The sequence below is a fragment of the Hyalangium gracile genome (assembly GCF_020103725.1).
GTDB lineage: Bacteria > Myxococcota > Myxococcia > Myxococcales > Myxococcaceae > Hyalangium > Hyalangium gracile.
On sequence record NZ_JAHXBG010000037.1, the window covers coordinates 1 to 107,885 of the forward strand.

The window sequence follows — 107,885 nt, forward strand, 5'->3', positions numbered from 1 at the left end:
TACCGGGCGGCCACGCACAACAAGGGCGTGATGAACGGCATCGACTCGGTGGCGATCGCCACGGGGCAGGACTGGCGTGCCATCGAGGCGGGAGCGCACGCCTTCGCGTGCCGCAAGGGCCGGTACCGGCCGCTATCCACCTGGAGCCTGGAGGAGGGGCACCTGGTGGGGCGCATCGAGCTGCCCATGGCGCTGGGCACGGTGGGCGGGCCCATCAAGGTGCACCCCGGCGTGCAGGTGGCGCTGAAGCTGATGCGGGTGAGCTCGGCGCGCGAGCTGTCGATGGTGATCGCCGCGGTGGGGCTGGCGCAGAACTTCGCGGCGCTGCGAGCGCTGGGCAGCGTGGGCATCCAGAAGGGCCACATGGCGCTGCACGCGCGGTGCGTGGCTGTGACGGCGGGGGCTCGGGGAGAGCTGGTGGAGCGCATCGCCAACGAGCTGGTGAAGGTGGGCCACGTGAAGGTGGAGAAGGCTCGAGAGATCATCGCCGCGCTGGCCGCGGAGGAGGGCGCACAGGCTCCGGCGGCGGCCAACCAGGCATAGCCGCAGGCCACTACACGGGCCTGAGACTGCCCCAGTTCAAGGTGCGCTCCCCTGCGCCCTCCGTGCCACAGGGTAGATGGCACGGAGGTTGAGCCTGTAGTGATAGACGGCGAGGTGATACTCGCCGGCAATCAGGATGAACGCATGGCCTGGGAGCTCAGGCTGGCTGTCGAGCCACGCTTCCGCATCCGTTTGAGAGCTGAAAGCAGCCACCGGAGCGGGAAGCCCCTCACGTGTCATGTCCTCGAGGTAGTGCTCGAGAGCGCCTGAATTGGGAAGGAGTTTGCGGACCCCCGTCTCGCGGACATAGATGACGCGGTGATACTCGTTGCCGACCAACACCTGAGCTCCCAAGGGGGGCCTGGGATGCGTCTTCAGCCATGCGTCCGCCTCATCCAATGTCTTGAAGGCGGCAATCACCAGGGGCGGTGCATTGGCATCGAGGCTCTTTCGATAGTCCTCGAAGTCATAGGACTGGCCGCTGGCGGCGATGAACCTGATCGCATCAATGGCGACCAGGAGCTTCTCCTTCTTCTCTGGAGAGACCTCGTCTTCCCGCAGCTGCCCGAGCAACCCCTCTACGTCGAGGCAGAGGTTCACGATGCTCATTGCGACACCACGATGGTGCAGGGGGGAAGAGCCACCCCGGATGAGGCCAGGATCACGGCTGGCGCAAGGACGACGAGCCCGGCTCCAGCCGAGACCACGACAAAAGCGACACCTGCGATGACGACTACACTGCCCACCAGCAGCGACTTGCGGTGACGCTTCAACCAATCCACCGCGGCGTCAATCGCCGTGAACTCTCGCGGTCGCAACTCTTGTAGCTCCAAACAGTCGAGATAGGGCTGCATGCAGCGACGGTTACAGTACTCTTCCTTTCCTCCCTTGCCGCGCCCGCCGGACGTCATATGGCCGAACCCTCGAGGAAGGGGACGGCTCATACACTCCCGCATGCACTCTCGGAGTTCCTCGTCGCAATCTCGCTGATGGCTCATGGCGAGCACGATGGTCCCCGTGGATGGCGACAAGCAGCCCATGGCTGGGGTGGCTTGCGAGAGTTCGACATCCTCAGCGCGCTGCCACGTGTGGTCCACACGGCCATCGGGCATCTCGCGGATGAGCAGCACGAAGCCAGAGAGCTCTGCGACGTCAGGAGGCGCGATGTAGCGCGTAGGGCTGCAGGAAGCGAGCAGGACGCCAAGCACCGAGGCGACGAGCCCCTCCGAGGACAGGTGAAGCCGCATGCTCGGCCTTCTACTACGAAACCTGCCCTGCGCTTGCCTGATGGGGAAGGGCGCGGAGCCGGCGTGCGGGCCTCTGTCTTCGTGCGCGCGGGCTCATGGAACCGGGCAGGCGCCCCTATCGCCCGTGCGGGCAGGGGGCGAGCCTTGAGCGCTTCAGCTCGCCGGGTCCACCGCACCCGGCGCGGGCGGCTCCAGCTCACGGGCGGCGCCGACCGAGCGCCACCACGGCTCCACGGTCTCCACGCGAGACGGCACCACCGGCGCTCCGAGCCTGGGCATCACCAGGGGCACCCGCTGCTCCCGTCCGAGCCGGAGGAGCACCTCGGCCGGCTCGTCCCACGCGTGGATGGCGAGGTTGAAGGTGCCCCAGTGCACTGGCAGGAGCGCCCCGCCGCCGAGCAACTCCAGCGCCTTGAGCGCGTTCTCCGGCCCCAGGTGGATGTCGCCCCACGCCGGGTGGTACGCGCCGACTTCCAGCATGACGAGATCGAAGGGCCCGAGCCTCTGACGGATGGCGGCGTACTCCGGCGTCAGGCCCGTGTCGCCGCTGAAGAAGACCTTGTGCCTCGGGGTCTCGATGACGAACGAGGACCAGAGCGTGCGGTTGCGATCTCCGAGTCCCCGGCCGGAGAAGTGCTGAGAGGGCGCGGCGGTGATGCGCAGCTCTCCGCGGGGGAGCATGGCGGACTCCCACCAGTCCAGCTCGGTGATGCGCTCGGCAGGCACGCCCCACGCCTCCAGGTGCGCGCCCACGCCGAGCGACGTGTAGAAGGGCACGCTCGTGCGCGCCAGCTGCAGGATGGTGGGGTGGTCGAGGTGATCGTAGTGGTCGTGCGAGACGATGACGGCGTCCAGCGGAGGCAGCTGCGCAATCGTCACCGGCACGGGATGGAACCGCTTGGGCCCCGCGAAGGCCCAGGGAGAGGCGCGCTCGCCCCACACGGGGTCCGTGAGCACGCGCAGCCCGTCTATCTCGAGCAGCACCGTGGAGTGGCCGAGCCACGTGGCGCGCAGCCCCGTGTCCAGCGGACGGGCCCACGTCTCCAGCGGGCTCTCATACGGCAGGGGGGCAGGGGGCGTCCGACGCTGACCGCCCAGGAAGAACTCGCTCATCGTCGAGAACGTGGTGCCGGGCTTGAAGCCGGGCGTCACCGTCGCGGTGTTGTGGAAGACGCCCTCCCGGAAAAGGGACGAGGCGCGCACGCGCTCGAGACGGAGGCCTTGAGCCTTTCCACCGAAGACGGAACCCTTGGGCATGCCGACCGGTTTAACGCCCCAAGGCCCCGCGCGCCACCAGGCCGTTTCCAGGCCGCTGAGATGGAGTCGGCACCTGGCGCGCTACGGGGCGGCGTGGCAGGCACGGAACCGAGCATCCAGAGTGAGAGGGCGGTGGGGCCACGGTATGCACTACACGGACTCTGGGACTGCCCCAGCCGTGAGGTGCTCTGCCTCCCGAAGAATCACCTCGCGCATGCTCGTCGGCGCACGCCCGAGCAACTTCTGCAGCGTCGGATCGACGGCCGTGAACTCGCCATTGCGGCTCGCGCGGTAGAGGCCGAGCGAGATGGCGATCCTGGGGGCGGGCATGCCGAGCGCAGTGAGCTTCGCGCGCAGCTCGTCCTCCGACACGGTGCTTCGGCGGATGGGCCGCCCGAGGAGGCTCGACGCGATGTCGCACAGCGCTCCGAAGTCGAGCGCCTGCGCGGCCGTGAGCGGCGGCGTCGGGCCGTCGAACTGACCCTCGTTCGCCAGAATCACCGCGGCTGCCTCCGCGAGGTCGGCGTGCGTGGTCCAGGAGACCTTTCCGTCCGGGGGCGCCTCGAAGACTCCCATCCGCAGGGCCTGTCCCAGCAGGAACATCGCACTGGCGGCGTAGAAGCCGTTGCGAAGCGCGGTCCACGCCAGACCGGACTCGCCCAGCATCTGCTCCGTCGCCGCATGGTCGAGCATCGGGGGAAACGCCGATGAACGGCTCGCGGCCATGTGGCTCGTGTAGACGATGCGGCGCGCTCCAGCAGCCCGAGCTGCGTCGATGGCGGCGCGATGCTGGGCCAGGGGATCGCCGCCAGTCGCAGCCGCATTCGACGAGACGATCAGGACCTGGGACGCGCCCTCGAAGGCATGCGCCAGACTCTTCGAATCCGTGAAGTCGCCTTGGCGCACTCGGACGCCGCGTGCCGCCAACTCCCGAGCCTTCTGCACGTCTCGGACACTGACGGCGACCCGGTCCACCGGGACGCGGGTGACGAGTTTCTCCACGATGAGACGGCCCAGCTGCCCTGTGGCTCCGGTCACGACGATCATTGAACGCCCTCCCGATAACGGTGGAAACGAAATTCTGTTACCACTGATAGCAGAAGGCCATTAACGCCGCTACCAATTCGCCGTTAGCGCCGATTCGGTGGTCGCGTGCTACCTTCGGCTCCATGGACGACCGCAAGAAGTCCGCCGCGGAAGACGCCGAGGGCCCGGATGTGCGCGCGCGCATCATCGCGGCCGCCGCGGAGCTCATCTCCGCCGGAGGGCCCGATGCCGCGACCACGCGGGCGGTGGCCGCCGCCGCCGGAGTGCAGGCGCCGACCATCTACCGGCTCTTCGGCGACAAGCGAGGCCTCCTCACGGCCGTCATCGAGCACGTGATGAAGAGCTACGTGTCGAAGAAGGCCGCGCGCAAGCCGCACCCCGATCCGCTTCAGGACTTGCGTGATGGCTGGGACACCCACGTCGCGTTCGGCCTGAGCCATCCAGGGCTGTTCGCGATCATGAGCAGCGAGCTGCATCCAGCCTCGCAGGCGCCTGCTGTCGGCGACGGGGAGGATGTTCTGCGGCGGCGCATCCGGAAGATTGCGCTCGCGGGCCGGCTGCGGGTCAGTGAAGAGCGGGCGCTCGGCCTCGTGAGGGCGATGGGCACCGGGGCGGTGCTCACGCTCCTACGCCAGCCCGAAGGGGAGCGCGACCTCGGACTCGCCGATGCCGCGCGCGAGGCGGTCATGGCGGCGATCACGAGCGAGGCGGCGACACCGGCGAACACGGATGTCCGCGCACTGGCTGCGGCGCTGCGTGCCTCCATGGACCGGATCAATGTCCTCACCCCAGGAGAGAGCATGCTGTTGAGCGAACTGCTCCAGCGCATCGCGGACGTCGAGTGAGCTCGCGCTAGCCCCGGGCTTGCGCCGCAGGGGGTAGAGCTGGAAGCACCTCACGTGACGCGGGAGCGCCTGGACCTCCCGTACCTGCCCGCAGCGAGTGAAGTTCACCCGCACGGGCGCGGACCCGTTACACGACGCGTAGTCCTTGCCCGGGAATGCGTAGTCCGGGCTTCGGTTTCGTGGAGTCCACCCGACGATAGGGGAGGTGAGTGCGCCGGCTCGCCTTTTCAGTGGTACGCCCCCAGATCTTCCCGGCATGCAGGCGCCGCCGGCCCTTCGCGGGAAGATTTTCAAAGCCCTTCGTTCCGCTCTCCGCAGGACCCAGCGTTCCACTCATCCCAGGAGAGCACACCGTGACCAGAAAATTCCTGTTGTTGGGCATTGCCGCACCGCTTTGCATGACAGCCGCCGTGGGCTGTGCGCCCGAACCCGGGCAGGAGGAGCGCCCGGGCCCGATGGAAACGGCCCGCCAGTCGCTGGTCCTGACGGGACAGAAGTTCGTGGTCAATTCCGTCATGAATGGCGACGATGAGCGCTGCCGCGTGCCTTCGAGCCTGCTGGGGGCGGGAAACTTCCAGGCCAACCAGCAGCTTCTGATCCGGCGTGGCACCACGCTGCGCGGACTCTGCACCGTCGATGTCGTCGCCAGTACCTCGGGAGACTTCGAGATGAGCTCGGCGGGGTTCTTGAACCGCGTCCGGATCTTCGGCGACCCGAGCCTCACCGCGACGGGCAGCACGGTCGAGGTGGCCAATGAGTATGCGGCCGGGACCGCCCCGGGTATCGCCGAGCCGGCGACCTCGCTCACGGATGCCAATACCAACTCGGCCGGGAAGGTGAAGGAATACACGGCCCGCGCCACGGGCGCACAGGTTGCCTACGCCGTCCCGCACCCTTTCGAGAAATACACCTTCGAGCAAGCCGAGCTCATTCACAACGCCGACCCGGTGCGCAACGCCATCTGGGCCCTGGGAATCGACAACAACGTCTCGGGAAGCCTCAGCCGGTATCACATCACCTCCGCGGAGATCAGCGCGGACAGCTTCCCGGGGCTCGGAAGCTTCGTCAGCAACAAGATCACCAACGCGGTGTCCTTCCACGGAGAGCTGAGCTGCACCACCAGCGAGGTCCGGGTCGGCGGGGCCATCGAGCCAGCCTTCCGTCAGGGCGTGGCGGAGATCATCCGCGAGGAGCTGAATGACCCCACCCTGCGGGTGCACTGGAAGTCGGGCATCTGCTTCGATGGCACCGCGCCTGCCAACTTCGTCAACGCCATGAGCATCGCCGGCCGCGGCTTGCAGCTCGAGCAGGACAGCACGCAGATTCTGGGCAACGCCACGCGTCGGGACCAGGTCGCCGCCGCCACGAAGTCCGTGTTCGACTGCCTGATCGACGGCGCGGACAACTCGCCCACGAGCACTCCGAGCACCCCCTGGTCCGTCAGCTCCGGCACGGCCAACTACGCCACCTCGGGAGTCTGCGAGCGGTACATCGCCGAGATTGAGGTTCCCAACGTGCCAGGGGGCCACACGCTCTCCGCGGGCGCCGCCACGTGTGTCGATGAACACACCGCGCACGTCGATTACTACCGCTGGACCGGGGTGGGGTACTGGGTGCGCATCGGCGGCGGCAACATCACCTACGTGGATGATGGCACCACCTGCAGCGCCCAGCTCTCGACGGAGACCGACTACACCTATCTCCAGCCGACGGGCGTGGGCAGTGGTTCGAGCGGAACCACCCGGCTGCGGGCCGTCGTCCGGGCCTCGGATGCGAGTGGCGCGGCCGTCCCCGCCTTCTTCTCGGTGCAATAGGAGCACTCCTTCCGATACTCCCGAGGAGCCCGGCAAGAAGCAGTGCGCTAGTCCACTTCGGCAGCGCCTTGGGGGAAACCAGAGCATTCCGAAAACGGCGTCTCCTCGGTTGCCACCTCGCTTATCCTCGTGAGACTCGCTGTTGTCCTCGAGGAGCTGCCGTGATCAAGCACATTGCCACCATCATCATCGTCGTCGCGTTCGGACTCGCAGCGCCTGCGCCTGCGACACCTGCGCCAGGCACCGGGAGCGCCCCGGCGCCCACGGCGCAGCTCACGGGCGCGTGGGGCTTCAGCACCGGCGGCGCGATGGGCCCTGGCCAGTTCGCGGCCTGGCTCAGCGACCGCCGCGAGTACACGTTCGACGGCAAGGGGAACTACACTTTCATGCGGCGCCACAACGTGGATCGCGACCCCGACACGTCGATCATCCGCGAGCGCGGCACGTACACGCTCGTTGGCGACGTGCTGACGCTGACACCGGCCAAGAGCGAGCGCGAGATCTGGAGCAAGGTGAAGACCGGCGCCACGGCTGGCGCGTACGACAAGCTCTTGCGCCGCGAGCAGGTCGCGCTCGAGAAGACCGAGTACCGCGTGTCATTCACGTTGTACCTCGACACGCAGGTCCAGAACCTGATGCTGACGCCGAGCGCGGCGACGCAGCGCGACGGCAACTTCAACGCGACGACGCAGTACCGGCTGTTCCGGCCCGACGGTAAGTACTACACGGCCATCCCGCCGCCCCCCTGAGCTGGCCGGCGAGTGTGGCCTGACTGCTCGTGGGGAGCCTCGAGAGCGCTCACCGGTGCCTTCCACTGGTGGGACATCGGTGCTTACGGTCACGTCGGTGCCGACCTCAACAAGCGCATCCAGACCGTGGGCCGGAGCTTCGGCTACACCGGCCCCATCGATGGTGTGCCCGGGCCGAATACCTACACGGCCGAGCACAAGATCTGCGGCTACGCGGTGAACCGCGCCTTCTAGCCCGACACCGACCCACGGCTCGCGCGTACTGTCTCAGGACGCGTCGTGCGCGTCCCGGGAGGAGAAGCCCCAGGTCGATGGCCCTCTCGCCCATGAGCCAGGTCGAAGCGCTCTCGATGGACCTCGTGGCGCGACGTCTGTCCAGCTGGCACCGTGTCGTCGTCGCATCGCCTCGCTCCGCCTGATGCTCACGCACCGCCTCGCTTCCGCATGGCCTTGAGCGCCATGCGGTCGACCAGGCCCGGGACGAGGAGCTTGAGGTACACGCCGATTCGGGCCTTGGCCGTCATCAGCACCTCGCGGTCACGCTGGTCGATGGCGCGGAGGATCCGCTCCGCGCAGGTGTGCGCGTCCATCGCGTCGCTGACCGAGTCCCTCGTGGCGCGCGGCTGGCCGTCGGAGCCCAGCGCCCGTACGCCGATGTCGGTGGAGACGTACCCCGGGGACACCACGAGCACGTCCACGCCCGTGTCCAGCAGCTCGACGCGCAGCGAGTCGAAGAAGCCCTGCAGGGCGTGCTTGCTCGCGACGTACCCGGTGCGCTCCGGCACCGCGAGCTTCCCCTGGACCGAGGAGATGGCCACCAGCAGTCCCTTGCGCGCCTTGATGTGGGGCAGGGCCGCGTGGGTGCAGTACACGGCACCCAGGTAGTTCACGCGCATGAGTCGGTCGAAGAGCGACACGTCGCGGATGTCCTCGAAGCGGCTGCGCATGGAGATGCCCGCGTTGTTCACGAGCATGTCGATGCCTCCGAAGGCTTCCACCGCGCGCTCGACCATGCGCCGGCATGCCTCGGGCTCGGCGACGTCCGTCGGCACGCCGAGCGCTCGCCCTCCCGCCTTCTCGCACCGCGCCGTCACCCGGGCCAGTGCCTCCTCGCTCCGCGCCGCCAGCACCAGGTTCGCTCCTCGCGCGGCGAGCGAGACGGCCAGCTCCTCGCCGATCCCGGAGGAGGCCCCCGTGATGATGACGGTCTTCCCTTGCATCGTGGACATGCGGCCCTTCTTGGCCGCGCGGCAACATCACCGTCAACCCCGGACTGCGCTCATGACGGCTCGGGGCTCAACACGTCGCTCCGCTTGGTCAACATGATGAAAGTGCCATGGGACAACCCGTCAGGAGACCTACCGCTAAGGAGGGCCCCTCTGGGCGCGTTCTCAGCCAACTGGTATGCCTGTCATACCAGTTCGGTTCATGGCTGCCGCCCGCGGGGCGGCCCGTTCAACCAGACCGGTAGGGGACGCCGAGGGTCGGCCACGTTTGAGTGGTGGTGACAAGGCCCTCCAGGAACTGCACCGCGTTGACGGTGTTGCCCCCCATGGCGGCAGCCACGACCTCGCCACGTTGCCCGGGGTGGTCTCGCGAATGGCGGAGGCGTTGAATCGCGAGCTTGCTCCCTGATGGCGGCGCCTCGAGGCCGTCCCCTGGGCGTGTCCGGGGACACGAGGCAAGCGCGGAAGGTCTCCTGGGCGGACATGGAGTCCCGGCGGGATGTCCGATGCTGTGCGATTAGATCGCTTCCTACCAGTCTACACCTGATGTGGCGCTAGGGTGCGGTGCGTCATGGCTCGCACTCGTTCCGTAGACCAGGCCCTCCGCCGCGACGTCCGCCTCCTGGGGCGGCTGCTCGGAGAGGTCATCATCGAGCAGGAAGGGCAGGCCCTCTTCGATCTGGAGGAGCAGGTCCGTCACCTCGCCATCCAGCGCCGCCGCGGCCCCAAGCCCGGGCGTCGCGCCGCGGCCGGTGAGCTCGCCGCGCTCCTCCAGAAGCTCCCGCTGGAGCAGGCCGAGCCGGTGCTCCGAGCCTTCTCCGTGTACTTCCAGCTCGTCAACCTCGCCGAGCAGCACCACCGCATCCGCCGCTTCCGCGAGCACGCCAGCGATCCCGAGGCCACGCCGCAGCGCGGCTCCCTGGAGGCCGCGTTCCAGACCCTCAAGGACGCCGGTGTCTCCAAGGAGCGGGTGCGCGAGGCCATCAGCGGGCTCAATGTCACCCTGACACTGACCGCGCACCCCACGCAGGCCGCGCGCCGCACGCTGCTCGAGAAGCTCTACCGCATCCAGCGGCTCCTGGAGGACCGGGACCGCTGCACGCTGACGCCTCAAGAGATCGCCGATGATCTCGAGACCATGCGCGAGGAGATCACCGCGCTCTGGCAGTCGGACGAGCTGCGGCGCATGCGCCCCACCGTGGGCGACGAGGTGAAGAACGTCCTCTGGTACGTGGAGGAGGTGCTCGCCGACCAGCTCGCCCGGCTGCCCGAGGTCATCTCCTGGGCCTTCGAGCGCGCCTATGGCGAGCCGCTGGGTCGTGTCCCCTCGCCGGTGCGGCTGCACTCGTGGGTGGGCGGGGACATGGACGGCAACCCGCTCGTGACGCCCGAGGTGCTCGCGGACACGCTGCGCGCCCACCGCGCCCGTGGCCTGCGCATGCTGCTGCACGACGTGGAGGTGCTGGGCGTCGCCCTGTCCCAGTCGGATCGGCACGCGCCCATGCCCAAGGAGCTGCGCGCCTCGCTCGAGGCGGATGAGGCCGAGCTCCCCGAGGTGGCGCAGCGGCAGGGGCCACGCACCGCCGGCGAGCCGTGGCGGCGCAAGCTGCGCTTCATGGAGACGCGCCTCCAGCTCGCGCTCCGGTATGTGGAAGGCGCTCGTGCCGGGCGCGCCGAGCCGATGTCTCCCGCGGCCTACCGGAGCCCCGCGGCCTTCCTGAAGGACTTGGAGCTCATCGAGCGCACGCTCCTCCAGGTGAAGGCGGAGCGCGCGGGCGTCAGGCAGGTGCGGCGGGTGCTGGAGCGCGTCAACGCCATGGGCTTCCACCTCGCCGAGCTGGAGTTCCGAGCCCCGGCCGAGGACGCGATCAGCGCGAGCGCCTCGCTGGATGGAGGCCCCGCTCCGACGGAGGGCGGCGCCCGGCTGCTCGCCGTGCTGGAGCGCGTGCGCGAGGCCCAGGCTGAGTCCGGTGAGGTGGCGTGCCGCACCTTCATCCTCTCCATGGCCAGCACCGCGGAGGACGTGCTGGCGGCGTTCCGGTGCGCCCGGCACGCGGGCCTCTGGGACATGGAGCGCGGCTGCGCCACGGTGGACATCGTCCCGCTGTTCGAGCAGCTCGGCGCGCTGGACGGCGGGCCCCAGGTCCTGCGGACCCTGTTCGCCGATCCCACCTACCGTCGTCACATCCAGGCGCGGGGCGTGCAGGAGGTGATGGTGGGCTACAGCGACTCGGGCAAGGAGGTGGGGCTCCTGGCGGCGGCCGCGGCGCTCCACCGGGCCCAGGTGGCGCTCACCCAGGTGGCGAAGGAGGAGGGGATTCCCCTGCGCCTCTTCCACGGTCGCGGCGAGTCGGTGGCGCGCGGCGGCGGTCCCGCCCAGCAGGCCATCCTCGCGCTGCCTCCCGGCAGCCTCGTCGGCGGGTACAAGGCGACGGAGCAGGGCGAGGCGCTGGACCACAAGTACGCGCGGCCCGAGCTGGCCCGCCGCACGCTGGAGCTGGTGCTGGGCGGCGTGCTGGTGCACGTGATGGACGCGCAGCCGCGGCCCTCCGCCGAGGATGAGACGGTCTTCCGAGAGACGTTCGACACGCTGGCCGAGACGGGGCGGCGCCAGTACCGCGCGCTCGTGTGGGAGGACTCCCGGTTCGTCGAGTTCTTCAATGCCTCCACGCCGCTGGAGGAGATCTCCGCGCTGCCCATCGGCTCGCGCCCCAGCAAGCGCAAGGCGGGAGGGCTCGAGTCCCTGCGCGCCATCCCCTGGGTGTTCGCGTGGACGCAGAACCGCGCCATCCTGCCGGGCTGGTATGGCGTGGGCTCGGCGCTGGAGGCCTTCGCGGCGAAGCCGGAGGGCCTGGCCCTGCTGAAGCGGATGTACCGCGAGTGGCCGTTCTTCCGCACCGTGCTCGACAACGTGACGATGGTGCTCGCCAAGAGCGACATCTCCATCGCCTCGCGCTACGCGAAGCTCGCGCCCGATGCCACGCGCCCGCTGTGGCGCATCATCCGGGCCGAGCACTCGCGCACCCGCCGCTGGGTGAAGCGCATCACCGGCGAGGCGCGGCTGCTGGATCACAACCCCCAGCTCCAGCGCTCCATCGCCCTGCGCAATCCCTACGTGGACCCCATGTCCTTCCTCCAGGTGGAGATGCTGCGGCGCAAGCGCGAGGGCCAGGAGGTGAGCCGGCCCTTGCTCCTCACGCTCAACGGCATCGCCGCCGGCCTGCGGAACACGGGCTGAGCCTCGGCTGGCGCTCCCACTCGCCCCGGCTTCTGACTAGAGCCCGCCCCGGGCTCGGAGCACGCGGACCACCTCTGCGGCCATGACGCTGTGGCCCTGGGCGCTCGGGTGGATGCCGTCCACCTCCAGCCCGTCGATGAAGAGGTGCACGCTCGAGGGCGAGCGCGTCACGGCCTCCAGATCGATGACCTCGGCCAGCGTCTGGCTCCGGATCCACGTGTTGAAGGCGACCCGGTCCCGCTTCACCTGGTCATAGGTGCCGTAGTTCGTCTTCTCCTTGGGCAGCAGCGTGCTCACCCACACCCGGCAGAAGGGCTTCAGCCGGGTGAGCAGCGTCGTCATCCGCGTCTGGAGATCCGCCACGCTCAGGGACGTCAGATCATTGGTGCCCAGCAGCACCAGGCAGTCCGTCGCGCCGGAGACCGCCAGCACCTCTCGGTCCAGGTTCTGCAGCGCGCCCCAGAAGCCCTGGCCGGACACGGCGGCGTTCACCACCGGCACCCGGAGCTGCTGCTCCACCAGCGAGGGCCAGGAGTTCCGCACGTCGTTGTACGTGTCGATGTAGCCCTCGGTGATGCTGTCGCCGATGGCCACGAAGGCGCGGCCGGCGGTGGCCTCGACGTCCACGGTGGCGATGCCGATGGCCTGCTGCGAGGCCTGCCCGCCCAGCGCGTCCACGCGCGTCGAGTACGCTCCGGAGCGCGAGAAGCTGCCGGGGAAGGCGTTGATGGCGCTCACTCCCAGCGCGCCGCTCACCTCGAACGAGATGGCCAGTTCCTCACGGAACCCCACCGGGAACACCACCGGATCCGACGTGACGAGCTTGCGCGAGCTCGCGGAGACCCCCTGCGAGCCATTGAAGGTGAGGGTGACGGGCGCCGAGGCCAGCGCCCCGTTGGCACCCGCGCGCGCCACGGTGGCCTTGTGCAGCGTCAGGCTCCCGTCTCCCGCGCTGAACGTCACGCGCAGCCGCTCGCCGGCCTTGCCCACCGGGACGCGCATGCGGAACGTCGTCAGGCTGCTCACGCTCTTGGACCAGCGCAGCGCCTGGTGGAAGGCGGGCTGGAACACGGGCGCCGGGGTCGGCGCCGGCGGCGGATTCCCGGGCTCCGTCACGGGCGGCGGCTCCACCGGGATGGGCTGCTGCGGATTGCCCTGGGGCGGGGGGGCCTCGGCGACCGGACCTTCCTCCGGCTCGGGAGTCGTGGGCGGGGTGGAGACCTCTCCGGTCTCCTCCGGCTCGGGGTTGGCAGGCACCTCGAGCGCTTCGGGGCCACAGGCCACAAGGAGGCTCCAGGTACACATGAGGACCCAGAGGCCCGGTCTGCTCCGCATCTCTTCTCTCCTTGGCAGGGGGAGGGTTGAACGACCCCGCATCAACCAGGCAGCGCTGTCTTCCATTTGACTGCCTGTCCCGGTGCCAGGCGCCCCTGGCCGTGGAGCGGGCAGGGAGGCAGGGGCCTCACCGGAGACGCCCTGGGGCGAGGGCCAGAACTCCCAGACAATCGAGAATCACCGGAGAGCGGGCGAGCCTTCGTGCTATGGGCCCCCTTGAACAGGGCCGGCGAGACAGCCGACACTTGCCCCACGGTTGGGCGTGGGGCAGGAGGCGGTGAGGGCACAATCGTCGGGTCGGCCGTTTGCTGCGTAGCGCTGCGCTTGGGAGTTCCGGTTCCGCATGAACAGTGATTCCGCGGATGTACCAGCCACGGGGCAGCCTGCTCCGGCGAACCGCCGAGGTGAGGAGAGGGTGCCTGCCCGTTTCGAGGTCCACTTCAACTACACGCAGGACGCCGCCAAGGCCCTGCGCGCCTACTCGCTGAACGTGTCCGCGGGCGGGCTCTGCCTGCGCACCCGGAAGTCCTATGACGTGGGCTCGCCGGTCCGCATGGACATGGTCATCGAGGGCGAGTCCTTCCAGCTCCAGGGCATCATCGCCTGGGTGCGCGACGAGGCCGAGGCCGTGGGCGTGCGCTTCACGGACATGAGCGAAGAGGACCGCGCCCGGCTCCAGCGCGTCATCGACAGCATCAAGCGCTAGCCGCGCGAGGAGGGCCGCTGCTCAGGGGCCCTCGTGGCGGAACACCATGCAGTCGGCGACGAAGCCGCACGCCTCGTAGAAGCGCACCATCTCCGGCCCCGCGTCCTTGCGAGTGGCCAGCTCCAGCCGCTTCACGCTCAGCACCCGGGAGCGCTCGATGGCGTGCAGCAGCAGCGCCCGGCCCACCCCGCGGCGCCTCCAGGCCTCCGTCACCACCAGCTCGTCCACCGTGGCGATGCGCCCACGCAGCCGCAGCTGGGGCCGGTGCGACAGGCTCAGCATGCCCACCGGCTTGTCCTGCGGATCGCACGCCACGAAGATCTCGATCTCCGGATGGCTGGTGACCCAGTGGACCGTCTGCGTGTCCGAGCCGTCCGGAAAGCCCAGCTCCTTGAGGAGCGCGGCGAGCGCCTCGGCATCCCCCCGGCGTGCGCGGCGGACGCGGAAGGGGGACGACGACGAGGTCGCGGGAGCAGGGGAGGGCGGCGGGCTCTTGGCGATGGGCGTTGGCACGTCGGTTGGGAGTCTAACGAAAGGGCCGCCGCTCCTCCAAACTGGAAGGCACGACGGCCCGGAGTCCTACACGTGCGCCCAGGTGCTCACGGCTCCTCGGAGGCCAGCTTCCGCAGGGCGTCGGTGATGTCGCCGAGCTGCGGCACGGAGGCCATCTCCAGGTTGTCCGACAGGCCGATGCCGGGCACGAACTTGCCGGCCAGCAGCCGAGGCGGCGCCAGCAGCTTGTAGAAGAGCTCCTCCACCGAGCGGCGCACCAGGTGCTCGCCGAAGTTCGTCACCTCGGTGTCCTCGTTGACGAAGAGCACGCGGCCCGTCTTCTCGATGGAGCCCTTCACCAGGTCCCAGTCATACGGCCAGAGCGTGCGCAGATCGATCACCTCCACGCTCACGCCCTGCTCGCGCAGGGTGTCCGCGGCCTTGGCGCACATGGGCAGGGTGCGGCCGTAGCTGACGGCCGTCACCTGCGTGCCCTCGCGCACCACCTTGCCCTTGCCGATGGGCACCGCGTACGGCTCCAGCGCCGGCCACTGCGGCTTCCACGCCGTGCGGTCTCCCAGCGGCGCGTCGATCATCTTCGACAGCTGGCGCTCGTCCTCGGGCTCGCCGGGGATGCGCTCCTCGCCCTTCACGCGCAAGAGCGCCTTGGGCTCCAGGAACATGACGGGGTTGAGCTCCTGGCAGGCGGAGATCATCAGCCCGTACGCATCCAGCGGGTTGGAGGGCATGACGATCTTCCAGCCCGGGATGTGCGTGGCCGTCGCGTCGAACGAGTGCGAGTGGTAGATGGACCCGCGGATGCCGCTGCCCACCGGCGTCTTCACCACCATGGGCAGGTTCCAGTCCCCGTTGCTGGACCAGTGCGTGTTGCCGGCGATCTTCAGCAGATCGATGGTGTTGAAGATGTAGTCGGCGAACTGGATCTCGGCCACCGGGCGCTGGCCCGCCATGGCCAGGCCGATGGCCGCGCCGATGATGCCGCGCTCGTCCAGCGGCGAGTTCCACGCGTTCTTCAGGCCCTGGGTGGCCGTGAAGACGCCGCCCAGCGGGGCGCCCACGTCCTCGCCGAAGATGTCCATCACGCCGAGGTTCTCCTCGGCGTAGTGCAGGGCCATGCGGACGGCCTGTGCCATGTTGGCCATGGTTATTTCTTCTCCGCGTAGATGTGGTTCCAGATCGTCTCGGGGGCCGGCTGCGGCTCGTCGCGCACCTGGCGGGCCGCCGCGGCCAGCTCCTCGGTGTAGCGGCCGCGCAGCTCGTCCATCTGCTGGCGCGTCAGCACGCCGTCCTTCTCCAGCTTCGCCTCGAACTCCTTGATGGGATCCACCTCGTTGGCCACGAAGTTGGCGCCGGACGCCGAGGAGTGGCCGTACAGGCGCGACACCAGCGCCTCCATCAGGAACGGCTTGCGCTCGGTGCGCACGTAGTCCATCGCCTCCTTCAGCTCGCGGTAGGACTCGATGGGATCGTTGCCGTTGATCGTCTTGCTGCGGATGTTGAAGGCGCGTCCCCGGTCGGAGATGCGCGTCTCGCCGTGCTGGCCGTCCGCGCTGGTGGAGATGCCCCACTTGTTGTTGGTGACGATGATGAGGATGGGCAGCGGGTTGGCGGGGCGGCTGCTCCACACCAGGCAGGTGGCGAAGTCGCCCTCGGCCGTGCCCGCGTCTCCGCCGGTGACGATGGTGATGCCGTCACCGCCGTGGCGCTTCTGCGCCATGGCCGTGCCCGGGGCGATGGAGTACTGCACCTCGATGGGCGAGGACACCGGGGCGATGTTCCACTCCCGCTTGGAGAAGTGGCCCGCGAAGTTGCGGCCGCCCGAGTACGGGTCGGTGGCCGTGTTCTTCATCTGCCGCAGCGCCCCGATGGGCTCCTCGCCCAGCGCCAGCATCGTGCCTGACTGCCGGTAGTGCGCGTGCAGGTAGTCGTAGTCCAGCCCCTGGCCCCTCTTCATCAGCAGGCCCAGCGGGACGTTGAACGCCTCCTCGCCGGGGCCGCCGATCCAGAAGTAGCCGTGGCCCTGCTTGTACATCTGGATGAGGCGCTCCTCGAGGGCGCGCGTCTTCACCATCAGGTCGTGGATCCGGACGAGCAGCTCGCGCTCGAGCGGAGCGGATGCTTCATCGCGGTTGATCAAACGAGGTCGTGACACGCGAGGCTTCCTGGAGAGTGGGGAGACGCCCCTATACCCCAACCGATCCCGGTGCACTCAAGGGTGCTTCGCGCGCGGATGTCCGCCAGTCTGGAAATGCACCGGGCGTGGCGCGGTGCGGCAATCAGCCGGGCTTCTCGGAGTCATGCGTCCCGCGTGCGGGCAGGGGCTGGGAGCGGGCGCGGCCCTGGCGCAGCTCGCGCGCACGCTCGGCGAGTGCGGGCTGATGCGAACTGTCGGCGCGTGTGGCGATCAGCGCGAGCGTCTCGTCCCCCAGGTGCGCCTGGGCGGCGGTGGCGAGCAGGCCGGTGATGTCCGCGTAGCGCCGGGCCTCCAGCAGCGCGGTGATGAGGGCGTGGCCCGCTGGCGCCGAGGGCGCCTGCTCGAAGGCGGCCCGCAGCGGGCGGATGGCCAGCTCCGGCAGGCCGTTGCCCAGGAGCAGCTCGCCCACGAACCGCGAGTCATGGGGCAGCTCGGGCAGGTCCTCCTCGCGGACGCTGGCGCGCCCGGACTCCGTGCGCCGCGCTGGCGGTGAGGCGGGGCGCTCAGGCGGTGGCTCGCGGGGCTTCGGGGGCGGCTCGAGTCGCTCGGCCCGCGGCCTGCCCGTGGGCCGGCGCAGCTCCGAGAGGAATCGCTCCACCCCCGGCGAGGCCTGCCCTGCCTCGTGGGCGGGCCGCAGGCGCTGCGAGGCGGCGCGGATCTTCTGGATGTACTTGCGCTCGATCCAGGCCCGCGCGAACCCGCTCACGTTCATCCCTCCGAGCACGAGCGCCAGCAGGCCCAGCCAGAGCTCCCTCCAGATGATGGCGAGCACCAGGCCACAGACGGCCGTCACCAGGGAGATGGCATAGATGAGCCACTCGTAGCGCGGCCCGCCCCGCTCACGGACGATGGCCGCCAGCACGTGGCCCCCATCCAGGGGGAGCAGGGGGAGCAGGTTGAACACCCCCCAGCCGAAGTTCGCCCAGAGCAGCGACCGCACCGCGGTGCGCACCAGCCCGCCTGCCTGCCCCACGGGCGTGAAGTGAGCGATCGCCAGCACGAGCCCTCCCAGCAGGAAGCCGGCGACGGGCCCCGCCAGGGAGATCCATAGGTCCTGGCGGTGGGTGAGGGGCCTGCCGCTCTCGCTCCGGGTGGTTCCCCCCAGCCCGTGCAGCGAGATGCTCGACGCGTGCCCGAAGTGGCGGAACGCCAGCGCGTGCCCCAGCTCGTGGATGAGCACGGAGATGAAGACGACACAGAACCACACGACCAGGCGGGCAGGGTTGTTCCACCCGGTCAATCCGGTCGCCAGAGCCGTCAGGAAGAAGAGGGGGTGGACCTGGACGGGAAACCCGGCCACCCGGAATCGCAGCGCCATGGCAGAGCAGGTATGTTCATCCTAATCGGGGCGGTGGTTGGCCGCAGGAGGGGGGGCCGGGGGCTCGCACTCCCATGGAAGTACGCTAAAGTCCCGCCGCTCCTCACGTCAGCCCGTGCCTGTCTGGCGCGGCCCGCAGCCCAGGTGTGCCCTTGTCCAAGCCGAACTCGCGCCTCAGCCCCGTGTCTGAAGACGCCTCGCAGACCGCGATCCCTCGTGGCCCGGAGGGGACCGGAGTCGGTCCTCGCCCCGTGGAGCCGACGGGGACCCATCACACCGTCCAGTTCACCAGCACCACGGTGGCCGCTCCCGTCGCTGGAGAGATGACGGGCACCATCGTCGCGCCGCTCGAGGCCGGCGAGCTGCCGGACGTGGCCTCCATTCGCGGCATGCGGCTGGACCAGCTGCTGCTGCTGACCACCGGCGCGCTGGTGATCGTCATCGTGAGCCTGCTGGCGGTGACGTCCTTCATCTCCACCACCTCCCAGTTCGAGGAGACCGCGGCCAGCTTCACCGAGCGGCTGCAGAACCAGGCCCGCGAGCTCGGTCAGACGGTGAGCCACACCCTGGCGCTCACCTCCGCCACCTCGCTGCGCGACAACAACTACGGGTTCCTCACCGAGGTGGCGCGCTCCATCATCGAGGACAACAAGAACATCCTGCGCGTGCAGATGTTCGACGCCGAGGGCCTGCTGGTGGCCGACTCGGACAAGGACGCGAAGCTGGGCACCGCCTCGGGCCGCAAGGCGGAGCGCGGCTGGGCCAGCGCCTCGTTCCAGGGCCAGCCCGTCTTCGAGTTCCACGAGCCGCTCGACTACGGCTCGCAGAGCGGCAAGGGGCTCATCGTCATCAGCTACTCGCTGGAGTCGCTGCAGAAGCAGCTCCACGAGCTGGAGGAGGCCCGGGACGAGACGCTGCGCAACACCACGCTGCGCACCGTGGGCCTGGGCGGTGGCTTCGTGCTGCTGGCCGCCGTGCTGGTGGCCTTCCAGAGCCGCCGCATCACCCGCCCGCTCGGCGTGCTCACCCGCAAGGTGATGCAGCTGGCCGCCGGAGATCTCAACGCGCGCAGCACCGGCCACGCCGCGGGCGCCGGGCGCGAGGTGCGCACCCTGGGCGTGGTGTTCAACCACATGGCCGAGCGCATCAAGGTCCTGCTCGAGGACGTGCGCGTCAAGGCGCAGCTGGAGCGGGAGATGTCCCTGGCGCGCACCGTCCAGGAGACGCTGTCTCCGGGCCGCGAGGCGCTCCAGGTGGGCCCGCTGCGCATCGCCGGCGTCGTCGTCACGGCGGACGCGTGCGGCGGTGACTGGTGGTTCCGCGCTCCGCTGGACGAGCAGCGCGTGGCCATCGGCATCGGCGACGTCACCGGCCACGGCCTGTCCACGGCGCTGGTGGCCACCAGCGCGACCAGCGGCTTCGCCTCGGCCATGACGATGCGCGAGCCGGATCAGCTCAACTCGCAGGTGCTCATCAGCGCGCTCAACATCACCCTGGCCCACCTGGGCCGCGGCGAGTACCAGATGTCCAGCGCGCTGGCGGTGATCGACACGCAGACGGGCTTCATCGACTACGCGGCCGGAGGCCACCCGGCGGCGGCCGTCTACAACCGGCTGTCCGGGCAGTTCGCCTCGCTGCCGGCGCGCGGCCCGCTGCTGGGCGCCTCGGTGACGTCGCAGTACTCCTCGCGCCAGGCGCAGCTGCGCCCGGGCGACATCGTCGTCTGGTACTCGGACGGTCTCACCGAGTCCCGCGACGCGGCCGGCAAGCTCTACGGCACCCAGCGCCTGAGCGCCGCGGTGCAGGCCAACTCCCAGCTCTCCGCCGAGGGCCTGCGCGACGCCATCCTGGCGGACGTGCGCTCCTTCAGCGCCGGCCAACCCCAGCGCGATGACATCACCGTCGTCGTCGCCGAGTTCAGTCCTGCCTCCTAGCCCCAGAACCCCATGAGTCGCCTCTCTCGAACCCCACCGGTGCGCCGCCTCGCCGCGGCGCTCGCCCTCGTTCACGTCCTCGCTGGCACGGCGGCCCTCGCGCAGTACCGGCCGCCGCCGCTCACCGAGTCCCAGCGCATGGTGCAGGAGGGCGATGCCGCCCAGGTCGCCGCCAGCGCCGCCGTCACCGCCGGCAACAAGAAGGAGGCCGAGGAGAAGTACCGCAAGGCGCTCGGCCTCTATGAGCAGGCGCTCGCCACGGACCCCAGCTCGGTGCCGGCCGCCGTGGGCCTGGGCACCGTGGGCAACGCCCTGCAGGCCTTCGCCCAGGTGGTGGACAAGCTGCAGCCGGTGATGACCGCCAACCCCACCGAGGTGGCGGTGGCCTATCCACTGGGCGTGGCCTACTTCAAGCTGCGCCGCTTCGTGGAGGCCGTGCCGCTGCTGGAGCAGGTGTCCACCGCGGACAAGATCGACTACCTCATCGTCAACTACTACCTGGGCACCTACTACCTCTATGAGCAGCGCGGAGACGTGGCCATCGCCAAGTTCCAGCGCTACCTGGCGCAGCGCCCGGAGAAGCTCGCGGGCAACGACTTCCAGATCCACGAGCTCATCGGCAAGGCCCACCTGATCCGTCGGGACGCGGCCTCCGCGCGCGCCTCGTTCCAGCGGGCGCAGTCGGGCCGGCCCGAGTCCGTCACCGTGCAGATGGGGATGGCGGCCGTGCTGGAGATGGAGGGCAAGGAGAAGGAGGCCCAGGCGCTGGTGCAGGGCCTGGTGGGCCGCTTCCCGCAGGCGGCCGAGCCGAAGGAGCGCCTGGGGCGCATGCTGCTCAAGGCCGGCGACGTGGCCGGCGCGGAGACGCAGGCCGTGGCCCTGGTGAAGCTGGGCGGCACGGTGAACGCGCTGCTGCTGCTGGGCGACGTGCGCCTGGCGCAGAAGAAGCCCGCGGAGGCGGAGGCCGAGTACCGCAAGGTGCTCCAGCAGGTGCCCAACCTGGTGCCGGCGCAGATCTCCGTGGGCAAGGCGCTCCAGGCCCAGGGCCGCAACGAGGAGGCCATCCGCTACCTCGAGTCCGCGGCGCAGGCCGGCGGCAACAACCTGGATCTGTGGGCCTCGCTCGGCTCGGTGAACCGCCGCGCCGGCCGCTTCCAGCGCGCGGTGGAGGTGCACCGGCGCGTGGTGGAGCTCGCCCCCCGGCTGGCCCTGGGCTACAACCTGCTGGGCGCGGACCACTTCGCCACCGGCCAGTGGGATCAGGCCGTCGAGGACTACACCAACGCCCTCTCCGTGGAGCCCGGCAACCCCACCGCCTCCAAGTGGCTGGCCCGCGCGCTGGCCCACCGCGCCCGCGGCCGCGCCGAGGGCAACCGGCTGGATGACGCCGTGAGAGACCTGCGCCGCGCGTACGATCTCGAGCGCAGCGCGGCCATGGCCCGCAGGCTCGGGGCGGCGCTGCTGGAGAAGCGCGACTTCGCCGGGGCGCGCGCCGTGCTGGAGCAGGGCGTGACGCTGCCGGGCGCCACCTGGCGCGAGCACTGGCTGCTCGGCTACGCCCGGCACGGGGCGGGGGATGCCCAGAAGTCGCTCGAGTCCTTCGAGCAGGCCGCGAAGCTGACGGAGGAGCCCGGCGAGCTGGCGGACGTGTCCGTGGGCGCGGCGCTCGCGCAGGTGGAGCTGGATCGCGTGGACGAGGCCGTGCAGCGGCTGTCCGAGCCCGGCCCCTCGAAGGTCGCGCGCGAGCTGGCCCAGGCCAACCTGCCGCTCATGCTCCTGCGCCGCTCGCTCTCCAGCCTGGAGAAGGGTGACGCCGCGGCCGCGCAGAAGGACGTGGAGCTGGCCGAGAAGTTCCCGCTCAACAAGCAGCCGGATCTGGCGAAGCTGGCCGCCTTCACCCGCGCGCTCGTCTTCGCCGAGGAGAAGCGCTTCGGCGACGCCAGCGCCGCCCTCAAGCGCAGCCTCACCCCGGCCCCGCGCTGGGCCAGCGCCAACACGCGCGCCCTCACCGAGGCCTACCTGTCCTACCGCAAGGAGCAGGTGCCCCAGGCGCGCAAGGTGCTCGCCGCCGCGGCGAAGAAGCCCTCGCCCTGGCAGGCCAGGTGGATCGCCTCCCTCACCCAGGCGCTCAACCGCCTCGAGGGTGAGCGCGCGTACGCCTCGGGCAACTTCAAGCTGGCGGAGAAGGCCTTCAAGGCGGTGCTCGCCTCCGAGCCGGACAACGCCGTGCTCCAGCACAACCTGGCCTGCGTGGAGTACCGCAAGGGCAAGGCCGCCGACGCCGTGGCCACCTGGCGCAGGCTGGAGAGCTCGGTGTCCACCGCCACGCTCAACCTGGGCATCGACGCCCAGGAGCGCCGCAACGACATCCCCGAGGCCGTGGAGTCCTACCGCCGCTACCTCTCCTCGAGCGGGGGCCCGCGCATGGCCACCGTGCGCGAGTGGGAGGACCGCCTGGTGTCCATCTACGGCATGAGCGGCGCCGCCGCCGACGCGAACCCCAACGAGGCCACCGCCTCGGAGACCACTCCATGAAGATCGCTCGCCTGACGTTGATCGGGCTCGCGCTGGTGTGTGCCTGGGCACCCGCCGCGTGGGCCGAGAAGAAGACCACCCTGGGCGTGTTCCTGCCCACCACCCTGGCGGACGGCCAGGAGCGCTTCAACTTCGCCGAGAAGCTCGCGGCCGAGGTGGGCACCGCGCTGGGCCAGTCCGTGGCGGCCAAGAGCTTCGGCCGCTACGAGGACTTCTCCAAGGCCATCTCCGACGGCACCCTGGACTTCGCGGTGGTGGACTCGTGGGCCGCCGTGCAGCTGGGCTCCAAGGCCGCCCCCGTGGCCTTCGCCGCGCTCTCTGGCGACACCTGGCAGCGCTGGGCCGTCATCTCCTACGGGAAGGGCTCCGTGAAGGACATGGCCGGCAAGCGCCTGGCCATCGCCAAGGGCTCGGGCTCCCTGGATCCGAAGTTCGTCTCCAACGTCGTCTTCGCGGGCGATCTGGATGCCCAGAAGCACTTCAAGATGGTGTCGGTGCCCAACGTGGAGTCCGCGCTGAAGATGCTGGAGGCCAAGAGCGCGGAGGTGGCGCTGGTGCCGCTGGCGCACGTCCCCAAGGACGCGCGCGTGCTCTACCGCAGCACGAAGGTGCCCGGCGCCATGCTCGTCGCCTTCCGGGGCGCCGATCAGCTGGAGGAGAGCCTGCCCAAGGTGGGCGCCGTGCCGCCCTTCAGCGCCTTCGTGAAGTCGCAGGGCCGGGACTTCGATGACTTCCGCAAGCTCGTCCAGCAGGGCCCGCCGCGCCGCCAGCCGGTGATCGTCGAGTCCTCGGTGCTGCGGGTGGACACGGACGCGCTGGTCAGCTCCGGAGAGCTCAACCCCGTGCTCCCCAACTTCGTCACCGCGATGGACCTCTCGGACGAGCAGCCGGACGACTGACGTCGGGCTGAGCACAGGGCCCGGGCTGGGGAAACCCCCCGGGGAGGGTAGAAAGGGCGGGCGCGCCTCCTCCACCTGTCAGGTGGGGGAGGGGTGGGGGTATGGGCAGGTAGGGGGGAGCCGGGGGGCGAAGCTGGGGCAGTCTCAGGCCACGGGGGCAGGTGCCGTGGCGCGGGTGGGACAAGCTGCTCCCGAGCGGGTCTGGTCCGCCACTTGGCTCACATCAATGCAGTAGGGTAACTTGAATCTGACAGTTCGAGCGCTGGAGCCCAACCCTTGGCAGGAGGGGGCCCTGCGCTCCTCCTGGTGGATCGGGGCTTCAAGAACCGTAAAAGGCTGCTCCTCTAGCGGATGTGAGAATGATGCACTCTTCTGTAACGAGTTGGCCGCGCCGTGTCGCGGCTTTGGTTCTCTCCGGGCACCGCGAGGCTCGCGCGTACCTGCGGATCTCCCTGGCCGTCTGTCTCGCCGTAGGTCTCGCCGCCGGCACGGCCGAGGCCCAGACCAAGCCGAAGTCGGTCAGCGCCGCTGATAAGTCCAAGGCCGCCAAGGCCAAGAAGCCGCCCAAGAAGGGCAAGGCGACGCCCTCCGCGACGACCTCCTCGCCCGCCCCCGCGCCCACTCCGGCTCCGGCCTCTTCCACCTCTCCCTCCATGCTGGAGGGGCTGAGCACGGATGATCCGACGGTGTCTCCGCCGGCGGAGGATCCCGCCTCCTCGAGCAGCAGCAGCAACTCGCTCGCCCTGCCGACGCCGCCTCCGCCCGAGCCGGCTCCGGCCCCGGCCCCCATCGCGGCCCCCGCGCCCGCTCCGGCCTCGTCGCCGAGCACGGCCACGGCGCCTTCCTCCGGCGGCCTGGGCGCGGACCCCGCGTCGAGCTCCAACGTCCCGCTGTCCTCTCCCTTCGCGGGCCCCGAGGGCTCGCGTCCGCTGCCTCCGCCCTCCAGCATGGCGGGTGTCGGCCTGGAGGATCCGCTCGCGGGTCAGAGCTCCATCGAGGAGGGCGTGAACAAGCTGCTGAGCGAGGCCGTGGTGACGACGGCCGGCAAGCGCCAGCAGCGCATCTCGGACGTGCCCCTGACGGTGGCGTGGATCCCCGCCGAGGAGCTGGAGGGCACCGGCGCCTTCACCCTCTGCGAGGCCATCCAGTACTTCCCCGGCCTGGAGTGCCGGCGCGGCGCCATGCGCAAGGTGGCGGTGAGCGCGCGCGGCCTGGGCTCCAACTACCTGTCCAACCGCCTGCTGCTGCTCAAGGACGGCCGCCCGCTGACGGACCCCTGGACGGGCCAGTTCTACGCGGATGAGACGACGCCGCTCATCAACCTGAAGCAGGTGGAAGTCATCCGCGGCCCGGGCTCCTCGCTGTACGGCTCCAACGCCTTCAGCGGCGTGATCAACCTCATCGAGCGCGACCCGAGCGACCTCATGAAGGAGGGCCGCGACGTGGGCGCCGACGCGCGCGTGCTGGCGGGCCAGGACAACACCTACCGCGTGCAGGCCACGGCGGCCGGCCGCGCCGGTCCGGTCGAGGCGCTGGCCAGCTACTACGGCTTCAGCTCGGACGGCCCGCAGCTCTTCAACAACGACCAGAAGGGCATCATCGACACCAACGAGGACTCGCTGGTCCACCAGGTCAGCGGCAAGGTGAAGGTGAAGGGCTTCGCGCTGAACGCGGACTACACCAGCGCCGACCTGGGCCGCCCGGGCGGTCAGCAGATCTCCACCGTGGGCAACTGCGGCCGCTGCCACTACACCGCGGACGACAACGAGCACGTGGAGAACCTCAACGCCTCGGCCCAGTTCGATCAGCAGGTGACCGACAACCTGCGCGTGTTCGGTCAGGGCTTCGCCTTCTTCAAGCGGCGCAACATCGACCTGAAGAACGAAGTCACGGGCGAGCTGCAGGCCACGCTGGGCAAGCGCCGCCGGTTCGGCGGTGAGGTGCGCGCGCTGCTCTCGCTGGACAAGCTCAACATCACCTTCGGCGGCGACGTGAAGGACGACCTGGTCAACAACCAGAACGTCCTGGCGGGGCTGTCCATGGACGACACCACGCAGACCATCCTCGGTGGCTTCGTGGACGCCGAGTACCGGCCGCTCACGCGCCTGGTGCTCAGCGCGGGCGTCCGCTACGACCGCTACCAGATCCCCCAGGAGGTGTGGGAGGTGGACTCGGACAAGGGGCAGGTGTCGCCGCGTGCCTCCATCGTGTTCCACGCGCTGGATGACCTGACGCTGCGCACCAACTACGGCCGCGCCTTCCGCGCGCCCACGCTGGCGGAGCTGGCCATCAACCAGCAGATGTACGCGGCCACGCTGCTGGGCGCCTCGGACCTGCGCGCCGAGACGCTGGACACCTACGAGGTGGCGGTGGACTACTGGCCCTTCGAGCGCCGGGTGCGCCTGACGGCCACCGGCTTCTACAACCGCGCTCACAACTTCATCAACCAGCAGCTCATGTTCGGCTCCACCTCGCAGTTCCGGAACATCGGCGATGCGCGCGTGGTGGGCGCGGAGCTCGAGGCCGCGGCGCAGATCCCCTCCGCCAACTCCTCGTTCGACGTGGCCTACCAGTACCTGGACGCGCAGTCGCTGCCGTACGGCGGCGGCAAGGGCTCGCAGCTGGACTACGCCCCGCACCACCGCGTGTACGCGCGCGCCCGCACCAACGTGGGCAAGGTGGGCTTCGCCGAGGTGTACGGCCTGTACGTGGGCTCGCGCTTCGATCCGGGCTACATCGTGGAGTCCACCGGCGAGGTGCAGCGCGTGAAGCTGCCGGGCTACGTCACCGCCAGCGCCCGCGTGGGCGTGAACGTGGTGGACGGCATGTCCGTGTCCCTGCTGGGCACCAACCTGTTCGACTCGAAGTACCAGGAGTCCCACGGCTTCCCGGCGCCTCCTCGGGGCGTCTACACGGAAGTCAAGCTGAACTACTGAGCCGCTGTGAGAACTGCCCCCCACGTGGAGACCCCTCGGGGTCTCCTGCTGATTGCGGATCCCTCGCTCGCGCCGACGGTGCTCGAGCAGGTGGCCCCCACGCTCGCCAAGGGTGGGGTCTCCCTGTTCTCGAGCCTGGAGGACACGGGCGCCTCCTCGCGCGCCGCCGTGCGCCGGCTGGTCCTCTTCGACGGCCGGCTCACCCCCGCGCACGCGGAGCTGCTCAACCGCGATCCGCCCGCCCTGCTGCTCGCCACGCGCGCGCCGGAGAGCGGCCCCACGGAGTGGGAGGCGCAGATCCTCGGCTCGGCCATCAACGGTGGCATCCTGACGCCCGCGGGGCTGTCCGTGGCGCGCCAGAGCATCCGGCGGCTGAAGGACGTGCAGCACGCCGCCGACGCCGCCTCCTTGATCGCTCAGGAGGCGGGGGGCTCCAAGACGGCCTCGCAGCTGGCCGCGGACGTGATGCACGAGCTGGCGGTCAACGCCTTGCTCGACGCTCCCGTGGACGCGCAGGGCCAGCCGAAGTATGCCCACCGTCGCACCGAGGTGCAGGAGGTGGACGCGGAGGATGCGTGCGAGCTGGGGCTCGCGGTGGATGGCGCGCGCATCTATCTGGAAGCGGTGGATCGGTTCGGCCGGTTGACGACGGGACCGTTCGTCAGGGCGCTGGAGTCCTATGGCGGTCGGATCCAGGTCAATTCCTCGGGCGGAGGCGCGGGGCTGGGGTTGAGGAGGATGATCGAGCACAGCGACCTGATCGCCGTGCGTGTGGTGAAGGGGCGTGAGTCGCGTGTGCTTTGCGCGGTGGATCTGGGGGATGCGCGCCGCCGCGCGGCGCTCCCCAAGTCGCTGCTCTTCTGTACGGAATGAGGGTAGGGCCGGTGGAGAACCAGGGTTCTAACGCAATCATCAGCCAGTCCCGCGTGGGCAACATCACCCACGTGCGCATCTCTGGCGTCATCGACGAGACGTTCCCGCTTACGTCCGCCTCCCCGGAGCTCACGGGGATCGTCATCGTCGATCTCGGCTGCGTCGACCGGATCAGCTCGTTCGGCGTGCGCAAGTGGATCGAGTTCGCGTCCAAGCTGCCTCAGGGCGCCATCAGCATGTACGTGGTCTACGCCCCGCCGGTGGTGGTGGACCAGCTCAACATGGTGGAGGGCTTCGCCGGCGTCACGCGCGTGCTCACGGTGCTGGCGCCGTACACCTGCAAGACGTGCAGCGAGGACCGGCTGCGCGCCGTCAACCTGATGGACGAGGCGCAGGTCATCTCCGAGAACCGCGCCCCCGAGCACAACTGCCCGGTCTGCTCCAACCCGCTGGAGTTCGCCGATCTGCCCGGCGAGTTCTTCGGCTACATGCGCCGGCAGAACCTGGGCACGGTGGATCCGGTGGTGATGCGCTACCTGCGCCTGGCCGTCGCCGCCGAGCCGCTGGACCTGCCCTCGCACCTGAAGGTGGTGCACGAGGACATCACCTACATCACCCTGGCCAGCGTCATCCGGGGCGATCTCAACGTGCGCCGGCTGGCCTCGGGCCTGGAGGGGCGCGTCGCGTTCGACTTCGCGCACGTGGCCAAGGTGGAGCTGGAGGGCGTGCTCAAGCTGGAGCAGGTGCTCGAGACGGCCGCCAAGGGCGCGCAGGTGGTGCTCTGCCGCGTGCCGCCGGCGGTGCTCTCGCCGCTGGCCAAGTCCGGCAAGCCGCTGCCGGCGAAGATCCACTCGCTGTGGCTGCCGTACGAGTGCCAGAACTGCGGCCAGCTCCACCACCAGCGCCAGTACGCCTCCGGCTTCCTCCAGATGCTGAAGCAGAACGAGGGGCAGGAGCGCCCCTGCGTCGTCTGCGGCGGCGCCTCGCGGCTGGCCTCCATCCCCAACCTGCCGCAGTTCCTCGGCCGCGTCCCGCTCACGGACAAGCCGCTGGAGGACATCGAGGCGCTGGAGGCCCGCTCGAGGACGCAGTTCCTCTTCGGCTCCGCCAACGCCGAGCCCCAGCCCAACGCGGGCAACACGGACATCAGCGGCTCGCACGGCGGCAGCAAGCTGCAGATCATCCGCCGGCTGGGCCAGGGCGGCATGGCCGAAGTCTTCCTCGCCAAGCAGGTGGGCGTGAAGGGCTTCGAGAAGTTCCTGGTGATGAAGAAGATTCTCCAGCAGTTCGCGGAGAATCCCGAGTTCGTGGACATGCTCTTCGCCGAGGCCCGGGCGAACGCGCGTCTCACGCACCCCAACGTCGTGCAGACCTTCGACGTGGGCGTCACCGAGGGCGTGGCGTACATCCTCATGGAGTACGTGCGCGGCCCGGACCTGAAGCGGCTCATGAACGAGCTGCGCCGCAAGGGCCTGGCGCTGCCCATGGAGCACGCGCTGCGCATCGTCGCGGAGACGGCCGCCGGCCTGCACTACGCCCACAGCTACGTGGATCCGGCCGGCAACGCGCACCCGGTGGTGCACCGCGACGTCAGCCCCCACAACATCCTCGTGTCGCTCGACGGCGCCATCAAGCTGAGCGACTTCGGCATCGCCAAGGTGCAGGGCGAGGATCACACCCAGGCCGGCGTGCTCAAGGGGAAGATCTCGTACATCTCCCCGGAGGCCGCCGCCGGCCGCCCGCTGGACGCGCGCAACGACGTGTTCGCCCTGGGCGTGGTGCTCTTCGAGCTGCTCACCGGCCAGCTGCCGTTCCGCCGCGATCACGACGCGGCCACGCTCAACGCCATCGTCCGTGAGCCGGCGCCCGTCCCCTCGCAGCTCAAGCCGAGCATCCCCCAGGACGTGTCGGACCTCATCCTCCGCGCCCTGGTGAAGGATCCGGCGCGGCGCACGCCCTCGGCGGCGGCGATGCGCGAGGAGATCGAGGCGGTGATGGCGCACCACCGGCTCAACTCCTCGCCGGCCGCGGTGGCCCAGTTCTTCAAGGACACGCTGGGCGACCGGCTGGTGGAGTACGCGCCCGCCGCGGCCTCCTCGCCGGGCTCCGGCTCGCACCCGCGCGTCAACCCCATCAGCGGGGAAGCCTCTCCGTCCGACACGCGCTCCTCGGCGCGGCTGGCGGGCTCGGCCACCAGCGCGGGCACCGGCTCGGGCTCACGCCCCAACCTGACGGGCTCCCGTCCAGGCACGGGCTCCGGGCCTCGTCCCAACCCGAACGCCACCCCCAGCCCCCGCACCGGGAGCGGCCCGCGTCCCATCCCCGCCTCGCAGCCGGCCCAGGCCGTCAGCGCCGAGGCCGCCAGCGCCGAGGCCGAGTCCGCCGAGCAGGCGAGGGTGAAGCAGGCCGCCGGACAGCAGGCCCGCCCCAGCCAGACGGGGCAGCGCCCCGCGCTCGGAAGCTCGGCCGGTGGGACGGCGCCGTCTCCCGCCTCGCGCTCCGGCATCCGCGCCATGCCCGCCGCGGGCGCGTCGCCCCAGGCCAGCGCGGCTCCGGCCGCCGTGGCGCAGGGGCCCACGACGGGGCAGCGGCCGTCGGTCGCGGCTCCAGCCGTTGCGGTGGCCACGGCCTCCGCTCCCCGCCCCAGCCAGCAGGTGGCCTCTCCGGCGCCGGTTCCGCGCAACTCCGCGCCCGTTCAGGCCCCCGCCGCGCAGTCCCGCGTCGCCATTCCGGCGGTCGCCCCGGCCCCTGTCCCCGTGGCTCCTGCGCCCGCGGTGACGCCTCCGCCGGAGCCCGAGCCCGCCCCGTCGCGCAACTGGCTCGTCATCGGCCTGGTGGCGCTGGTCGTCCTGGGCGGCGGTGGCTTCCTCGCCATGCGCATGCTGGGCGGCGGTGGCGGCATCGAGGTGGTCAACCTCGCCCCCGGTGAGAACCTCTACATCGGCGGGCTCCGGGTGGACGCCTCGCCGCGGATCGACAAGCCCGGCGCGCTGCTCGTCTCCACCGCCATGAAGGGCAGGCTGCACCGCTTCGGCAGGACGGAGCGTCGCGATCGCATCGACGCGCGGACCATCCCCGAGGCGGGCTCCCTGCAGGAGGGCAGCAAGGGCACGCTCAACGTCACGGGCGAGACCGAGGGCTGCAGCGTCCAGGTGGGCGGCCAGATGCTGCCGGGGAAGACGCCGCTCAAGGCGCCCATCGATGCCGGCAAGGAGCTGGACGTCGTCATCCTGTGTCCGGGCGGCGGCAGCAGCTCCGTGTCCGTGATGGCCGTGCCGGGCCAGGAAGTGGAGATCGCCCCCCGGACGGCGAAGTAGCTCCCGCGGGGGGGACGGTGGGGGCGCTCGGCCCCCGCGCTCCCCGCGCAGTCCGCCTCAGTCGTGCGAGCCGAGGTGCCGGTCGCCGTGGCTGGGGCAGCTCCAGTGGAACGCGCACGAGCACTGCACGGCCCTCGCCCGGGCACAGCAGCGCCCGCCAAAGTGCTCCGGGAGCGCGGGCCGGGGCTCGGCTGACACGGTGGCGCCGCCGAGCCACCGGGCCTGCCAGCTCAGGCGCCCCCGGCTCTGCTTGAAGGACACCTGGCCGGAGCGCGCCGGGATGCGCTCACAGCACCCCTCCAGCATGCAGCCGGGGCAGAGGGAGCGCTCGCAGTGCGCGCACCAGTCAAAGATTTCATAGGCCTTGCCACGTCGTTCACAGCCCGCGCACACATCGAACATCGCTGAGCCTCCCGGCTTCCTCGGCCACCGTAGGGGCCGGCTCCGACATGAAGGCGCGGCGCTACCTGGCGAGGGCGGAGGCCCGCGGCGCGGCCTCACGGCCCCACCCGCCGGGAACGTGTCGAATCCCCGGCCTGTTTTGGAGAGTAGGGGACGCGGAAGGTTCAGTGCCCGGCGGCCGAGGTTGCTCGCCTGCTCGCTGCCGTTGAGCCGACAAATGGGCTTTGCACCGAGATTGCATTGATTTGGTGGATTCCGAGGCTCCGCCTCCCTACATGGGAAGAGTCATGTTGCAGCGCAGAAAGGTCATCGGGGTGATGGGCTCCGGGCGGGACGAGTACCGCGAGTGGGTGATCCCCCTGGCGCGGTGGATCGCCGAGCACGGGTACGATCTGCTCACGGGCGCCGGAGAGGGGGTCATGCGCGTGGCGGCGGAGGCGTTCGTCGCCGTGCCTGGCCGGCGGGGCGTCTCCATCGGCATCGTCCCGGGCGAGCTGGTGGACGGGGTGTACAAGCCCCGTCCCGGCTACCCCAACCCGAGCGTGGAGCTGCCCGTCTTCACCCACCTGCCGCTGAGCGGAAACCAGGGCCAGGAAGTCATGAGCCGCAACCACCTCAACGTCCTGACGGCCCACGCCATCGTCGTCCTGCCGGGCGGCCCGGGCACTGCCTCCGAGGCCGCGCTGGCCGTGCGCTACCGCAAGCCGACCCTGCTCTTCGGGCCCGAGCGGGAATTCCGGCGTTTCCCGGAGCTGCTCGAGCGGACGGAGTCCCTGGAGCGAGTCTGCGACTGGCTGCTGGGTACGGTGCGGTAGCCTCGGGCGCGCAAACCTGGCAGGTCGGCCGGGTGGACGTTCTGGTATGCTGAGTGGCGAACACTCCGCCGCTGTGTGTCTCTAGTGACACGGCATACCCCGGGCGTCGTTCCAGTCATGATCAGTGCAGAGTACCCGCAGGCAAGTTGGTTCCTCGTGGTGTGCATCGGGGTGTTCCTGGTCGTCATCGCCCTGCCGCTGCTGTTGGTCCCGCTCACCTGGGCCCGGTGGTTCGGGTGGAAGCTGCCGGAGGGGAACAACGATCTGACGGTGTACTTCGGGCGGTGCCTGGGCGCGACGGCGCTCACCCTCATCTTCGCGGTGGCGCACGGCATCCCGGATCCCAAGAGCCACCACCTGCTCTTCGAGATCATCGCCATCGTCTCGGGGCTGATGATCCTCATCCACCTGTGGGGTGCCATCCGCAGGACACAGCCGCTCTCGGAGACGGTGGAGATCGCCGTCTGGGTGGTGGTGTTCGCCTTCTCGTCCTGGATTCGCTTCTCCGTGCTGCCCTGAGCCATGCTCCCGCACACCCATCAGCGCGACAGGGGGGGGAAGTGAACGAGCGGATGACGCTGGCCTCACTGGCGCCCTATGTCCCGGCGGCGATCGTCCGCCGGCTGGCGCAGCTGGGAGAGGCGCCCCTGCCGCCCGTGGAGCCCGCGCGTGGCGCCAGCCTGCTGCTCGACATCGCCGGCTTCACCCCCATCGTCGTCTCGCTGAGCGGCGCGGGCCCCCGGGGCATCGACGCGCTCCAGCGCCTGCTGTCCAGCTACTTCACGGAGATGATCGAGGGCATCCGGGACTACGGCGGGGACATCTACCAGTTCGCCGGGGACTCGGTGCTGGCCCTCTTCGAGTCGGAGCGCGGCGAGACCGACGCGGACGTGGTGCGGCGCGCGGCGGTCTGCGGCACCCACGTGCAGAAGAAGCTGGCGCGCTTCGGCAGCCTGGAGCTGCTGGGCCAGCGCTTCACCCTGTCCTCGCGCATCGGCGTGGGCTTCGGTGAGTGCCACCGCATCATCCTGGGCGAGCAGGAGCAGTGGCTGCAGTCGGGGCTCATCGGCCAGCCGCTGGAGCAGACGGTGGCGGCGGAGAAGAAGGCGGCCGGCGGCGAGGTGATCCTCAGCCGCGAGGCCCGCGCGCTGCTGGCGTCCGACGCGGAGGGCGAGGCGCGTGACGGCTTCCTGCGCTACCTGCCCCCGGTGCACCCCACGCCGCTGCCGCCCCGCCCGCTGCCGGTGGGCGGCGCCCGGGCGCTGGGGCAGTGCGCGCTGCTGCTGCACCCGGAGCTGTTGCGCAAGGTCATCACCACGCACCAGGGCTTCGCCGGAGACTTCCGCGACATCACCTGTGTCTTCGTGCGCGTGGGCACCCAGCACTCCCACGCCGACGCGGAGGCGTTCGTCCGGGAGATGAACGCCTTCTTCACCTTCGCCCAGAAGGAGAGCAGCGCGCACCGCGGCGTGCTGCTGATGCCGGACTTCACGGACAAGGGCAACGTCCTCTACTTCGTCTTCGGCGCGCCCACCGCGCAGCAGAACAAGGAGCTGCTGGCCTGCCACTTCGCCAAGAAGCTGCTGCACGGCCTGGCGATGTTCCCCTTCATCGAGGATCTGCGCATCGGCGTGGCCACGGGCCCGGCGTACTGGGGCGAGATGGGGGCGCCGTCGCGCAAGGGCTACTGGGCGCTGGGCGAGGTGGTGAACATCGCCGCCCGGCTGATGGCGCACGCGAAGGAGCCCGGCGTCCAGGTGGACGCGAACACCCAGCGGAAGGTCCACCACGAGTTCTCCACGCTGCACGTGGAGGACGCGAAGCTCAAGGGCGTCTCGCGCGTGGTGCCCGTCTACCGCGTGCAGACCGAGTCGCGGCAGGTGCGCAGCCTGCTCATCAAGGGGCAGGGGGAGATCGTCGGCCGCCGCAAGGAGCTGGACACGCTGCGGCAGGCGGTGGAGGAGTCCATCGCCGGGGCCGGGCGCGTGTGCGTCATCTCCGGCGAGGCGGGCATCGGCAAGTCGCGCCTGTCCAGCCGGCTGGTGGAGCTGGCCGAGGCGCACGGCGCCTTCACGCTGTACGGCATCTGCTACTCGTACGAGACGTTCACCCCGTACTTCCCCTGGAAGGAAGTGCTGGTGCAGCTCTTCCAGCTGCGCGAGGGGGACGGGCCGGAGGCGCGGCTGGAGCGCATCCGCCGCGTCTTCGAGGGGCTGGAAGGCGTGGGGCCGGAGTGGGTGCCGGTGCTGGCGGGCATCATGGGCCTGCCGGTGGTGGAGGACGAGCTCACCGCCTCGCTGGACGCGCGCCAGAAGAACCAGCAGGTGTTCCACATCATCCACCAGCTGCTGGTGCGGGTCTCCGAAGTCACCCCACTGCTGCTCTTCTTCGAGGATCTGCACTGGGCGGACCGCATCTCGCTGGATCTGATCGAGTACGTGGCCGCGCGCATCGCCCCGCTGCGCAAGACGCTGCTGGTGACGATGCGGCCAGGGGACGCGCTGCGCTCGCTGTACGATCTGGACACCTTCCGCCTGGTGGAGCTGTCCCAGCTCGACGAGGAGGACACGCGCGAGCTCTTGCGGCTGCACCTGAAGCTGTCTCCGCCGAACACGGCCCTGGAAGACATGCTGATGGCCAAGGTCCAGGGCAACCCCTTCTTCATCGAGTCGCTGGTGGAGGGGCTGGTGGAGGAGGGGCACCTGGAGGAGTCCACCGCGGGCGGGCGGGTGCTGCGGCGCAGCCTGCAGAGCATCCGGATTCCGGACTCCATCCAGGACGTGGTGCTCAACCGCATCGATCTGCTGCCGGAGCTGGAGAAGCTCATCGTCAAGGTGGCGTCCGTGGTGGGGCGCATCTTCTCGCTGGACGCCGTGCACGCGCTGCTGCCAGAGGGCATCGACCTGGACGAGGCGAAGCGGGCCATGGCGGCGCTCACCGGCCTGGGGATGATCCTCCTGGAGATGGAGGAGCCCTACACCTGCCTCTTCAAGCACATCGTCATCCGCGACGTGGCCTACAACACGCTGCTGGTGTCGGGGCGCGAGGATCTGCACCGGCGCCTGGCGCGCTTCCTGGAGGAGAAGGCCGCCGACACCGTCGTCAAGCCGGCGGGCATCCTCGCCTACCACTACCTGGCGGGGAACGACGAGGCGAAGGGGCTGGAGTACACGCTGATGGCCGCGCGGGCCGCCAAGCGGCAGTACGCCAACGAAGAAGCCATCCACCACTACAACAAGGCCCTGGAGGTGCTCTCCACCTCGGAGACGCTGGATCGGGCCGTGGTGCTCGAGGACACGCGCCAGGTGATGCTGGAGCTGGCGCAGACGCTGCTGCAGGACGGCAACTACGACGCCGCCATCCAGATGTTCGAGCAGCGCCTGTCGGAGGAGGACGCGGCGGACCTGCGCGCGGAGATCCACGTCGGCCTGGGCCGCGCCTTCCAGGAGAAGGGCGCCACCGGCCGCGCCATCCAGGAGCTGGAGAGCGCGCTGAAGCTCATGGGGCGCGCGCCGCCGCGGACCCAGGCGGGGCTGGTGCTGCGCACGGCGTTCAACATGGGCATCCACCTGCTGAGCCGGGCCTTCCCGTGGATCCTCCGGCCGGTGCCGGCCCACAAGCTGGCCCTCTTCATCAAGCAGCTCAACACGCTCATCTCGCTGATCAAGATCTACTACTTCGTGGATCTGTCCAAGCTCACCTGGGCCACCCTGGTGTCGCTCAACATGGCCGAGCGCTCCCGCACGGACTACGGGCTGAGCCAGGCCAGCGGCTACTACGCCACCATGCTCTTTGGCGCCGGGCTGCTGAAGCGCTCGCTGCGCTACCTGACGCGGGCGCTGGAGTTCGGCAAGCGCTCGCGCGACGTGGTGGCGGAGGGCATCGCGCTCAGCCGCCTGGGCATCAACGCCCTGTTCAACAACGATCCGGAGCGGGCCGCCAGGCTGGAGGAAGAGGCCATGGCCATGCTCCGCGCGGCGGGCGAGCGCTGGGAGGTGCAGACCGCGACCATGATCGTCGCCACCAGCCACTTCACCTCCGGGCGCTTCGAGATCGCCGAGAAGTACTACCGGGACATGGGGGCGCTGGGCGTGGAGCTCAACGCGCTGATGCACCAGGGCTGGTCCCACGCCTGGGTGCCCATGTGCCGCTACCTGCGAGGCGACGGCGACGTGGCCGAGCTGTGCGCGGAGGTGGAGAAGGGGCTGAACATCAGCATCCAGGTGGATGATCTGGCCAACCAGTGCGCGGCGCTCAACCACCTGGCCAACATCTCCGTGCGCGAGCACCGGGTGGAGGAGGCCGCGCAGGTGGCCGTGCGCGCCTTCAAGACGTTGTGGAAGTACCAGGTGCTCGTGCCGTTCCTGCAGATCGGCCTGGTGGACGCGGCGGAGGCCGCGCTCTTCGCGCTGGAGGAGGGCGCCACCTCGGTGCCGCGCGCGAAGCTCCTGCGCATCGTCCGGCTTGCCACCTTCAAGGCGCGGGCCCTGTCGCGCATCTACCCGTACCTGAAGGGGCCCTCGCTTCGGGTGACGGCGCGGGCCCTGAAGCTGCGCAAGGGCCTGGGCGCCGCCGAGCCCGTCTTCCTGGAGGCCATCTCCGTGCTGGAGAAGGGGCCCAACCGCTGGGAGCTGGGCGTGGCGTGCTTCGACGCGGCCGTCGCCCTGCCGCACCGCCGCTCGCAGCTGCTCGCGCGGGCCCGGGAGATCTTCACCGCCATCGGCGCCAAGGCCGAGCTGCGCCGCGTGCAGCGGATGATGCCGCTGCTCGCCTCCCCCATGGCGCTGGCTCCCTCCACCTCCGCCTCAACTGAGCCGCTGCGGCTCTAGCCCCAGCTTCGCCATCTGCTGGGCGTCCCAGTCCTCGAGGGCATCCAGGCCCGCGATGTAGCGGCGCGCCTTGTTGCGCAGCGGGTTGCGGATGCTGAGGATCTCCGGCCCGGAGAAGAGGATCGTCGTCTTGTAGCGCGGCATGGCGCTCATGGTGAGCTTGGACCAGTAGTGCCGGGCCACGTTGGGCAGGCTGCCCAGGGTGTTGCACAGCCGGGTGAAGTGCTCCACCACCTCCGAGGGGTGGAGGTTCTTCGGGCGGTGGCACAGGGTGTAGCCGTCATAGTCCCGGCTGATGGTGCCCGGCAGCAGGCGCCCCGCCGCGTGCAGCTCCCGGAAGAAGGGCGTCTCCGGGTACGGGCTGACGATGCCCAGGAACGTCACCGAGAAGTACTTCAGGTCGGCCAGGTACTCCGGCAGCTTGACCAGGTACTCGTTGGTGTCTCCGTCCGCGCCGACGATCAATCCGAACGAGAGCAGGATGCCGGCGGAGAAGACGCGCTGGATGACGGCGTCCACCTCGGACAGCTTGTTCTGGCCCTTGTTCATCGCCTTGATGGAGTCCGGGTTGAGCGACTCCAGGCCGGTATAGATGTAGCGGCAGCCGGAGCGCGCCATCAGCTTCACCAGCGCCTCGTCCTTGAGGACGTTGAAGGTGAGCGCGCAGCCCCACGTCATCTTCAGCGGCAGCAGCGCCTCGCACAGCTCCCGCAGGTACTTGGGCGAGCCGCCCAGGTTGTTGTCCAGGAAGATGAACGACTTGCTCATGAGCCCCATGAAGTTGGGGTTCCACACCATGCGCGTCTTGATCTCGTCGATGACCTGGGGAATGGGACGGTAGCGGTACTTCTCGTGCCCGGTGAGCACGCAGAAGTTGCACGTGAAGGGGCAGCCGCGCGACGCCTCGATGCCCGGCAGCCGCACCTTGTTGCTGCTGAAGTCGATGAGATCGTACCGGTACGGCTGGATGGAGGCCGCCCCGAGCGAGGGCAGGCTGTAGCGCTTCTGGAGCTGGCCCTTCTCGAAGTCCTGGATCAGCGCGGGCACGTTGGGCTCGGGCTCGCCGGTGATGATGGCGTCGAAGTACCGGGCGGCGTCGTCGGCGAAGTGGCCCGCGTGGCGCCCGCCGGCCACCGTCGTCATCCCCCGCTGGCGGAACAGCGTGGAGAGCACCTTGGTGTGCTCGTAGTACGAGTGCAGATAGGAGAAGAAGACCAGATCCCAGTGGCGATCCAGCGGGATGTCCGTCTCCTTCTCGTTGAAGATCTCGATCTCGGCGTGCGGAGGGCAGAGTCCGGCAATCAGCTCGGGCACCGCCGACTGCATGATGGAAGGCTCTTTGACGCGCTGACGCGTGGGGTGGGTGTACGTGGCGATGATGGCTATACGCATAGTGGGGTGATGCAGGGTCAGGCATCGGCCAGGGGCACCGGGCGGCCCCTGGCTCACGGCTCGCGCTCTCGCGCACCCGCTGCCGGGTGTCAGGTCGTGCCGCGGGCCTCGCCCTCGCGCCGGGTGGGCACGCGCACGTCCCAGGCCAGCCCGAGCAGCTCCAGCAGGCGGATGAAGAGCCAGCCTGGATCCCACTGCCACCACGTCCAGCCGTGACGCGCCGAGGCCGGGTAGGCATGGTGGTTGTTGTGCCAGCCCTCACCCAGGGCGAGCACGCTCACCCACCACACGTTGGTGCTCTGGTCTCGCGTCGCGTTGGGCCGTCCTCCCAGCCTCGGCAGGTGGCTGGCCGAGTTGACCAGGTAGGTGCTGTGCATCCAGCTCACCATGGGCAGGAAGAAGCAGGCGGGCAGCGCCTCCCAGCCCAGCACGAAGCCCAGCACCACCACCGTCACCACCTGGGGCACCAGCCGGTAGCGCAGCAGCCAGTGGTAGTAGCGGTGCTCGACGATGTCGCGGCACCACGTCTTCCAGTCCTCCGCGCCCGTGGAGTCGTCGTCGAGGATCCACCCCAGGTGGGCGTACCAGAAGCCGCGCTGGGGCGAGTGGATGTCCCCCGGGGCATCCGAGTGGGCGTGGTGGATGCGGTGGGTGGCCGCCCAGAGCAGGGGGCTGCCCTGGCCGGTGAGCATGGCCACGGTGACGAGCGCGTACTCCACCCAGCGCGGGCAGTCGAAGGCGTGGTGGCAGATGCGCCGGTGCAGGCCGACCGTGGTGCCCAGGCCGATGCTCACGTACACGCACAGTGCGATGGGCAGCGCATACGGTGGCACCGGGAGGAAGAACGCGGATGCCGCCAGGGCATGAACCACCACCAGATAGGCGACGACGAGCTTGTTGATGCGGGGACGCGGAGCAGAAGTGTCAGCCATGGCACACGGCGGGTAGGTGGGTGCCCTACCGAACTTAGCCCGATTTGCGTGCCGTTGTAAGGTTTCCGCCCCACGGGCCCTGGCAAAATGCGTGGGCGGCAGTGGCAACCTGCCACGCTGGCGCAGTCCGCGAGCGGAGGGCGCTCGGGCGTCCGTGTGGGTGCGCAAGTTGCTAGGAGGGGGAACGCGGCCCGCGAGCGGGGCGTTGAGCGGTCCAAGCCATGCGCCACACCCTCGTCCCCATCCTGCTGCTGTGCGTCGCGCTGGTCAGCGTGGGAGTGGGCGTGGTCGCCGTCATCCAGCGCAGCCGCGCGGAGCTGGTGCAGCAGTTCGCCCGGGATCGCCAGGCGCAGCTCGACGAGGCGACGCGGGGCGTCGTGGAGGCGCTGGAGGATGTGAGCGAGGACCTGCTCTTCGCCGGAGAGCTGCTCTCCCAGCCAGGCACCTCGGGGGAGCACCGGCGCGAGCTGCGGGCGCTGCTGGAGGTGATCGGCCAGTACAAGGTCATCGCCGCGTATGACGCGGCGGGCGTCGAGCAGCTGCGGCTGGTGGATCGCCGGGCCGACCCCGTGGTGGCGCAGGGGCGGTTCTTCCCGGAGCTGGGGGAGACGGCACGCCGGGCGCTCGAGCGTCCTCCGGGAAGCATCACCAGCTCGCCCCCGCTCGGTGGTGGGGAGGGCGGCTGGCTGCGCATCCTGGCCACCGCCATCCCGGCGGAGGAAGGGCGGGCCCGAGGCGCGGTGGCGGTCCTGGTGGACACGCAGTCCCTGTTTGCCCCGCTGCGCATCATCACCTCGGAGTCCGAGGCACGCCTGCTCCTCATCGGCGCGCACGGAAGGGCCAGCCCGGCGAGCGACGCGGGGCTGGTGAGCTGGTACCAGCGGCTGGAGGCGGAGCCAGGGCTCGTGCCCACGTATGCCTCGCTGGCGGAGAAGATGCGGGCCGGCGAGCGCGGCACGCTGTTGTTCCAGGAGCAGGAGGCGGAGCGACTGGGCATGGGGAGGGCGGAGGCGGTGGCCGTCTTCACCTCCATCCCGCTCAAGGGAGGCAGCCACTGGTCCGCCGCCACGCTGGTGTCCACGATCGCGCTGCGCTCCCACGAGCGGGGCCTCATCATGCGGCTGTCGCTGGCGGCCCTGCTGGTGACGGTGTTCCTCCTGGCCTTCGGGGTGTACGTCTTCCTGGCCCAGCGCCGGGCGGTGGCCCTGCGGGAGAGCCGCCGGCACGCGGATCGGCTCGCGCACCTGCACGACAAGACGCAGAAGATCCTCGACAACATCCCCACGGGGGTGCTGGCGCTCACGGAGCAGGGCCGCATCAGCGCGGTGAACCAGGTCCTGCGCTCGCGGATGCCGTCGAGTGTCGTCGGAGCCCCGCTCGCGGCGGCCTTCCCCCAGGCCTCCGAGCCGGTGATGACCCGCCTGAGGGAGCTGGTGGAGGCCGCCACCCGCGAGGCCCGGGTGCGCAGCCTGCTGGGCGAGCCGCTCGCGCTCTTCGGCGAGGAGGGGCAGTACAGCATCCACGCCGTGCCGCTGGAGGCGAGGGATCCGGAGGTGCGGGCGCTCCTCGTGGTCGAGGACCTCAGCAACATCCGCGCCCTGGAGACGCAGCTGCTGCGCGCCGAGAAGTTCGCGACCGTGGGCGTGCTCGCCGCGGGCATCGCGCACGAGATTGGAACGCCGCTGGGCGTGGTGCGGGGCCGGGCCGAGTACGTGCTCGGGAAGCTGGGGGCCGCCCACCCCCAGGCGGCCGGCGTCGGCGTCATCATCGAGCAGATCGATCGGGTGAGCCGGACCATCCGGCAGCTGCTCGACTTCTCGCGGCTCCAGCCGGCGGCGGTGAGCCCCGTGGCCATCGGGCCGATGATTCGAGACGTGAGCGAGCTGCTCCGCCTGGAGGCCGAGCGACGTCAGGTGCGCATCGAGTGGGAGCTGCCCGAGGGGCTGCCCGCGATCGCCGCCGATCCGGACCAGCTCCAGCAGGTGCTCGTCAACCTGACCCTCAACGCCTGTGATGCGTGCGGCGCGGGAGGCCGCGTCCGGCTGAGCGCGGCGGCGCCGGACGGCTCGTCCGCGGGGGCGTGGGGGTTCGTGACGCTCACCGTCGAGGATGACGGGTGTGGCATTCCCCCCGAGAGCCTCAACCAGGTGTTCGATCCCTTCTTCACGACGAAGAAGCGGGGGCAGGGGACGGGGCTGGGCCTGACGGTGGTGGCCCACGTGGTGCGCAACCACGGGGGCCGGGTGGAGCTGGAGAGCGAGCCCGGCCGAGGCACCCGCGTCACCGTGCTCTGGCCCGCGACAGGGCCCATGGCGACCGAGGAGCGACATGTCATCTAAGGGACGCATCCTGGTCGTCGACGACCACGTGGAGATGGGGCGGATGCTGCGGGACCCCCTCACCGACGAGGGCTACGAGGTGGAGCTCGCCACGGGAGGCGCGGAGGCCATCCGCCTGGTGCGCGCCCACCCGTTCGACGCCGTGCTGAGCGATCTGCGCATGGAGAAGGTGGACGGGTTCGACGTGCTGGCGGCGGTGCGCGCGGTGGATCCGGAGGTGCCCGTGCTGCTGATGACGGCGTTCGGGGGCATCGAGAGCGCGGTGGAGGCGATGCGGCGCGGAGCCTGGCACTACTTCACCAAGCCCTTCCGGCTGGAGGAGGTGCTCATCTACCTGCGGCGGGCGCTGGAGGAGCGGCGGCTGCGCGTGGAGAACCGGGTGCTGCGTCAGGCCGCGGGGCCGGGCGGGCTGGGGGCGCTGGTGGGCCGGAGCGCCGCCATGCGGGGGCTGTACGAGCTGATCGAGCCGGTGGCGCACTCGAGCGCGCCGGTGCTGCTGAGGGGCGAGAGCGGCAGCGGCAAGGAGCTGGTCGCGCGCGCGCTGCACTCGGAGGGGCCCAGGGCCGCCCAGCCCTTCGTGGCCGTCAACTGCACCGCGCTGCCCCACGCCCTGCTGGAGAGCGAGCTCTTCGGGCACGTGAAGGGGGCCTTCACCGGGGCGACGACGCCTCGGCGGGGGCTCTTCGTCGAGGCGGACCAGGGCACGCTCTTCCTGGACGAGATCGGCGACATGCCCTCCGAGCTCCAGGCGAAGCTGCTGCGGGTGCTGGAGGACGGAGAGGTGCGGGCGGTGGGCGCGGACGCCAGCCGGAAGGTGGACGTGCGCATCGTCGCGGCCACCCACCAGGATCTGGAGACGCGGGTGCGCGAGGGCCGCTTCCGGGCGGATCTCTTCTACCGTCTCAACGTCGTCACCCTGCGGATTCCGCCCCTGCGCGAGCGGCGCGAGGACATCCCGATGCTCGTCGAGCACTTCGTCTCGCGGGCGCGCGCGCGAAACCCCCGCTCGAAGGTGACGGCGCTGTCGCCCGAGGTGGTCTCCGCGCTGGGCACCATGCCCTGGCCGGGCAACGTGCGCGAGCTGGAGAACCTGGTCGAGCGGCTGGTGGTGCTCGTGCCTCGCGAGACGGTGGAGCTGGCGGACCTCAGGCTGCATGCACCCTCGGTGAACCCCGAGGCCCACCCGCTCACCCTGGCCCAGGAGGAGCTGTGGTCCCTGCGGCAGCTCGAGGGCGAGTACATCGCCTGGGTGGTGGCTCGCTGCGGAGGCAACAAGACGCGGGCCGCGGAGCTGCTCGGCATCGACGTCTCCACCATCCACCGCCGCGAGCGGGAGAAGGGCCCTGGCAATTCGCCACGGTAGGGTGGCGCGATACCAGGGTGGACGGCTCGGGCGCGGGCCTTCCCGAGGGAGGGCGAGGGCGGCATGTGCGTTGCTTGAGAGCAGGGCATGCGCACCTTCCTCCTTCCCCTGACGCTGCTCGCGATGGGCGCGAGCGCCTGTGCCACGAAGTCCGCGGCCACGGTCTCCTCTGACGACATGGCCTCGGCGAACACGCCGGCTCGCTCCGAGCCGGTCAAGCCGCCGCCGCCTGCTCCGAAGGAGGTGGCCGAGCTGCCCCGGCTGGACTTCGGACCCATCTACTACGAGCTCGACTCGGCGACCCTGCGGCCCGAGTCGCGAGCGCTGCTCGAGCGTGTCGCGGAGGCGCTGCGGCCGCGCTCCGAGGCACTGGTGGCGATCTCCGGACACACCTGCGAGCTGGGCACCACCGAGTACAACCTGGCGCTGGGCCAGCGCCGGGCCGCGGCGGCGAAGGACTACCTGGTGAAGCTCGGCGTGGAGCGGGATCGCATCTCGATCATGTCCTACGGCGAGGAGCGCCCGGCGGAGTCGGGCAGCGGCGAGAGCGTCTGGTCCCGGAACCGCCGCAGCGAGTTCTCGGTCTCCGTGGCCCACGCGCGGGCGACGGGCCACTGATCGTGGCGACGGGACAGGCTGGCCACGCGCTGCTGCTGGGCGCTGACGACTCGCTCGCCGAGCTCCTCTCCGACGTGCTCGCGGAGGTGGGGATCTCCCTGCACGTGGGGGAGGAGCGCTCCGCCCGCCCGGATCTCGTGCTCGTCCAGGTCGAGCGAGGCGAGGGCATCCTGAACGCGCTGCAGCTGGCTCGGGATGGCACCTACCCGGCGCCTGTCTTCATCCTGCTCCCGTTCGCCGATGACAGGCTCATGCAGCGCGCGCTGCGGCTGGGCGCTCGAGGGTGCTTCGCGCTGGGGCAGCCGCTCGAGGGGCTGAGGCAGATGCTGCTCGCGGCGCTCCCGGCTTCCGGCAGGGCCGCGACCCCTTCGGCCCCCCGACGCAGGACTCCGCCTCCCGGGAGGTACGATGAGTGACTTCGAGCGGGAGACCACGCTCTTCGAGGATCAGGGCGTGCTCGTCACGAGCGAGCGGGTAGTCGCCGAGGGGCGCACATGGCCGCTCCGAGAGGTGGAAGGTGTGGACTCCATCCGCCGCGGCCCACGCATGTTTCCGTGGCTGATGACCTTGATGGGAGGCCTGGTCGTGGGGCTGCCCATGCTCCTGTCGGCCATGGCGAGTCCGAGCGCTCGGGGCGGTGAGCTCTACGAGCTGGCCCTGGCGCTGGCGGGGGCGGCCATCTTCGGCTCGATCGCCGCGCTCCTGCTGATGGGGGACACATACTGGCTCGTGTTGCGGATGCGGCAGAGTGAGGGTCGGGTTCTCCGCAGTCGGGACCCGCAGCGAATCTCACACCTGGTGGCGGTGGTAGCGCGGGCGGTGGCGGCGCGGCAGCGGACTTGAACGGACAGAACAGAGAACGGGAGGAGTGGTGGGAGAGCGAGATCCAGAGGGCGCCAGGAAGTCGAGCGTCCTCTTCAAGGCCGTGGTGCAGCCGCTGCAGGACTTCTTCCGGCTGGAGGCCGCGAGCGGCATCCTGCTGATGTGCTCGGCGGCGATCGCGCTGGGCTGGGCCAACTCGCCGTGGCGTGACAGCTACACGGCGATCTTCGAGGCGCCGCTGACCATCGGCGTGGGAGGAAGCCAGGTCCACTTCACCGTCCACCACCTCATCAACGATGGGCTGATGGCCCTCTTCTTCTTCGTGGTGGGGATGGAGATCAAGCGGGAGCTCGTCGTGGGCGAGCTGCGCAGCCTCTCGCGAGCGCTCCTGCCGCTGGTCGCGGCGCTGGGAGGGATGGTGGTGCCCGCGGCCGTCTACGTGCTGCTCAACCGCGATGGGCCCGGGCTGAAGGGCTGGGCGATTCCCATGGCCACGGACATCGCCTTCTGCATCGGCTGCCTGAGCCTGCTGAAGAAGCGGGTGCCGCACGCGCTGGTGGTCTTCGTCACGGCGCTGGCCATCTTCGACGACATGGGCGGCATCCTGGTGATCGCCTTCTTCTACGGCTCGGGGCTCCACGTGAGCTGGCTGCTCGGGGCGCTGGCCGTGACGGTCGGGCTCTTCGTGCTCAACCGGCTGCGCGTGGTCAACGGGCTCGCGTACGGAGTGGGCGGGGTGGCGCTCTGGTACACGCTGCACCACGGAGGCATCCACGCCACCATCGCGGGCGTCATCCTGGGGATGATGATCCCGACGCGCGCGCTGCGCTCATCCCTGGAGGTGCTCACGCAGCTCCATGCCCACACCGAGAACCTCCTGCGCCAGCGTCGCAACGAGGAGCTGGACGACGCGGAGGTGCTGTCCATCGAGGAGCGGATGGAGGACCTGGAGTCGCCACTCAACCGGTTCGTGCACCTGCTACACCCCTACGTGGCCTTCGGCATCATGCCGCTGTTCGCGCTGGCGAACTCGGGCGTCTCCCTGGCGGGAGTCGGGCTGGCGGAGCTGAAGGACCCCATCTCGCTGGGGGCGGCGCTGGGGCTCTTCCTGGGCAAGCAGCTCGGCATCTTCCTCTTCGTGCTGCTCGCGGTGCGCCTGGGGCTGGCGTCGATGCCGGGGGGCGCCTCGCGGGTGAAGCTCTACGGAGTGGCGGTGATCGCGGGCATCGGCTTCACGGTGGCGCTCTTCATCGCGGGGCTCGCCTTCCCGGAGCCGAGCATCCTCGATCGCGCGAAGCTGGGAATCCTGATCGGGTCGCTGGTGTCCGGAGTGGTGGGGTACCTCGTCCTCCGGTTCACCTCGCCCGTGGAGGAGAAGCCCCAGGCGCAGGCCCTTCCGGCTCAGGTCTGAGGCGCCTCGCGGCTCAGAACGTGCCGCTCTGGATGACCTGCTCGGCGCGTGAGCACAGCAGGGACACGAACAGGCCGAACGCGGCGAAGCGCTCGTTGGTCGTCTGCCCCTTCGCATAGCGGTAGTAGATCTGCTGCGCGATGACGGCGAGCCGGAACAGGCCGAACACGTAATAGAAGTGGATGTCCTGGATGGGCAGGCCGGACTTCCGAGCGTAGGCCTCCACCACCTCGCGGCGGGTCATCATGCCCGGCGCGTGGGTGGGGAGCATGCGGGCCATCTGGAACTCCTCCGGATCATCCGCCTGGACCCAGTACGCCAGCGAGCAGCCCAGATCCATGAGCGGATCGCCCAGGGTGGCCATCTCCCAGTCGAGCACGCCGATGATCTTCAGCGGGTCCTTGGGATCGAGGACGACATTGTCGAACTTGTAGTCGTTGTGGATGAGCGCGGCGCGTCCGCTCTCGGGAGGCTGGTGCGCGGCGAGCCACTTCATGAGCTCCTCGGCGTCGGGCACGTCCTCGGTGCGCGCCTTGCGGTAGCGCTCGCTCCAGCCCTCGACCTGGCGGCGTACGTAGCCCTCGGGCTTGCCGAAGTCCGCCAGCCCCGCGGCCTGGACATCCACATGGTGCAGGGCCACCTGCACGTCCACCAGGTGCTCGCAGAGCGTCCGCGCGTCCTGGGGGCTCAGGTGGAGGTTCGCGGGCAGATCCTTGCGCAGGATGAGGCCGTGGATGCGCTCCATCACGTAGAAGGGGCAGCCCATGACGCTCTCGTCCTCGCAGTAGACGACGGGCTTGGGGCAGTAGGGGAACACGCGCTGCAGGGCGGAGAGCACGCGGAACTCTCGCCCCATGTCGTGGGCCGTCTTCGCCTTGGTTCCGAAGGGAGGCCGGCGGAGCACCCACTCCTTGTCGCCCTGGCGCAGGAGGTAGGTGAGGTTGGAGGCGCCTCCCGCGAACTGGGTGATGTGCAGGGGGCCGGTGAAGACGGGGTTCTGGCGGGCCAGCCACTCCTGCAGCCTGCCAGCGTCCAGCTCCTCCCCGGAGCGCGGGGGCCGGGTCTCTTCGCGAGTGCTCATGATCGTTCTCTCAGCGGTAGGTGAGCAGGCCGGGATCTCCCGCGAGCTCCAGGTGGGCCACGTTGTTGAAGCCGGACAGCATCAGCGTGCCGCGGCGCAGGCGCAGCTCGGTGAGGGAGGCGTTGTAGATCGTCCAGTTGAGGGCGAAGGTCTTCTCGGTGGTCAGCCCGAGCGCGGCCTGGACGGAGAAGGCGATGGGGCCGCCCGAGGTGACGATGACGATGCGATCGTGGTTGGAGCGGGCCATGCGCTCCAGGCTCTCGCGCAGACGTGTCTGGAAGGCCTCCCACGACTCGAAGGGAGGGCGCTCGTGCGGGGTGCCGTCGACCCAGTGCTGCATCGCGCGCGCGAAGGCCGTCTGGAACTGACGGGTGTCCGAGAAGAGGGCGACGCGATCATCGGGCGACAGCCCCAGCTCCTGCATGACGCGGGGCAGGTACGCGCCGAAGATGGCCTCGTGATCGTACTCGTTGAAGCCGGCATGCGCGTCGGTGGACGGCGGTGTCTCCAGGCCCTGGAGCATCCCGGCGAGCGTGGCGCGCTGGCGGTCCAGGGTGCCGCTGATCCATGCGTCCGCGCGGAAGCCGGTGCGATGGAGGTGCTGGCCCAGCAGGAGCGCCTGGCGCTCGCCCAGAGGCGAGAGCCGGTCATAGTGGCTGGCCCCGAAGGAGGCCTGGCCGTGGCGGACGAGGTAGAGGCGGGTCATCTCTTGGCGGCAGGTGGGGGGAAACTAACAAGGTTCTCATGACACTGCGCGCCGATTCCAGGTAGCGTTGACACTTCAAAGGGGCGCGACGATGAATGTGGACTCATGGCGCCTTCCTCTTGCGCGGAGGCATGCGCTGGGGCTTCGGCGCTGTCGTGGGTTGGCGCTGGCCATGCTGTTCGCGGGCTGCTCTCCAGCTCATCTGGATCCCGATGTCGTGCGTCCCTCGCCAGGAGCCCTCCTTCTGGAGCGCATCCCGGGACCAGGCTTCAGCGCCTTCGATTCCTAACTCCGATTTCCGAGGATGATGTGCTCTTCGTCGTGTCCCAGGGGCTGCGACATGGCTTTGAGGTCCGCACGAAGGATGGCGACTTGCGGCTCTCCATTGTCGCTTTCTTCTCGGACGACCATGTCAGTCCGACGTGCAGTGGCTTCTATGTCTACACGCCGCAGACAAGCCAGATCTTGAAATGGACTCGAGACGAAGGACGATGGGCCTGCGAGCAGACTCACGTCGTCAAGTGGCGCGAGGGTGACTCTCTGCGGTTCGATATCCAAGAGGCTCAGGCACCCTGTGCACAGAGGAATGCGCCATGAGGGGCTCGCTCCTGCTCATCGCAGTCGGTCTTTCCAGTTGTGTCCGGAGCCCGGTCCCCCACCCGGCGCCGTTGGAGCAGGATGAGTCCATCGTATTCCCGAAGTTCTCTGGTGCCGATACCCTCGTGACAGAAGAGCCGGGGCGAACATACGAGTTGGACGGGGCGACGTTTCGGGCGCTCACGACCGCTTTTCAGGACTTCCTTCCCATGGCCACCCAGGAGTCTCCACCCTGCTGGAGCATGCCGGAGGCCTACCGCTACCGGGTCCTTCGGCAAGGGAACATCCTCTTCATCCACATCTCCGCGGAGCCTGCCGCCTGTGAAGGCAAGTTCCTGATGCTGGACTCTGGCGTGCGATACGCCATCAGCGTGGATGGCCGCATCCTCAGGCGTCTGTTCACCGGAGAGCCCGAAGGGGTCCCCCCCCCTGTGCCCATGGATGGGGGGACGAGTGGAGGCTCGGTTGAGCTCGACCTCTCACCCCTCCAGGCCGCGCCCGCGGAGGACCTGCCCCCATTCTTGCGCGCGCGCGGGCTCGATGGAGGCATTGTGACGGAACTGGATGCGGGAGTGGCTCGAGACGGGGGCGTTACCGAGCCATTGGCTCGGTAGGAGCCGCATGGCTGGGACGTCCCTTCAGAAGATCGATCGTTCCGTCGGAGGAGGCTGATTGAGGCCGGAGCCCGCTCAGCGGGCCTTGCCGATGTGCTTGTCGTAGTGCTCCTGCAGCGCGACGAAGTAGCCGCGCTCCTCCCAGAGCGCCGCGGCGAGCCGGTCCGCCAGGGAGGCCACCTCGGCGGCCTCTCCCTGCTCCGGACTGCGGGGCTGCCCCACCAGGGGATTCATCAGGGCCTTGGCGACCTCGGTGAGCAGCAGCCGGCTGCCCTCGAAGAGCCGCCCCAGCAGCTGGTTGATGGGCCGCGAGTCCATCTCCTTGCAGGCCGCCAGGATGGCGTCGTGCACCTTCAGCGCGGCGTCTCCCTCCAGCGAGCTCGCGCTCAGGTCCCCACGGACCAGGGCGTGCTGGAGCAGGTAGCCGTGGTGCAGGGAGTACGAGGCCATGTCCACGCAGTCCTTCACCCAGAGCACCAGGAAGGCCTTGCGCCAGACCCTCCGGAAGGGAAGGAGCGCCACCGACTTGAGGAACCCGAGCAGCTGGCTGCCCAGGGTGGACTTCACGTGCGAGCCGGCGAGGACCCTCAGGGCCTTGGGGGGAGCGGACAGGCCATGCTCCTGGAGCACGGCGCGGACCATGCGCTCGCGCACCTGGCGGAGCGCGTAGTCGTCCAGGTAGGGGATGGGGATGAGCGGCGTCAGGCCGGAGACCACGGCATGGAAGGCCACGCGTCCGATCTGGGGCGGCGGAGCACTGGAGGGTCGCGGAGTCGACTCAGTCATGCCCTATTCATACACCTCTCGACGCTGAGGCGTGTTCCGCCTCACCCGTTGGCTCGAGGAGTGATACAAGCCGCTGACGTGAAGGAACCTTCGACTCCTCCAGCTGATGTCACCTTCGACTCCCTCGGGCTCGAGGCCCCTCTCGTCGAGGCGATTCGTGCCCTCGGATACGAGGAGCCCACCCCCATCCAGCAGGCGGCGCTCCCTCCGCTGCTCGCGGGCAAGGATCTGCTCGGCATTGCCGCGACGGGGACGGGGAAGACGGCCGCGTTCGCGCTCCCGCTCCTGCAGCACCTCACCCCAGGGAGCCGCGGGCCGTTCACCGCCTCGGCGCTCGTGCTCGTGCCCACGCGAGAGCTCGCCATGCAGGTGGCCGAGGCCATCCACCGCTATGGCCAGAAGCTGGGCGTGAGCGTGCTGCCCCTCTACGGCGGGCAGGTGATCGGCCAGCAGCTCCGGGTCCTCAAGCGGGGCGTGGACGTCGTCGTCGCCACTCCCGGCCGGGCGCTCGACCACCTCCAGCGCAAGACGCTGAAGCTCGAGGAGGTGCGCACCGTGGTCCTCGACGAGGCCGACGAGATGCTCGACATGGGCTTCGCCGAGGATCTCGAGGCCATCCTGTCCGCCACGCCCGAGGAGCGACAGACGGCGCTCTTCTCCGCGACGCTCCCGCCGCGCATCGCCGCCATCGCCGAGCGCCACCTCCGTGAGCCCGTGCGGGTGCGCATCGCCCGCGAGAAGGTGGAGCCGGGCGAGCTGCCGCGCATCCGGCAGACGGCCTACATCGTCCCGCGCGCCTTCAAGGTGGCCACGCTCTGCCGTGTCCTGGACGTGGAGTCCCCCACGGCGGCCATCGTCTTCTGCCGCACCCGCACCGAGGTGGACGAGCTCACCGTGTCCCTCAACGGCCGCGGCTGGCGGGCGCAGGCGCTCCATGGCGGCATGAGCCAGGAGCAGCGCGATCGGGTCATCAAGCAGCTCAAGTCCCACACGACGGATCTGCTGGTGGCCACGGACGTGGCGGCGCGCGGGCTCGACATTCCGCGGCTGTCGCACGTGGTGAACTTCGACGTGCCCAACGCGCCCGAGGCCTACGTGCACCGCATCGGGCGCACGGGTCGGGCCGGGCGCGAGGGCGTGGCCATCACGCTCGTGGAGCCCCGGGAGCACCGGCTGCTGCGCAACCTGGAGAAGCTCACCGGCCAGCGCATCGAGATGGCGGCCGTGCCCACCGTGGCGGACCTGCGCGCCCGGCACCTGGAGCTCACCCGCGCCTCGCTGCGGGAGGTGCTCGTGGCCGGAGGGCTCGATCCGTTCCGGAGCGTGGTCGAGGATCTGGCGGCCGAGTTCGACGTGATGGATGTCGCCGCCGCGGCGGTGAAGTCGCTCCAGGAGTCCCGAGACGATGGGCGCGGGGGGGATGAGGAGGAGATCCCCGTCGTGGCGCCTCCGACCGAGAAGCGATCCCGCTTCGAGAAGCCGGATCGCAAGGGCCCCGCGGAGCGCCCAGGGAAGAAGGCCGGGTTCGCCGAGCGCCCCGGGCGCGCCGAGCATGGGCCCCGCCGCCGAGCGGAGCGGCCGGACTGGGACATCACTCGTCTCTATATTGGAGCGGGCCGGAACGCGGGCATGCGCCCCGCGGATCTGGTGGGCGCCATCGCGGGCGAGGCGGGCCTGGAGGCCTCACAGATCGGCGCCATCCAGATTGCCGATGCCTTCTCGCTCGTGGAGGTGCCCGAGCCGGCCGCCGATCGCATCATCACGGCGCTGCGCCAGGCCACCCTGCGGGGCCGCAAGGTCCCTGTCCGCAGGGATCGCGGCTGAGGGATTCCCGTAGGTCCCGGTGCATTGCGGCGCCGGAGAGCGCTCGATAATCTGTCCGTATGGCCGAGGACGCGAGCGGCGGACCGCCCCAGACAGCTGGAGAAGTATCGGCGGAGATGGCCGAGCTCGAGAGCGTCAGCTCGCAGCCAGCCTACGACTCCTTCGTGGCCGCCGCGAAGGCCGTCGACCCGGCCACCATCGAGGAGTGCTGCGCGGATCTCGTGCTCACCTACCAGAACGTGACGCGCGGAGTGGAGGCGGTGCTCGGCAGCGGGGCGGTGGTCATCGGCAAGCTGCCCAACGTGGACGTCGTGGAGCTCTCGATGCTCCCGCGGCTGGTCCAGGGCGTGGCCTTCGCCGCGCTGCAGGTCCAGCGGGAGCTCCGGTCCATCTCCTTCGGGACGCTGTTCGATCAGGCGCAGACCCTGCGCCGCAAGATGCGCAAGGCCGCCGACGCCCTCGCCGAGGCCGGCCTGCTGGCCGACGCCGACGCGGATGAAGTCCGCCTCCACGGGCAGCAGGACGTCCTGGAGGACTGCCTCGCGCTGGCCGCGGTGTTTCGGCGGAACGAGTCGAGGATCACCGGCCGCTCGCCCGTGAGCCCCACCGAGATCCGCGACGCGGAGCAGATCGCGGAGAAGCTGAAGGTGCTGCTCGGGCAGCAGGCGAGCACGGGCGATGGCGCGCCGAGCCTCGTGAGGTTCATCGAGATGCGCGACCGCTTCTGGACGCTGCTGGTCCTGCGCCATGACGTGCTGTGGCGCTGCGGTGCGTGGCTCTACGGCCGAGCGGTGGACGATCGCGTCCCACCCCTCGTGGTCCGCCAGCCCATGGTCCGCAGGCCTCGGAGCGCGCCGGCGGAGCGTGAGGCCGTCCGGCCGGAGCCGCGGCGGACCATGAACCCTCCGGCCATCATGCCCGCGCGGGTGAGTCCTCCCAGCGCGGCGCCCGTGCGCGAATCGACGCGGCACCTGGACGATCTGCAGCGCGAGCTGGAGAGGAAGACGCGCTTCCTCATCCGGATCGGCGCCATCCGCCCGCGCTGAGCCCGTCCCGGTCCTCGGGCCCCGCCACGGCAGGGCAGGGCGTTACGGCGCGGGACTCTGCGCGTTGGTCGAGGTGGGAGCGGCGTCCGTCAGGACGATCACCTCGGCGCGGCGGTTGAGCTGCCGCTCCTCCTCGGTGGCGGGCCTGGCGCTCAGCGGCCACTCCGCGCCGAAGCCGCGGATGCGCACCTGCGTCGCGGGGATGCCCTGGTTGACCAGGTAGCGGCGCACGGCCTGGGCGCGCCGCAGCGACATGAACATGTCGGAGGTGTCGGTGCCCTCGGTGTCCGCGTGGCCCTCGATGATGACGGTGCCTCCCCGGTGCAGCTCCGACAGCTGGAGCACGGCCTGATCCAGCAGCGGCACGACGCCCGGCAGCTCCGCGCTGCCCTGGGAGAAGGCAATCACCCCTCGCAGGACGACCTTCTCCTGCGGCGTGGGCTGATAGGGCCGCAGCGGCTCCTTCTTGCCCTGCTGCTCGGCGTTCTCCAGGGGATCGCCCCGAGACAGGGAGTTGAGCTCCCAGGTGCTGACGGGGCGGACGCGCTCCTCCTCCTGCTGGCGCGTGGGGGTGGCCAGGGCGAGCTGGAGCTCGCGATCGGCGGTCGCGTCCATGAAGGAGAGCTTCGGCGGAGGCTCGCTGCGGAAGCTGACGCCGGCCAGCATGCGGAAGCGAGGCGCTCCGAGGGCGCCGCCCAGGCCAGGGCCTCCCATGAGGAAGGCGTCCAGCCCCGCGGGCAGGGGGAAGCGCACGCCTCCGAGCAGATCCATGGACACCTGGGGAGACAGCGTGGCGCGCAGGCCCAGCTCTCCGCGCAGCCCCTTGCCCGTGGTGGCCAGCGCGGCGCCCAGGCGGATCTCCGAGTTGGCGCCCTGCTTGGCCGCGCCCGCGGAGGTGGCCAGGAGGATGGAGGGGCGGAACAGCACGCCCGCCTCGAGCGAGGGTGCCACCCAGCCCAGGCTGGTGCCCACCGTCATGCGCGCGTGGAAGCGGGGACCATCATCTCCGGCCAGGGCCGAGCCGTTGCCGAAGGGCAGCCCCACGCCCAGATCCGCGGACAGATCCACCGGCTGGCGCTGGCGGCGGGACAGCAGGCCCAGCCGCGCCTGGAGCACGGGCGTGCCCAGTCCCTGGGCAGCCAGCTGGCCGAGGCCTACCAGCGCCGGATCATCTCCCTGCTGCCACAATACGAAGGGCAGCTGGGCGCTGACCTCGAGCCAGGGCAGGACGCCATAGCCGGCGGAGAGTAGCGCGGTGGCCCGGTTGCGCACCACCTGGAGGTCTCCCTCGCCGTCGTTCAGCACGAGGGGGAGCCGCTGGTAGTGCCCGAGCAGACTCACATTGAGGCCACCGGGGACCATCAGCTCCCCGTTGCCGACCAAGGTGGTACCACGCCCTACGTTGGTCTCCAGGCGCTCCAGGTCGAAGCCTGGCAACTGCTCGTCGGAGGACTGTGCCGCGGCCAGAGAACACACCAGCAGTGCTGCGGCCATTGCCCCCCTGGCGGATGAATGTAAGCTCATGAACAGGTAGAATCCTACCGCTCTTTGCGTGGGGAGGGGCAAGTGCTCCGAGTGAAACTCCTGGCCATACTGTGTGTCTCGGTGCTGCTTGCCTGCGGCTCCTCCGAGTCGGAAGGGCCGGGCTCACCGGGCTCATGGTTGCGTCAGCGGCTGGGGGGGCCGGCGCCCATGGCCCCCACGCTCTCGGTCGACCCTACGGCCCTGGGCTTCGATGAGCAGAAGCTCGGGACCGATAGCGCTACCCAGACGTTCACCGTGAGGAACTCGGGGAACGGGACGCTCACCATCAACAACGTGGTCATCGCGGGGGGGAGCGCTTCGTCGTACACGCTCGATACGAATGGCGTGGTCCCGTTCGACCTGGGCGCGGGGATTTCGCGGAGCATGACCGTGAAGTTCAACCCTGCGGCGGAGTTCCTGAACGCAGCGCAGGTCAACGTCAACGGTACGAAGAAAGTCGATCTCACGGGCTACGGAGTGTTGTCCGCCGCCCACGTGAGCCCGTCCTCGCACACCTTCGGTGAAGCCGTCGTGGGGGGCCAGGGCGTTGCCCGGACCGTGACGGTGAAGAACGTGGGGAATGCCGCCGTCAAGGTCACCCCTGCTCGCGGGGGAACCCACCACAGCTCCTTCACGGTCTCTCCGAGCACGGAGCAGACCATCGCAGTGGGGCAGACCGCCTCCTTCACGGTGACGTTCATTCCGCTGGCGGGTGGAGCGGCCACTGCGACGCTCAGCTTCACCACCGATGAGAACCCGGTCGCCACTCCCACCTCGGTGGCCCTGTCGGGAACGGGAGTGGCCCCCGCCATCACCGTGGATCCCGGGTTGTCCTTCGGAGATGTGCGGACGAACACCAGTGTGGGCGGGCTCCTCACGGTGACCAACAGCGGCACGGGGACGCTGGAGATCACCGACATTACCAAGAGCGGCTCGGGGGCCGCGGCCTACACCTTGGCGAGCACGACCCTGAGTGTGGCGGCTGGACAGAGCCAGACCGTGGCGGTGACGTTCGCTCCCACCACCACGGGCCAGAAGGACGCGACGCTGACGCTGACCACCAATGTGGTGGGCAGCACCTCGGTCCCGGTCGCGCTGTCGGGCCGAGGCATCAACCCGACGATCCGGACACCGATCCCCACGCTGGCCTTCGGGGATCTGGAGAAGAACACGACCACGACGCAGCAGCTGACGGTACACAACGACGGCGTCGGCACGCTGAACATCACCAACATCACCAAGGGTGGAGCCAACCCTGGGGCCTATAGCCTGTCGGCCACCACTCTGACGGTGGCGGAGGGGACGAGCGAGTCGGTGACGGTGACGTTCGCTCCCACCAGCGAGGGCCAGGCGGACGCGACGCTGACGCTGACCACCAATGATTCGGCCAACCCCTCGGTGGAGGTGACGGTGACGGGCCGCGGCGTGCACCCCACCATCGCGGTGGCCAGCCCGCTGGCGTTCGGGGATCGGCAGATCAACGCGACGGCGACGCTACCGCTGGTGGTGACCAACAATGGCACGGGCACGCTGAACATCACCGGTATCGCCAAGGGGGGAGCGGACGCGGCCCTGTTCAGCGTCGCGGAGAGCACGCTGAGCGTGCCGGAGGGGGGGAGCCAGAGCCTGACGGTGTCGTTCACTCCGACGGCTCAGACAGGGGCCAGCGCCACGCTGACGCTGACGACCAACGCGGTGGGCAGCGAGAGCGTCAACGTGACGCTGACAGGCAACGGCGTCAACCCCTCGGTGACGGTGACGAGCCCGCTGGCCTTCGGAGAGTGGCAGATCAATTCGAGCAAACAGCTGCCGCTGACGGTGACCAACAGCGGCACGGGCACGCTGGAAGTCACCAACATCACCAAGGCCGGAGCAGGCCAGGCGGCCTACAGCCTGTCGGGCACGACGCTGAGCGTGCCGGCCGGCGAGAGCCGCTCGGTGACGGTGACGTTCGCGCCCACCAGTGTGGGGCAGGCGGACGCCACGCTGACGCTGGCCACCAACTCCGTGGCCAACCCCTCGGTGCCCGTGACGGTGACGGGCCGGGGAGTGCACCCGAGCATCACGGTGGCCAGCCCGCTGGCGTTCGGAGATCGGCAGATCAACGCGACGGCGACGCTGCCGCTGGTGGTGACCAACAATGGCACGGGCACGCTGAACATCACCGGTATCGCCAAGGGGGGAGCGGACGCGGCCCTTCACCAACATCACCAAGGCCGGAGCAGGCCAGGCGGCCTACAGCCTGTCGGGCACGACGCTGAGCGTGCCGGCCGGCCAGAGCCGCTCGGTGACGGTGACGTTCGCGCCCACCAGTGTGGGGCAGGCGGACGCGACGCTGACGCTGCACACCAACTCCATGGCCAGCCCCTTGGTGCCCGTGACGCTGACGGGGCGAGGCGTCAACCCGAGCATCACGGTGGCCAGCCCGCTGGCGTTCGGGGACGTGCAGAGGAACACGAGCGCTCCGCTGCCGCTGACGGTGACCAACAACGGCACCGGCACGCTGGAGATCACCAACATCACCAAGGCTGGCACGGGCCAGACGGCCTACAGCTTGTCGGGGACGACGCTGAGCGTGCCGGAGGGCCAGAGCCGCTCGGTGACGGTGACGTTCGCGCCCACCGCCCTGGGGCAGGCGGACGCGACGCTGACGCTGCACACCAACGTGGTGGGCAGCGCGACGGTGCCTGTGACGCTGTCGGGCCGGGGCGTGCACCCCACCATCACGGTGGCCAGCCCGCTGGCGTTCGGGGATCGGCAGATCAACGCGACGGCGACGCTGCCATTGACGGTGACCAACAACGGCACCGGCACGCTGAACATCACCGGCATCGCCAAGGGCGGAACGGACTCGGCCTTGTTCGGCGTCGTGCAGAGCACGCTGAGCGTGCCGGAGGGGCAGAGCCGGGACCTGACGGTGACCTTCAGGCCCACGGATGAAGTGGCGGCCAGCGCCACGCTGACGCTGACGACCAATGCGGTGGGCAGCGAGACCGTCAACGTGACGCTGACGGGCCGGGGCATCAACCCCACCATCATGGTGGCCAGCCCGCTGGCCTTCGGAGAGCGGCAGACGAACACGAACACACCGCTGCCGCTGACGGTGACCAACGGCGGCACGGGCACGCTGCAAGTCACCAGCATCACCAAGGGCGGAGCAGGCCAGGCGGCCTACACGCTGTCGGGCACGACGCTGAGCGTGCCGGCCGGCCAGAGCCGCTCGGTGACGGTGACGTTCAATCCCTCCAGTGTGGGCCAGGCGGATGCCACGCTGACACTGGCCACCAACTCCGTGGCCAATCCCTCCGTGGTCGTGGCGCTGACGGGGCGGGGCGTCAACCCCACCATCCAGGTGCTGAACGCGCTGGCCTTCGGCGATCAGCAGATCAACGACACCGCGACGCGGACGCTGACGGTGGCCAACACCGGCACTGGCACGCTGAACATCACCAACATCACCAAGGGCGGAACGGGCTCCGCCTACTACGGCTTCACGCCGAGCACGCTGACGGTGCCCGAGGGCCAGAGCAGGGATCTGACCGTGACGTTCAACCCCACGGCGCAGGGGCTGGCCAACGCGACGCTGACGCTGACCACCAATGATGTGACCCGGTCGACGGTCACCGTGAGCTTGTCGGGTCGCGGCATCAACCCGACCATCACCGTGCCCTCCACGCTCTCCTTCGGAGATCAGCGCGTGGGTGCCCCGGCCACCCAGCGGACGCTGACGGTGACCAACAACGGCACGGGGACGCTGAACGTCAGCAGCATCACCAAGAGTGGCCCGAACGCCGCGGACTACGGTGTCACGCCGACCACGCTGACGGTGCCCGAGGGCCAGAGCCGCGATCTGACGGTGACCTTCAACCCGGCCGTCGGAGGACAGTCCGATGCAACGCTGACGCTGATCAGCAACGACGTCTCCCGGGGGCAGGTCGACGTGGACCTGTCGGGCCGCGGGATCAACCCGAACATCTCCGTGGCGGCGACGCTGCCGTTTGGCGAACTGCAGGTGAACACCAACGCGCAGCAGACGCTGACGGTGACCAACACGGGCACGGGCCTGCTGAGCATCAGCGCCATCTCCAAGGGTGGCTCGGGGGCCGCCTACTACACCTTCACTCCTGGCTCGCTGGATGTGCCGGAAGGGCAGAGCCGGACCGTGGTGGTGACGTTCAGCCCCACCGGCGTGGGCCAGGCGGATGCCACGCTGACGCTGACGACCAATGACGTGAACCGTCCCACGGCCACCGTGACGCTGACGGGCGCGGGCGTCAATCCCAGCATCACCGTGTCGGCGTCGCTGCTCTTCGGCGAAGTGCAGGTGAACACCAACAAGGCGGTGCCGCTGACGATCCGCAACAACGGCACGGGCACGCTGAACATCACCAACATCTCCAAGAGCGGGCCTGCCGCCGCTCTCTACAGCTTCACCCAGACCACCCTCAGCGTGCCCGGCGGGCAGGAGCGGGACCTGGTGGTGACTTTCAGCCCCACCAGTCAGGGGCCGGCCGAGGCCACGCTCACGCTGGCCACCACGGACGTGAACCGGCCCTCGGTCCCCGTGACGCTGTCGGGCATCGGCGTCAATCCGGTCATCCTGGTGCCTTCCACGCTGGCCTTCGGAGACGTGGCGGTGAACCCCACCATTGCTCCGACGATGCCGCTGGAGATCAGCAACACCGGCTCGGGCACCCTGCGCATCACCAACATCACCAAGTCTGGCGCGGGGGCCGCCTTCTACACCTTCGACGCCAACCCGATCGACGTCCCGGCCGGTCAGAGCAGATCCCTCACGGTGACGTTCAACCCCACCGTCGAGGGCCAGTCCAACGCCGTCCTCACGCTGACCACCAACGACGTGGCCCGAGGGACGGTGACCGTGAGCCTCACCGGCTATGGCGGCAGGCCGAACATCGCGCTGTGCTCGCCCACGAACACGACTCCTCCCGTGTGCGAGCCCATCTCCGCGCTCGACTTCAAGGGAGTGCGGGTGAGCTCCGCCCGGCAGAAGACGATCACGATCAAGAACTCCGGCCGGGCCCCGCTCGTCATCTCCAGCGCACCGGTCGTGTCGCCCACGGGCGCCTTCTCCTATGTCGGGCCGAACGCCTTCACGGTGCCTCCCAACTCCGAGTTCAACATCGCGGTGTCCTTCGCGCCGACGCAGACCACCAGCTACAGCGCCTCGCTCACCATCACGTCGAACGCCGTCCCCGCCTCGACGACGGTGGGCCTGACAGGGTTCGGCGCCAACCCGGATCTGACCGTCAGCACCTCATCGATCTTCTTCGGTGACGTCCGGGTGGGCGACACGAGCAGCCCGCAGAACGTCAACATCACCGTGAACAACGCCACCGGCCCCACGGATGTGACGCTGCAGAGCCTGCCGGTGGTGGGGCCCTTCGTCGTCGAGACGCCCACCACGCTGCCCACGACGATCCAGTCGGGCACCTCCTACACCTTCACCGTCAAGTTCAAGCCGACCGAGCCGTCCACGAACGGACCCGCGACGGGCTCCGTCACCATCAACACGGATCTCGCCCCGCGGCCGACGGTGACGCTCTCGGGCAACGGCACCGTGTCCAAGGTGGAGCTGTCCGTGGCCGCGCTCAACTTCGGCAACCAGCGCGTGACGTACAAGAGCGGCGCCCAGCCGGTGATCCTCTCCAACAAGGGGGCGGCGGCGCTGGCCATCACCCAGCTCATCTTCTCCAACCCCGCCTTCAGCCTGGAGGGCCTGACGCCTCCCTCGGAGGCCAGCCCGTTGACCATCGCCGCCGGCGCGCAGCGGGCCTTGTCCGTGGCCTTCACGCCGGGGACGGTGGGCCCGTCCTCCGGCAAGCTCTTCATCATCAGCAATGCCTTCGTGCCGGCACCCGCGCTGGAACTGTCGGGCACGGGCGTCGACGGACAGATGAGCGTGACGCCCAGCGTGGTCTCCTTCGAGCCCGCGGATGTGGGCGGCACGGGCCTGCAGCAGAGCGTGGAGCTCGAGAACACGGGCGGCTATCCGCTCACGATCGAGGCGGTGGAGGACCCGACCGACCTCCAGTTCACCGTCTCCGGCCTGCCCGACGGGCTGGTGCTCCAGCCGAAAGACACCTGGCCGTTCACCGTCACCTTCACGCCGACCCAGCGTGGCTACTTCCCGTCCTCCGCCGTCATCCGCAGCGATGCCGTCACCAACAAGCTCTTCAGCCTGGCGATGTCGGGCACGGGCGTGGCCGCGGCCGCGGAGCTGCAGCCCCAGGATCTGAACTTCGGCAGCTCCAACGTGGGGGTGCCCGTCACCCAGGACATCTCCGTGAAGAACATCGGCGAGAAGCCGCTGTCCGTCTCCAACATCGCCTTCGCGGATGCCACGGCCAACTCGGGCATGTCGCTGGACTTCACCCTGGACGCCACGGTGACGCTCCCCATCGTCGTCGATCCGGGCAAGAGCGCGCTCGTCCGGCTGAAGTTCACTCCGCGCGGCCCCAACCTGCGTGAGGCCAAGGCGCGCTTCTTCACGAACGCCGGCGTCGAGGAGGCTACCGTCGGTGGAACGGGCACCTCGCCGACCCTGCGGCTGGATCCGCTCGAGCTGCGGTTCTCCAACGTGCTGGTGGGCAACTCCTCGGCGCCTCAGACCATCACGATCACCAACAAGGGCACCGGCCCGCTCATGCTGACGGAGATCAAGAAGGGCGGCACGGACGCGAGCGCCTTCGACGTCACTCCGCCGGCGCTGCCCACCACGCTGCAGCCCAACGGCTTCACCACCGTGTCGGTGTCGCTCAAGCCGGACGAGGAGCGGCTGTTCTCCGCTCAGCTCCAGATCCTGTCGAACGACGCCACCGCCCCCACCGCGGCGGTGGTCCTGTCGGGCGCGGGCGTGGGGCAGCAGATCCAGCTCTCCGAGACGTTCCTGGAGTTCGGCAACCAGCTGCTCAACAAGCCGTCGACGCTGCGCACGGTGCGCATCACCAACAACGGCGACACGACGATCACCATGTCGGGCATCTCGGTGGAAGGGGAGGGGTCGACGCAGTTCACGCTCATCAAGCCCAACCTGCCCATCGACCTGAAGCCGCGCGAGAGCCAGACGGTCTCCGTGTCCTTCACGCCCCAGGCGGAGGTGGACGTGAACTGCAAGCTGAAGCTGGGCTTCAGCACGCCTGTGCCGCGTGAGGTGTCGCTGCACGGCCGCGGTATTCCCTCCGTGCTCGAGAGCAAGCCCACCTCGCTGGACTTCGGCGCGGTCCGCGTCAACCGTCCGCACCCGGCCGGGCTCGAGATCATCAACCGCAGCAGCGACACGGTCGTGCTCGCCAACCCCGTGCTCACCAGGCGCAGCGGCGACGCGAGCTTCTTCCGGTACGAGCCGGATGCCGTGGCGGGCCGGGCCATCGCGCCGGGCGCCTCCCTCATCGTGGCGCTCAACTACCAGCCCACGGTGGAGGATCTGACGGAGGCCACCCTGTCCTTCGACACCGTCCCGGCCCAGCCTCGGCCACTGACCATCGAGCTCAAGGGCAAGGCGACGCAGCGCCTGCTCACGGTGGATCCGGGCAGCCTGGACTTCGGCCGGGTGGAGGTCAGCAACCCGGTGGCGCCCAAGGAGATCACGGTCGTCAACAAGTCCGCCCAGCCGCAGTGGGTGGTGGTGCAGCTGAAGCGGGGCGAGGGGACGAACTTCGTGGTCGACAAGACCGAGCTGGACGGCCGTCCCATCCCCGCGCAGGGCAGCGCCACGTTCCAGGTGCACTTCCAGCCCAAGGCGGCGGGTGAGGAGACCAACGATCTCCAGGTCTACCTGCAGAACGAGTCCGAGCCCGAGGCCGTGATCCCGGTGAAGGGCCATGGCCGCCAGCTCACGGGCCAGGGCGGTGGCTGCTCCAGCTCCAACGTCGGGACAGGCGGCTCGGCGATGGTGGCGCTGCTCGCGCTGGTGCTGCTGGGAGCGCGGCGGCGGAGGCGCGAGTAGCCGGATGCCGTTCGACATCAAGAGGATCCTCGACCAGCTCGAGTCCGGCACCCCGGCGGAGTCCGCGGTGCCGGCCTGGCAGCAGGAGAGCTGGCAGGATCCGGATGGGTTCGTCGCGGCGCTGGCCGTGGCCCACGTGGGCCGCGGGGCGCCGCTCAAGAGCCGCACCGCCCAGCACTACGACTTCTTCCACGATCTCGTCGTCCGCCACACCACGACGGATCGCGTGGCCCTGCGCAGCTATGACAGGCGGACGGGCTGGCAGACGCTGACCTACCGCCAGCTGCACGAGCAGGCCGCGCGGAGGGCCACCGACTGGGCCCGGCAGGGCGTCAAGGCCGGCGCCAAGGTGTGCCTGCTCTACTCCGTGGGGAACGAGCTCCTCATCTCCCTGGCGGCGGCCCTGGGGCTGGGGGCCTGCATCAGCTTCCTGCCACCTCAAGGCCGGCGCTTCATCGCTCGGCGGCTGGCCACGCTCGGGCCGGAGCACATCGCCGCCGAGCCGCACCAGGCGCTGATGCTGCAGGGCTTCGAGAAGCTGCTGCTGCAGAGCCGCGGCCAGGCCTCTCCGGCCTTCACCTCGCACACGTACAAGCCGGAGGAGCCGGTGGGCCTGCTGTTCTCGCCCCTGGTGGAGCCGGCGGGCACTCCGGCGCCGCTCTCGGCGGAGGATGCGTGGCGGGGGGCGCTGGTGGACGGCCTGCTCACCTTCGGCCTCGGGGCCGGCGAGCACCTGGCGGCCCCGGGCTACCACCCGCTGCAGCACATGCCGGCCTTCCTCTTCACCACGCTGCTGCGCGGGGCCACCTACCTCCACCTCGAGCTGGCGGATCTCGAGACGAACCCGGCGCTGATCAACGAGCACCCGGTGCGCGCGCTCGGGGTGAGCCCGGCGGTGAGGGATCTGCTGCTGCGCACCCGCACCTCCCTGAAGAGCGTGGGCCACTGGTTCCGCAACCCCGAGGAGCCCATCGACTGGGTCGGCTGGCGGGCCTGGGTCAAGCAGTGCGGCGTGGCCGCGGTGCCGTCCGCCAACGTGCTGGTGGATCCGTCCGCCGGAGGCGCGGTGCTCGTCTCGCCACGGCGGGTGAGGGACATCCACACCGAGGCGCCTCCGGCTCCCGGCCGTCGCTGGACGCTGGGAGACATCAACATGAGCGGCCAGGAGTCGGCGGGAGATGTGGGCATGTTCGCCCTCCTGCCGGACAAGGAGCGGCCGCCTCCCTACGTCGTCCTCACGCGCTCCTTTGGCGTGTACCACTACGGTGGGCCCCGCACGGCGAGGAGGGAAGGGCGCGTCTACCCGTCCGCCGAGGTGGCGGAGTTCGTCCAGACACTGCCCTTCGTCCGAGGCGCCGTCGTGGTGCCGGCTCCCACGGGTGGGGTGGCGGGCCACTACCGCTACGTGCTGCTGATCTTCACCGGCGCCCAGCCTCAGCAGTCGGCGGTGTGGCTGCAGACGGTGCGGCGCGGCCTCGAGCTCGAGCTGGGCGCCGAGCACCTGCCGGATCGCACCGAGTTCATCCCGCTGTACCCTCGCAAGGTGAAGGGGCAGGTAGACGAGCCCTGGTGCCAGATGCAGTACCTGACAGGTGCGCTGTTCCGGAAGAGCACGGATCCGCTCTTTCAGGCCCTCACGGCGCTGCGAGGCCACCTGCTGGAAAAGTCGGAGCCGCCTGTGTGAGGATGCTGCTTCGCGCCAGCCCTCGCAAAGGAGTGCACCATGGGAGTCCAGGTCGTCACAGGGGCCATGTTGCAGTGCAGCTTCGGCGTCGCCCCCTCGTCGCTGGTGGTGCTGCCCGTCAACAAGGTGATGGCCACGACGCCCGCGGCCAACATCATGGACAACAAGCCCCTGGTGAACATCCTGCCCTTCGGCATGTGCCAGTCGATGGCCAACCCCATGGTGGCGGCGGCGACGGCGGCGGCCATGGGGGTGCTGACGCCCATGCCGTGCATTCCCGCGACGGCGGCGCCTTGGATGCCTGGGTGTCCCAAGCTGCTGATCGGCAACATGCCGGCGGTGGACAGCAACTGCAAACTGATGTGCAACTGGGGCGGCGTCATCCAGGTCGTCTCGCCTGGTCAGGTCACGGTGCAAGATGGGTGAACCCGCGAAGGTCGTCTCTCCCCTGGAGCCTCACCTCCTGGATCAGCTCCTGGAGGCCGAGGCGCCGGATCTGGACAGCGCTGACGAGCGCCTGGGGAAGGTCAACGATCTGGTGGCCAAGAGCGCCTACCTCGATGCGGCGCGGGCCGCCGAGGCGCTGCTGCGCGAGGGCCTGTACGACGTGCGCCTCGTGGGCCCCTACCTCCTCGGCCTCTTCCTCGAGGGCGGCCTGGCGGCGATGCCGGTGGTGTTCCACTCGCTCTCCAGCATGCTGCTGCGCAACTGGCAGTTCTTCGGTCCGCGCGAGCGCAAGGACGTCTACGCCGACGGGAGCCTGCGCTGGCTGCTCAAGGTGCTCAACAAGCACCTCGAGCACCACGAGCGCCTCAAGGACGACACGTTCCGTCGCTGGAGCGACGTGTCCAACCGCGAGCCGCTGGAGCAGGCGCTCGCCCTGAGCGAGGAGATCTTCTCCTCGTTCAGCCGGGTGATGCCCCGCAACGGCTGCGAGGCTCCGTTCCGCCGCTTCACCCAGTGGCTGGAGGGGCACCTGCAGACCCTCCCGGTCCCGGCCCCGGTGGAGGAGGCCGCGCCCGAGCCCGAGGAGGAGTCTCAGGAGGAGGAGCAGGCTCCAGCGCAGGCACGTCCCGCGCCGACGCCCGCGGCGGGGCCCACCCTTCCGGTGTCTCCCGCGCTGGCCGACCTGATGCGCAAGCTGGACGCGTTCAACACGCTGATGGAGCGTGGGGACTTCGTGCGCGCCGGCGTGGTGGCGGCGGACGTGCTGGCGGTGATCGAGCGCTTCGATCCGCGCGTGTACCTGCCCTCGCTCTTCTCGCGGTTCTTCGCCGGCCTGAGCACCCACGCCGAGCAGGTGGAGCCGCTCATGCAGAACACCGACTCGCTCTCCTTCCGCGCGCTGGATCAGCTCTACCGCGTGGACCTGCCCGCCTTCCTCGCGCAGAGCGCGGAGTCGAACGAGACGGAGGAGTAGGGCGGACATGGAGGGCTCGGTCGAGCAGCGCATTCGCGAGCGGATCCGCGCCTTCGACATCCCGGCGCTGCTGGACGTGCTGGCCGCCTCCGGCTACGGCGATGCAGAGATCGAGTACCGCAGCCACCGCACCACCGTGCACCAGTCCCACCTGGTGCACGACATCCAGTTCTTCCAGAAGCCGCACAAGCGCGTCATCATCACGGTGAACATGGGGCTGTTCAGCGCCCAGTCGCCGCTGCCGTCCTTCCTCATGAGGACGATGGATCAGCTCGATCATGATCGGCTCGAGCGCTTCATCGGCTACTTCGATCACCTGCTGCTGCAGGAGTGCTTCGCCGGGCTCTACCCGGAGCGCAGCGAGGCGCTGCTGCCCGGGTGGGCGGGGGCCGCGGACGATCGGCTGCGCCTGCTGCGCCCCACCTGTCCCAGCACGCTGCACTGGCTCTTCAGCAAGACGTACCCCGAGGCGGAGATCTCGGTGCGGCGCGAGGTGCGCCACCAGCAGGTGCCCGCCAAGGAGATGCGGCTGGGCGCCAGCGCGCTGGGCGAGGGCGACTCCATGGGTGGCTTCGCCTCCATTCCCACCGGAGGAGTCGAGGTGAAGATCCACTGCGGCGAGCCCTTCTCCAGCAGCGGCGCTCCGTGGGCCGTGGAGGCGGGCCGACGCTTCGAGTCGGATCTGCTGCCGCTGCTCTCCGAGTCGGTGTTCATGCTCACCGTGGTGCTCGTGATGAACGAGCAGGAGGGCATCCTGCGTCTGGAGCGTGCCAGCCACCTTGGCTATGACGCTCTGCAAGAACCCGCGCTACAGGCTCAGCAAGTGCTCCTGTTTTCGGGGGAAACCTCAAGCCTCCAACCGAGTGGATTACCGAGGGGCTAGCTGACTTGACCCCTTCATTCGGTTTTCCTTAAAGTGTTGATCCACAACACAGCGGGTCGCGCCCAGCGGTGAAGTCGGGGGGCAACTGTTTCCCAGGGAACGTGATCCGCGCCGTGTAAGGAGATGCCGTGCCCATCCAGGACAAGCTACCCAAGTCTCGCATCACGCTCGTCTACCGCACCAACATCAACGGCCAGGAAGAGGACGTCAAGCTCCCCTTCCGCGTCGTGGTGCTCGGTGACTTCTCTCTCGGTCGCTCCAAGGACCGGCAGGTGGACCTCGAGGAGCGCAAGCTGCGCTCCGTCACCGGCAGCAACCTGAACGAGCTGATGAAGGACATGGGGATGTCCATCTCCTTCGACGTGGACGACAAGCTCAGCGCCGATGGCGAAGGGAAGATGGCCGTCGAGCTGCCCATCGACCGGATGAAGTCCTTCCACCCGGACGAGATCGTCAACCACGTGCCCAAGCTCAAGGCGCTGATGCTCCTGCGCAAGCTCCTGCTGGAGATGCAGTCGGACATCGACAACCGCAAGGATCTGCGCCGCAAGCTCTACGAGCTGTTCTCCAACAAGGAGGAGCTCAAGAAGCTGCTGGAGAGCGAGCAGCTCAAGAGCTACGCCAGCATGCGCCTGCCCGCGGCGGCCGCCGCCAAGCCGGACGGCTCCCAGCCCGCGCTCCCCGCGAATGCTCCCGCTCCCGCCGTGGCCACCGCCAAGGCCTGATCTTCCCCACGACCTTATTTCCTTGCCGAGGAGCACCTAGCTCATGGCCGAAAAGAATGTGCTGAAAGAGCTGTTCGAAGTCCGCGGGTTCGACATCCCCACCAACGCCCAGCCGATGGTCGGCACGGGCCTGGTCCCCGTCGCCACCAATGATCAGCAGGTCCCCGGGGACGAGCGCTTCATGTCCGCCCTGGCGGCCATGCTCTACAACGTGGAGCCCATCCAGGACGAGGCGGGGCAGACCCGCTTCGACAAGGGCGAGGTGATGAAGGCCATCGCCCGCGTGGATGAGCTGATCGAAGCGCAGATGAACGAGATCATCCACAACGAGAGCTTCCAGAAGATGGAGGCCGCGTGGCGTGGGCTGGATGACCTCGTGCAGAACACCAACTTCCAGGCCGACATCACCATCGACATCCTGGACGTGGACAAGGAGGAGCTGAACGAGGACTTCGAGAAGAACTCGAGCAACATCTTCTCCAGCGCCCTCTTCGACAAGATGTACATCAAGGAGTACGACCAGTTCGGCGGCCGTCCCTACGGCGTCATGCTGGGCCTGTACGACTTCTCCTCGTCCCGTCAGGACATCACCTGGCTGGAGCGCATGGGCAAGGTGGCCAACGCCTCGCACTGCCCGTTCATCGCCGCGGCCAGCCCCAAGTTCTTCGACTGCGACAGCGTGGAGCAGCTCGAGTCGCTCAAGAACCTGGACGGCGTGCTCAGCCACCCGCGCTACGGCAAGTGGAACGAGCTGCGCGAGAAGGAAGAGGCCGCGTACATCGGCCTGACGCTGCCGCGCTACGTGGTCCGCCTGCCGTGGGATCCGGACAAGAACCCGTGCGACGTCCTCAACTTCAAGGAGGACGCCCAGGGTGACACCAAGAAGTACCTCTGGGGCAACACCGCCTACCTCATGGGCCGCAACCTGGTGAAGGCCTTCGAGCAGTCCGGCTGGTGCCAGTCCATCCGCGGCCCCAAGGGCGGCGGCCTCGTCACCGGCCTGCCGGTGGACACCTTCACCCTGCGCGGGCAGAAGATGATCCAGGCCCCGGTGGAGATCGCCATCCCGGACTACCGCGAGTACGAGTTCGCTCGCAACGGCTTCATCCCGCTCGTGTACCGCAAGGGCTCGGGTGAGGCGACGTTCTTCAGCACCCAGTCCATCAAGCGGGCCAAGAAGTTCAAGGACCCGAAGGACTCGGAGAACTCTCAGCTGGTGACGAACCTGGCCTACACGTTCTCCATCACCCGGCTGGCGCACTACATCAAGAGCATCATGCGCGACAACATCGGCAGCACCGCGGACGCCGGCTACGTGCAGCGGCAGATCGACGCGTGGCTGTCCAACTACGTCACCACCGTGGTCAACCCGGACGACCTGACGCTGCGCCGCTTCCCGTTCAAGGCCACCAACGTCATGGTGGAGTCGCGGCCCGGTGAGATCGGCTGGTACGACTGCAAGGTGGCGGTGCTGCCGCACATCCAGTTCGAAGGTCTCAATGTGGAGCTGATGCTCGAGTCCCGCCTGGGCTAGCCGGGCAAACCCCGTAGTCTTCATTCAGGAAAAAAGAGGAGGGTTCTATGCCGCAGTTTTCCCGCGCCCTTGATGTGTACCAGGGGTTCAACTTCAAGAAGGACAAGCAGGCCCCGGTTGGCTACATCACCAAGATGAAGCTGGGCGATATCGAGCTCAGCGCGGATCAGGAGACGCTCAAGGATCCGGAGCAGCCGGACAAGGCCCTGGCCAACAAGGTGGTGGCGGTGCTCAACCACTTCCTGTGGGAGACGGGCATCACCGACGCCATGTACCTCTCGGGGCAGATCTCCACCGCCAACAAGCAGATCCTCTCGGCCGCGCTGATGGGGACCTGGGCCAACGTGAACGTGGAGTTCCAGTACGTCGTCTACGAGTACGATCCGCTCGCCAAGAAGTACTTCAAGTCCACCTTCACGGACGCGGTGCTCAAGGGCATCCTCGAGAAGAACGGGGACGACCTGAACCTGTCGGTGGCGGATGATCCGTCCAACGAGGTGCAGTCGCCGAAGAACTACGTCTGCCAGGTGGGCATCAAGCCGCAGACGCTGGAGCAGTCGGTGAACCTGGCGACCGGCTCCGGCAAGAACATCGTCAAGCAGTGGGGCGTCACCGAGGCCGCCGCGAAGTAACCTCCAGACAGGATCAAGCCATGCAGCGCCACAAGCTCGCGCGGGTCCGCTGGCAGGTCGGCCAGACGCTCCTTCCCGAGCACTTTCGCGCCCAGGACGAGGCGCTCTCGTCCGAGGCGCGGCTGCATGCCGAGCTGTCCGGGCTGCCTCAGGTCGGTATCGCCTCGCTCGCATGGAGCGAGGCGCTGCTGGCCGAGGGCAGCCTGTCCCTCTCCACGCTGACCGCCGTCATGCCGGGCGGCTTCCTGGTGGATGTGCCCGGCAACGCGGCCGTGCCGTCGTTCTCGCTGGAGGCCACCGGCCGCGCGGAGGTCACCGTCTACCTGCACCTGCTCGAGGACACGCGCGGCACCGAGGGCGTGCCCCTGTACTCGGGCGAGCCTCCCAACGTGCAGCGCGTGCTGCACAAGCTGCAGCTGTCCAGCGAGCAGTCCGTGGATCGGGCCCTGTCCTCGCTGGAGCTGGTGTCCTTCTCCAAGGGGCTGGAGGGCAACTGGCGCCCCCAGAGCGAGAAGGTGCCGCCGCTGCTGCTGGTGGGGCCCAACCCCTTCCTCAACGAGCTTCTCTTCGAGCTGGACATGCTGCTGGAGAAGGCGCACGGCCAGCTGCGCACGCTGCTGCTGGACAGCTACCAGCGCGCGGAGCGGCTCGCCAGCGCGCGCCGCACCCTGCTCGAGGTGCGCAGGCTGCAGGCGGTGCGCGCGGACATGCGCGTGGGCATCTGTCCGCACCCGTACCACTTCTTCGACGCCCTGCGCCGGTTCTACTTCGAGGTGTGCTGCTACCTGGAGCTGGAGCCCGGCGAGTCCATGCCCACCTACCAGCACACCGAGCTCGCCGCGTCGCTCGGCGGGTGGATGCAGCTGCTGAACCGGGCCTTCCGTCCCGAGGACACGCGGCTCACCTACAAGCCCTTCGACTCGAAGGACGGACAGTTCATCCTCTCGCCGCTGCCCGCGCTGGAGAAGGGCGTGGAGAGCGAGCTGTACCTGCTGGTGCGCAGCGAGGATCCCAGCCGTCCGCCCTCCATGGAGGGGGTGAAGGTGGCCAGCCCCTCGCGCCTGCCGCTGGTGCGCCGGCTGGCGCTGCGGGGCATTCCGTTCCAGCACGTGCCGCACCCGGCCTTCCCTCACGCCTTCGGCCCGGAGATCACCTGGTACCGGCTGTCGCTGGGCGAGGAGTGGCAGTACGCGCTGCGCGACAACGGCATGGCCTTCTTCGTGACGCCGGCGCTGCAGGGCCACCAGGTGTTCCTCTTCTGGCGGAGGGCGTGAGATGGGGCGCCCGGCCTTCCTCGACAAGTTCACCAGCGCCTGGCAGCGCCAGGGCGGCAACGGCGAGCTGGAGCAGGTGCGCCAGAACCTCGAGTCCGTGCTGAACACGAAGGAGGGCTACGGCTACTTCGTCGACGGCTTTGGGCTGGGGCGCTACACGGAGAAGTTCGGCACCCAGGATCTGATGAAGACGCTCACCGGGGAGATGCTGCACTCGGTGGAGACGCACGAGCCACGGCTTCGGGACGCGGAGCTGGAGCTGCGCGGCCGGGACTCGGGGCTGTGGCTGCACTTCGTGCTGACGGCGACGCTGAACGGTGAGCCGTGCACCTTGCGGATCCTCTTCCACACCGTGAGCGGTCAGGTCCGGGTGGAAGAGGACGAGGAGCGCTGATGGACACGACCTTCCAGGAACGGTTGGTGGTGACGCTCACGCTCACCATTGCCGGCAAGGCGCACGAGATCATCGCCGGCAGCATCAAGCGCTTCACGCTGGACCTGTGGAGCTGGGGGCTGGAGGGCGAGGTCGACTTCATGCTCACCGACAACTCGTCCCAGGGCGGGCAGAACAAGGACGAGCTGCTGCCGGACTTCCTCAAGTCGGATCTGGCCGAGGTGCTGGTGGAGGTGAAGGCCGCCCTCCCGGAGACGTCCGCCCAGCCGACGCACACGTCGCTGAAGGTGAAGGGCTACGTCACCGAGAAGACGCTCGTGGAGGACGCCGTCACCACCGGCGACAGCGATCTCATCCTCCACCGTCGCTACGGCATCCGCTTCCAGGACGCGGCGCGGCTGCTCTGGCGCCAGCACCACCCCTGCGCGCTCTACACGCAGAAGTCGGCGAAGGACGTGGTGGACGCGCACAAGGGTGACAAGATCCAGCTCACCTACGACTGGGCCACCATCACCGCGACGCGTCCGATGATCTTCGTGGGACTGGATGCCCAGCGGGGGGCCAGCTTCTACGACTGGGTGCTGTGGTACGTGCACAGCCACCACGGCGTCTTCATCCACGACTACACGACGCACGGCTACAAGATCACCGGCGCCAAGGACGCCACGGGCACGCCGATGCAGCTGCACGCCGCCAACCTGGCCGCGCTGGAGCTGCTGCTGCCCGAGGTGATCCGCCATGACGTCAACGTGCTCAACGCCATCGCGGTGGGCCCGGAGACCAGGTCCGTCACTCAGCAGAAGGCCGTCTCCGGCATCCGCCAGGACGTGCTGCTGTGCACGCCCATCGCCGACGAGGTGCAGGCGCGGGTGGATCTGGAGACGGCGCGGCTGAAGGGGCGGGGGCCGGAGGTGGAGGTGATCTGGCGCTCGTTCCCCGAGAAGGCGTTCACGCCGGGTGCGCTGGTGAAGCTGCCGGCCGCGGAGGCCTGGGGCGCCGCGGGCGTGGCCAAGGACGCCACCTTCCGCGTGCGCGGCCTGCACCTGTCCTGCGAGGTGGAGGGCGAGGGCGAGGAGGAGGTGTACGGGGACGCGGAGGCCTTCTTCACCTTCCGCATGAGCACGCGGCTGGAGCCCAAGGACGAGCCCTACGTGGATCTGCCCGCGTGGCAGCCGCCGCACTACCCGCGCTACGTGGAGGGCCTCATCGTCAGCGAGCAGGGGGCGGAAGAGGACGAGACGTGGCAGGCCTACACGGACTCGGCCACCTCGGTGGACGGCTACAAGGTGAAGATCCCCCTCTACGCGGATCAGATCGTCGCCGCGCCGTTCAACCCCAACCTGCTGCCGGGCCACTTCTACTTCCCGGCCTACAAGGGCGAGCGGGTGCTGGTGGCGCTGGACTTCCAGCGCGCGTGGATCAAGCGCTTCCTGGACTGGCGCACCGGCGCGCGCATGCCGCAGGACGGGCAGGGCGTGCAGCTGCTGGTGGGCAAGACGCCCGAGAGGGGCACCGCCATCAAGCACTACTACACGGACGACAAGCCCGTGTTCCTGATGCAGCGCACGCACGAGAAGGACACCCAGAAGATCGAGATCGCCGAAGGCACGCTGCTCATCCAGGTGAAGGAAGAGCAGTCGTAGAGGGAAGGGGGCCCCCAGCTCTCTGTCGAGGAAGCGAGGAACCATGGGCACGCTGGTCTGCACTGTCGAACTGGACAAGGTGAAAGGCGTCACCGTAAAGGTGGAGAACGCTGACGACCAGATCACCCAGACGGTGGTCATGGACGGCACCAGCATCACCATCACCGTGAAGGGCTCGGAAGAGACGAGCACCATCGTCCAGAAGCAAGACAGCGTCGTCATCACCTGCAAGGACTTCACCGTGGACGCCACCGGGACGCTCACCCTCAAGTCGGCGAAGGAGTCGAGCTGGGCCAGTCAGGACATCCTCAAGGTGGAGAGCACCAAGGACATGACCTTCACCTCCAGCGCCAAGCTGACCCAGTCGGCGACGCAGGACGCCAAGCTGTCCTCCAACGCCAAGGTCGCCATCGAGGCGGCCACCAACCTGGACATGAAGGGCATGCAGACGAGCCTCACGGCCTCGGGCGGAGAGAACAAGATCGACGGGCTCACGCTGAAGATGTCGGGCAAGACGCAGGCGGAGCTGTCCTCGGCCATGACGAAGGTGTCCGGCCAGGGCCAGCTGGGCCTGGAGTCCTCGGGCGTGGCGGAGCTGAAGGGTTCGATGACCACTGTCGGCGGAGCGCTCGTCAAGCTGGGGTGAGGGTGCGGTGAGCGCTTCGTCGGAGCTGATCTACCAGGACTACCTGAACGAGCTGGATGCGCTGGAGCGTTTCCGGCAGCGCTTCCTGGGCTCGCACCCCACCGTGCCGCTGGACCGGGAGGATCCGCACGTGCGGCGCCTCATCGAGTCCATGGCGTTCTTCTCGGTGCAGACGCGCCTGGCCACGCAGCACAACCTGCGCTCCACGTGGCTGCGGCTGTTCTCCTCCTTCTTCGACTTCCTGCTGCGCCCGCTGCCCGCGGTGGCGCTGGTGCAGGCGCTGCCCGCCGAGAAGATGACGGAGACGGTGGTGCTGGCGCGCGGCACGGAGTTGCGCCTGTCCCCCGCGCACGGCGTGACGGGCTCGTTCCGCACCCGGCGCCACCTGCGCATCCTGCCCATCTCCATGGTGGGCTCGGAGGTGGTGCGGCTGACGGATGGGAACTACCGGCTCATCCTCCGCTTCGAGTCCAGCTTCCCTCGCCGGGACGCGGTGGGCCTGCTCAGCCTGCACGTGCGCCACCTGGACGAGTACCGGCCCTCGCTGGCCGTCTTCCACGCGCTGGCCCGGCAGCTCAAGCAGGTGGGCGTGGTGTACGACGCGCAGGCCGACAGCACCTCCCAGGGCCTGCCGTGCGAGTTCTCCTTCGGAGATGCGCCCGAGGCGCTGGATGACGCCAGCCGCTACGAGCACCCGGTGCAGCGCGTTCGCGCCTTCTTCCAGCAGCCGGAGCAGGGGCTCTTCCTCCACGTGGCGGTGCCCTCGCACCGCAAGGAGTGGACGCGCTTCAGCCTGTGCCTGGACCTGGACAAGTCGTGGACGGTGGGCCGCTCGCCGTATCCGGACTTCCTCCACCCCTTCGTCGTGCCGGTGGAGAACCTCAAGGCCGAGCCCGCCCAGCCCATCGTCGCCGATGGCACCCGCTCCGAGTACACGATCCGCGGCATGACGGCCGGCAGGGATCTGCAGCTGCACTCGGTCACCGGCGTCTACGCGCTGAGCAAGGCGGGGCGCACGCCCATGCGCCCGGCCTTCCTGCCGGGAGAGGGCCCCAGCTACGAGCTGGACGAGGGGCTCGACGAGGAGATGCGCCCGCGCCACAGCCTGCTGGTGCGGCTGCCCGAGGCCTTCCTCGAGCCGCAGAAGCTGCTGGTGGAGGCGCTCTGGTACCAGCCGCGGTTCGTCTCCGAGGCCGTGGGCCGGGTGAGCGTATCCACGCCCTCGCGGCACGTGGAGGGGCTGGGCTGGCAGCTGGTGGGTCGGCTCGAGCCGCACCGCGACAGCGCGCTGCGCAATGACGTGGCGGGGCTGACGCGGTTGCTGGCGTGGAAGGTGAAGTCCACCCTGGAGCGCAACGAGCTGGCCGCGCTGCTCAGCTACCTGGGCACGCCCTCCGAGGAGCCCTTCCGCCGCGTCATCCCCTGGATCCGCGAGCTGAAGGCCACCGTGGCGCCGGACGGCGCGCTGCGTGGATCAGGCCTGTTGCACGTGTACGAGATGCTGCTGGAGCCCTTCGAGCCTGGCGCCGAGCCCCTGGTGGCCTGCTTCCTGGAGCAGGTGCAGAAACTGTTGGAGGCTTGGAATGGCGAGGCCTCGGTGGTGCTGCGGCCCACCGTGGCCGGGGCGGGCTCCTTCCCGTTGAAGGTATCTTCATGAAACTCGAGCATTGGCAGAGCCTGCTGCGGACCTACCGACAGGTGCGCGCACTGCTGGAGCAGTACCTTCCGCCGGAGCCCGGCGCGGACGAGGAGCGCACGCAGGTGCGCGTGGGCCAGCAGGGCCTGGCGCAGCTGCAGCACCTGCTGCTGGGCGAGGTGGCCGATCTCCAGAAGGCCCTGGGTGGCACCTACCGCGAGGAGGAGATCGACGAGGCGAGCCGGCCCTTCGTCTACCTGATCGACGAGCTGGTGCTGCGCCGGCTGGCGGACGCCGAGCAGACGGAGTGGCCGCTGCTCCAGTACAAGCTCTTCGGCTCGGACGCGGGTGGCGATCGCTTCTACGAGCTGGCGGACGAGAAGCTGGCGCAGCGCGGCGCGTCACTGCTCGTCTTCGAGTTGTTGCACTTCTGCCTCACCGCGGGCTTCGAGGGCCGCTACGCCGGCAGCACCGCCCGCCTGCGCGAGTACAAGGAGAAGCTGGCGGCGCGCATCCCCAAGCCGGAGGCCGTGCCTGCTCCCCCTCCGGCCGTCGCCCAGGCCCCCCTCGTTCACGCCTTCCCGCTGCGGTACTACGTGGCGTCCGGAAGCGTGGTGGTTCTGGTTCCGGTGTTACTGTGGTGGCTGTCCAGATGAGGGAAGAAGCGCAGAGAATGAAGGAGCTGCTGGGCCCCCGCACGCAGCTGGGGCGCCTGGAGCAGGCCGTTCATTCCGAGCTGGGCTCGCTGGTCGCCGGCGCGGAGCCGCTGCTGGCCCAGGTGCGCGAGGGTGTCGCCGCGCTCTTCCCGGAGCCCGGAGGCACGCGCCTGGCTCCCAAGGAGCACGAGGCCCGCCACGAGAAGCTCCTGCGGTCGATGGATGAGCTGGAAGACGTGCTGGAGGCACTCCAACTGGCCGCGCGCTCTGGCCGCTCCGGAGCGAGCGCTGCCCGTAGGGGGGGGTGACCGTGAGTTCACAGCTGTTCAACCTGGCAAGGCTGGTGCTCGGCGCGGCGGAGCCAGCCAAGGCGCTCGACGCGGGGGCCAAGGCGCTCGACGCGGGGGCCAAGTCCGTCGACTCCGGCGCCAGCTCGTTCGAGAAGATCTGGAGCGCGGTGAGCCCGTACCTCTTCTGGTTGCTGGTGCTCGTCGGCGTCGCGCTGCTCGTGTTCCTCGGGTGGAAGCTCTTCACCTGGTGGCGCGGCCGCCGCTCTCCGGCGCAGACGGCCAGCGGTCCTCCGCCCATGGCCACCGGGCGGCTGCTGCAGGTGCGCCACAAGTTCCTCACCGGCCTGCCCCTGGCGCACCGCGCCGCCGTGGTGGATCTGCCCACCGTGGTGGTGCTCGGGCCCGCGGGCAGCGGCAAGACGCAGCTCATCGGCCTGGACGTGGACTGGCAGCGCCAGGCCCGCCAGTTCCTCCCCAGCTACACCGACGATCCGCTGCTGCAGATCTACCTGGGCCCGGACTGCGTGGTGCAGGAGGTGTCCGCTCCGCTGCTGGAGGATGAGACGCTCCAGGCGCGCGGCGCCCTGCGCAAGATGTGGCGCAAGTGCTTCAGCCACAAGCAGAAGGGCCTGGCCGTCATCGCCCTGGACGTGCGCTGGCTGGCGGACACTCCGCCGGACGAGCAGCGGCGCATGGCGCAGCTGCTGCGCGGCAAGCTCAACATCATGTCCGAGGCTCGCGGAGCCCCGGTGGAGACCCGCCTGTGCCTGACGCACATGGACGGGCTGGAGGGCTTCGAGGACTTCGCGCGGATGCTGCGGCAGCACGGCGTGGGGTGCTCCTTCGACATCCCGAAGCATGGCGAGGAGAGCCGCCTGGCCTCGCTGCTGGACGGGCAGGAGCAGTTCCTGGCGCTGGGGCTCACCTCGCTGCCGGTGGACGCCTTCGAGCGCCTGGAGCGCTTCTATTCGCAGGGCGGGCGCTCGTTCGCCGCGCTCGGCCGGTTCGTCTCCGCGCTGCTGGAGAGCAACACGCTCTCCTGCAAGCCGCAGCTGACGCGCGTGTTCCTCTCCAGCCCCACGCCCGAGGCGCGCGCCAGCGGCACGCTCTCCGTGGTGACGGAGGACAGCAGCACCGAGGCGCTGCGCCGCCTCTACCTGCGCACCCACCTGCGGCGCGCCGCGACGATCGCCGCGGTGTGCTGCCTGCCCGTGCTGGCCGCGTATGGCCACTTCTACTGGCTGCTGCGCGAGGCGCAGACGGAGGTGGAGCGCTTCGAGCTCACCGTGGCGCAGATGCGCGAGCAGGGCATCGAGGGCAGCGGCGAGGCCGTCGAGGCCCAGGTGAACGACGCGGCCAACGCGATCAGCCAGCTGTGGCGGGCCGCGCGCTGGTGGCCGCCGCTGAGCTCCAGCTTCCCGGACGAGATGTTGGATCTGCGCCAGCGGCTGGCCCGGGGCGTGCGCGAGAGCCACCTGCGGCCCGCCATCGAGCACTGCCGCAAGAACCTCCAGGACTGCCGCCCCGAGCAGATGGTCTACCTGCTGGCCGCGCTCCACTCCTCCAAGGCGGAGGGGCTCGGCAACTTCGTGAACTCCAGCATCCAGCCTCGCCACTCGAGGCACTGGGGCGAGGGCGAGGCCGCCGCTCGCGCCGAGCAGTCCGCCGCCCGCGCCGACCAGGGCCGCACGTGGATCTCCGCGCTCGAGCTGAGCGAGTCGCTGGTGTCCACCTACGTGCTCGCCAGCGACGAGCCCTGGGAGCGCAACCCGCCGTGCCGCCGCGGCGCCGTGCAGGTGTCAGGCACCGCCGATGAGGACTGGTCCTGCTGGCCCTATGCGGAGCGGCTGACGCTCGAGAGTCAGCTCAAGCCCTGGTTCGATCACCTCCTGTTCCTCCGGCAGACGCTGGACTCGGGCCCCAAGGGGCTGGCCGATTTGGATCTGCGGCGGGCCGAGCGCGAGCGGCTGAAGGCGCAGCTGGCCGACCTGGACGTCTTCGCCTCGCTGCCCACGGTGCTCAGCCTGATCGACGCCTCCAAGATCCAGATGAACACGCGCCAGTTCCAGGGCATCGAGTTCACCGTCCAGGTGCTCGACTGGCTGAGGGCGAACCGGGACACGCTGGCGGCCATCCTGAACATGGAGGAGGAGGCCTACTCCGGCTTCCAGGCGGTGGAGAAGATGGGCCCCTCGGAGCTGCTCACCCGGGATGGCCTCTGGCTGTCGGGCAACAACAAGGGCCCGTACCACATCGAGCTCTTGCAGCAGTCCTTCGAGTTCCGCCCGCCGCAGCTGTCGCGCGAGCTGCTGCAGGCCCTGCTCGACTCGTATGAGAAGAGCGGCCGGCTGACGGCGGGCTCGCAGGCCAGCCGCGCAGGGCTGTTGAACCGGACGGCCTTCGAGTCGGACCTCAAGCCCCTGGTGGAGGAGTTCACCCAGCGGCTGAAGAATGCCCAGCTGCCCACGGAGGAGGCCGCCCGGCGCGAGGAGTACGTGCAGAAGCGGGTGAACTCCTTCTCCCGCGGCTACCGCGAGAGCCTCTTCCAGCGCATCCGCGACTATCACTTCCTGGCCTCGCGCAGCCTGCTGCTCGACGAGCTGGCCCGCATCACCCAGCCGTCCTCGCCGCAGGTGGACATGCTGCGGGACGTGGCCTACCGCGCCAACCTCGAGCCGCTGGAGGGGCCGTACTACGAGCCGCTGCGCAACGCCGTGGCGCCCTTCCTGCCCATCGTGAAGATCATGACGGCGGACAAGAACGGCTTCTATTCCGCGCTCGCCCCGTACCACGCGCTGGTGGCGCAGATGCACGACGAGCTGGATGCCGCCTCGAAGTCCGGTGACAAGGGCGCCAAGGCCAAGGCGGCGGAGGCTCCCGACAAGGACAAGGCGGCCGCCGCGGCCCCGGCAGAGGGTGGGGAGCCGCAGGCGGAGGGAGGCCCTGCGGACCTCACGGACATGATCACGCCGCTGGAGAAGGTGGCCCTGTCCATGATGCTGGAGGAGGAGAACTCCTATCTGCGCAAGGCGCAGGAGTGGCTGGATCAGCAGGGCATCACCGGAGAGCTGCGGCAGCCCTTCCTGGAGCCCTTCCTCCAGGTGCAGGCGCTGGGCAAGCAGGAGCTGGAGAAGACGCTGGCCAAGCAGTGGGCGGAGACGTCCGCGCGCATGCTGGGGCCCATGCTGGAGCGCTACCCCTTCAACCCCGACTCGCAGGAGGACGTGGATCCGGGCGAGCTGGAGGTGCTGCGCCGCAAGGACGGGGCCTTCTGGAACTTCGTGAACCAGGTGTTCTCGCGGATCTGCGTGGAGCGCGGCACGGACTGGGCGCTGCGCGGACCGCTGCGCGACAAGCTGACGCTGCCCGACCAGATGCTCGTCACCCTGAGCCGGCTGGGGCGCCTGGCGAAGCTGCTGTGGGACGATGATGGCAAGGCACGGCCGCTGATGCTCAAGGTGCAGCCGCAGCCGCTGCCCGCGCCGCCCATGCCGGGCGTGTTCGTCACCATGTCCTCGCTCAAGTGCGGGAAGACGACGGCCTACGGCTTCAACCAGAGCCCCACCTGGCAGGAGTTCCCGGTGAGCTGGTGGGATCAGCAGGTGTCCTCCATCGTGCTGGAGCTGCGCTCGCCCGCGCGGGATGCGCCCCAGTACCTGTCGCTGCCGTGGAACCGCTCCGCGTGGAGCTGCTTCCGGCTCTTCGAGGAGGCCACCGTCACCGCGGATCAGCGCCGGCAGTGGAGCCTGGCGCTGCAAGGCAACAACGTGAACAAGCGCGGGCTGGAGATCAGCTTCGGGCTCAAGGGAGACCCCTGGGTGCCCTTCCGGGAGGTGCCGCGATGAGCGTGCGCGTGTATCGGCTGGCGATGCTGGCGGTGGCCGGGCTGCTGCTGGGCGGCTGCGCGTCGGCGCAGGTCAGCTTGAGCGTGAAGTCCCCGCCGGGGACCAACCTGGGCCGGCCGATGTACATGCTCGTGCGCCAGGTGGACACCAAGCAGTACGCCAACGAGGCGTACTCCGAGGTGGCCGCCAAGGTGGGCGCGCCGGACCAGACCGTGCTGCAGACGGCGGTCATCTACCCGGGCACCATCCAGCGCTTCCAGGTGAAGGCGCCGAAGGAGGGGCCCATGGCCGTCTCCTTCCTCTTCACCGCTCCGGATGGGAACTGGCAGGTGCTGCTCACCCCGCCCATGCCGAGCGCGGTGGACATCGAGCTGACGGTGAGCCGCATCCTGAGCGACACCATCCCGCCGGCCATCCCCTCGGAGGCCCCCGAGCTTCCAGAGGCGCCCAAGGCTCCCGAGGCGCCCAAGGCTCCCGGCGCCTGAGTCAGGCGGCCAGCCGGCGCACCTGGGCGTCCATCCCGTCGAGCAGCCGCATCACCTGGGCGCGCACCTGCTCGACGACCTGGGAGAAGAAGCTGGCCTGCTGGATCGAGGCCTCCACCCGGTCCAGCGGCGCGAGCAGTTGCTCCCGCGTGGTGTCCACCCGGGTGGCCACGCCGTCGATCTGCTTCGCGGCGGCGTCCATCAGCCCCTCGGCCTGCTTGGAGAAGGCGGCGAGCGCCTGATCCACGCGGAGGACGGCCTCGGCCTCGATGCGATCGCGGGCCTTGCGGGCCTCCTCGAGCGCCTGGTCCACCGAACTGCTGACGGTCTGCATCCCTGACTTCACCTGCTCGCGGGCGTTGGACACCTGCTGCTCGATGGAGTCGCCCACCGCCTTCACCTGATTGGCGGCGGCCTGGACGCCCTGGCCGAGCGCCTCCTGGAACGCCTCGAGCTGCGTCTTCACCTGCTCCTTGAGCGCGTCCACGCGCTGGGCCACCTGGTCCACCATGGCCTCGATCTGCTTCACCACCTGATCGCGGGCGTTGGCCACCTGCGCCGTCACCTGGGCGATGAGCTGCTCCACCTGCGCGACGGCCTGATCGATGGTGCTCTGCACGGTCTGCTGCAGCGTCTGGATCTGCTGCACGAGCTGCTGCTGGATCGTCTGCACCTGCTGGACGGCCTGGGCCTGGACCTGCTCCACCTGGGAGATGAGCTGATCCGAGAGGGTGGTGATCTGCTGGCCCACCTGGCCGACGATGGTGTCGAGCTGGGTGGAGATCTGCGTCACCGCCTGGGTGATGGCGCTCATGGCCGGGTCCACCAGCGGCTTGGGCAGGTCCGCGGAGGGGATGGCGTCCAGCATCTGCACGGCGCGCGACAGCAGGGACTCCAGCGTGCCGACCAGCGTCTTGAAGAGCGTCTGGAGCTGCTCCAGCTTCTCGGGCAGCAGGGCGAAGAGCTGCTGGAGCTGCTTCTCGAGCTGGGCGAGGGTGTCCATCAGCCCGTCGAGCACCGCGAAGGCGGAGTCGACGGTGGTCTGCACGGGCGCCCGGATGTTCTCGAAGGTGGTGACCGCCGTCCTCATCAGGGTGTCGATGGCCTCGCTGCCCTGGGTGATGAGGGCCTCGACCTGCTGCTGGACCTGATCGATCAGGTCCTCCACGACCTTGATCGTGCTGGCCAGGGACTGGACCTGCGAGGCCAGCGTCTGCTCGAGCGTGTCGAGCATGCGGTTGACCTGCTCGCGCCCGGTCTCGATCGTCCCGCCGACGGTGGTCTCCAGCGTCTGGAGCGTCTGCGAGGCCGTCTCGGTGGCCGTCTTCACCTGGGTGCGGACGGGGTTCAGCCCCGCGCGGAGCTGGCCGACCAGCCGGCGCACCTCGGCCTTCGAGGACTCGCTGGTGGACTGGATCTCTCCGTGCACTCGCTCCAGGGCGGTGGAGGGTGGGGCGAGCACGGCCTCGAGCGCCTGGGTCAGCTTCCTGGCCTCCTCGCCGAGTGTCTCGCGGGTCTGCGCCACCGGGGCGAGCACGGCCTCCGTCGCGGCCGAGAGCTGGGTGGTGCCCTGGTGCACGGTCTCCTCGGCCTGGGTGCGGAGCTTCTGGATCTCCTGCTGGACCTGCTTCTCCTTCTCGTCGAGCTCGGCCTCCAGCTTCTGGATGTGCTCCTTGACCTTGGCGTGGGTCTGCTTGAGCTCGTCCTGGAGCTTCTTCTCCCCGTCCTTGATCTTCTGGAGCTCCTCCTGGAGCTGGGCGCGGACGCGCTGGATCTCGTCCTGGAGCTTCTGCTGGGCGGGTTTGACCTCGTTGGCGATGATCCGGCCCGCCTCCATGTTGAGCCGCTTCAGCTCCTCCTCGAGCTGCTTCTCGCGGGCCAGGAATCGAGCCTCCACCGAGCTGAGCTGCTGCTCCACCTGGGTGTGGATCCGCTGGAGCTCCGCCTCGAGCTGCTTCTCGGCGGCCTCGAACTCCTGCTTGAGCTGGTCCTTGCGCTTCTTGATGGCGGCGATGACGTCGGCGGCGAGCGCCTCACAGCGCTGGCCCACCTCGGCCGTCACCGACTCGAGCTGCTTGCCGAAGGCCTGCTCCTTGTTCCGCGTCGCGTCCTCGATGGCCTTGCAGCGAGAGGAGACGGCGGGCTCGATGGCGCCCACGGTTCCGCGGATGCGGCCCGCGGAAGCATCGAGCTTCTGGCGCAGGACGAGCACCTCCGCCGCGGCCTTGTCGAATCTGGACCAGAGCGCCTTCACTCAGGGCTCCAGCTCCGCCAGCTCGGCGTCCAGCGCATCGATCTTCTGGGACAGGGTGCCCCCCGCCGCCTCCACCTCGGGACGCAGGGAGGCCAGGGCCGCCTCGAGCTTGCCTGCCAGCGTGTCGACCTCGGTGCGCAGGGGCGTCACGCGGGCCACGACGCCCGTGCTGAAGGCCTCCAGTTCTCCGCGAAGCTCCGCTACCTTGCCGCGCAGCTGCTGCATGGGTCCGCTCCGTCCCTGGATGGGTTGCTACCGCAGCTTCTCGAGCGCGGCCTTGGCCTCCGCCGCCGCCCCCGAGAGCTGGCCGACTCCCTGGGCCATCTTGGCCGTGGCCCCCTGGATGTTCGCCTTGGCCGCCGCCACCTTGGCGCCCACTTCCTTCCGGGCCCCGCCGAGCGCCGCCTTCGCCTCGGCCTGGGCGGCCTTTATCTTCGCACGCACGGCCCCCATCGCGCCCTGGTAGGCGGCCGACGTCTGCCCGATCGCTCCCCCGACGGCCGCCGTGAGATCGCCCTTGGCCGCATCCACCTGGGGCGTCACGTCGTAGGTGGGGGTGGGCGCCGCGCTGCTGGGCGACTCCTTCACCTGGATGAAGAGGTGGCCCTCGCCCATGCGGACCACCTGCGTGTCTCCCTGGGAGGTGCGGTGGATGCGCCACACGGGCTTGTCGTCCTGGAAGTCGTGGGTGATGCCCGTCTGGCTCAGCTTGTTCAGGCCCAGGAGGATCTGATCGCCCTGGCCATCCTGGGGCGAGCGCACGCCCGGCTTCCAGTCGATGAAGCGGATCAGCTCGGCGCGCTCGAAGTAGAGCGCCACCTTCACGCGGGTGTTCTTGTACGGCGGGAAGAAGAAGTGGCCCGGGAAGTGGATGGGCTCGGCGGGCACGCTCACCGTCTTGTTCCACAGCGGCACCGTCATGTGGAAGGAGTGGACGGAGGTCTTCTCGTCCTCGGTGATGAGGTAGCGCCGGTCGTCGGGCTCTCCGCCTGGGGCGTGCACCAGGCCCTCGACGTGGATGGGGTAGCGCGGCACGCGGTAGGGGGGCAGGGTGACCACGGGCTCGTCGGCGGGCTCCAGCCGGGTGGACAGGAGCACCTGGTAGTTGGCGGTGGGGGCCAGCTGCTCGTCGTGCTTGCCCTCGCGCTCGGCGAAGAGCTCCAGATCGAGCTCCAGCACCCGCTGCTCCTCGTCGCCCCCCGTGAGGCCGACGGGCCAGAGCGCGTCCAGGCGGAGCAGCGCCCCGGGGAAGATGTCCACGGCGGGGAACTTCTTGAACGTCACCTGGAGCTGCCGCTGCCGCACCTGGAGGCGGGCCTTCTCCAGCTTCTGCCGCTGCTCGGCCTCGTCGGTGACGGGGGTGCGCAGCAGCACATCACGCGAGATGGCGGAGGCGGCCTGGGGCTGGGGGATGTCCGTGGTGGTGGGCCCCTCCGCCACGGCGTTGAGCACGCGGGTGGCGTGGCGGATGGGCGGGGGGAGCTCGGCCCGCACACTCCGCACCCGGAGGCTGCTCAGCGAGGCGGCCTCGCCTGACGGCTTGCTGTCGGCCAGCAGGTACTGGTTCCGCTGGCTGTCGTAGCTGAAGACGCCGTTGTTGGCGTCCACGTACCAGAGGATGAAGTCGTAGAAGCTGACCTCGGGCGCGTCCGCGCCCACCGCCAGGCACAGCATGGCCTGCTTCTGCCGGAGCAGCGCCCAGTCCTGGTTGATCTGGAGGCTGGCCTTGTGCAGGTCCAGGATCTCCGCCATGGACATGTCGGTGTGCAGCTCGACGGGGCGGTGCTGGCGCCAGAGCACCTGGGCCGGGTCGGCGAACTCGAGGGTGTAGCGGCGGAAGACGCGCTGGTCGGTCTTCGTGGTGCCGTGGGTCTCCGCGAGGATGCGGCGGCTGCGGGCCAGGCCCTGGAGCACGATCGGCGCCGGCGGGGTGTCGAGCGACGGGTCCACCGCCGCGATCGACACCTTCACCTCGACCAGATCCGGCTTCGAGAAGGCCTTGAAGAGCGGGGCGTCCTTCTTCTCCAGCGAGGTCCAGAAGGTGACCGAGGCGGTGAAGCCATGGCTGCGCAGGTGCACGGCCAGGTGCTTCACCTGGCCACCCGGGATGGTGAAGGCCTGGCCGCCCAGGGTGAGCGTCAGACCGATCTGGAGCTCCTCCTGAAATGCCTTGCTCACCGGGCGTCATCCTCTCGTGCAGGCAGCCTTGCCATCATCTCACATCCGCAGTGGGGCGTGGTTCGCCGCCCCTCGGGCGCACATCAGGGAGAAGGCCAGAAGGTGGTTGCCCGGGCGGTGTCCGAGCGGAAGGCCTGCTTCCCGGTGCGCAGATCATACATGCGCGGGTGGGTGCCCACGTTCGCGGAGGACACCAGGACGAAGGGCCCCTGAGCGGTGACGGAGACGAGGTCTCCATCCTTGAAGCCCAGATCCTTCACGGGCTGGAGCTGGCCTCCGGTCTCGAAGACGAGGTGCCCGGCGGTGTGCGCGAACTCGCCCGTCACTTCCCAGACATAGAAGGAGCCTGCGGGGGTGACGCCGTGGGCCCAGCTCACCTCTTCGGCGCCGCCCTCGGCCTTGAGCTTCTCCGCGAAGGGGGCCGGGACGTGAGCGAGGAGCGCCGTGCGCTGCGCCTCCGTGAGCTCCGCCTGGTTGCGCAGGTGGGACTCGAGCAGCTCCGTGGTGCGAGGCCCCAGGTCACGCACGGCATCCAGCACGCTGACGCCGGCCGCCAGGTCAGCCCCCTCGGTGGTGGTCTTCACCTCCACGCGCTTGGGCGGGCCGTCCTTGCCGATCCGGTAGGCATACGCCAGGGCCGGGAGCCCCTCGAGGCCCTCCTCGAAGGTGAGGACCTGGCCATCCACGGTGACGGAGCGCTGCTCCCGCTGGTCCTCGGGCAGGGGCTTCAAGGAGATCGCCAGCAGCTCCGCGCCCTTGTAGCCCAGGGTCTGCACCTCTCCCTCCACGGTGGGGAAGGGGACTTCCTGTGTCGCACCCGAGGCGACCGTCACCTCATACACGCGTGCCTTGGCACCCGGTGTGGGCGTCTCGTCCGGATAGCTGGCGGGGGAGGCGTCCTGGGAGGAGTAGCCGGCGGACTGCACCCACTGCGGATCGAACCAGACGGCCGCCTTGCTCAGATCCGCGCTCCAGGCGATGCGAGCGCCCTTGCAGTCCCCCTCGAAGGTGGCCACGGTGGCGCGCTTCTGCGTCACCGGATCCAGGCGCAGCCACTGGCACTTTCCCTCCTGGGGCTCGAGCAGGGAGAGCGTGGAGTCCGCGCGCGGCACCTCGGCGAGCGGGTCCTTCTTCACGGGGGCGGCGGCTGGGGCCGGGGCCGCGGCTGGGGCGGGAGCGGCTGGCGCCGTCGCCTGGGGGGCGGCGGCCGGGGGCGCCGGGGGCTGCTCCTTCTTGCAGCCGGGGGCCGCGGCGGCCAGGACGGCCAGCATCAGCAAGCGGGAATTCATGGACGGACGCTCCGGATCGAGGACACACTCTGAGTCATAGTACCCCCCTGGAACTGCTCGCTGCATGACGTTAGCATGGCGGCCTCCGAGGGGGCCCTCGTTCGCCAAGGCAGGGAGTTATGAGCGATATCCGCTACTACATCGTTCAGTCCGGTGACTCCCTGGAGGGGATCGCCAAGAAGATGGGTGTGACTGTGAGTACGATCCAGTCCCAGCCCGAGAACGCGTTCCTGAAGGAGCGGGAGAAGAAGAAGCAGTATCCGATCTGGCCCGGAGATCGCCTCGCCATTCCGGGCAAGGCGGGCTCGAAGAGCCTGGTGACGCAGCCGCAGCAGAGCCCGTCCGCGGCGCAGCAGGCCCTCGACTACTTGATGTTCCTGGTCAAGATGCATCCGGCCGTCATGCTGGCCACGGGCGTTGCCCACCTGGTGACGACGAACCCGCCCAAGAAGACGCCCACCACCAACAACACCAAGACCACCGGCGCCAACACGTCCAGCTCGGGGACGCAGACCAAGACGGTGCTGCCGCTGGAGGGCTACAGCAAGAAGCACCCGCAGATCTGGTCCTCGGTGGTGCTGACCAAACCCATCGAGTCCGCGTTCCTGGTGCTCGCGCCCTACCTGCCCAAGGGCGTCGTGATGACGTCGGGCTACCGCTCGGATGCCGACCAGGAGCGGATCATCAACGACTACTACGCGAAGTACAAAGGCAACCCGCTGGTGACGGACGTCGAGAAGCGCCGGCAGTGGCTCATCGCCAAGCCGCGGAGCCTGAAGATTGGCAAGGTGGGGTACAGCCCGCACCGCACCGGCTATGCGTTCGATCTCTCCGGCGGCAGCCTCGACGCGATCCAGGCGGCGGTCGACAAGTGCGTCAAGGAGCAGGGCCAGAAGTTCCCGCTGCTGAGCACGCTCATCGAGCGTTCGAACAACTGCCTCCACATCAACCTGACGCCGTCGGCGACAGTGGTGGCGGAGACCAACGTCACGAAGCCCTCCACCAACACCTCCAACAGCTCCAGCAGCTCCCTGCCGCTGACGGACCTGAAGGGGATCAAGATCCCCAAGACGGGCAACGCGTTCATCGACGGGCACTCGGCGGACGCCATCCTGAGCCAGCGCGAGACGGGAGTGCCGGCCTCGGTAACGCTGGCGCAGGCCATCCTGGAGAGCGGCTGGGGCAAGTCCACCCTGGCCTCGAAGTACAAGAACTACTTCGGCATCAAGGGCAAGAGCGTGAACGGCACCATCGTCCTGAGCACCGGCGAGCACCTCGACGGGAAGGACGTGGTGATCAAGGACGGCTTCCGTGTGTACAACACCCCGTCCGAGTCCTTCGCGGACCACGGCCGCTTCTTCATCGTGAACAAGCGCTATGCCGAGGCCATGAAGCACACGGACGACTGCGAGCGGTTCGCCGAGGAGATCCACAAGGCGGGCTACGCCACCGATCCGGAGTACTCCACGAAGCTCATCAAGCTCATGCGCCAGCACAAGCTCGCGCAGTTCGATGGGATCGCCCTGGGCATGGGCCCGATCGACCCCAGCGCTTCGAACACGACGACCACCACCTCCAACACGAAGACGACCACCACCAACACGACGACCAGCTCGACCACCAGCTCGACGACCAGCTCGACCACCAGCTCCACGGACGCGCCCTCGCTGGCCGCCGTGGCCGCGGGCAAGGCCGTGCTGACGTACGGCATGAAGGGCCCGGCCGTGAAGGAGGTGCAGCAGTTGCTGGTGCAGACGGGCTACCTGACCCAGGCGGATATGGACACAGGGCCGGGGAAGTTCGGTCCGAAGACGCTGGCCGCGCTCCAGGACTTCCAGCGGAGCGCCGAGGTGTCCAGCCCGAAGGGCACCGTGGACAAGGAGACCCTCGAGGTCCTGAAGAAGGCCAAACCGAAGACGCAGACGGAGCAGCCGAAGCAGGAGACGCCCTCGACGGACCACAAGTCGAACTCCTCCACCTCGGTCGCGGTCTACGACGGCAAGACGCCGGCGCCAGGGACGGTCAAGGACGCGTGGGTGCCCCTGGATGCCCCGGTCAAGGGAGACCCCAACCGCCGCAGCGCCGAGACCTACCTGGCGGTCATCAAGCAGTTCGCGGTGACGGTGAATCGGCGCTACGCGCGGACGAGCGCATCGACCTTCTGCAACATCTTCGCGTGGGACGTCACCAAGGCGATGGGGACGGAGATCCCACACTGGGTCGACAAGGACAACAACCCCTCCGGCCAGAGCGCCAAGAACCGCGAGCTGAACGCCAACGCCACGCAGGCGTGGCTGAAGGATCATGGGGGCCGGTTCGGGTGGAAGATGCTGGGCCAGACAAACCGGCCGGCGGACTCCCAGACCGAGTCCAAGCGGCCCGCGGTGTGGAAGCAGGCCCAGGACCTGGCCAACAAGGGCTTCCCGGTGGTGGTCATCTGGCGCAACCCCGGTGGCATCGGCCACATCGGCGTCATCCGTCCGGGAGAGGTGACCGCGAACGGGCCCGCGCTCTCCCAGGCTGGCGCGAACAACGTCGAGGATGGCCACGTGCACGACAGCACCACCTTTGGTGGCAAGCCTGTCGTCGAGTACTGGTCCAACGAGACCGGCCAGGTGGATCCGAGGCTGGCCGCGGCGTAGCCCGCGCCCGCTCGAGGCGATCGAGCGGTGGACTACTTCTTCGCTCGGGACTCCGCGGCCTGGATCACCTCCAGGTTGCGCTGGTCCTGCGGCGTGAGCACGGCATCCGTGTAGGCCGGGTCCTTGCGGTACCACGGCTCCTGCGAGAAGAAGTCCTGCAGATCCTTCGCCTGGAAGGTGCGGCCGTGCCGGGCGTACACCGCGTTGCGCAGGATGCGGAGCTGCTGCGGCGACAGCAGGGCGAGGGGCTCGGCCGGCAGGTCCCCGCTCAGGGCACGGATGGCGGCATCCAGCACGAGGTTCTGCCCATACGGACAGGAGAAGCGCTTGCGCGCGTCCGCGGGCTTCACGCCCGAGGGCGGCGGCCAGAGCTGGGCCAGCGACACGTTGTCCAGCTCCAGCGCGGAGATGATGGGGTACTGCTCGCAGTAGGAGTAGAGCGCCTGGGTGAAGCCGGCCGCGTCGCCACTGGAGGCCTTCACCAGCGTGTCCCAGAGCGGCGCCCGGCCCGCGCGCTCCATGGCGGGGCGGACCTTCGCGCGAAGCTCGGGATCCCGGTACGACTGGGAGGTGAGCAGCAGGGAGGTCGCGTCCTTGGAGAGGGCCTTGTCCTTCGTGGCTGCGACGAGTGCTTCCACTCCGAGCCGGAAGGACTCGGCGGTCTGGTCCCCCTTCTGGACGTTCTTGAAGGAGAGCGCCCGCATGCAGCCGAGCGCATCGGAGCGGCTGGGGCGCTGCTCGCACTGCGCCAGGTCCTGGGGCGTGGCCTTGCCCAGCAGGACCTTCGGGTAGAGATCGATGTCACAGAAGCAGGAGCCCGCCAGAGCGTTGGACGCGGCGAGCCCCAGCCACAGCACGGAGAAGCGACCCAGTGTCGTCATCAGCATCTTCATGAGGGGGACGATATGCTGGGAAGGACCGCTCTCGTGAAGGTGCTCGCATGTTCCTGTCCGCCCTGGTCTCCCTGCTCGTCGTCGCCGCTCCGACTCCGGAGGGGTGGAGCACCTACGCCAACGAGCGCTACGGCTACACCATCGGGATTCCCGCGGGGCTGGAGGGGCAGGGCGAGTCCGGGAACGGAGATGGCCAGGAGTTCAAGAGCGCCGCGGGCGACGTGAGCCTCAAGGTGTGGGCCGCCCAGGTGATGGAGCTCGAGGGAGAGCCCGAGGGCAAGACGAACCTGGCCTGGCAGCGGAGGACCTCGCTGGCGAGGTGGCGCAAGCAGGGCATTCGCGTCACCTACCAGCCGAAGGGGAAGGGGTGGTTCGTGCTCTCGGGGGAGGACGCGAAGGGGCGGGTGCTCTACCTCAAGCATGTGGAGAAGGACGGTGTCCTCTATGGCTTCGAGTGGAGCCACCCTCAGGGCGCCAGGACCTGGCAGGACGCCACGGGGGCCATCGCCAAGAGCTTCAAGCTGCCCTGAGGCCGCGAGCCCGCCGACGCGAGCGCGGTTCAGCCGGGCAGGGGCAGGGTGAACGCGAGCTGCAGGTGGGTTCCCGCCAGCTCGGGCCGCACGGAGGCGCGAACCTGGACGCCCCGCTCGCCACGCCCGGTGGACACCACCCGGGCATGGAGCTGGCAGTCCTGCTTCGAGCCGGTGGGCAGGAAGACCTCGGCGGCTCGGGAGAAGGCGGCTGCGATCGCGTCCGGCGCGGCGCCCGCGGGTAGGCGCTCGGTGAGCTCCTGGGCGAGGCGGACGAGGCGGCCGGTGAGGAGCTGCGCGGGGAGCGGCGTGGCATCCCTGCCGCCGTACACGGTGGGAGCCGCCGCCAGCATCACGGCATCCGAGTCCCACCAGCCGCTCACGCCGAGCAGGCCCTGCGCGGCCAGCCGCTCCTGTTCTCGCAGGGAGAGGCAGACCTCGGTGGCTACGGTCGAGCCTGCTTGGGGCTTCCACACCGCGGGGGCTCGGGTGCTGCTGCCGGGACCGCCGAGGCGGCCAAAGGTGCGGGTGTCGCGGAAGCTCGCGGCCAGCAGGGCGGCCACGGCGAGCACGGGGCTGGTGAAGCACTGACGGCGGATGCCTCCGTGCTGCTCGGCCAGCATCACCACGGGGTTGAGGGCGGCACACAGCCAGCGCGAGGACTCCTCGGCGCGAAGCCGTCGCCACTGCTCGCGCAGGCGCGCCTCCGTGTCACTCGAGGGAGACGGTCCTTCCCCGAGGAGGGAGTGGGGCACGGCCACCACCATGGGCAGCGAGGCCTGCTCTCCCAGGGCCGCGAGTTGCCGCAGGGCGTCGAGGTCCGCGCTCTCGTCGAGGATGAAGCACGCATCCGGCCGCTGGAGGGGGGCGACGTCGAGGCACTGGGTGAGCGCTTCCAGGAGCGAGTGGGGCTCGACGTCGAGCACCTCGAGCTCCAGGCCGGCGGAGGCGGGGCAGTGCTCCCACAGCCACTGCAGCCCGCGCCAGGCGGACTCCAGTCGCGCCACCCGCGGGTGCTGGAGGATGTCCCGAGCCGTGGTGAAGAGAGTCTCCTCGAGGACCGCCAGCGCGGAGCGACGGGCCTCCTCGGGCGAGCGCGAGCCCTGGGCGGCCTGGGCCATGGCGGCGGCGAGCCGGCCAGACCCCATGACGGACTGGAGGTGCGCCGCGTCATCCGGATGGAGCGCTCCGGCGCCGCAGAGCGCCGCATGGGCGCCGCGCAGGACGCGCAGGTCCGGAGTCGAGTCGACGAGCTCCGAGAGCTGGAAGGCGTGGAGCGAGGGGAAGGAGACCTCATAGGAGTTCGCATCGCCGGAGCCGATGCGGTCCTGGACGGGGATGCGCAGGCCGCTCGTGGAGCGGCCGAGCTGCTCGGCGAAGGAGTCCCGCGTGAGCGGAAATCGCTGGCCCGAGGGCGAGGGCCGGAGGGCGCCGGCGACGAGCCAGCGCACGCGCGTGCCTGTCGGATGGGTGGCGTCCATGGGCTCCAGTCAGGCGCTCGAGGTGGAGGCCCTACACTAGCCCGAACCAGGTGGGGGAAGGACTGGGGAGAGCCCTCTCGGGGGTCCCCCTGGAGGCTCGACGCGTCTAGACTGCGGTTTCGGCGCGGAGTGCCTCGATTGGCGGTGAGAAGCCCATGCCCAGCAACGAATACCGGGTCAAATCGGGAGATACGCTGTCTGCCATCGCCCGGCGGCACGATGTCGCCGTGGACGTGCTCGCCCGGACGAACGGGATCAGCGACGTCAATCGCATCTACGTCGGTCAGGTGCTGAAGCTCCCGGAGCCGGTCACCGCCGAGCAGCTCCTTCCGGCGCAGTCGCCGACCCACCGGGTCCTGGCGGGCGAGAAACTGGAAGACATTGCCCTCGAGTACGTCGTCTCGGTGGAGGAGCTGCGCGAGGCCAACGGCCTCTCCGAGACGGACGCCATCTTCATGGGGCAGGTGCTGACCCTCCCCCAGAAGACGCCGGCTACCGAGACGAAGCCGCTGAACACGCAGGGAAGGACCACCACGTCCGAGGACGGTGCTCCGACGATCAACGAAGTCATGGAGGTGGCCTTCCGCATCACCGGCGCCTTCGAGGGAGGACAGGCGAAGGCCTACCAGAACAAGGACAGCGGGATCGTCAGCTACGGGAAGCACCAGGCGACGCTGGCGTCGGGAACGCTCGGCATCATCCTCCAGAAGTACGTGGACCAGTCGCAGAGCGTGACGGCGAAGCAGCTGTCCGTCTACATGCCCAAGGTCAACAAGAAGGACGAGTCCCTGAGGGAGGATGCGGGCTTCAAGAAGCTGCTCCTGGCGGCGGCCGATGATGCCCTGATGGGCACCATCCAGGATGCCGTCTTCGCCGAGAAGTACTGGCCCGCGGCCGAGAAGGGAGCCAAGGCCGACAAGCTCGAGTCTCCGCTGGCCCTGGCCATGTACTACGACACCAACATCCAGGGCGGCCTGAGCGACGTCCGGACCTCGACGGCCACGAGCCTCAAGGGCAAGGACTACACGGAGGCCGAGTGGCTGAAGGAGTTCAACACGCAGCGGGATCTGCGCCTGAAGAGGCTCGCGGAGAAGCGGAGCAAGGCCGCCAAGGACCCCAAGAAGTCCGCCAAGGAGAAGCAGAGCCTCGAGAAGGACGCGGCCATGATCGAGGGCTCCCGCTCGCGAGTGAAGGATCTGCAGAAGCTGGTGACGGACGGAGATCTCCAGCTCAAGGGTGACAAGGACGGGAAGATCCTCGCCAACGGCAAGTGGGTCGATGGCCTGAAGTCGGGAGGCGGGAAGACCTCGGAGCAGGGTGGCACGTCCGTGGTCCAGCCAGGAGGTGTGAAGACCTCGGAGCAGGGCGGTACGTCCGTGGTCCAGGTGGAGAAGCCCGCGGTCGTGAGCAAGCCCTCGGCCAACTATGGCTCGCGTGGCTCGACGAAGATCGACGCCATCATCATGCACCACACCGCGAGCAACAACGCGGCGCAGGATCTGGTGCAGCTGACCAAGAAGGGCACGGGGGTGAGCGCGCACTACCTCATCGCGCCGGATGGCACCGTCTACCAGCTGGTGGATGACGACAAGCGGGCGTGGCACGCGGGCGTGTCGGCGATCCGGGAAGAGAAGACGGACGTGAACTCGCGCTCCATCGGCATCGAGCTCACGAACGACGGACTGGGCAAGACGCCCTTCACCGAGGAGCAGTACGAGGCGCTGGAGAAGCTCGTCCCGTACCTGGCCGTGACGTACGACATCCCGATGGAGAACATCCTCGGACACCGGGATGTGGCCCCGAAGCGCAAGACGGACCCGGCGGACAACTTCGACTGGCCCCGGGTGCGCAAGGCCGTCACCGCGGCTCGGAGTGGCACTGGCACGGGGACCACCACCGACAGCAAGCCGAAGACGACGGTCGTGACGACCGGCTCCACGGGAAACACGACCACTGGCTCCACGGGAAACACGACGCCCCTCTCCGGGAACTTCAATACCGCGCTGAAGGACTGGATCACGTTGCACGAGGATCGCCGCTACCAGGTCTACACCGACACCAAGGGACACCCGACGGTGGGCATCGGCTTCAACCTGGATCGGGAAGGTGCCCAGCAGAGCTTGAAGGCGCTGGGGGTCGACTACGCGGCGGTCAAGGCCGGGCGCACGAAGCTGACGGACGCGCAGATCGACGCGTTGTTCGAGGCGGACGTGAAGGGCGTGGTCGAGACCGCTCGGACCTTGCTCGGACAGAAGACGTACGACGCCCTGAATGACGCGCGGAAGATCGTCGTGCTCGACATGATCTTCAACCTGGGAGCGACCGGGTTCGGCAAGTTCAAGAAGCTGATTCAAGCGCTCCAGAGAACCGACTACCAGGCGGCCGCCCTCGAGATGGAAGACTCGCTCTGGTACGGGCAGGTCGGCCGCCGCTCCAAGAACGACGTGGCCTCGATGCGGACCGGCACGCTGTCATCGACGAGCTCGGGCACGAAGGGGAGCGGCTCCACCACCCAGAAGCCTGTCGAGGATCCGAAGAAGAAGACCGAGCCGACCAAGGGGACTGGGAAGAAGCCGTCTCAGCCCACGCAGGCTGTCGACCTCAACGAGATTGCCCGGAACGTCCATGGCGCCGTGAGCGGAATCGGAACGGACGAGCAGACGATCTACACGAACCTCGCCAGGCTGAATTACGACGAGAGGCTCATCAAGGAGTTCAAGAGCGTCTACCAGAGCCTCTATGGCGTGGATGTGGTGGCGGACCTCAAGGCCGATCTGTCGAACTCCTGGTGGGGCGGCTCCGAGCTGGACCGCGCGCTGGCGTACCTCACGCCGGGCGGCTCATCGCAGGAGGACGACGGTGGTGAAGGCTTCACCATCGACAGCAAGAACGCGTACATCGTCAAGCTGGCGACGGGGAAGCTGACGACGGGCGCTGACGGCACCTGCGTGACGCAGGTGCGTACGAACATGACCGCGCTGGGAGTGCCGACCTACAGCACGACCGGAAATGATCCGAACAACTCGCGGGGAGCGATGGTCCAGTTGCTCAACTCGGGGCAGTGGGAGTCGGTGCCGATTGCTGGCTCGGAGCAGCGCACGATTGAGAGCAAGACATCGGGCGGGAAGAATGCGTACGGCAACGCCAAGGCCTACGTCTGCCAGGGGCGAGACGTGCTGACTGCGGTGGCGGCGGGGCAGATCCCCGCGGGCACCATCATCTTCCAGACGATGCACGGCTGGGACTACAGCGGCGGGGCCTCGGGGAACGACGTCGGCATCATTCGTAACGACAACGGCGTGCTGAAGACCTTCAACTACAAGCTGATGTCGGGCGTGCTCGTCCACGAGAGCGCGAAGAAGAAGCGCAACATCACGAAGGACGACGAGGTGGTGCTGATCGTTCCGAAGAGCGCCCTCAAGAAGCACTGAGGCCGAGCGACCAGACGTACAAGGCAAAGCCTGCCAATCAACCTTGCATCCAGACAGACGGAGGGCCTGGCTGCTGGCCGAAGATCCTCCCTGAGAGGTCGCGCCACCCATGTCAGTCCTGGGGTGTAGGGGGGATGTATGGATTTCGCGACCCTCGAGACCCTTCGTGACAAGCATCCGGCATGGCGGCTTCTCGTCGCGGACCATGCAGCGTTCGTCATCAGCTTCCTGCACGGCAGCTTCATCGAGGCGAAGGCGCGGGCCTGGTCTCAGCGCGAGCTGTCGCTGCGCTTGGAAGACCATCTGCATGCCCTGCGCGAGCGTCTGGGGGAGGGCTCGCTTCCTCGCACGGCGGAGGCCTACCTGGATGATTGGGCGGGGGCCCTGTGCGGCTGGCTGCGCAAGTTCTATCCCCCCGGCTCGGACGAGCCCCACTTCGACCTGACGCCCGCGGCCGAGCGAGCCATCCGTTGGCTTGCCCAGCTGAGCGAGCGGCCCTTCGTGGGGACGGAATCGCGGCTGCTCACCGTGTTTCATCTGCTGAAGCAGATGACAGAGGGAACCGAGCAGGATCCGCAGGCGCGCCTGGCCGAGCTGGAGCGTCAGAAGGCCGAGCTCGAGGCGGAGATCGCCCGAGTGCGTGCCGGACAGCTGGAGATGATGGAGGAGTCCGCGATCCGGGAGCGGTTCCAGCAGATGGCGGACACCGCGCATGGGCTGCTGGCGGACTTCCGGCAGTTGGAGCACGGCTTCCACGAGCTCGACCGAGCCCTGCGCGAGCGGATCGCGACCTGGGAGGGAACCCGAGGAGAGCTGCTGGAGACGGTGTTCGGCGAGCACGACGCCATCAGCGGCTCGGACGAGGGGCGCAGCTTCCGGGCCTTCTGGGACTTCCTCATGTCGCCGGCGCGACAGGAGGAGCTCACCCGGAGCCTCGAGCGGGTGCTGGCGCATCCGGCCGTGCAGGCGCTGCAGCCGGACCCACGGCTGACGCGCATCCACTTCGACTGGCTCGAAGCGGGCGAGCACACGCAGCGCACCGTGGCGCGGCTCTCCAGTCAGCTTCGGCGCTACCTCGACGAGCATGTATGGCTGGAGAACCGCCGCATCATGCAGCTGCTGCGCGGTGTCGAGCAGCACGCGCTGGCGATCCGCAACCACCCGCCCGGAGCCGCGTTCATGGAGCTGGACGAGCCGGCTCCCTCGCTCGAGCTGCCCGTGGAGCGGCCGCTGTTCTCGCCGCCCGTGCAGGCGAGGCTGACGGACACCGAGGTGCGCGAGGCGTCCGGGGAGGTTCCCTCGGAGGCGCTCTTCGCGCGCATGTTCATCGACAAGGAGCAGCTGCGCGAGCATGTCCGTGACGCGCTTCGGACGCGCGAGCAGGTGTCCCTCGCGGAGCTCGTACGGGAACACCCGCTTGAGCATGGCCTGGCCGAGCTGGTGGTCTACCTCAGCCTCGCGGCCGAGAACCGACGCGCCGCGATCGATGACTCCAACACCCAAGACTTCTTCTGGACCGATGCGCGCGGCTGCGAACGCCGCGCGACCCTTCCCCTGGTGCTATTCCTCCGATGACCACTCCTACGTGTCCCCCCGCTGGTTCTCCTGAGTCCCTGTCCCGTGTGCTCGTCTCCCTGATGAAGGGAGTGCTCTACCAGGAGGACGATCCGGTCCTCTGGCAGACCCTGCTCCAGCAGCAAGGGCGCGTGCGCGACCACGTGTTGGTGCTGGGCCTGCAGCTGATGCTCGACGAAGCGGAGGGCTATGCCTGTCTGCGCCAGCGCCCCATGGGCGGGGATGAGCAGGAGCTGCCGCGCCTCGTGGCACGCCGGCAGCTGAGCTATGGGGTCAGCCTGCTCCTCGCGCTCCTGCGCAAGAAGCTGGTGGATGTGGACGCGTCCGGGGGCAGCAGCCGGCTCGTGCTCCGGCGTGAGGACATCCATGAGCTGGTGCGGCTGTTCCAGTCAGACGGCACCAACGAGGTGCGCCGGGTGGACCGGCTGGATGCGGACATCGCGAAGGTGGTGGAGCTGGGCTTCCTTCGCAAGCTGCGCGAGAGCGATGACACCTTCGAGGTCCGTCGCATCCTCAAGGCGTTCGTCGACGCGCAGTGGCTGGATGCTTTCGAGCAGCGGCTCGCGGACTACCGCGCTCACCTCAACGAAGACCATGGAGGTACCGCATGACCATCGCACGTCCCGCCATCCAGGCGGATCTCCTCGACGTGGGCGCTCACAACGAGCGCGCCGGGTTCCGGCTTCATCGCTTCGAGGTCTACAACTGGGGAACCTTCCACCAGCAGGTGTGGAACCTGGGGCTCCATGGAGACAGCGGGCTGCTGACCGGGGATATCGGCTCGGGCAAGTCGACCCTGGTGGACGCGCTGGTGACGCTGCTCGTCCCGCCGCAGAAGCTGGCGTTCAACAAGGCCGCGGGGGCGGAGTCCCGGGAGCGCACCCTGCGCTCCTACGTCCTGGGGCAGTACAAGTCCGAGCGCTCGGAGGCGGGGAGTGGTGCCCGTCCCGTCTTCCTGCGTGACGGGACGACCTACTCCGTGCTGCTCGCGCACTTCCACAACGAGGGGTACGGGCAGGACGTCACGCTGGCCCAGGTGCTGTGGATGCGCGAGACGGAGGCCCAGCCCGCGCGGTTCTATGTCGTGGCGGACGCGCGGCTCTCCATCGCCGAGCACTTCTCGCGCTTCGGAGCGGACCTGGGGAACCTGAAGAAGCGCCTCAAGGGGCTCACCCGCGAGGTGCATGACACCTTCCCGCCCTACCAGGCGGCCTTCCGGCGGCGGTTCGGGATCGAGAATGAGCAGGCGCTGGATCTCTTCCTCCAGACGGTGTCGATGAAGTCGGTGGGGAACCTGACCGACTTCGTGCGCCAGCACATGCTCCCGCCGTCCACCGTCGAGACACGGCTGACCGCGCTCATCTCCCACTTCGATGACCTCCACCGGGCGCACGAGGCGGTGCTCAAGGCGAAGCGTCAGCTCAGCCTGCTCGAGCCCCTGGTCGAGGACTGCGAACGCTACGCCAGCGTGGCGGCCGAACTGGACGCGCTGCGGGTCTGCCGCGAGGCCCTGCGGCCCTGGTTCTCCGAGCAGCGGGCGAAGTTCGCCGAGGCGCGCCTGGCGGAGCTGGGAACGGAGCGCGAGCAGCTGCGGCTCGAAGGGGAGCAGCTCAAGGAGGCGCTGAGCCGGCAGGGACTGGAGAGGGACCGGATCAAGCAGGCGATCGCGGCGAAGGGGGGAGGGCGGATCGAATCGGTCAAGGCCGAGCTCGACCAGCGGCGGCAGGAGAAGGAGGCGCGGTGGCAGAAGGCCGAGCGCTACAGGAAGCTGGCTGAGGCGGTCGGGCTCCCCGCGGCTGCTGATGCGGACGTCTTCCTGGCCAATACGCAGGCCGTCCAGTCGCTGCGCGAGCAGGCCGAGACGGAGCTCGCCCAGACGCAGAAGGGGCTCACGGATGCCGAGGTCCAGCTCCGCGAGCTCAAGGCCTCCCATCAGGAGATCCTGACCGAGCTCGAATCCCTCCGGCGGCGGCGCTCCAACATCCCTGCCAGCATGCTCCAGCTCCGTGAGCGGATGTGCGCCGAGCTCAAGTTGGATGCGGAGTCGCTGCCCTTCGCCGGTGAGCTGCTGCAGGTACGCGAGGAGGAGCGCGACTGGGAGGGAGCTATCGAGCGGGTGCTGCATGCCTTCGGGCTCTCGCTCCTGGTGCCGGACGGGGACTACCAGCGGGTTGCGCAGTGGGTGGAGCGCACCCATCTGGGCGCACGGCTGGTCTACTACCGTGTGCGGGAGGCGGGGGCGGGGCGGACGTCCACGGCCCAGGCTCAGTCCCTGGTTCACAAGCTGGCCATCAAGTCCGACTCGGGCCTGTGCCGCTGGCTGGAGGCGGAGCTCGCGCGGCGCTTCGACTACGCGTGCTGCGACACTCCGGAGGAGTTCCAGCGCGCGCGTCAGGCCCTGACTCGGGCCGGGCAGCTCAAGGGTGCCGGAGAGCGACACGAGAAGGACGACCGGTACCGGCTCGATGACCGCTCGCGCTGGGTGCTTGGCTGGACGAACGAGGGGAAGCGGAAGACGTTGGAGGCGAAGGCGCGTGGGCTGGAGGCCCGGCTCCAGACGGCGGCCGCGAAGTGGCGGGAGCTTGAGGCGAAGCGCAAGGCCCTGCAAGGCCGGGGCGAGCTGCTGGGCAAGCTGACCGTCTTCGACTGCTTCCGGGAGCTGGACTGGAAGTCCATCGCGCTGGACATCCAGCTTGGGGAGGTGCACCTGCGGCAGCTCGAGTCCGCCTCCAATGTGCTGCGCACGCTCGAGCGGCAGCTCGACAAGTGCGAGCGCGAGCTGGAGGCGACACAGGCGAAGCTGAAGGCGGTGGAGAAGCGTCAGGCGCGCCAGGAGGTGCAGGAGGATGACGCGCGCAAGGTGCTGACGGCCTGTCAGCAGGCGCAGCGGGATGCCACCGAGGCGATGCGGGCCTGCTACCCGCGGGTGGAGGCTTTGTGCACGGAAGTAGGGAAGGGGGCCGCGCTCGATACCGATACCGCCGAGGAGCGCGAGCGGCAGGTTCGCGAGGAGCTTCAGCGGAGGATCGACGGGGAGGGCAAACGGCAGGAGCGGGCGCGAGACGGCATCGTCCGAGCGATGCAGACCTACCGGGCGGCCTTCCCGCTGGAGACGCAGGAGGTGGATGCGAGCCTGGACGCCGCGGGCGACTACAAGGCGATGCTGGTGTCGCTGCGCGGCGATGACCTGCCTCGCTTCGAGGTCCGCTTCAAGAGCCTGTTGAACGAGAACACCATCCGCGAGGTGGCCAACTTCCAGGCGCAGCTGCATCGAGAGCGCCAGGACATCCGCGAGCGCGTCGACACCATCAACCGCTCACTGAGGGCCATCGACTACAACCCGGACCGCTACATCGTCCTGGAGATCAGTCCGAGCACCGACCCCGACGTGCGCGACTTCCAGCACGACCTGCGCGCGTGCACGGAAGGGACGCTCCCGGGCGCGGAGGACGACGCGTACTCGGAGAAGAAGTTCCTCGAGGTGAAGCGCATCATCGAGCGCTTCCGGGGGCGAGAGGGCCATACGGAGGTGGATGCGCGCTGGACGCGGCGGGTGACGGACGTGCGCAACTGGTTCGCCTTCTCGGCCTCGGAGCGCTGGCGCGAGGATGACCGGGAGCACGAGCACTACACGGACTCGGGGGGCAAGTCGGGCGGGCAGAAGGAGAAGCTCGCGTACACGGTGCTCGCCGCGAGCCTCGCCTACCAGTTTGGCCTGCAGTGGGGAGAGACGCGCTCGCGCTCGTTCCGCTTCGTCGTCATCGACGAGGCGTTCGGTCGCGGCTCGGACGAGTCGGCGCAGTATGGGCTGGAGCTCTTCCGTCGGCTCAACCTGCAATTGCTCATCGTGACGCCCCTGCAGAAGATCCGTGTCATCGAGCCCTATGTCTCGAGCGTGGGATTCGTGCACAACCACGAGGGGCGGCTCTCCAAGGTGCGCAACCTCACGATCGAGGACTACCGCTCCGAGCGCGATGCACGCAGCGCGTGAGCCTGGGTGGCCTCCACGGGTGTGGACGGCCGCTCGCTCAGGGGAGTGGCAGGGGAGGCCATGAAGGCCCGGGCACTGTCGTGCCCACCAGGCGGAGCCGCCAACCGTTACGGGGATGGTGCGACTTCCACCCCTACCGTCCAGCAGGGGGGCGCCCCCATCGTTCGCGCATGGCCACCACCCAGGGATCGCGTCGGGTCTTCATCGGGCTCATCCTGCTATCCATCGTCCTGGTGTTGCTGGTCATCTCGCCTTTCTTCGAGGCGTTCTTCCTGGCCGCGGTGCTGGCCGGAGCCTTCTTTGGCATGCAGACCTGGCTGACGAAGCGCCTGTGGGGAAGGAGCGGGCTGGCGGCCGGCATCATCAGCCTGGGCATCGTCCTGGCCCTGCTGGTGCCTCTCGCCGCGCTCACGGCGTTCATCGTGTCCCAGGTCATCGAAGGGGTGAACTTCATCTCCACCCTCATCCAGCAGCGAGGGCTGGAGGGCTTGCTGGCCTACGTCCCAGGGCCCTTCAAGGACTCCGCCGCGCGCATGTTGGAGCGCTTCCAGTCGGGGAGCGCAGGGATGTGGCAGACCCTGCAGGAGCAGCTGAGCGCCCGGGGCGCCGTCGCGGCCCAGACGGTGGGCGGAGTGGTGGCAGCCACGGGTTCGATGATCTTCCAGGCCGTGATGATGCTCATCGCGCTCTATTTCCTGCTGGTGGATGGCAAGCGGCTCGTGGAGTGGCTGGAGAGTGTGTCCCCCCTCAAGCGAGGACAGACGACGGAGCTGCTGACCGAGTTCCGCCGCGTCACCCGGTCGGTGCTGGTGTCCACTCTCGCGACCGCGGGCGTGCAGGCGGTCGCGGCGCTGGTGGGCTACCTCATCACCGGTGTGCCCGTTCCCATCTTCTTCGCGGCGGTGACGTTCTTCTTCGCGCTCATCCCGGCCGTTGGCGCCGCCGCGGTGTGCGTGGCCGCCGCTCTGGTGCTGCTCGCCACCGGGCACCCCGTGGCCGCGATCGTCCTGGCCGCGTGGGGCATCATCGTGGTGGGGCTCTCGGACAACGTCATCAAGCCGCTGCTCGCCAAGCGGGGCATGCACATGCACGGCGTCATCGTCTTCTTCGCCCTGCTGGGAGGCCTGTCCGTCTTCGGTCCGATCGGCCTGCTGCTGGGGCCGCTCAGCGTGGCCTTCTTCCTGGCCGTGGTGCGCATCTACGAGCGCGACTACGGACGGCCCTCCGCCCGCCCTGGAGACCCCGCCACTCCGCCGCAGGCCCTGCCCCCCGTGGAGAGGGGCGAAGGTTGGGAGCCCTCCCGTACCACGGTCGAAGGCCCTGAGGAGCGGCACTCACATTAGCCGGTGGGCTTGGTGGCCTGGAGCTGGCGCGCGGCCTGGATCGTGTTCGCGAGCAGCATCGTGATGGTCATCGGGCCTACGCCCCCAGGGACAGGGGTGATGGCCTCGGCCTTCGCGCTGACGGCGTCGAAGTCCACGTCCCCCACCATGCGGTAGCCGCGCGGGGAGCTCTCGTCGGGGACGCGGTTCTGCCCCACGTCGATGACCACCACGCCGGGCTTCACCATGTCGGCGGTGATGAGGTTCTGCTTCCCCACCGCGACGATGAGGATGTCCGCCTGCCGGGTGTAGGAGGCGAGGTCCTGCGTGTGCCGGTGGGTGAGGGTGACCGTGGCGTCGGGGCCGGGAGCCATGAGCAGCGAGGCCAGCGGCTTGCTGACGATGAGGCTCCGGCCCACGATGACGGCATGCCTGCCTCGGGTGGTGACGTTCTCGCGGCGGAGCATCTCCATGATTCCGGCCGGGGTGCACGGCACGAACGCTCGGGGGTCGCCCACGAAGGCCAGGCCGGCGTTGAGGGGATGGAAGCCGTCCACGTCCTTGGCCGGGTGGATGTGCTCGAGCACGGCCTTGTAGGGCAGGTGGGCGGGCAGGGGGAGCTGCACCAGGATGCCGTGCACCGATGGATCGGAGTTCAGGCGGTCAATGACAGAGAACAGCTCGTCCTTGGATACGTCCTCCGGCAGGTTCAGCGTCTGGCCCTTCATCCCCAGGGCTTCGCACGCGCGCGTCTTGCTGGCCACGTAGGCCTGGCTCGCCGGATTGTTCCCCACCAGCACCACGGAGAGTCCGGGTGTGACTCCGGTGGCTCGGAGGGCCGCTACCTCCTGGGCCATCTGCTCCCTCATCACCCGGCTGATCTCGGTCCCGTCAATGATGCGCGCCATGCGCTGGCTGCATACGCCAATTTCCAGGTGTTGGCGTCCGGTTTCTTCACCGCCTCCACTCTGGGTGTTGACTGGGGACTGGCTCGTGACGCGGGCTTCCTACTCGGCATCATCTTCGTCGGTCTCGGCGTCAGGGGCTTCGCGCTCGAGCTGCTCGGCGATGGTCTTCACCTGCATCTCCGCCGCCTGGATCTTCCCGCGGCAGAGCGTCACGAGTTCGGCGGCTTCCTTCACCAGCCCGGAGAGCTCGTCGACGTCGACCTGGCCTTCCTCGATCTCCTGCAGGATCTCCTCCAGCCGCGCCGCGGCCTCACCGTAGGAGGGCTCGTTCGTCGACCGCTTCTGCTTTGCCATGTCCCTGCCAGGATCCTTCTTCGTCGAGTTCTTGGGTGCCATATGCCTATGTCTTCTCCGGACCTTCGGAGCGAATCCGCAATGTGCCCCGCTTCAGCTCGGCCGTGAGCGAGGTGCCGCTGGGGGCCTGCGCGGCATCCTTGAGGACCGCTCCCGTCTCCGTGCGCAAGATGGCGTACCCGCGCTCCACCACGCGCCGTGGATCCAACAAGAGCAGGCGACGTCTCCGCGCTTCGACGCGCTCGCTTTCGATCGCGAGCTGCCTGGAGGCGTACGGGCCCAGCCGCGAAGCGATCTCGTCGAGTCGACGCGACTCGGAGGAGAGGTCGCTCCCCGCGCCCCGGCGGAGCCGCCGTGCCGCATCCCGAAGAGTCTGGATGCTCCGCTCGAGGAGGTCCTTGGCCACGAGTGGGATCTGGCGGGCCTGCTCCTCGAGCTCCGACGAGGAACCCTCGAGGAGCTCCTTGGCGTGATCGAGAATTCTCTCCAGGTGCGCTTCGACCACGTCCCGGGACTCCAGGACGTGATCGACGAGCATGCGAGCCGCCGCTGTCGGGGTCTTGGCGCTTCGGCCCACGAAGTCGAGCAAAGACAAGTCCCGCTCATGGCCGATTCCGACCAGGACAGGGATGGGGAATGTCGCGACGGCCCGAGCGATGGCCTCCGAGTCGAACCATGCGAGATCCGTTCGCGAGCCGCCGCCCCGGCAGATGAGCAGGACATCGAACTCCGCGGCATGGGCTCGGAACCAGTCCAGCGCATTCAGGACCGAGGGCTCTGTCTGTCGTCCCTGGACACGCGCTCCATGGACCACTACGTCGAACGCGAACCCGGACTCCTCCAGCGTACGCAGCACGTCGTGGTAGGCGTCCGACTCCAGACTCGTCACGAGGCCTACGCGCAGGGGCAGCCGGGGGAAGGGCAGCGAGCGGTTCCGCTCGAGGAGGCCTTCTTCGGCAAGCCGCCGGCGAAGCTCCTCTTGTCGCCGGGCTACCTCTCCCAGCGTGTAGTCCAGATCGAGGTCCTCGATCACGAACTGGTACGAGCCCCACGGGACGTAGAGCTCGACGCGCCCACGCACCCGGATCTGGAGCTCGTCCTCGAGCTGGAAGGGGTCACCCGCCTTGGCGAGCCGGTCTTCGAGGTCTCGCAGCGTGCGCCCGAAGAGGACGGCCCTGAGCTTGGAGGATTCCTTTCCCCACGCATCGCGTTCGATGAGCTCGAAGCCGACGACGCTCCTGTGTCGGGCCTTGTTGAGCCCGGAGATCTCACCCACGAGCCACAGGGAGTTTGGAAACGCCCGCTGGAGGGCCCCTTGGACCTTCTCATTGAGCTGCGAGACGGTGAGGTCGGTCGCCGCTCCCACCTGCTTGCGTGGAGCGCCAGGTACGTGCTCATTCGTGCCGAGGGCGAGTTGACCGCCACGTTCACGGTACAGGCGCTGCGTGTTCTCGCAGAAGTCGAATCCCTCGGCGTGTAGCTGGTCCACGACCGCGACCACGTTCTCCTCGGGAACCGACCAATATTTCTCGGTGCCGTTCCAGTGGCGGGCGGGGAGCGTTTTGACGACGTCCACGAGCCTGCTCTCGTAGCGAAAACGGATCTGGAGCGCCCCGAGACCATCGTTGGTGACCCGCCGACTCATCAGGTCACTTTATCACCGCAAGCGGGGATCCAGCTTGGGACGCTTGCTTGCCTCCTCCAGGAGGATTAGGCCGGCGGTCATGGCCGAGCACCACATCGACCACGACGGAGTCCGCATCGCCTTCCAGGTCCTCGGTCGCCAGGACGCGCCTGCGGTGCTCCTGCTCGCGGGCAAAGGGTGCGGCTCCAGGTATTGGCCGGATGCTTTCTGCAAGCCTCTGGCCCGGTGGCTTGACGCATGCGCCCGTACTCCCGTGTAGTTCCGGAGCGACGGCTTTCTGGCAACGTCGCTCCCGAGGTGCGCCGTGTCTATCCGTCTTCCCGGCGCACCCGCTACGGGCGCGCGTCTGGGGCCCTGCTTTGGCGGCTGGGTCCTCATCGTCCTCTTTCAGTTCGCGTGTGCCACGAACACCCGACAGGGCAGCTCCGTGGCCTATCGCTCCAACTCGCTCGCGTCCCCGCCGGCACCAGAGGAGCGTGTGGCCGTCACGGTGGAGCCAGGGCTCGAGTCCGCCACGTTGTACGTCATGGACTTCATCGAGCCTGGCGCCGTGCCTACGCGGCCAGTGCCCATCCCCAGGGCCGAGTTCCAGCAGTCCTTCCTACGCCTGGCTCGCGAGGTGCGGCTGGGGGTGAAAGCTCCACGAGAGGCCGCCCGGGAGTTGCTCGACCTCCTGCGACCACCCGAGGGCGTCGAGACTGTGGACAGCCAGGGGGACTGGCTGCTGGAGGTGTATCGCCATCAAGCCTACACCCTCGTGCCCGAGCGTCAGGAGGGGCTGGTTCGCCTTGCCCCCGAGGCGGATGCAGCCCTGAAGGCGAAGTACCTCCAGTGGTGCGAGTCACGAGGAGGAGGCGACTGCCTGGGCCTGCTGGACGACGGGCCCTACCTGCGTACGGACGACCGGCGCACCCTGGCTCTGGCGTTCGCTTTCGGCACTGTGCTCGACGAGACGCAGGCGGCCCTGGCGCGCGAGCTGCTGGACGTACGGGCACTCGTCTCCATGGTCGTCTGGACGGTGGCCCTCTACTGCATGATGTGGGTAGTGCCCGAGCCGACGACCAAAGCCGTCGCTGCCGGCATGACCCTCCTCCTGATGGGCTACCTGGGCCTCGAGACGGTGTACGGGCTGATGGACGGGTGGGCCCGCATGGCCGACGCAGCGCACGACGCCCCCACCTTCGAAGAGTTGCGCGCGGCGGGCGAGAAATTCGGCCAGGTGCTGGGCGAGGACGCGGCACGGGCCATGATTCTCGCCGTGGCCACTCTCAGCGGGCACACGGTGGGACAGGTGGCTGCGCGGGTGAGACTGCTGCCGAGATTCAACCTCGCGGGGGCGCAGTTCGAGGCTCAGGGCGGTGCCGCCGCCATGGGGCGCTTGGAGGGCACGGAGGCGGCGCTCACGACGGAGGGGGCGCTGGCCAAGGCCGTGGTGTCAGTGGAAACGGTCGCCATCTCTCCTCAGGGCCCCATGGCCGTGGTGATGCTCAAGAAGGGGCGCGGCCGGAGCGGGGGACACGCTCCTGGGGGGCGCTCCGCCGAAACCCTCATTCGTCACCGAGGCGGCAACCGGCAGGTGGAACTCAGCGACGGCCAGCGCTGGCACTTGCCTCGTGGCAGATCGGTGGCCGACATTCCCGCCGAGGATCAGGTGGGCGACATGCTCCAGGATGCTGTCACCAGGGCTGCGAAGGAGTGGGGGCCCCACAGGCTCAGCCAGAACGAGCGAAGAGCCATCGACGATGCCAGGCAGAGGGGCGAATATTGGTTGGCGCGGTTGCTGGAGCGCGAGGCCCAGGGGCGGTTCGTACACGAAGAGCTCAAAGCCCGGTTGCGAGGGAGCCTTCGGTACAAACACCAGGGAGTGGACGTGGTTGACCTGAAGACGGGCCATAAGTACGAGATTCTCTCCGGCACGGAGTCGAATCTCGCGCGTCATGGCAGGCGCATGACGGGTGAGTTCTTCCGGATGCTCACCTTCTAAAAGGAGCAACCATGGGATGGCTCGAGAACGTTCTCATGGAGAACAAGGAGATTGTAGACGAGCGGCTGGAGTTGACTGACAAGAATTCGCTCTATTTCCTTGGCCCCAACCTATTGCTTAGAAACTGCACTGTCATCCTGAAGGTCTCCGCAAGGAACCTGATCATCGTTGGGGCTCGGTTCATTGACTGCACCTTCGAGGTGAAGCAGGAACTGAAAAACCACCAGCAATGGGTGAAGGCCTCCCTCAAGGGGTGCCGCTTCAAGGGGCGGCTGACTGGGTGCGACTTTGGGCACTGGCCCGACTACGGCACAGGTTGGGAGCACGGGGCCATCGAGGACTGCGACTTCACCGAGGCTCGCTTGGATGGCTGCCGTATCATGGGCTCTGACCCTGCCACCATCCGCTTTCCGAAGTGGCCCTGCTTCACCATCTTGGACCCCATTGGCCATGCCTCCAAACTCCGCAGCGCGACGTGGCCGGGCCGGTTTGGCTCTGTCGTCGTGGACGAACTTCACACCCAACCGGCTTGCACCAAGGCGTTGACTGAACACGCCCTCACCATTGCAAAGCAGTTGGACACCACCCCGGAGGAACTCCGGGCTGTTGTCGAGAAGTTCGACTGCATCGTTTATTAAAATCCCGCGCCAGCCCACCCGCTGCTCGAACGCGTCGATCTGCTCGGGCGTGGCCGGTGGATTGGGGGAGTGGTGGCGCGAGACCTCTTCGATCAAGGCGTTCAAGGCCATGGACTTCAATCCGTGTAGGGCAGGTCGGGGCTCACCATGCTCCACCTGCTGGTCCCCATCGCATCAGGTGTCCGTGAGCCTCCGTGATTGACGGACCTGTCATGGCTCCGCTGTAATCGCGGGTGCTGCTCCTGGCGTGGGGCATGCTCAGGAGGCCTCATATGCCACGCTTGGCGGTGGTGCTGCTGGCCGCATTCCTCGCGGGGTGCAGCAGCCCAACGAAGGTCGTTCGCTTGGACACAGGCCAGGGCGAGCCCCGCGTCCATGTGCCACGCCGCGACGTAGAACCGGTGGAGGTGAGCCAAGAGGAGTTCAAGGAGGCGGTGGCGGAACATGCCCCCTCCGTGCCAGTTGTGGAGAGGCCCCTGGAGTATGCCAGGCGGCTTTTTGGAGTGCCCGAGCGAAGCGGCTGGTACTGGTATGAGGGCAGGAGCCAGCGCCTCATGGCCTCGGAACCGGGGAGCGCCCGGAACCTGCGCTTGCTGCCCGAGGACGAGGAGCTGAAGCGCTGCTACCTGCTGTGGTGCGAGCGGACATGGGGCCCCGGGGATTGCCTGCGCCTGCTGGTGGATAAGCCTTTCCTGGATGGAGATGCCAGGTACGCGTTGGCCATGGCCATTGCGCAGAGCAGGGTGCTGGGGGCCATGAAGGAGGAACTCGGGCGATTGGTGAGCCCACAGGCGGTGGTGGCGACAGTGGTGAGCGGACTGACCATGTACGCGATCCTGCTCGTGCTCCCCGAGCCGGTGAGCAAGGGCGTGGCTGCGCTGCTGATGGTGGGGGCCGTGGCCTATCTGGGCTGGGACACGGTGTGGCGCCTCATTGATGGGTGGCTGGTGCTGATGAAGGAAGTGGATGAGGCGACCTCCTTCGATGCCATCTCCGCGGCAGGAGAGAAGTTCGGGGAGACGATGGGGGAGAAGGCCGCGCGAGCCTTCGTCATGCTGGGCACTGTGGCTCTGGGAAACACGGCGACAGGCATCGTGGCGACCCTCCCGAAGCTGCCTGGGGCCAGGCAGGCGGCAGTGGTGGCCGAGGCGCAGCTGAACATCCGCTTGACGGCCCCGGCTCTGGCTCAAGTGGAGTCGGTCGCCATCAGTGCCGAGGGCATCACTATCGCGCTGTCCCCCAATGCGGTCGCCATGACAGCGCGGGCTGCGGGCAGTGCTGGTGGTGCGACCAAGGCTGGCTTCAGGGCCTTCAAGTCCATGAGGGACTTCAAGAACGCGATGGGCCCAGCCTGAGGCATCCCCTCATATAACGCCGAAGGTTTCGCGGAAAACGGGCTGCTCACGAACGAGCTGGCCGAAGAGCTC

75 protein-coding genes and 3 pseudogenes are annotated in these 107,885 nt (G+C 69.0%); 52 read left to right on the forward strand and 26 right to left on the reverse strand.

Annotation, left to right across the window (positions count from 1 at the left end):
* Nucleotides 1–543, forward strand: a pseudogene (locus KY572_RS42780) (hydroxymethylglutaryl-CoA reductase, degradative); the annotation flags it as partial.
* A 36-nt stretch (nt 544–579) separates the two neighbouring features.
* Here KY572_RS42780 and KY572_RS42785 read toward each other — a convergent pair.
* The 4 genes from KY572_RS42785 to KY572_RS42800 all read right to left on the reverse strand — a co-directional run bounded on the left by KY572_RS42785 (nt 580) and on the right by KY572_RS42800 (nt 4,094).
* Entirely contained in the window at nt 580–1,152 is a 573-nt protein-coding gene (locus tag KY572_RS42785) for a head protein (protein WP_224249548.1), read from the reverse strand.
* Nucleotides 1,149–1,790, reverse strand: a complete 642-nt coding sequence (locus tag KY572_RS42790; RefSeq protein ID WP_224249549.1) for a hypothetical protein — start codon at nt 1,788–1,790, stop codon at nt 1,149–1,151. Before KY572_RS42790 ends, KY572_RS42785 begins: the two co-directional genes overlap by 4 nt.
* 153 nt (nt 1,791–1,943) lie before the next feature.
* On the reverse strand, nt 1,944–3,047 hold the full coding sequence (locus KY572_RS42795; RefSeq protein ID WP_224249550.1) for an MBL fold metallo-hydrolase: 1,104 nt from the start codon (nt 3,045–3,047) through the stop codon (nt 1,944–1,946).
* 150 nt (nt 3,048–3,197) lie between these two features.
* Nucleotides 3,198–4,094 (reverse strand): NAD(P)H-binding protein, encoded by an 897-nt coding sequence (locus KY572_RS42800; RefSeq protein ID WP_224249551.1) that lies wholly within the window; start codon nt 4,092–4,094, stop codon nt 3,198–3,200.
* Nucleotides 4,095–4,216: 122 nt separating this feature from the next.
* Here KY572_RS42800 and KY572_RS42805 point away from each other — a divergent pair, with 122 nt between their 5' ends.
* From KY572_RS42805 to KY572_RS42820, 4 genes are all read left to right on the forward strand, one after another.
* Nucleotides 4,217–4,939, forward strand: a complete 723-nt coding sequence (locus tag KY572_RS42805; protein ID WP_224249552.1) for a TetR/AcrR family transcriptional regulator — start codon at nt 4,217–4,219, stop codon at nt 4,937–4,939.
* Nucleotides 4,940–5,394: 455 nt separating this feature from the next.
* Complete coding sequence (locus tag KY572_RS42810; protein WP_224249553.1) at nt 5,395–6,753, forward strand: hypothetical protein; 1,359 nt, start codon at nt 5,395–5,397, stop codon at nt 6,751–6,753.
* 161 nt (nt 6,754–6,914) lie between these two features.
* Nucleotides 6,915–7,502 (forward strand): hypothetical protein, encoded by a 588-nt coding sequence (locus tag KY572_RS42815; protein WP_224249554.1) that lies wholly within the window; start codon nt 6,915–6,917, stop codon nt 7,500–7,502.
* 12 nt (nt 7,503–7,514) lie between these two features.
* The gene (locus tag KY572_RS42820; RefSeq protein ID WP_224249555.1) at nt 7,515–7,736 is read left to right on the forward strand and encodes a hypothetical protein; all 222 of its coding nucleotides are present in this window, start codon (nt 7,515–7,517) and stop codon (nt 7,734–7,736) included.
* A 188-nt stretch (nt 7,737–7,924) separates the two neighbouring features.
* Here the strand turns inward: KY572_RS42820 and KY572_RS42825 are convergent, their stop codons facing one another.
* Nucleotides 7,925–8,731: an SDR family oxidoreductase gene (locus tag KY572_RS42825; RefSeq protein WP_224249556.1), complete on the reverse strand. Its 807-nt coding sequence runs from the start codon at nt 8,729–8,731 to the stop codon at nt 7,925–7,927.
* Nucleotides 8,732–9,299: 568 nt separating this feature from the next.
* Between KY572_RS42825 and KY572_RS42830 the strand changes: the two genes are divergently transcribed.
* Nucleotides 9,300–11,966 carry a phosphoenolpyruvate carboxylase gene (locus tag KY572_RS42830; RefSeq protein WP_224249557.1) on the forward strand — a complete coding sequence of 889 codons (2,667 nt, stop codon included), beginning with the start codon at nt 9,300–9,302 and terminating at the stop codon, nt 11,964–11,966.
* 36 nt (nt 11,967–12,002) lie between these two features.
* Here the strand turns inward: KY572_RS42830 and KY572_RS42835 are convergent, their stop codons facing one another.
* A complete protein-coding gene (locus KY572_RS42835; RefSeq protein WP_224249558.1) occupies nt 12,003–13,301 on the reverse strand; it encodes an SGNH/GDSL hydrolase family protein in 1,299 nt (432 codons plus the stop codon).
* A 343-nt stretch (nt 13,302–13,644) separates the two neighbouring features.
* Between KY572_RS42835 and KY572_RS42840 the strand changes: the two genes are divergently transcribed.
* Nucleotides 13,645–14,007 carry a TIGR02266 family protein gene (locus KY572_RS42840; RefSeq protein WP_224249559.1) on the forward strand — a complete coding sequence of 121 codons (363 nt, stop codon included), beginning with the start codon at nt 13,645–13,647 and terminating at the stop codon, nt 14,005–14,007.
* Nucleotides 14,008–14,028: 21 nt separating this feature from the next.
* On the opposite strand, the gene KY572_RS42845 is transcribed toward KY572_RS42840, so the two are convergent.
* The 4 genes from KY572_RS42845 to KY572_RS42860 form a co-directional block, all read right to left on the reverse strand.
* Complete coding sequence (locus KY572_RS42845) at nt 14,029–14,520, reverse strand: GNAT family N-acetyltransferase (protein ID WP_407660113.1); 492 nt, start codon at nt 14,518–14,520, stop codon at nt 14,029–14,031.
* An 86-nt stretch (nt 14,521–14,606) separates the two neighbouring features.
* A complete protein-coding gene (locus KY572_RS42850) occupies nt 14,607–15,662 on the reverse strand; it encodes an alpha-ketoacid dehydrogenase subunit beta (protein ID WP_224249560.1) in 1,056 nt (351 codons plus the stop codon).
* Between the two features lie 2 nt (nt 15,663–15,664).
* Complete coding sequence (locus KY572_RS42855; protein ID WP_224249561.1) at nt 15,665–16,672, reverse strand: thiamine pyrophosphate-dependent dehydrogenase E1 component subunit alpha; 1,008 nt, start codon at nt 16,670–16,672, stop codon at nt 15,665–15,667.
* A 124-nt stretch (nt 16,673–16,796) separates the two neighbouring features.
* Complete coding sequence (locus KY572_RS42860) at nt 16,797–18,032, reverse strand: metalloprotease (protein ID WP_224249562.1); 1,236 nt, start codon at nt 18,030–18,032, stop codon at nt 16,797–16,799.
* A 152-nt stretch (nt 18,033–18,184) separates the two neighbouring features.
* On the opposite strand from KY572_RS42860, the gene KY572_RS42865 reads away from it, so the two are divergent.
* The 6 genes from KY572_RS42865 to KY572_RS42890 all read left to right on the forward strand — a co-directional run bounded on the left by KY572_RS42865 (nt 18,185) and on the right by KY572_RS42890 (nt 30,526).
* Entirely contained in the window at nt 18,185–19,966 is a 1,782-nt protein-coding gene (locus KY572_RS42865) for a SpoIIE family protein phosphatase (RefSeq protein WP_224249563.1), read from the forward strand.
* Between the two features lie 12 nt (nt 19,967–19,978).
* Nucleotides 19,979–22,501, forward strand: a complete 2,523-nt coding sequence (locus KY572_RS42870; RefSeq protein ID WP_224249564.1) for a tetratricopeptide repeat protein — start codon at nt 19,979–19,981, stop codon at nt 22,499–22,501.
* Nucleotides 22,498–23,400, forward strand: coding sequence for a PhnD/SsuA/transferrin family substrate-binding protein (locus KY572_RS42875; protein WP_224249565.1), 903 nt, complete (start codon nt 22,498–22,500; stop codon nt 23,398–23,400). Before KY572_RS42870 ends, KY572_RS42875 begins: the two co-directional genes overlap by 4 nt.
* Nucleotides 23,401–23,762: 362 nt before the next feature.
* Entirely contained in the window at nt 23,763–26,336 is a 2,574-nt protein-coding gene (locus KY572_RS42880; protein ID WP_224249622.1) for a TonB-dependent receptor plug domain-containing protein, read from the forward strand.
* A 24-nt stretch (nt 26,337–26,360) separates the two neighbouring features.
* Complete coding sequence (locus KY572_RS42885; protein WP_224249566.1) at nt 26,361–27,209, forward strand: hypothetical protein; 849 nt, start codon at nt 26,361–26,363, stop codon at nt 27,207–27,209.
* An 11-nt stretch (nt 27,210–27,220) separates the two neighbouring features.
* Nucleotides 27,221–30,526, forward strand: a complete 3,306-nt coding sequence (locus tag KY572_RS42890; protein ID WP_224249567.1) for a serine/threonine-protein kinase — start codon at nt 27,221–27,223, stop codon at nt 30,524–30,526.
* A 57-nt stretch (nt 30,527–30,583) separates the two neighbouring features.
* Here KY572_RS42890 and KY572_RS42895 read toward each other — a convergent pair whose 3' ends face one another.
* Nucleotides 30,584–30,928, reverse strand: a complete 345-nt coding sequence (locus KY572_RS42895; protein ID WP_224249568.1) for a hypothetical protein — start codon at nt 30,926–30,928, stop codon at nt 30,584–30,586.
* 287 nt (nt 30,929–31,215) lie between these two features.
* Here KY572_RS42895 and KY572_RS42900 point away from each other — a divergent pair, with 287 nt between their 5' ends.
* From KY572_RS42900 to KY572_RS42910, 3 genes are all read left to right on the forward strand, one after another.
* The gene (locus tag KY572_RS42900) at nt 31,216–31,743 is read left to right on the forward strand and encodes an SLOG cluster 4 domain-containing protein (protein ID WP_224249569.1); all 528 of its coding nucleotides are present in this window, start codon (nt 31,216–31,218) and stop codon (nt 31,741–31,743) included.
* Between the two features lie 117 nt (nt 31,744–31,860).
* The gene (locus KY572_RS42905; protein WP_224249570.1) at nt 31,861–32,262 is read left to right on the forward strand and encodes a hypothetical protein; all 402 of its coding nucleotides are present in this window, start codon (nt 31,861–31,863) and stop codon (nt 32,260–32,262) included.
* Between the two features lie 41 nt (nt 32,263–32,303).
* Nucleotides 32,304–36,572 (forward strand): AAA family ATPase, encoded by a 4,269-nt coding sequence (locus KY572_RS42910; RefSeq protein WP_224249571.1) that lies wholly within the window; start codon nt 32,304–32,306, stop codon nt 36,570–36,572.
* On the opposite strand, the gene KY572_RS42915 is transcribed toward KY572_RS42910, so the two are convergent.
* Both KY572_RS42915 and KY572_RS42920 read right to left on the reverse strand, forming a co-directional pair.
* Entirely contained in the window at nt 36,549–37,964 is a 1,416-nt protein-coding gene (locus KY572_RS42915; protein ID WP_224249572.1) for a B12-binding domain-containing radical SAM protein, read from the reverse strand. The genes KY572_RS42910 and KY572_RS42915 overlap by 24 nt on opposite strands.
* A gap of 89 nt (nt 37,965–38,053) precedes the next feature.
* On the reverse strand, nt 38,054–38,896 hold the full coding sequence (locus tag KY572_RS42920) for an acyl-CoA desaturase (RefSeq protein ID WP_224249573.1): 843 nt from the start codon (nt 38,894–38,896) through the stop codon (nt 38,054–38,056).
* Between the two features lie 221 nt (nt 38,897–39,117).
* On the opposite strand from KY572_RS42920, the gene KY572_RS42925 reads away from it, so the two are divergent.
* The 6 genes from KY572_RS42925 (at nt 39,118) to nhaA (ending at nt 45,449) form a co-directional block, all read left to right on the forward strand.
* Nucleotides 39,118–41,235, forward strand: a complete 2,118-nt coding sequence (locus KY572_RS42925) for a two-component system sensor histidine kinase NtrB (protein ID WP_224249574.1) — start codon at nt 39,118–39,120, stop codon at nt 41,233–41,235.
* On the forward strand, nt 41,225–42,598 hold the full coding sequence (locus KY572_RS42930) for a sigma-54-dependent transcriptional regulator (RefSeq protein WP_224249575.1): 1,374 nt from the start codon (nt 41,225–41,227) through the stop codon (nt 42,596–42,598). The genes KY572_RS42925 and KY572_RS42930 overlap by 11 nt, the downstream gene beginning before the upstream one ends.
* An 87-nt stretch (nt 42,599–42,685) precedes the next feature.
* Entirely contained in the window at nt 42,686–43,216 is a 531-nt protein-coding gene (locus KY572_RS42935) for an OmpA family protein (protein WP_224249576.1), read from the forward strand.
* Between the two features lie 2 nt (nt 43,217–43,218).
* Nucleotides 43,219–43,632, forward strand: coding sequence for a response regulator (locus KY572_RS42940; protein ID WP_224249577.1), 414 nt, complete (start codon nt 43,219–43,221; stop codon nt 43,630–43,632).
* Nucleotides 43,625–44,059, forward strand: a complete 435-nt coding sequence (locus KY572_RS42945) for a DUF6232 family protein (RefSeq protein WP_224249578.1) — start codon at nt 43,625–43,627, stop codon at nt 44,057–44,059. Before KY572_RS42940 ends, KY572_RS42945 begins: the two co-directional genes overlap by 8 nt.
* Nucleotides 44,060–44,087: 28 nt before the next feature.
* Nucleotides 44,088–45,449 (forward strand): Na+/H+ antiporter NhaA, encoded by a 1,362-nt coding sequence (gene nhaA, locus KY572_RS42950; protein WP_224249579.1) that lies wholly within the window; start codon nt 44,088–44,090, stop codon nt 45,447–45,449.
* A 13-nt stretch (nt 45,450–45,462) separates the two neighbouring features.
* Here nhaA and KY572_RS42955 read toward each other — a convergent pair whose 3' ends face one another.
* The 3 genes from KY572_RS42955 to KY572_RS42965 all read right to left on the reverse strand — a co-directional run bounded on the left by KY572_RS42955 (nt 45,463) and on the right by KY572_RS42965 (nt 49,233).
* Nucleotides 45,463–46,530, reverse strand: a complete 1,068-nt coding sequence (locus tag KY572_RS42955; protein WP_224249580.1) for a phosphotransferase family protein — start codon at nt 46,528–46,530, stop codon at nt 45,463–45,465.
* Nucleotides 46,531–46,540: 10 nt separating this feature from the next.
* Nucleotides 46,541–47,236 carry a histidine phosphatase family protein gene (locus KY572_RS42960; RefSeq protein ID WP_224249581.1) on the reverse strand — a complete coding sequence of 232 codons (696 nt, stop codon included), beginning with the start codon at nt 47,234–47,236 and terminating at the stop codon, nt 46,541–46,543.
* A gap of 1,286 nt (nt 47,237–48,522) precedes the next feature.
* Nucleotides 48,523–49,233: a hypothetical protein gene (locus KY572_RS42965; protein WP_224249582.1), complete on the reverse strand. Its 711-nt coding sequence runs from the start codon at nt 49,231–49,233 to the stop codon at nt 48,523–48,525.
* Nucleotides 49,234–49,311: 78 nt separating this feature from the next.
* Here KY572_RS42965 and KY572_RS42970 point away from each other — a divergent pair, with 78 nt between their 5' ends.
* Entirely contained in the window at nt 49,312–51,057 is a 1,746-nt protein-coding gene (locus tag KY572_RS42970; RefSeq protein WP_224249583.1) for a DEAD/DEAH box helicase, read from the forward strand.
* Nucleotides 51,058–51,173: 116 nt separating this feature from the next.
* Entirely contained in the window at nt 51,174–52,103 is a 930-nt protein-coding gene (locus tag KY572_RS42975; protein ID WP_224249584.1) for a hypothetical protein, read from the forward strand.
* A 42-nt stretch (nt 52,104–52,145) separates the two neighbouring features.
* Here the strand turns inward: KY572_RS42975 and KY572_RS42980 are convergent, their stop codons facing one another.
* A complete protein-coding gene (locus tag KY572_RS42980; RefSeq protein WP_224249585.1) occupies nt 52,146–53,597 on the reverse strand; it encodes an OmpA family protein in 1,452 nt (483 codons plus the stop codon).
* 198 nt (nt 53,598–53,795) lie between these two features.
* Between KY572_RS42980 and KY572_RS47580 the strand changes: the two are divergent.
* From KY572_RS47580 to KY572_RS43070, 18 genes and pseudogenes are all read left to right on the forward strand, one after another.
* Nucleotides 53,796–55,760: pseudogene (locus KY572_RS47580) on the forward strand (beta strand repeat-containing protein); the annotation flags it as partial.
* 109 nt (nt 55,761–55,869) lie between these two features.
* Entirely contained in the window at nt 55,870–61,596 is a 5,727-nt protein-coding gene (locus KY572_RS47585) for a choice-of-anchor D domain-containing protein (protein WP_263452467.1), read from the forward strand.
* Nucleotides 61,597–61,600: 4 nt separating this feature from the next.
* A complete protein-coding gene (locus tag KY572_RS42995; protein WP_224249586.1) occupies nt 61,601–63,280 on the forward strand; it encodes a class I adenylate-forming enzyme family protein in 1,680 nt (559 codons plus the stop codon).
* A 39-nt stretch (nt 63,281–63,319) separates the two neighbouring features.
* On the forward strand, nt 63,320–63,706 hold the full coding sequence (locus tag KY572_RS43000) for a DUF4280 domain-containing protein (RefSeq protein WP_224249587.1): 387 nt from the start codon (nt 63,320–63,322) through the stop codon (nt 63,704–63,706).
* On the forward strand, nt 63,699–64,700 hold the full coding sequence (locus KY572_RS43005) for a type VI secretion system protein IglI family protein (RefSeq protein ID WP_224249588.1): 1,002 nt from the start codon (nt 63,699–63,701) through the stop codon (nt 64,698–64,700). The genes KY572_RS43000 and KY572_RS43005 overlap by 8 nt, the downstream gene beginning before the upstream one ends.
* 7 nt (nt 64,701–64,707) lie before the next feature.
* Nucleotides 64,708–65,583, forward strand: coding sequence for a hypothetical protein (locus KY572_RS43010; RefSeq protein WP_224249589.1), 876 nt, complete (start codon nt 64,708–64,710; stop codon nt 65,581–65,583).
* A 128-nt stretch (nt 65,584–65,711) separates the two neighbouring features.
* The gene (gene tssB, locus KY572_RS43015) at nt 65,712–66,308 is read left to right on the forward strand and encodes a type VI secretion system contractile sheath small subunit (protein WP_224249590.1); all 597 of its coding nucleotides are present in this window, start codon (nt 65,712–65,714) and stop codon (nt 66,306–66,308) included.
* 43 nt (nt 66,309–66,351) lie between these two features.
* Nucleotides 66,352–67,842, forward strand: a complete 1,491-nt coding sequence (gene tssC / locus KY572_RS43020) for a type VI secretion system contractile sheath large subunit (RefSeq protein ID WP_224249591.1) — start codon at nt 66,352–66,354, stop codon at nt 67,840–67,842.
* 47 nt (nt 67,843–67,889) lie between these two features.
* Complete coding sequence (locus KY572_RS43025; RefSeq protein ID WP_224249592.1) at nt 67,890–68,474, forward strand: hypothetical protein; 585 nt, start codon at nt 67,890–67,892, stop codon at nt 68,472–68,474.
* A gap of 20 nt (nt 68,475–68,494) precedes the next feature.
* Entirely contained in the window at nt 68,495–69,748 is a 1,254-nt protein-coding gene (gene tssK / locus KY572_RS43030) for a type VI secretion system baseplate subunit TssK (RefSeq protein ID WP_224249593.1), read from the forward strand.
* 1 nt (nt 69,749) lies between these two features.
* The gene (locus KY572_RS43035; RefSeq protein ID WP_224249594.1) at nt 69,750–70,142 is read left to right on the forward strand and encodes a GPW/gp25 family protein; all 393 of its coding nucleotides are present in this window, start codon (nt 69,750–69,752) and stop codon (nt 70,140–70,142) included.
* Complete coding sequence (locus tag KY572_RS43040) at nt 70,142–71,785, forward strand: hypothetical protein (protein ID WP_224249595.1); 1,644 nt, start codon at nt 70,142–70,144, stop codon at nt 71,783–71,785. Before KY572_RS43035 ends, KY572_RS43040 begins: the two co-directional genes overlap by 1 nt.
* A gap of 43 nt (nt 71,786–71,828) precedes the next feature.
* Complete coding sequence (locus KY572_RS43045; RefSeq protein WP_224249596.1) at nt 71,829–72,431, forward strand: PH domain-containing protein; 603 nt, start codon at nt 71,829–71,831, stop codon at nt 72,429–72,431.
* Nucleotides 72,432–72,438: 7 nt separating this feature from the next.
* Entirely contained in the window at nt 72,439–74,088 is a 1,650-nt protein-coding gene (locus KY572_RS43050; RefSeq protein WP_224249597.1) for a type VI secretion system baseplate subunit TssF, read from the forward strand.
* Nucleotides 74,085–74,723: a DotU family type IV/VI secretion system protein gene (locus KY572_RS43055; RefSeq protein WP_224249598.1), complete on the forward strand. Its 639-nt coding sequence runs from the start codon at nt 74,085–74,087 to the stop codon at nt 74,721–74,723. Before KY572_RS43050 ends, KY572_RS43055 begins: the two co-directional genes overlap by 4 nt.
* Before the next feature lie 17 nt (nt 74,724–74,740).
* Nucleotides 74,741–75,031 (forward strand): hypothetical protein, encoded by a 291-nt coding sequence (locus KY572_RS43060; RefSeq protein WP_224249599.1) that lies wholly within the window; start codon nt 74,741–74,743, stop codon nt 75,029–75,031.
* 2 nt (nt 75,032–75,033) lie between these two features.
* Nucleotides 75,034–78,858: a type VI secretion protein IcmF/TssM N-terminal domain-containing protein gene (locus KY572_RS43065; protein WP_224249600.1), complete on the forward strand. Its 3,825-nt coding sequence runs from the start codon at nt 75,034–75,036 to the stop codon at nt 78,856–78,858.
* Nucleotides 78,855–79,343 (forward strand): hypothetical protein, encoded by a 489-nt coding sequence (locus KY572_RS43070; RefSeq protein WP_224249601.1) that lies wholly within the window; start codon nt 78,855–78,857, stop codon nt 79,341–79,343. The genes KY572_RS43065 and KY572_RS43070 overlap by 4 nt, the downstream gene beginning before the upstream one ends.
* 1 nt (nt 79,344) lies before the next feature.
* Here the strand turns inward: KY572_RS43070 and KY572_RS43075 are convergent, their stop codons facing one another.
* From KY572_RS43075 to KY572_RS43090, 4 genes are all read right to left on the reverse strand, one after another.
* Nucleotides 79,345–81,597: an apolipoprotein A-IV repeat region-like domain-containing protein gene (locus KY572_RS43075; protein ID WP_224249602.1), complete on the reverse strand. Its 2,253-nt coding sequence runs from the start codon at nt 81,595–81,597 to the stop codon at nt 79,345–79,347.
* Nucleotides 81,598–81,822, reverse strand: a complete 225-nt coding sequence (locus tag KY572_RS43080; RefSeq protein WP_224249603.1) for a hypothetical protein — start codon at nt 81,820–81,822, stop codon at nt 81,598–81,600.
* A 27-nt stretch (nt 81,823–81,849) separates the two neighbouring features.
* Nucleotides 81,850–83,775 carry a hypothetical protein gene (locus KY572_RS43085; RefSeq protein WP_224249604.1) on the reverse strand — a complete coding sequence of 642 codons (1,926 nt, stop codon included), beginning with the start codon at nt 83,773–83,775 and terminating at the stop codon, nt 81,850–81,852.
* A gap of 83 nt (nt 83,776–83,858) precedes the next feature.
* Entirely contained in the window at nt 83,859–85,064 is a 1,206-nt protein-coding gene (locus tag KY572_RS43090; RefSeq protein WP_224249605.1) for a hypothetical protein, read from the reverse strand.
* A gap of 119 nt (nt 85,065–85,183) precedes the next feature.
* Between KY572_RS43090 and KY572_RS43095 the strand changes: the two genes are divergently transcribed.
* Nucleotides 85,184–87,706 carry a glucosaminidase domain-containing protein gene (locus tag KY572_RS43095; protein WP_224249606.1) on the forward strand — a complete coding sequence of 841 codons (2,523 nt, stop codon included), beginning with the start codon at nt 85,184–85,186 and terminating at the stop codon, nt 87,704–87,706.
* 32 nt (nt 87,707–87,738) lie between these two features.
* On the opposite strand, the gene KY572_RS43100 is transcribed toward KY572_RS43095, so the two are convergent.
* The gene (locus tag KY572_RS43100) at nt 87,739–88,587 is read right to left on the reverse strand and encodes a YARHG domain-containing protein (protein ID WP_224249607.1); all 849 of its coding nucleotides are present in this window, start codon (nt 88,585–88,587) and stop codon (nt 87,739–87,741) included.
* Nucleotides 88,588–88,646: 59 nt separating this feature from the next.
* Between KY572_RS43100 and KY572_RS43105 the strand changes: the two genes are divergently transcribed.
* Entirely contained in the window at nt 88,647–89,129 is a 483-nt protein-coding gene (locus KY572_RS43105) for a hypothetical protein (protein ID WP_224249608.1), read from the forward strand.
* A 29-nt stretch (nt 89,130–89,158) separates the two neighbouring features.
* Here KY572_RS43105 and KY572_RS43110 read toward each other — a convergent pair whose 3' ends face one another.
* The gene (locus KY572_RS43110; RefSeq protein ID WP_224249609.1) at nt 89,159–90,610 is read right to left on the reverse strand and encodes a type VI secretion system contractile sheath domain-containing protein; all 1,452 of its coding nucleotides are present in this window, start codon (nt 90,608–90,610) and stop codon (nt 89,159–89,161) included.
* 155 nt (nt 90,611–90,765) lie between these two features.
* Between KY572_RS43110 and KY572_RS43115 the strand changes: the two genes are divergently transcribed.
* The 5 genes from KY572_RS43115 to KY572_RS43135 all read left to right on the forward strand — a co-directional run bounded on the left by KY572_RS43115 (nt 90,766) and on the right by KY572_RS43135 (nt 100,950).
* Nucleotides 90,766–94,041, forward strand: a complete 3,276-nt coding sequence (locus KY572_RS43115; protein WP_224249610.1) for an N-acetylmuramoyl-L-alanine amidase — start codon at nt 90,766–90,768, stop codon at nt 94,039–94,041.
* A gap of 138 nt (nt 94,042–94,179) precedes the next feature.
* The gene (locus tag KY572_RS43120; RefSeq protein ID WP_224249611.1) at nt 94,180–95,616 is read left to right on the forward strand and encodes a DUF3375 domain-containing protein; all 1,437 of its coding nucleotides are present in this window, start codon (nt 94,180–94,182) and stop codon (nt 95,614–95,616) included.
* A gap of 47 nt (nt 95,617–95,663) precedes the next feature.
* Nucleotides 95,664–96,227, forward strand: a complete 564-nt coding sequence (locus KY572_RS43125) for a DUF4194 domain-containing protein (RefSeq protein ID WP_224249612.1) — start codon at nt 95,664–95,666, stop codon at nt 96,225–96,227.
* Nucleotides 96,224–99,607 carry an ATP-binding protein gene (locus KY572_RS43130; protein WP_224249613.1) on the forward strand — a complete coding sequence of 1,128 codons (3,384 nt, stop codon included), beginning with the start codon at nt 96,224–96,226 and terminating at the stop codon, nt 99,605–99,607. The genes KY572_RS43125 and KY572_RS43130 overlap by 4 nt, the downstream gene beginning before the upstream one ends.
* A gap of 170 nt (nt 99,608–99,777) precedes the next feature.
* On the forward strand, nt 99,778–100,950 hold the full coding sequence (locus tag KY572_RS43135) for an AI-2E family transporter (protein WP_224249614.1): 1,173 nt from the start codon (nt 99,778–99,780) through the stop codon (nt 100,948–100,950).
* Here KY572_RS43135 and folD read toward each other — a convergent pair.
* The 3 genes from folD to xseA form a co-directional block, all read right to left on the reverse strand.
* A complete protein-coding gene (folD, locus tag KY572_RS43140; RefSeq protein ID WP_224249615.1) occupies nt 100,947–101,837 on the reverse strand; it encodes a bifunctional methylenetetrahydrofolate dehydrogenase/methenyltetrahydrofolate cyclohydrolase FolD in 891 nt (296 codons plus the stop codon). The genes KY572_RS43135 and folD overlap by 4 nt on opposite strands.
* A gap of 99 nt (nt 101,838–101,936) precedes the next feature.
* A complete protein-coding gene (gene xseB, locus KY572_RS43145) occupies nt 101,937–102,191 on the reverse strand; it encodes an exodeoxyribonuclease VII small subunit (protein WP_224249616.1) in 255 nt (84 codons plus the stop codon).
* A gap of 46 nt (nt 102,192–102,237) precedes the next feature.
* Nucleotides 102,238–103,767, reverse strand: coding sequence for an exodeoxyribonuclease VII large subunit (xseA, locus tag KY572_RS43150; RefSeq protein ID WP_224249617.1), 1,530 nt, complete (start codon nt 103,765–103,767; stop codon nt 102,238–102,240).
* 373 nt (nt 103,768–104,140) lie between these two features.
* Here xseA and sitA5 (KY572_RS43155) point away from each other — a divergent pair, with 373 nt between their 5' ends.
* From sitA5 (KY572_RS43155) to sitA5 (KY572_RS43170), 3 genes and pseudogenes are all read left to right on the forward strand, one after another.
* Nucleotides 104,141–105,820 (forward strand): SitA5 family polymorphic toxin, encoded by a 1,680-nt coding sequence (sitA5, locus tag KY572_RS43155; RefSeq protein WP_224249618.1) that lies wholly within the window; start codon nt 104,141–104,143, stop codon nt 105,818–105,820.
* Nucleotides 105,821–105,831: 11 nt separating this feature from the next.
* Nucleotides 105,832–106,458 (forward strand): hypothetical protein, encoded by a 627-nt coding sequence (locus KY572_RS43160; RefSeq protein WP_224249619.1) that lies wholly within the window; start codon nt 105,832–105,834, stop codon nt 106,456–106,458.
* A 272-nt stretch (nt 106,459–106,730) separates the two neighbouring features.
* Nucleotides 106,731–107,756, forward strand: a pseudogene (gene sitA5, locus KY572_RS43170) (SitA5 family polymorphic toxin); the annotation flags it as partial.
* Between the last annotated feature and the right edge of the window lie 129 nt (nt 107,757–107,885).

Excerpts from the sequence above, each read along its gene's own strand:
- KY572_RS42785 (WP_224249548.1), bottom strand. The coding sequence starts at position 1,152 with ATGAGCATCGTGAACCTCTGCCTCGACGTAGAGGGGTTGCTCGGGCAG.
- KY572_RS42790 (WP_224249549.1), bottom strand. The coding sequence starts at position 1,790 with ATGCGGCTTCACCTGTCCTCGGAGGGGCTCGTCGCCTCGGTGCTTGGC.
- KY572_RS42795 (WP_224249550.1), bottom strand. The coding sequence starts at position 3,047 with ATGCCCAAGGGTTCCGTCTTCGGTGGAAAGGCTCAAGGCCTCCGTCTC.
- KY572_RS42800 (WP_224249551.1), bottom strand. The coding sequence starts at position 4,094 with ATGATCGTCGTGACCGGAGCCACAGGGCAGCTGGGCCGTCTCATCGTG.
- KY572_RS42805 (WP_224249552.1), top strand. The coding sequence starts at position 4,217 with ATGGACGACCGCAAGAAGTCCGCCGCGGAAGACGCCGAGGGCCCGGAT.
- KY572_RS42810 (WP_224249553.1), top strand. The coding sequence starts at position 5,395 with ATGGAAACGGCCCGCCAGTCGCTGGTCCTGACGGGACAGAAGTTCGTG.
- KY572_RS42825 (WP_224249556.1), bottom strand. The coding sequence starts at position 8,731 with ATGTCCACGATGCAAGGGAAGACCGTCATCATCACGGGGGCCTCCTCC.
- KY572_RS42830 (WP_224249557.1), top strand. The coding sequence starts at position 9,300 with ATGGCTCGCACTCGTTCCGTAGACCAGGCCCTCCGCCGCGACGTCCGC.
- KY572_RS42835 (WP_224249558.1), bottom strand. The coding sequence starts at position 13,301 with ATGCGGAGCAGACCGGGCCTCTGGGTCCTCATGTGTACCTGGAGCCTC.
- KY572_RS42840 (WP_224249559.1), top strand. The coding sequence starts at position 13,645 with ATGAACAGTGATTCCGCGGATGTACCAGCCACGGGGCAGCCTGCTCCG.
- KY572_RS42850 (WP_224249560.1), bottom strand. The coding sequence starts at position 15,662 with ATGGCCAACATGGCACAGGCCGTCCGCATGGCCCTGCACTACGCCGAG.
- KY572_RS42860 (WP_224249562.1), bottom strand. The coding sequence starts at position 18,032 with ATGGCGCTGCGATTCCGGGTGGCCGGGTTTCCCGTCCAGGTCCACCCC.
- KY572_RS42870 (WP_224249564.1), top strand. The coding sequence starts at position 19,979 with ATGAGTCGCCTCTCTCGAACCCCACCGGTGCGCCGCCTCGCCGCGGCG.
- KY572_RS42875 (WP_224249565.1), top strand. The coding sequence starts at position 22,498 with ATGAAGATCGCTCGCCTGACGTTGATCGGGCTCGCGCTGGTGTGTGCC.
- KY572_RS42880 (WP_224249622.1), top strand. The coding sequence starts at position 23,763 with ATGCACTCTTCTGTAACGAGTTGGCCGCGCCGTGTCGCGGCTTTGGTT.
- KY572_RS42895 (WP_224249568.1), bottom strand. The coding sequence starts at position 30,928 with ATGTTCGATGTGTGCGCGGGCTGTGAACGACGTGGCAAGGCCTATGAA.
- KY572_RS42900 (WP_224249569.1), top strand. The coding sequence starts at position 31,216 with ATGTTGCAGCGCAGAAAGGTCATCGGGGTGATGGGCTCCGGGCGGGAC.
- KY572_RS42905 (WP_224249570.1), top strand. The coding sequence starts at position 31,861 with ATGATCAGTGCAGAGTACCCGCAGGCAAGTTGGTTCCTCGTGGTGTGC.
- KY572_RS42915 (WP_224249572.1), bottom strand. The coding sequence starts at position 37,964 with ATGCGTATAGCCATCATCGCCACGTACACCCACCCCACGCGTCAGCGC.
- KY572_RS42920 (WP_224249573.1), bottom strand. The coding sequence starts at position 38,896 with ATGGCTGACACTTCTGCTCCGCGTCCCCGCATCAACAAGCTCGTCGTC.
- KY572_RS42925 (WP_224249574.1), top strand. The coding sequence starts at position 39,118 with ATGCGCCACACCCTCGTCCCCATCCTGCTGCTGTGCGTCGCGCTGGTC.
- KY572_RS42930 (WP_224249575.1), top strand. The coding sequence starts at position 41,225 with ATGTCATCTAAGGGACGCATCCTGGTCGTCGACGACCACGTGGAGATG.
- KY572_RS42935 (WP_224249576.1), top strand. The coding sequence starts at position 42,686 with ATGCGCACCTTCCTCCTTCCCCTGACGCTGCTCGCGATGGGCGCGAGC.
- KY572_RS42945 (WP_224249578.1), top strand. The coding sequence starts at position 43,625 with ATGAGTGACTTCGAGCGGGAGACCACGCTCTTCGAGGATCAGGGCGTG.
- KY572_RS42955 (WP_224249580.1), bottom strand. The coding sequence starts at position 46,530 with ATGAGCACTCGCGAAGAGACCCGGCCCCCGCGCTCCGGGGAGGAGCTG.
- KY572_RS42960 (WP_224249581.1), bottom strand. The coding sequence starts at position 47,236 with ATGACCCGCCTCTACCTCGTCCGCCACGGCCAGGCCTCCTTCGGGGCC.
- KY572_RS42965 (WP_224249582.1), bottom strand. The coding sequence starts at position 49,233 with ATGACTGAGTCGACTCCGCGACCCTCCAGTGCTCCGCCGCCCCAGATC.
- KY572_RS42975 (WP_224249584.1), top strand. The coding sequence starts at position 51,174 with ATGGCCGAGCTCGAGAGCGTCAGCTCGCAGCCAGCCTACGACTCCTTC.
- KY572_RS42980 (WP_224249585.1), bottom strand. The coding sequence starts at position 53,597 with ATGGCCGCAGCACTGCTGGTGTGTTCTCTGGCCGCGGCACAGTCCTCC.
- KY572_RS42995 (WP_224249586.1), top strand. The coding sequence starts at position 61,601 with ATGCCGTTCGACATCAAGAGGATCCTCGACCAGCTCGAGTCCGGCACC.
- KY572_RS43000 (WP_224249587.1), top strand. The coding sequence starts at position 63,320 with ATGGGAGTCCAGGTCGTCACAGGGGCCATGTTGCAGTGCAGCTTCGGC.
- KY572_RS43005 (WP_224249588.1), top strand. The coding sequence starts at position 63,699 with ATGGGTGAACCCGCGAAGGTCGTCTCTCCCCTGGAGCCTCACCTCCTG.
- KY572_RS43010 (WP_224249589.1), top strand. The coding sequence starts at position 64,708 with ATGGAGGGCTCGGTCGAGCAGCGCATTCGCGAGCGGATCCGCGCCTTC.
- tssC (WP_224249591.1), top strand. The coding sequence starts at position 66,352 with ATGGCCGAAAAGAATGTGCTGAAAGAGCTGTTCGAAGTCCGCGGGTTC.
- KY572_RS43025 (WP_224249592.1), top strand. The coding sequence starts at position 67,890 with ATGCCGCAGTTTTCCCGCGCCCTTGATGTGTACCAGGGGTTCAACTTC.
- tssK (WP_224249593.1), top strand. The coding sequence starts at position 68,495 with ATGCAGCGCCACAAGCTCGCGCGGGTCCGCTGGCAGGTCGGCCAGACG.
- KY572_RS43035 (WP_224249594.1), top strand. The coding sequence starts at position 69,750 with ATGGGGCGCCCGGCCTTCCTCGACAAGTTCACCAGCGCCTGGCAGCGC.
- KY572_RS43040 (WP_224249595.1), top strand. The coding sequence starts at position 70,142 with ATGGACACGACCTTCCAGGAACGGTTGGTGGTGACGCTCACGCTCACC.
- KY572_RS43045 (WP_224249596.1), top strand. The coding sequence starts at position 71,829 with ATGGGCACGCTGGTCTGCACTGTCGAACTGGACAAGGTGAAAGGCGTC.
- KY572_RS43055 (WP_224249598.1), top strand. The coding sequence starts at position 74,085 with ATGAAACTCGAGCATTGGCAGAGCCTGCTGCGGACCTACCGACAGGTG.
- KY572_RS43060 (WP_224249599.1), top strand. The coding sequence starts at position 74,741 with ATGAAGGAGCTGCTGGGCCCCCGCACGCAGCTGGGGCGCCTGGAGCAG.
- KY572_RS43070 (WP_224249601.1), top strand. The coding sequence starts at position 78,855 with ATGAGCGTGCGCGTGTATCGGCTGGCGATGCTGGCGGTGGCCGGGCTG.
- KY572_RS43080 (WP_224249603.1), bottom strand. The coding sequence starts at position 81,822 with ATGCAGCAGCTGCGCGGCAAGGTAGCGGAGCTTCGCGGAGAACTGGAG.
- KY572_RS43090 (WP_224249605.1), bottom strand. The coding sequence starts at position 85,064 with ATGAATTCCCGCTTGCTGATGCTGGCCGTCCTGGCCGCCGCGGCCCCC.
- KY572_RS43095 (WP_224249606.1), top strand. The coding sequence starts at position 85,184 with ATGAGCGATATCCGCTACTACATCGTTCAGTCCGGTGACTCCCTGGAG.
- KY572_RS43100 (WP_224249607.1), bottom strand. The coding sequence starts at position 88,587 with ATGACGACACTGGGTCGCTTCTCCGTGCTGTGGCTGGGGCTCGCCGCG.
- KY572_RS43105 (WP_224249608.1), top strand. The coding sequence starts at position 88,647 with ATGTTCCTGTCCGCCCTGGTCTCCCTGCTCGTCGTCGCCGCTCCGACT.
- KY572_RS43110 (WP_224249609.1), bottom strand. The coding sequence starts at position 90,610 with ATGGACGCCACCCATCCGACAGGCACGCGCGTGCGCTGGCTCGTCGCC.
- KY572_RS43115 (WP_224249610.1), top strand. The coding sequence starts at position 90,766 with ATGCCCAGCAACGAATACCGGGTCAAATCGGGAGATACGCTGTCTGCC.
- KY572_RS43120 (WP_224249611.1), top strand. The coding sequence starts at position 94,180 with ATGGATTTCGCGACCCTCGAGACCCTTCGTGACAAGCATCCGGCATGG.
- KY572_RS43130 (WP_224249613.1), top strand. The coding sequence starts at position 96,224 with ATGACCATCGCACGTCCCGCCATCCAGGCGGATCTCCTCGACGTGGGC.
- KY572_RS43135 (WP_224249614.1), top strand. The coding sequence starts at position 99,778 with ATGGCCACCACCCAGGGATCGCGTCGGGTCTTCATCGGGCTCATCCTG.
- folD (WP_224249615.1), bottom strand. The coding sequence starts at position 101,837 with ATGGCGCGCATCATTGACGGGACCGAGATCAGCCGGGTGATGAGGGAG.
- xseB (WP_224249616.1), bottom strand. The coding sequence starts at position 102,191 with ATGGCAAAGCAGAAGCGGTCGACGAACGAGCCCTCCTACGGTGAGGCC.
- KY572_RS43160 (WP_224249619.1), top strand. The coding sequence starts at position 105,832 with ATGGGATGGCTCGAGAACGTTCTCATGGAGAACAAGGAGATTGTAGAC.